Origin of the sequence: Pseudaquabacterium pictum (genome assembly GCF_005403045.1) — a bacterium.
Lineage (GTDB): Bacteria > Pseudomonadota > Gammaproteobacteria > Burkholderiales > Burkholderiaceae_C > Pseudaquabacterium > Pseudaquabacterium pictum.
Genome location: NZ_BJCL01000007.1, coordinates 55419 through 166032, shown reverse-complemented (window position 1 = coordinate 166032; position 110614 = coordinate 55419). Strand labels below are relative to the sequence as shown.

Genomic DNA, 110614 nt, shown 5'->3' with positions numbered 1-110614 from the left:
GGCCTCGACGCTCTTGTCCAGCGCCGACACCGCCTCGTCCAGGATCACCAGCCGCGGCTGCAGCGCCAGGGCCCGGGCGATGTTGATGCGCTGGCGCTGGCCGCCCGACAGCTCATGCGGGTAGCGCGCAGCGAAGCGTGCCGGCGCCAGGCCCACGCGGTTGAGCAAGTCGTGCGCGCGGGAGAGCGCCTCGCGCCGGGGCACGCCATGCACCATCGGCCCGAAGGCGATGGAATCCTCGATGGTCAGCCGCGGGTTCAGGCTGGCATAGCTGTCCTGGAAGACCATCTGCACCTGGCGGTGGAACTCCTTCAGGCTCAGGTCGCGCCCGCCGACGGTGCGGCCGTCGAACACCACCTCGCCGGCGGTGGGGGTGATCAGCTGCATCAGCAGCCGGGCGGTGGTGCTCTTGCCGCAGCCGGATTCACCGACCACGCCCAGCGTCTCGCCCTTGAGCACGCTGAAGTCGACACCGTCGACCGCGCGCACCACGCCGGCACCCTTGCCGAAGAAGCCGCCCTTCAGCGCGAAGTGCTTGGTCAGGCCGCGGATGGTGAGCAGCGGGGTCGTCATGACTTGTTGTCCATGGCGCTGCGCAGGCCGTCGGAGAGCAGGTTGAAGGCGATCGAGGTGATGAAGATCATCAGGCCCGGCAGGGCCGCCACCCAGGGTTGCACATAGATGGCGGTACGCAGGGTGTTGAGCATCAGGCCCCACTCGGGCTCGGGCGGCTTGACGCCCAGGCCCAGGAAGCTCAGGCCCGAGGCCAGGATCAGGCTCACCGCGATCAGGCTGGTGGCGTAGACGAAGATCGGCCCCAGCACATTGCCCAGCACATGCACCCGCACGATGGTGAAGGCATTGGCGCCGGAGGCGCGCGCGGCCTCGACGTAATCCCGACCCTTGGCCTGGGCGGTGACCGCCTCGGCCACCCGGGCGATCTGCGGCACGAAGACGATGGTCAGCGACAGCAGCGAATTGAAGATGCCCGCGCCCAGTGCACCGGAGAGCGCAATCGCCAGCAGCACCGACGGGAAGGCGTAGAACACGTCGATGGTGCGCATGATCGCGGTGTTGACCCAACCACCTGCGTAGCCGGCCAGGATGCCGATGGCCGAGCCGATGACGAAGGCGAACAGCACCGGCGTCAGGCCCATGAAGAGGCTGAGCCGCGCGCCGACGATCAGGCGGCTGAGCATGTCGCGGCCGAGCTCGTCGGTGCCCAGCGGGTAGCCGTCGGTGCCGATGGGCTTGAGCCGGCTGAGCATCGACGACTGGTACGGGTCGGCCGGCGCCAGCCAGGGGCCGAACACCGCCAAGCCCAGCAGCAGCAGCACGACGAAGCCGGCGCTCATGGCCACCTTGTCGGCCAGCAGGCGGGTGCCCACGCTCTGCCAGTAGCCGGGCGAGCGCTGGGCGGCAACCAGTTCGGCCGGCGCGGCGGGGGATGCAGTGAGGCTGGACATGGGGTTCAGGCCCGGGCGATGCGCGGGTCGAGCAGGGTCTGCAGCACGTCCACCAGCAGGTTCAGGACCACGAAGAACATGGCCAGCACGAGGATGGTGCCCTGCAGCAGCGGCAGGTCACGCTGGAAGATGGCGGAATTGAGCAGGAAGCCGGTGCCCGGCCAGGCGAACACCGTCTCGATCAGGATCGAGCCGCCGAGCAGGTAGCCCAGCTGCAGGCCCATCACCGCCAGCGCGGTGGGGGCGGCGTTCTTCACCACATGGGCGAAGATGCCCAGGTGGGTGAGGCCCTTGGCACGCAGGCCGACGATGAACTCCTGCGCCAGGATCTCGGCCACCAGCGCGCGCACCGTGCGGGCGATGATGCCCATCGGGATCACGCTCATCGTGATGGCCGGCAGCAGCATGTACTGCAGGTGGTTCCAGTCCCAGGCCCAGTCCTTGTCGCCGGGGCCGCCGCCAGTGGCCGGCAGCCAGCCCAGGATGGCCGAGAAGATGATGACCATCACCATGCCCAGCCAGTAGTGCGGCACGCTGACGCCCAGCACCGCCAGCGTGCTGGCCAGGCGGTCGGGCCAGGCGCGCTGGAAGTAGCCGCCGACGAAGCCGAACAGGCTGCCCAGGACGAAGCCGATGAAGGTGGCCAGCACCGCCAGGCGGAGGGTGTGCCCCACAGCGGTCAGCACCTCGGTGGTGACCGGCCGGCCGCTGGCGATGCTGGTGCCCAGGTCGCCCTGCAGCGCCCGCCACACCCACACCGCGAACTGCTCGGGGTAGCTGCGGTCGAAGCCGTAGAGCGTGCGCATCTGCGCGGCCAGATCGGCCGACGCATCGGGCGGCAGGATGGACACCAGCGGATCACCCGGCGCCAGGTGCACCAGGGCAAAGCACACCAGGGCCACGCCCGCCATGATGGGCAGGGCGTAGCCGATGCGGCGCAGCAGGTAGGCGAACATCGGCTCGGTCGTGCCTCGTCAGTCCACCGTCACGGGGGCCAGGTCGATGAACCAGCTGCGCGGCTGCACCACGCCCTTGACCTTGGCGGCGATGGCACGCGGGCCGACGTCATGGGCGATCCAGACGAACGGCGCCTCTTCCACGATGCGGGCATGCAGCTTGGACAGCGCCACGTCGCGCGCCTTGTCGTCGAAGCTGGTGCGCGCGTCGGCGATCAGCTTGTCGAACTCGGCGTTGCCGAAGTAGCCCCAGTTGTTGCTGACCGGCGGGAAGGTCTTGGTGCTGGTGAAGCGCACCATCGCGAAGAACGGGTCCATCGCCGCGTAGCTGACGTTGATGGCGTTGGCGCCGTTGGCCGACGGGTCCTTCGCGCCCTTGCGCCAGTTGGTGAACAGGGTGTTCCACTCGATCACGTCGAACTGCACATCGAAGCCGCATTGCTTCAGGCTCTGCTGCACAAATTCATTCATCGGCAGCGGCTGCATCTGGCCCGAGCCGCTGGCGCTGATCTGCACCTTCACCTTGAGCGGCTTGGCGGTGGTGTGGCCGGCTTCCTCCATCAGCTTCTTGCCGGCGGCCACGTCGTACTTGATGTCGAACTTCGGGTTGCCCCACCACGGGTGACCCGGGGGCACCGTGCCCTTGGGGATGCCCATCATGCCGCCCAGCAGCTTCAACAGGCCGGTGCGGTCCACGCACAGGTTGGCGGCCTGGCGGACCCGCTTGTCGAGCCAGGGCGAGCCTTCGGCGAACGACAGCTGCCACGGCCACACATGCGGCTGCTGGTTGAAGTAGATCTTGTGGCCGCGGCCCTGGATGGCAGCCATGGCGTCGGGCGACGGGGCCTCGATCCAGTCGACCTGGCCGCTCATGATGGCGGCGGTGCGGGCATTGGCCTCGGGCATGGGCAGCAGCACCACGCGGTCGACCTTGGGCGTGCGCTTCGGGTCCCAGTAGGTCTTGTTGGGCACCAGCTCCAGGCGCTCACGCGCCACGAAGCGGGCCATCTTGAACGGGCCCGAGCCGCTGGCATCGGCAGCGAAGGCCGTCCAGGCGGCCTTGGCCTTGTCGGCCGGCGTGGCGCCGGCGGCGGCGTCGAACTTCTTCTGCCAGTGGGCCGGGCTGGCCATGAACAGGTTGGTCAGGTTCAGCGGCAGGAAGGCGTCGGGTTCGCTGGTGGTCAGCTCGACCGTCAGGTCGTCGATCTTGCGGGCGCTGCGCAGCGTGGGCATGCGGCTGGCCGTGACGCCGACCTGGCTGGCATCGAAATGGGGCGCGTCCTTGTCGAGCACCTTGCGCACGTTCCAGACCACCGAGTCGGCGTTCAGGTCAGAGCCGTCATGGAACTTCACGCCCGGCCGGAGCTTGAAGACCCATTTCGTCTTGTCCTTGGCATCGACGGCCCAGCTGGTGGCCAGGCCGGGGATCAGCACGCTGGGGGCATCGGCCTTGCTCAGGTCCCAGTGCGTCAGCGCGTCGTACATCGGGATGCCGGTGAAGCGGTTGCCCTCGAAGCCCTGGTCGGGCTGGCCCAGGGTGCGCGGGATGTCGGCGGCCGTCATCGCGATGCGCAGCACCTTTTCTTGGGCCAGCGCGGCCGGGGCGGACAGGAGGGCCGCCAGGCCCAGGGCGGCGCAGGGCAACAGGCGGGGCAACATCGAAAGCGTCATGGTCAGGGTGTCTCCGTCGAAGGGTGTGGCGTGGGTTTGCAAGCGGCGTGCCACGCTGCCGTCCAGGCGGCCTGGAGGCCGGCGCGCACGTTGTCGATCAGCGGCACCGGCACGCGTGGTGCCAGCGGCGCGGCCAGGTCGGCCAGGGCGGCGCCGCCGATCACGATGGCGCGCACGCCGCCCAGGGCCAGCGCCTGCTGGCAGGCGCCCAGCAGCAGGGCCTCGGCGGCGGGCGGGTCGGCCAGCAGCTCGGCGCCGGTGCGCTCCACCGTCACCACGCCGGCCAGGCGGGCGGCCAGGCCCAGCTGGGTGGCCAAGTCTTCCAGCATCGGGCCCCAGGCCGCACCGCCGGTGACGATGGCATAACGCCCGGCGGGATCGGCCGCGGCCAGGGCATCGGCCTCGCGCATCGCCACCTCGGCCAGGCCCAGCACCGGCACGGTGGTGGTGGCACGCAGTGCGGCCACCCCGGGGTCGCCGAAGCAGGCCACCAGCACCGCATCGGGCGCGCCGTGGGCGGCCAGGTGGGCGGCCCAGGCGGCCGGCACGGCGCGGGTGGCGGTGTCGGCGGCTGCGGGCGTGGCGATGTAGGGTTCGCCGAACGGCGCGGTCAGCGCATGCAGGATGGCGCCGGCCGGCGCCATGGCTTGCGCATGCCGTGCCAGCAGGGCGGTGACATGGGCGCTGGTGTTGGGGTTGATCAGCAACAGGGTGGGCATGGCAGCAGGCCAGCAAGCGGTGTACCTGTCCGCGCTGGTGCACGTGCTGCTGGGTGCCGGCAGTCTGGCACCGCCCTGGTGCTGGTCAGGCCCGGGTCAACCCGGAATGCACGGGTTCACCCTGATCCTGTCTGGTGCATGGTGCGCACCATGCTGGTGGCCCGCCGAGGCTGGCGGGCCGCGGGGTCAGTCGCCCGGGATGCGCGGCGGGTTCAGCGTCACCTTGCGGGCATGGCGCTTGCGCATGTTGATGTTGATCATCTCCACGCCCAGCGAGAAGGCCATCGCGAAGTAGATGTAGCCCTTGGGCACGTGGTGGTCGAAGCCCTCGGCCACCAGCACCACGCCCACGACCACCAGGAAGGACAGCGCCAGCATCTTGACGGTGGGGTGGGCAGACACGAAGCGGCCGATCGGACTGGCGAACACCATCATCAGCGCCACCGAGCAGATCACCGCCGCGATCATGATGCGCACGTCGTCGACCATGCCGACAGCGGTGATGATCGAGTCGAGCGAGAACACCAGGTCGACCACCATGATCTGCAGGATGACCGAGGCGAAGGTGGCCTTGACCGCGCTGGCCCCGCCCTGGTCTTCTTCCCCTTCGAGCGACTGGTGGATCTCGCCGGTGCTCTTCCAGATCAGGAACAGGCCGCCGGCGATCAGGATCAGGTCACGCCCGGAGATCTCCTGCCCGAACACGGTGAACAGCGGCGCTACCAGGCCGACGATCCAGGCCAGCACCAGCAGCAGGCCGATGCGCATGAACATGGCCATGAACAGGCCGATCTTGCGGGCCAGCTCCTGCTTGGCCTTGGGCAGCTTGTCGACCAGGATCGAGATGAAGATGATGTTGTCGATGCCCAGCACCAGCTCCAGCAAGGTGAGCGTGGCGAAGGCGATCCAGGTCTGCGGGTTGCTCAGGAGTTCCAGCATGGCGTTGTTCTTTGTTCAGCCCAAAGCGCGATTGGAACCCAGGCCCGGGGTGCTGGCGCAGCGGCGAATGCGTACCAGGCTCAATAAGTGGCGCGGCCGCCGGACAGGTCGAACACCGAACCGGTGGCAAAGCTGCATTCGGGCGAGCTGAGCCAGGCCACCATCGCGGCGATCTCGTCGACGTCGACGAAGCGGCCCATCGGGATCTTGCCCAGCATGAACTGGATGTGCTGCGGCGCCATCTGGTCGAAGATGGCGGTGCGGGCCGCCGCCGGTGCCACCGCATTGACCAGCACGCCGGTGGTGGCCAGCTCCTTGCCCAGGCTCTTGGTCAGGCCGATCAGCCCGGCCTTGCTGGCGCTGTAGTGGCTGGCGTTGGGGTTGCCTTCCTTGCCGGCCACCGAGGCGATGTTGACGATGCGGCCCCAGCCGCTGGCGATCATGCCCGGCACCACCGCCCGGCAGGTGAGGAAGGGCGCAATCAGGTTCACTTCCACCACCTGGCGCCAGGCGGCTGGCGACAGTTCCCAGGTGGGCGCGTTGCCGCCGGTGATGCCGGCGTTGTTGACCAGGATGTCGATGCGGCCGTGGCGGGCGATGGTGGCGGCGGTGGCGGTGGCCACGGCGGCTTCGTCGGTGAGCTGCACCACCTCGGCCGAGACCGGTCCGCCGCCGGCCAGGGCCTGCACCGCGCCAGGCAGGCGTTCCGCATCCAGATCCCACAGCACCACGGTGGCGCCGCTGTGCTGCAGCCGCCGGGCGGTGGCCAGGCCAATGCCCTGCGCACCGCCGGTGACCACCGCCACGCGGCCGCGCAGGTCGTATTGCGCCGGCGTGGCGTTGCTCATGCCAGACCTTTCAGTGCATCGGGCGTGCCCGGGCCGGTGTGGGCGGCGCGGCAGTCGGCGATGTACTGGCGGACGATGTCGGCGAAGTTGTCCTCGGGCAGCAGGCCCAGCGCGGCGGCGCGGTCGGCGCGGGCGCCGGTGGGCCAGTTGGCCACGATGCCGGCGATGCGCTCGTCGCGCTGGAAGCGCACCCGGGCGCGCACGGCCGGGCCGGCCACGGCTTCCAGCGCGGCCAGCATCTCGGCCACGCTGATGTTCAGCGCCGGCAGGTTCAGCGCGGTGCGGCCGCCGTAGGCCTCACGGCTGGCCTCGTAGACGGCGATCAGGCCGTCGACCGTGCGCTGCGGGCTGCTGACCGGATGGCGCACGCCGGCATCCACCGGGCAGATGGCCTCCACGCCGGCCAGCGGCTCGCGGATGATGCCGCTGAAGAACGACGAGGCGGCACCGTTGGGCCGGCCAGGCCGCACGGTGACGGTCATCAGCCGGGCGCTGCGGCCGTCGATGTAGCCCTTGCGGGTGTAGTCGGCCACCAGGTGCTCGCAGATGTGCTTCTGGATGCCGTAGCTGGTCTGCGGCGTGGGCAGGGTGGTGTCGGTCACGATGGCCGGCATCGGCACCGCCGCATCGGGGCCGTAGACGGCCACCGAGCTGCTGAACACCAGCTTCGCTGGCGCCGCGCCACCGTTGACCCGATGGCGCAGCGCATCCAGCAGGGCGCGGGTGCTGTCGAGGTTGCTGCGCAGGCCGAGGTCGAAGTCGGCCTCGCATTCGCCCGACACGGCCGAGGCGAGGTGGAAGACGCCGTCCATGGCCTCGTCGCGCAGGCCTTCACAGTGCTGCAGCAGCGGGCCGACGCGGGCCTCGACGCGGCCATCGGCCAGCAGGTCGGCCGGTGGCGGTGCCATGTCGGCCAGCACGATGCGGGTGATGGCCTGGCCGCCGAGCTGGCCGCGCTGCAGCAGGGTGCGCGCGAGGCGGGCGCCGACGAAGCCGGCGCCGCCGGTGATGAGCAGTTGCATGGTGGTGTGGGGGTGGGAAGTGGACGGGAATCAGCGTGCGGGCGCGGCCGGCTTGGCCGCCACGGCTGCCGGCAGGCGTGCCTTCAGCCGCGGCGCCGGCAGGGCCAGCGAGGGCAGCTTGCGGCGCGAGTTCAGCACGGTCTCGATGTCTTCGCCGGCGCCGTCGATCAGCACCAGGATGGCCCGCTCGGCCTTGGCCGGCGCGCGGGCGATCACGGCATCCAGCACCGCGCGGTGCAGCGGCAGGGATTGCGCGGGCCCGTCGGGCCGCATCGTCGACAGCTCGAAGGCGGTGCGCAGCAGCGCGCCCAGTGCCTTGCTCATCTGGATGACCATGCGGTTGTGGCAGGCGCGCAGCAGGCCCTGGTGGAAGCGCAGGTCGTGGGTGACGTAGTCGCCACCCAACTCGATGGCCGCGCGCATGCCGGCGTAGGCTTCCTCGATGTTGGCGATGTCGTCGGCGGTGGCGCGTTCGGCGGCCAGGCGCACCGCGGCCGGCTCGACGACGCGGCGCAGCTCCTGCAGATCGCGCAGGAACTCGCGGGTGAAGCCGATCTTGCTCTGCCAGACCACCACGTCGGGGTCGAACCAGTTCCAGTGCTCTTCGGGCAGCACGCGGGTGCCCAGCTTGGGGCCGGTGATCAGCAGGCCCTTGGCCACCAGGCTCTTGACCGCTTCGCGGATCACGGTGCGGCTGACGCCCAGCGTCTCGCACAGCATCGGCTCGGGCGGCAGCGCCGCGCCCACGGCATAGCGGCCGCTGACGATGTCCTCGCCCAGCTGGTCGACGGTGTTGCCGTGCACGTTCTTGATCATGGTGGGCCCGGGGGTTGCAAGCGCTGTGCCGAAGGATCAGCCGCGGACGAAGGCGGTGACCAGCGGATCAGGGCCGACCTGCCGGCTCCAGTGGCCGTGCACCGCGGGGTCGAAGCTGGCGCCGGCCGGCAGGGTGTCGGCCGAGAAGAAATGCTGGCCCGGCCCGAAGATCCGGCTGCTGCCGTCCTGCAGGCCGATCTCCATCTGGCCGCCGAGGATGAAGACCCATTGCGGATCGCCGGTGCAGTGGAAGTCGCTGCGGAAGCCCACCGGGCTGTGGCGCAGTTGCATGCCGCCGCTGGGCATCAGCGGCGACAGCATGGCCTGCGGCTTGCCCTCGGTCAGGGCGATGGGTTGCTCGCGGAAGCGGGCGCGGCCGTCGGCATCGGTGAACAGGATGACCTGGGTGAAGTGGGCAGGCATGGCGGAGGCCGGTCAAGGGGTGGTGGAAACCTGCCACTGTGCCAGCGCCGCGGCCACCACCTGGGCGGTGGGCGGGCTGATGTCGAGCGTGATGGCGGCTTCATCCGCGGCAGGCGGCTCCAGCGTGGCCAGCTGGCTGTCGAGCAGGCTGGGCGGCATGTAGTGGCCGGTGCGGGCCTGCAGCCGGTGACGCAGCAGATCGGCACTGCCGTGCAGGTGCACGAACTGCAGGCCGGGGCAGGCGGCGCGCAGGCCATCGCGGTAGCTGCGCTTGAGGGCCGAGCATGACACCACCAGGCCCTGGCCGGCGGCCTGGGCCTGGCCCAGGCGGCGGCCGATCTCGGCCAGCCAGCCGGCGCGGTCGGCATCGGTCAGCGGCGTGCCGGCGGCCATCTTCGCCACGTTGGCGGGTGGGTGCAGCTCATCGCCCTCGATGAAGCCATGGCCCAGGGCCTGGGCCAGCAGCCGGCCCACCGACGACTTGCCGCAGCCACTGACGCCCATCACCACCAGTTGCCGGGGCGGCTGGTGTGCGGCGGCGGCGGCCCCCATGGTCACAGGCGCTGGCCGCCCTGTCCGTCGAAGACATGGGCCTTGGCGCCGTCGATGGCCAGGTGCACCGTGTCGCCCGGTTGCGCTGCCGTGCGGCCATGCAGCACCAGGGTGAGCTGCTGGGTGCCGATCTGCAGCAGCAGCTCGGTCTCGGCGCCGGTGGGTTCCACCACCACCACCTGGGCGGCGATGCCGGCAGCGGCCAGGGTCAGGTCGCCCGGGCGGATGCCGTAGTGCACCTTCTGGCCATGGTTGCCACCAGCCAGGCCGGCCACCGGCCACAGCGCGCCCAGGGCCGACACGGCGGTCTGGCCGCCTTCCTTATGCAGCACGCCATCGAACACGTTCATCGCCGGCGAGCCGATGAACTGCGCCACGAACAGGTTGCCCGGGTGGTCGTACAGCTCCAGCGGCGTGCCGATCTGCTCGATGATGCCGTCGTGCATCACCACGATGCGGTCGGCCATGGTCATGGCCTCGATCTGGTCATGCGTGACGTAGACGGTGGTGGTTTTCAGCCGCTGGTGCAGGGCCTTGATCTCGGCGCGCATGGCCACGCGCAGCTTGGCGTCCAGGTTGGACAGCGGCTCGTCGAACAGGAAGACCTTGGGATCGCGCACGATGGCGCGGCCCATGGCCACCCGCTGGCGCTGGCCGCCCGACAGCTCCTTGGGGAAGCGGTCGAGCAGCGTGCCCAGGTTGAGGATGCGGGCCGCGTTGTCCACCCGCTCGTTGATCAGCTTGGCGTCGGCCTTGCGCAGCTTCAGGCTGAAGGCCATGTTGTCGCGCACCGTCATGTGCGGGTAGAGCGCATAGCTCTGGAACACCATCGCGATGTCGCGGTCCTTGCTCTCCAGGTCGTTGATGACCTTGTCGTCGATCAGGATCTGGCCGGCGGTGATCTCCTCCAGCCCGGCCAGCATGCGCAGCAGCGTGCTCTTGCCGCAGCCGCTGGGGCCGACCAGCACGACGAACTCACCATCGGCGATGTCGAAGCCGATGCCGTGGATGACCTTGACCGGGCCGTAGGCCTTTTCGATCTTGCGGAAGGAGACGGTTGCCATGGATGGGTTCTCAGGATTTCACGGCACCGGCCGTGAGGCCGCCGACCATGTAGCGCTTGAAGGCGTAGTAGATGGCCGCGGGCGGCAGGGCATAGACGAGGCCGGTGGCCATCAACAGCTCCCACGGCGAATCGTCGGCCGACATGAAGCTGCCCAGCGCCACCGACAGGGTGACGTCGGTGTCCTTGCTCAGCAGCAGGAAGGCGTAGAGGTATTCGTTCCAGGCCAGCAGCAGGCTGTAGGTGCCCACGGCCACCAGGCTGGGCACCATCAGCGGCAGGTAGACCAGGCGGAACAGCTGCGGTGCGGTGGCGCCGTCCATGCGGGCCGCTTCATCAAGCTCCATCGGCAGCTTGTCCGAGGCCTGCTTGAGCACCCAGATGCAGTAGGGCGAGGCAATGGTGACCATCGCCAGGATCAGCGCCCACTGGTTGTTCAGCAGGCCGTAGTTGCCCATGGTCTTGTACATCGGCACGGCCAGGAAGGCTGCGGGGATGAAGTAGGTGAACAGCGCCAGGTTCATCACCGTGCGGCCGCCGCGCACCTTCAGCCGGCTGATGGCGAAGGCCGCGCAGGTGGCGATGAACAGCGTGATCACGCCCACCGCGGCGGCGATCAGCACCGAGTTGGCCATCTGCTGCCAGAAGTGGTTCAGGTAGAAATGCTTCTGCTGGAAGACGATCTCGAAGTTCTGCAGCGTGGGGTTCTTGGGCCACAGGCGGCCGGAGGTGGCGGTGTCCCGCTCGCTGATGGCGAACAGGAACATGTGGTAGATCGGCACCAGGGTCCACAGCAGCACCGGGATGCCCACCAGCAGCAGCTGGGCCTCGGTGCTGACCTTCTTCCAGCTCAGGCCCTTGCTCATTTCGACAGCCTCTTCATCAGGATGTAGACCAGCGGCAGCACCAGGGGCATGGCCACCACGATGGAGGCCATGGCCAGGTCGATCTGGTCCAGCCGCAGGTAGCGGATGCCCAGCGTGGCCAGCACGTGGGTCAGGTCGGCCGGACCGCCGCCGGTGAGCAGGTAGACGCTGTTGAAGTCGCCCAGCGTCCAGATCATCGACAGGATGGTCGAGGTGACGAACAGCGTGCGCATCGCCGGCCAGGTGATGAAGCGAAACTTCTGCCAGCGGCTGGCGCCATCGACACTGGCGGCCTCGTACTGCTCGGTGGGGATGGCCAGCCGGCCGGCCAGCAGGATCAAGGTCCAGAAGGGCAGGCTCTTCCAGATGTGCATCAGCATCGAGAAGGCCAGCGCCAAGGTCGGATCGTTCAGCCAGTTGGGGCCATCGAGCCCGGTGAGCTTGAAGATGGTGGTGTTGATCACGCCCCACTCGGGGTTGAGCATGAAGCGCACCGACAGGATCGTGGGGATCGACGGCACCGCCCACGGCAGGATGAACAGCACCGACAGGATCTTGATCCACCAGCGCGCCTGCACGAAGAAGCCCGACAGCCCCAACGCAATCACCATCTTCAGGTTGATGGCCACAACCAGGAACACCAGGGTGTTGATGGCGGTGCGCAGGAAGATCGGGTCGTCGAACAGCTTGCTGTAGCTCTCCGGGTGGCGCGCCAGCCACAGGCCGTAGCCCACCGGGTAGAGCACGAAGACCAGGAACACCACCACATAGGGCAGCACCAGGATGCGGCCCCAGAACTCCCAGGAGCTGAGTTGCTTGGGCGGCGGTGCCGTGTAGGCGGCCGGCATCGTGGTGGTGTTCATGCGGCCCTCGCCGATTCAGTGGGCGGCACGGTCGCCGCCAAGCGTTGCAGATCCAGCGCACCCCGCGGAACCGGCTCCGCCGGGCCGCTGGGGTGGCCCCCTTGAGGGGGAGCGCCGAAGGCGCTACGGGGGTGGGCTCAGGACCCCGCGACAGCCTTGATGCGGGCGATCATCTCGTCGACCGCCTTGTCCACCGGCACCTTCTCGTTGAGCACCCGGTTCATCGTCTTGGCCCAGACGTTCTCGTTGTTCAGGATGGTGAACTTGAAGTTCTTGGTGAACTCGAACGGCGTGGTGCCGGCCATGAACTGGTTGTAGACGGCCAGGCGGTGCGGGTCACCCTTCCAGAAGGCGCTCTGCTGCGCGGTCTTCTGCACCGGGAACCAGCGGCCCAGCGAGCCTTCCACATACGGCGTGAGGTTGGCTTCTTCCAGCAGGAAGGCGACGAACTTCTTGGCGGCCGGCTTGTTCTTGGCGTCCTTGAAGATCACGCCGGTCTTCACCGCGGCGCGGTAGGTCATCTTGCTGCCGTCGGGCTTGTTGGGGAAGCCGGCGGTGGCGATCAGCTCGGTGTAGTTCTTCTTGGCGGTGGCACGCTGGGCTTCGGTCAGCGTGGTGTTGTTCATGTCGTCCAGCCACTTCGCGGCGATGGAGATGGTGGCGTTGTGCGTCATCACCGTCGTCTTGTTGTGGAAGGCGACGTTGTTGTCCGGGTCCTTCCAGCTGGTGGACGACGGCGGCGTGCAGCCCTTGGCGTACACCGCGGTGTAGTCGGTCACCGCGTTGATCAGGGCGGTGCGCACTGCCGGGTCGTCGACCAGCAGCTTGCCGGCGTCGTTGACCAGCTGAACGTTGTACGCGTCCATGAAGGTCAGGAACGAGAAGAACGAGTCGGTGGAGTCCACGCCCATGGGCATGCCGATGCCGAAGCCGCGGTTGCCGGTCTTCTGGCGGTAGCCCACCTGCACCTTGGAGCACCAGAAGTCCCAGTAGCCCTTCCAGTCCTTGGGGATGTCGGTGTCCTTGAAGCCCGCGTCGGCCAGCATGTCCTTCCAGTACTGGATGTGCATGGTCTGCTGCTTGACCGGGTAGGCGTAGTACGCCCGCGTGCCGTTGGTGTTGTTCAGCAGGAAGGTGGTGGACAGCGCGCGCGGCTCGAACTTGGCACGCAGCGGGTCGATCACGCCGGTGATGTCCTCCAGCTTGCCGTCATAGGCCCACTTGGCGGTGACCTGGAAGTCGTAGGTGTCGGAGTAGGCGACGTCGGGCGGTGCGTTGGAATCCAGCGCGGCCACGGTCTTGGGGATCATGTCCTGGATCGGGTACTGCGACAGCTCGATCTTGATGTTCTTGTTCTTGGCCTCGAACTTCTTGATGGCCTCGAACAGCGCCTCGTCCTCGGCCTTGTAGAACCCCTTGACCCACCAGACGGTGAGCTTCTCCTGCGCCTGGGCAAAGGCGGGGCCGGCGGCCAGCAGGCCTGCGCCGACCAAGGCAGTGGTGATCCAGGAAGTCTTGCGGTGCATCGTCTCAGTCTCCAGTGGGGGTGGCCGTGCGCCCGCTCGACCGGCGGCGCTTCGTGGTCTTATCGTATGACGATTGACCAGCACCGGCGCCCGGGCTTTCCCGCATCCGTCCGGTGGTGCGCAGACGAAAAAAAGCCGCCCCGAGGGGCGGCTTGTGGTGCAGCGCAGGCTGCGCGGTCAGGCAGCGCGGCGCCGGGCCAGCCAGCTGACCACACCCAGGCCGGCGAACATCAGCGCCCAGGTGGTGGGCTCGGGCACTGGCGGCAGCGTGGCCGAGGGCTGGTAGGTGTAGTGCACGCTGGCGACACCGCCGGCGTAGGTGCTGAAGTCATAGGCCAGGTTGCCTGCGCCGCTGACCTGCGAGAGGCCCACTGCCACAAACGGCAGCTGAACCTTGCCCGGGCCGGAAAACAGTGCCAGCGTCGGAGCGTCGGTGAACGATGCGCTGCTGCTGCTGCTGGCCGTCAGGTTGGACAGCGTGGTGCCTGACGCGCCGGCGTAGTCGATGCCGCGGTCGTAGACGGCCGCCGAGAAGCTCTGGCTGGCCAGCGGCGTGGTGCTCACCAGCACGTCCAGCGAGTCGGGCCGTGCCAGCGACAGTTCAGCGCGCAGCGTCAGCGTCAGCAGGGTCGCCCGGTTGTTCAGGTTCTCGGCGGCTGCGATGCCGCTCAGGTTGCCGTGGAGCGTCAGCGTGACTTGCTGCAGCATGCCCATCGACGGGTCGAAGCGCTGCAGTTCGGCAAAGCTGTTCCAGTCGGTCTCCTCGGCCGCGAAGGCGTCGGCGCTGTAGCTGATGGTGCCGGCATGGGCCTGGCCGAGGGTGGCGGCGATCAGGGCGGCGGCAAGGGCGATCGTGTGGAAGCGCATGGAAGTTGTTCTGTTCGGTGTTGACCGGTCGTTCAGGCGCGGCGGCGGGCGAAGCCGGCGGCTGCGAGCGCGATGCCCACGAGGGCCAGGGACGCGGGCTCGGGGACCGGGCTGCTCTGCTGCGGCGCCGCGGTGTAGTCATAGGTGACGCTCGCCGACACCGTGGCGTACGAGAAGACGAAGCCGTTGATGCTTCCAGGCCCGCTGGTGGCCGATGTGGCGAGCGCAAACACACCGAGGTCGAACATGCCGGTGCCGATGAAGGCATCCAGGTCGCTGTCGAGCATCAGCGTGCCGGTCTCGGTGTCCTCGATGCTGTAGGTCGCCGTGGACTTGCCGGCCAGCGGCGTCGTCTGGCTGGCGGACAGCGTCAGCAGCGCGTCGTCGAGCGTCGGCAGCACGAATCGCACGCTGCCACGGAGGTTGCTCTGCGCCGTCGCGGCCCTGTTGGCCTTGTTGCTGGTGGTGAAGTCCGAACGGACCGTGCCGCTGAACTGGAAGGTCACCGCGTTCAGCGTTCCCATCAGGGGGTCGAACTGCTGCAGGGACAGGGTCTGTGCCGGGTCCCAGTCGGTGGGGGCCGGACCATGGCTGTTGCCGTGGCTGATGGTGGCAGCGTGGAGGGCGCTGCAGGCCAGCAGGGATGCGACCGAGATGCCGAGGAGTCTGTACACGAGGGGCCTTTGGAAATGTGCGGGTGCGCGGAGGGGGCCTCCGCGGCGTCTGCGCATTTGGTTAGCGATCTTCGTGCCAGCCTCGGCTAGCTCAAAAACTCCTTTTTAATCAATGACTTGCTGGATTGCTGCGGTGCGTCGTCTGCGCCTGTCAGGATGGCCGACGTGCGATCTTTCACGGGTTGGCCTGCAAGCGGAAATCCATCACGCTTGCGGCACCGTGTGGTGGTCCGGGCGTGTCAAGAAATCCGACAAGCCTGCTGGCAGCCCGCCGTCACCGGCATTCCGGCACCGGCGTGCGCGCCGGCTGGCCGGCCAGGCGCAGCTGCAGGTTGGCAAAGGCCAGGTCGGCCATGGCCTGGCGGGTACCCTGGGTGGCGCTGCCCACATGCGGTGTCAGCACCACCTGGGGCAGGGCGCGCAGGCGCTCGGGCACCCGCGGCTCGTCCTCGAACACGTCCAGCCCGGCGCCGGCGATCACGCCGCGCTCCAGCGCGTCGATCAGCGCGGCATCGTCCACCACCGAGCCACGGGCCACATTCACCAGGATGCCGCCGCCCGGGCTGCTGCGGCCCAGCGCGTCCAGTACCTCGGCGTTGATCAGGTGGCGGGTGCCGGCGCCGCCGGGGGTGATGACCACCAGGAAATCGCTCACTTCGGCCAGCGCTGCGGCGCTGGGCAGGTAGCGGTGCGGCAGCTCGGGCTTGGCACTGCGGGCGGTGTAGGCCACCGTCATGTTGAAGGCCAGCGCACGCTGGGCAATGGCCTGGCCGATGCGGCCCATGCCGACGATGCCCAGCCGCGCACCACTCATCTTGCGGGCGAGCGGCATGTTGCCCTGCAGCCATTGGCCGCCGCGCACGAAGCGGTCGGCCGCGGGCAGCTGGCGCGCGGTGCTGAGCATCAGGCCCAGGGCCAGGTCGGCCACGTCGTCGTTCAGCACATCGGGTGTGTGGGTCACCACCACGCCGCGGGCCTTGGCTGCGGCCACATCCACGCCGTCGTAGCCCACGCCCATCACCGAGATCACCTGCAGCGCCGGCAGCTGGTCGATCAGGCTGGCCGGCACCTTGCTGTCGCCGCTGGCGGCCACCGCGCGGATGCGCGGCGCCACCGCGGCCAGGGCGGCGGCGTCCAGGTCGGGCAGCACATGCAGCTCGCAGGCGGCCGCCAGCTGGGACATGTACAGCGGCGACAGCCGGGCCACGGCCAGCACGGGGATGGGGTTGGAATCAACGGACACGGGGCGCTCCTAGGGCTTTCACGGCTGCTGCAGCCAATCGTCATACCATAGTATCTGGGCAGGCCCGGAACCCCACCCCGGGAAAGCCAGCATGCGATGAGCGACCAACCCAAGAAGAAAGCCCCGCACGAACTGCGCAGCCAGCAGTGGTTCGGCCGCCAGGACCGCGATGGTTTTGCCTACCGCAGCTGGGTCAAGGGCAAGGGCATCCCGCATGACCAGTTCGACGGCCGGCCGGTCATCGGCATCTGCAACACCTTCAGCGAACTCACACCCTGCAACAGCCACTTCCGCACGCTGGCCGAGCAGGTGAAGATCGGCGTGTACGAGGCCGGCGGCTTCCCGTTGGAATTTCCGGTGATGAGCCTGGGCGAGACCCTGCTGCGGCCCACCGCCATGCTCTACCGCAACCTCGCCAGCATGGACGTGGAAGAGAGCATCCGCGGCAACCCAATCGACGGCGTGGTGCTGCTGATGGGCTGCGACAAGACCACGCCCAGCCTGCTGATGGGCGCCAGCAGCGCCAACCTGCCGACCATCGGCGTGTCGGGCGGGCCGATGCTCAACGGCAAGTGGCGCGGGCAGGAACTGGGCAGCGGCACCGGCGTGTGGCAGATGAGCGAGCAGGTGCGCGCCGGCACGCTGAAGCTGCAGGATTTCTTCGAGGCCGAGAGCTGCATGCACCGCAGCCACGGCCACTGCATGACCATGGGCACGGCCAGCACCATGGCCAGCATGGTCGAGGCGCTGGGCATCGGCCTGCCCGGCAATGCCGCCTGGCCGGCGGTGGATGGCCGCCGCAATGTGCTGGCCCGCAACGCCGGCCGCCGCATTGTCGAGATGGTGCATGCCGACCAGACCATCGGCCAGGTGCTCACCCGTGAAGCCTTCGAGAACGCCATCAAGACGCTGGCGGCCATCGGCGGCAGCACCAATGCGGTGATCCACCTGATCGCCATCGCTGGCCGGCTGGGCGTCCAGCTGTCGATCGATGACTTCGACCGCCTGGCCAGCACGCTGCCCTGCCTGGTCAACCTGCAGCCCAGCGGCCAGTACCTGATGGAAGACTTCTGCTACGCCGGCGGCCTGCCGGTGGTGATGAAGGAGATCGCCCAGCACCTGCACCTGGACATCGTCACCGCCAACGGCAAGACGGTGCGCGAGAACATCGCCGGCGCCGAGAACTTCAACCCGCAGGTCATCCAGCCGCTGGACCAGCCGTTCAAGGCCAACGCCGGCATCGCGGTGCTGCGCGGCAACCTGGCGCCGCGCGGCGCCGTCATCAAGCCCAGCGCGGCCACGCCGGCGCTGATGCAGCACACCGGCCGGGCGGTGGTGTTCGAGGATTCCGACGACTTCCATGCCCGCATCGACGACGACAGTCTCGATGTCGACGAGACCTGCATCCTGGTGCTGAAGAACTGCGGCCCCAAGGGCTACCCCGGCATGGCCGAGGTGGGCAACATGCCGCTGCCGCCCAAGGTGCTGAAGAAGGGCATCACCGACATGGTCCGCATCTCGGATGCCCGCATGAGCGGCACCGCCTACGGCACCGTGGTGCTGCACACCGCGCCCGAGGCGGCGGCCGGCGGCCCGCTGGCGGTGGTGCAAAACGGTGACCTGATCACGCTCGATGTCGCCGCCCGCCGCCTGCACCTGCATGTGGACGATGCCGAACTGCAAGCCCGCCTGGCCGCCTGGCAGGCGCCCGCGCCCGCCATGGCCAGCGGCTACTGGAAGCTCTACATCGACCATGTGCTGCAGGCCGACCAGGGCGCCGACCTCGATTTCCTGGTCGGCCAGCGTGGCGCCGCCGTGCCCAAGGACAACCACTGACCACGCCTGTTCTGCTGGCCGTCGACTGGGGCACCAGCGCGCTGCGCGGTGCCCTGCTGGCGGCCGATGGCACGGTGCTGGCGCAGCATGCCGCGCCGCGTGGCCTGCTCAGCGTGGCGCCCGGCGGCTGGCAGGCCGCGTTCGACGCCGAGTTCGGTGCCTGGCAGGCCGCGCACCCTGGCCTGCCGTGCCTGCTGGCCGGCATGGTGGGCAGCCGCCAGGGCTGGGCCGAGGCGCCGTATGCCGCCTGTCCGGCCGGCCTGGCCGACATCGCCCGGCAGCTGCGTTGGCTGCAGCCCGGCTGTCTGGCCATCGTGCCGGGCCTCAGCTGTGAGAACGACGGCGTGCCCGATGTGCTGCGGGGTGAGGAGACGCAGGTCTTCGGCGCACTGCAGGCGCTGCCCGATGCCGGTGGCGCCCACACCCTGGTGCTGCCCGGCACCCACAGCAAGTGGATGCAGGTGGACGGCGGCCGGGTGCGGGGCTTCCGCACCCACGTGACCGGCGAGACCTATGCGCTGCTGCGCCAGCAATCGATCCTGGCGCGCATGCTGCCGGCTGCCGATGGCGATCTCGACGCGGATGCCTTCGATGCCGGCGTCGCCCGCGCGCAGCAGCCCGGCGGCCTGCTGCACCACCTGTTCTCGGTGCGCACGTTGGCGTTGTTCGACCGTGCCACTGGCGCCGCGCTCGCCAGCCGCCTGTCGGGCCTGCTGATCGGCGAGGAGTTGCGGGCCCAGGCCCTGCCGCCCGGCCAGCCGGTCACCGTGCTGGGCAGCGCCGGGCTGGCGCTGCGCTACCAGCGGGCGCTGGCGGCGGGTGGCCACCCGGTGCGGCTGGCGCCCGACGATGCCACCTGGCAGGGGCTGCTGGCGGTGGCCCGCGCGGCCGCACTGGTCTCGGAAGGCACACTGTCGGCATGACCGCCGACGCCGACCCACCCACCGAAGCCCGTGATGCCCGCAGCCTGAAGGCCCTGGCCGACCGCCTGCTGCGCCAGGCCGCTGGCGCCCAGCCCGATGCCGCCGCCCGCCGCCTGGCCGATGCGCTGGCGCAGCTGCCGCTGGTGGCCATCCTGCGCGGCATCACGCCGGCCGAGGCGCTGCCAGTGGGCCAGGCCCTGGTGGACGCCGGTTGGTCGTTGATCGAGGTGCCGCTGAACAGCCCGCAGCCGCTGGACAGCATCGCCGCGCTGGCGCGGGCGTTTCCGCAGGCCCTGGTGGGCGCCGGCACGGTGCTGGATGCCGACCAGGTGCGTGCCGTTGCGGCGGCCGGTGGCCGGCTGGTCGTGGCGCCCAACACCGATGTGGAGGTGGTGTTCGAGGCCCAGCGCCTGGGCCTGGTCTGCCTGCCCGGCGTGGCCACGCCCACCGAGGCTTTTGCCGCGCTGTCGGCCGGTGCGCAGGGGCTCAAGCTGTTCCCGGCCGAGCAGTTCAGCCCGGCGGTGCTGAAGGCCTGGCGCGCGGTGCTGCCGGCCGGCACGCCGGTGCTGCCGGTCGGAGGCATCACGCCCGACAGCCTGGCCGGCTGGCGCGCTGCCGGTGCCGCCGGCGCCGGCATCGGCTCGGCGCTGTACAAGCCCGGCATGGCAGTGGCCGACGTGGCTGCGCAGGCGCGGCGCTTCGCCCTGGCCTGGCAGGCGGCCGCAGCGTGAGCGGCCCCAAGGGGGCTGACCGCGGACTGCAGGCGCTGCTGCTGGGCACCGCCGCGGTGTGGGGTGCCAACCTGTCGGTGGTGAAACTGCTGCTGGTGCAGATGGAGCCGCTGCTGGTGTCGGTGCTGCGCATGGCGGTGGCCGCGCTGGCGGTGGCGGTGGTGGTGGCCTGGCGCCGCATGCCCTGGCCGCCGCTGTTACGCCGGCAGTGGCTGGCGCTGGCCGGCTGCGCCTTCCTGATGGTCTACCTGAACCAGATCTTCTTCACCCAGGGAGTGGCCGGCACCAATGCCGCCAATGCGGCGCTGATCATCGCGCTGAACCCGCTGGTCTCGTCGCTGCTGGCGGTGGTGCTGCTGGGCGACCGGCTGAGCCCGCCGCGCATCCTGGGTGTGGCGCTGGGCTTCGGTGGCGTGGCCGCCGTGGTGCTGCACCGGCCCGGCATGGCACTGGGCGGTGCCGGGCTGGGCGACCTGCTGGTGCTGTGCTCGGTCACCACCTGGGTGCTGGGTGGCGTGATGGTGCAGCGCCTGGCGCGCGGCATCGACCCGCTGTTCATCAGCGCGGTGCTCAATGTCATCGGCACGGCGCTGCTGCTGCTGCATGTGGGGCTGCGGCCGTCACCGCTGGTGTACGACGCGAGCCGCATCAACGGGATGACAGTCGTGCTGATCGCGGTGTCGGGCCTGCTGGCCACCGCGCTGGGCGGCATCGTCTGGAACCGGGCGCTGATGGTGCTGGGCGTGGCCCGCACCGCGCTGTATTCCTACTGGGTGCCGATCTTCGGCGTGCTGTTCGCGGTGCTGCTGCTCGGCGAGCCGCTGACGGTGTGGCACGGCGTGGGCCTGGCGGCGGTGCTGGCCGGCACCTGGCTGGGCACGCGCAGTCACTGAGCAGGTGGGGCCGCCTGCCGGCCGGCGCGGCAGTGCCGGCACCGGTGTCGAACAGCCGCCCAGCAGGGCCGCCAGCACCAGCCACAGCGCGGCCAGCCGCCTCACCGCGGCCCCCCGGCTGGGGCGCCGGCGGTGGGCGGCGTTGCCTGCTCCGCTGCGCGTGTGCGGCCCTTCAGCCATTGGACCGGGCAGGCCGCCATGGCGTTGTGGGTGAACGGCGTGCGCTTGTGCACGCGGCCGCGACCGGCGATCAGCCCGGCGCGCATGCGCCAGGCCAGCGCCAGGCCCCAGCGCAGGCCCGCCAGCGGCAGCCAGGTGGCGGCCGACATGCGCGCCCGCCGCGGCGGGCGCGCAATCCCTGTTCCAGGGGGGGTGACACCGTCCGTGCTGTGCATACGCTCACGCTGTTGTCAACGCCCGGAGGTTGCCGCCATGCCTGCACCGTGCCTCGTCGTCCACCACGGCCACCCGGCCCGGTCCCGCGCCGTCTGCCGTCCCAGGCCGCACCGTGTCGCGCCCACCGCGATCGCGCTGGTCCTGGCGGCATTGGCGGCTGGCCATGCGCAGGCCCAGACCTGGAATGGCAATGGCGTCACCAACCTGTGGAGCGATCCACTCAACTGGAGCGTGTTTCGCCCGCCGATCGGTGGGTTCGGCACCACGCTCACCTTCACGGGCAACCGGCAGCTTGCCACGCAGCAGAACCTCGCTTCGGTGTTCGACCTGAACGCGATGACGTTTGCCAGTGGCGCCGGCGCGTTTTCCATCAGCGGCAACACGGTGCGCTTTCTCGGCTTCGCGTCCCTGGTGCAGAACTCGGTCAACGCGGTGGTGATTGCCAGCCAGGTGCAGGTGGCCGACCGGCTGGTGGTGAGCGGCGCGGGCGACATCAGCTTCAAGGGCGGGCTGGCTAATGGCGGCGCCACCACGCCGTTGCTGGCCCTGCAGGGCACCGGCCGGCTCACGCTGACCGAGCCCGGCAGCTTCAGCGGCCGGGTGGAGGTGGACAGCGGCGTGCTGCGGCTGGAGCATGCGCTGGCGCTGCAGTCGGCCCATGTGGCGCTGAACGCCGACAACGCGCTGCAGCTGGCCACCGGCCCTACCGCGCGGCTGCGCCTGCTCACCGGCAGCGGCGACCTGGCGCTGGGCGCCACCAGGCTCACGCTGGGCGGCACCAGCAACACGTCGCTGCGCTACGACGGCGGCCTCAGCGCCACCACCGGCGGGCTCACCATCTCCGGCGGCGGCACCGCCCAGTTCACCGGCCGCTCGAGCATCGATGCGGTGCAGGTGCTCGACGGCCGCCTGCTGCTCAGCGGCGGCAGCCTGCAGCTGAACAACCGCGACCAGGGCCTGCACGTGGGCAACGGCCTGACCCCCACCGCCGGCACGCCGACCCTGGACGTGACCGGCGGCGCCACGCTGTCGGCGCGGGGCCGGACGGTGCAGATCGACGGCGGCGTCGGCACCGAACTGCGGGTGCTGGAGACCGGCAGCACCCTCCACACCGGCTTCCAGACCCTGGTGGGCAACCACGCCAACGGCCGCCTGGTGGTGACCGGAGGCACGGTGGCGGCCGGCAGCTTCCTGGCCATGGGCTTCAACAACGCCAGCGTGGGCGCGCTGGACATCGGCCTGGGCGGCCTGGTCACCAACACCGTGGGCCTGCTGGGCACGCTGACCGGCGCCACCGGCTCGGCGCAGGTGTCGGGCGCGGGCGCCCGCTGGGAGAACGCCCAGCTCGGCCTGGGCGGGTTCAGCACGGCACAGAACGGCGGCACGGGCTCGCTGCTGGTCAGCAACGGCGGCCTGGTCACGGTGAGCGACGCGCTCACCTTCTGGACGGCGGCCAGCCGCATCACGCTCGACGGCGGCCACCTGCGGGTGGGCCGGCTGCTGGCCGAGCCCGGCCGGGGCGGCACCATCGATCTGCAGGGCGACGGCCCGCTGGGTGTAGCGATGACCATCCTCGGCACCGGGGATGCCAGCTTCAGCGGCATGCTCACCGGCAGCGGCACGCTCTACAAGACCGGCGCCGCGGCCCAGACCCTGGCCAGCGCCAACCCCTTCAGCGGCAATACCGCCATCGATGGCGGCCGCATCGTGCTGGGCCATGCCCAGGCCCTGCAGAACAGCACCGTGCAGCTGGCGGTGGACGGCGGGCTGGATCTCAACGGCCATGCCGATGTCACGCTGGGCGGCCTGTCCGGCAACGGCAGCCTGTCGCTGGGCAGCACGCTGCTGCGCATCGGCAACAACGGCCGCGCCACCACCTATGGCGGTGTGCTGGCCGGTGCCACCGGCACCCTGGTCAAGCTGGGGTCCGGCACCACCACGCTCACCGGCACCGGCAGCACGCTGAAGATGCTGGTGTCCGAGGCCGGCAGCCTGGTGCTGCAAGGCGGCAGCCTGACCCTGGGCGATCCGGGCGCCGGGTCGGCCGCCACGGCGCTGGCCGTCGTCGGTGGCGGCGCCCTGCACATCCTGGGCGGCGCGCAGGTGCGGGCCAACCAGCCCGGCGCCAGCTCGGTGTTCGTCGATGGTGTGGCCGGCACGCAGCTGCTGATCGACGGCGCCGGCAGCCGCCTGGACGCCGGCTTCCAGTTCATCGCCGGCAACAGCGGCCTGGGCACGGTCACGGTGCGCAACGGGGGCGCGCTGGCCAGCAGCTTCGCGCTGGCTGCGGGCTTCGCGGGTGGCAGCCGCGGCAATCTGACGGTCGAATCCGGCGGCACGGCCAGTGCGGCTGCGGTGGCACTGGGCACGCTGGCGGGCAGCGTGGGCGAGGCGCTGGTCACCGGGGCGGGATCGCAGCTGCTGGTGAGCAGCACGCTGGGCATCGGCGGCTTCAGTGGCGCCCAGACCGGCGGCACCGGCACCCTGACGCTGGCCGATGGCGGTAGCGCCCGGGCCGATGTCACCCATCTCTGGACGGCCGGCAGCAGCGTGCGCATCGATGGTGGCGTGCTGACCACGGCGGGCCTCAGCAGCCAGGGCGCCGTCGGCGAGGTGGCCTTGCTGGCCGATCCGCTGAGCGGCAGCGCGCTGGTGCTCGACGGCGCCAGCGGCGTGCACAGCTTCGCCGGCCGCATCACTGGCGATGGCAGCCTGCGCAAGACCGGCGCCGCCACCCAGCTGCTGACCGGTGTCAACAGCTTTGCCGGATCGGTGCAGGTGCTGGGCGGCACGCTGCAGATGGCCAGCGGCGCGGCCAGCGACTACACCGTGGCGTCCGGCGCGCTGCTGCAACTGGGCGCCCGCAACCTGGGGGGTGCGGTGGTGCAGGCCGATGCGGGCGGCCGGGTGCAGTACACCGGCACCACGCTCACCGGCGGCCTGCTGATGGGCAGCGGCGCGCATGACATCAGCGGCGTGCGCCGGCTGGTCGGTCTGCAGGTGGCCAACGGCGTGACCCTGCTGCCGCGCGACGGCGCCACCTTCGTCGGCCTCACCAACGCCGGCCTGGTGAACAACGGCCCCGGGCGCCTGCTCAACTGGCAAGGTGGCGGCATCACCACCGGTGCGCTGCAGGTGGCGGGCACCACGGCGGTCAGCGGCTTCAGCTCGACCGGGCGCATCGACGTGCTGGCCGGCGGCACGCTCGGCAACGAAGGCAGCGATCTGGTGCTGGGCGGTGGCAGCCGCACCCTGGTGGGCGCGGCCGATGCGCCGGGCGGCGAGATCCTGCTGGCGGCCGGCACCACGCTGCAGCTCAACGGTGGCCTGCTGGTCAACAACGGCCGCATCGCCGGCCCGCTGGTGGTGAACTTCGGTGGCGTGGCCAAGGGCGCGGGCCAGTTCGGCGCCGTCACCGTCACCGACGGCGGCAGCTTCTCGCCGGGCAACAGCCCCGGCACGGCCCGCACCGGCAGCGCCACCTGGGCGGCCGGTGGCAGCTACCTGGTGGAACTGGCTGCGGCCACCGGCACGGCCGGCACCGACTGGGACCTGTGGGCAATCGACGGGAGCCTGGACATCACCGCCGGCACCAGTGCGAACAGCCGCTTCACCATCAGCCTGGTCAGCCAGGACAGCGCCGGCGCGCTGTCCCCGCTGGCCGGTTTCGATCCGTTGCGCGGCCACCGCTGGCTGATCGCCGACACCACGCTGGGCATCACCGGCTTCGACACGGCGCGTTTCACGCTGGACAGCCGCGGCTTTGCCAACGCCACTGCGGGCGGCAGCTTCTCGCTGGCGGTGAGCGACGGGGACCTGTACCTGAACTTCGCGCCGGTGCCGGAACCCGGCACCTGGGCGCTGATGCTGGGCGGCCTGGCCGGCCTGGCCGGGCTGGCGCGGCGGCGGGTGGCCCTCACGCGCGCCGGCGCGTGATGAACGCCTGCATGTGCTGCTGCGGCTCGCCGGTGCTGAAGGCGCGGGCGAACTCGGCCACGCTGCGGTCGATGGCGTCGTCGAGCGGCAGGCGCTCCCAGTCGCGCAGCAGCCGCTTCTGCTGGCGCAGCACCTGCGGTCCCAGGCCGGCCAGCTGGCGGGCGGTGGCCTGCACCGCGGCATCCAGCGCCTCGGGTGCATGCACCTGGTGCAGCAGGTCGATGCGCAGGGCCTCGTCGGCGCCGATGGTCTCGCCAGTCAGCAGCAGCCAGGTGGCGGCCGACATGCCCACCCGCCGCGGCAGCATGGCGGCATGGATCACCGACGGGATGCCCACCTTCACCTCGGGCATGCCGTAGCTGGACTGGCGGCTGGCGATGCGCAGGTCGCAGGCCAGTGCGGCCTCCAGCCCGCCGCCCAGGCACCAGCCGGCCAGCCGGGCGACCACCGGCACCGGGAACAGCCGGATCGCCTCGCACAGGTCTTTCAGCCGGGTGATGAAGGCTGGTGCGGTGTCGGGCGTCAACACCGCCATCTCATGGATGTCGGCGCCGCCGATCCAGGCCTGGTCGTCGCGGCCGCGCAGCACCAGCACCCTCAGCCGCGGCTCGGCTGCCAGCTGCTGCAGCGCCGCGGTCAGTGCGGTGATCTCGGGCGTGCCGACGATGTTCAGCGCCTTGCGGCCGGGGATGGTCAGCGTGGCGATGCCGTGGTCGTCGAGGCTGGCGGTCGGCTGGTCGGTGGCCATCTCATTCCTTGTAGTAGACGATCTGGTGCGTGCTGCACAGCAGGTGGCCCTGGGCGTTCCACAGCAGGCCGGTCTGGTCGAAGAAGCCGTGGCGGAAGTTCAGCGCCCGCGCCTCGGCCAGCAGGTGGCCGTCGCCGCAGGCGGCCAGCTGCGCACTGTCGGCATGGAAGTACACCGTCATCGACACCGTGCCCACCGGCACCCGGGTGGCGCGGCGCAGCCACACCCGCGGGAAGAACACGTCGGCCATCGCGGTGAGCGAGGCGAAGTCCAGCGGCCGCGGTGGGTCGTCGCGCAGCCACCAGCGGGTGAGGCTGTCATCGGCCGTCTGGCCGTCCCACTGGCGCGGCAGGTCGCCCTGCAGCGACCGCACCTCGTACCGCGCGATCCAGGCCACCGGCGTGCCGCCGCGCTCGGACCGTGGCAGCCCGTCGGGCGCGGGCACGGTGGGCATGGTTGCGTCGCTGGCGCTCCAGGTGGGCCGGCGGGCGGCGGTCACCACGGTGGCGGTGGTGCTCACCTGCTCGGTGCCGTCGGCATCCGTCTGCACCAGCTCCACCCACCAGTGCTGGGTGCTGCGGTTGGTGCGCGCCGGCCGGGCACGGGCGGTGATCGGGCCTTCGCCCACCGGCCCGGCGAAATTGACGGTCAGCGAGATCGGCGCGCCCAGCAGCTGCGGGTGCTGCAGCACCGCGTTCAGTGCCATCGCGGCGGTGAGGCCGCCGAACGGGCCGATCATGTTCCAGTAGGCCGGGTGGCTGTGGCCGCTGAAGGCATCGGAGCCGGCTGGCGCCAGGGCGATGGCGGCGTCGAAAGGGTGGGGTGCAGACATGCGGCGCAGTGTGCCGGGCGGGCCGGCGGGCGGCTGTCCGGCAAGGGACGCGGCCGCGCTGGGTGCCGGTGTCAGTCCCAGGCCTGGCCCAGCTGCAGCAGCGGCGCTGCGCCGGTGGGCCGCGGCGGCAGCACGGCGGGCGCGGCATCGGGTGCGGCCGGGCCGTCGGTCACCCGGTCGAACCAGGCGGCCACCGCCGGCGGGATGAAGCGGCTCAAGCCGCCGTACAGGTGGCGGTCGCCCAGCCGGTGCTGCTGGGTGACATGGAAGCGCAGCGGCACCATCAGCGCCAGGTGGTGGCGGGCGCGGGTCATGGCCACGTAGAGCAGGCGGCGCTCCTCGGCCACCGCGGCGGCGCTGCCGGTGGCCATGTCGGCCGGCATGCAGCCGTCGATGACGTTGAGCACCGTCACCGCATCCCACTCCTGGCCCTTGGCGGCGTGGATGGTCGACAGGATCAGGTAGTCCTCGTCCTGGTGCGGCACGCCGGCTTCGTCGCTGGTGGCCTCGGGCGGGTCCAGCGTCAGCTCGGTCAGGAAACGTTCACGCGAGGGTTGCAGCGCGGCCAGGCGCTGCAGCTGGTCGAGATCGAGCTGGCGCAGCGCGGCGCTGTCGCCGTGCAGGCGTTCCAGGTGCGGGGTGTACCAGGCGCGCACCGCGTCCAGTTCGGCCGGCCAGGGGGAATCGGCCGCTTGCAGCTGCTGCACCAGCCTGGCCAGCGCCGGCCAGTCGGCCCGGGCCGCCGGCGGTGGCAGGAAGGCGGCCAGCGCCGCACGCGGATCGTCGGCCGCCGTCAGCGCATCGACCAGCCGGCGCGCGCCGCGTGGCCCCAGGCCCGGCACCAGCTGGGCGGCGCGCCAGGCCGCTAGCATGCAGCGCGGGTTCTGGCCCCAGCGCAGCAGGGACAGCAGGTCCTTGATGTGGGCCGCCTCCAGGAACTTCAGCCCGCCGTACTTGACGAACGGGATCTGCCGGCGCGCCAGCTCCAGCTCCAGCGCGGCGCTGTGGCTGCCGGTGCGGAACAGCACCGCCTGCTGCTTCAGCACCACGCCCTCCTCGCGCCGGGCCAGCACCGCATCGGCCACCCAGCGGGCCTGGGCCAGTTCGTCGGCCACCGTCACCAGCTGCGGGCGCGGGCCGGTGGTGCGGTGCGTCCACAGTGTCTTGGCATGGCGGTCGGCTGCCTGGGCGATCACCGCGTTGCTGGCGTCCAGGATGGGCTGGCTGCTGCGGTAGTTGCGCTCCAGCAGCACGGTGCGGGCCTGCGGGCCGAACTGCTGTGCAAAGCCCAGGATGTTGCCCACCTCGGCCGCGCGGAAGCGGTAGATGCTCTGGGCATCGTCGCCCACCACTGTCAGGCCGCGGCCGTCGGGCTTGAGCCGCTGCAGGATGGCGGCCTGCAGGCGGTTGGTGTCCTGGTACTCGTCGACCAGCACCGCGTCGAAGCGGGCGCCGATGTGGGCGGCCAGGCCGTCGTCGGCCAGCACCTGCAGCCAGGCCAGCAGCAGGTCGTCGTAGTCCAGCAGCTGCTGGGCGGCCTTGGCGGCGGCGAAGGCGCGGAACAGGACCTTCAGCTCGGCCTCCCAGGCGCTGCACCAGGCAAAGTGATCGGCCAGCACCTGGGCCAGCGGCTGCTGGCTGTTGAGGGTGCGGCTGCAGATCGCCAGGCAGGTGGCGGCCATCGGAAACCGGCTGTGCGCGGCCGCCAGCCCCAGCGCCTGGCGCTGCAGGGCCATCAGGTCCTGCGCGTCGCCGCGGTCGATGATGCTGAAGTGGTCCGGCAGGCCGATCTGAGTGGCGTACTCCCGCAGCAGGCGGGCGCCGATGGCATGGAAGGTGCCGGCCCAGGGCAGCACCGGCGGCGCCTGGGTGGCGCGCAGGCCCAGGGCCTGGTGCAGCCGGCGGCCGGCACGCTGGGCCATCGACTGCGCCGCCCGGCGTGAAAACGTCAGCAGCAGCAGCCGGTGGGGATCGACCCCCGCCAGCACCAGCGCGGCCACCCGCGCGGCCAGCGTGGCCGTCTTGCCGGTGCCGGCGCCGGCCAGCACCAGCAGCGGCGCATCGCCCTGCTGCACGGCGGCCAGCTGCTGCGGGTTCAGGTCGGCCAGCCAGGGCGGCGGCGGGCTGTCGGCGGGCGCCGCAGCGGTCGTGCAGGAGTCGGCCAGCGCGGCCATGTCAAGCCCAGGTTGGATGGCGGTGGGGGTGTTGCCGGGGCTGGCCCGGCGGGCCGAGAATACTGTATAAACGTTCAGGTCACGCGCCCCTTGCGGCGCATCAACCACCCTGTGGCGCCTGGCCCCACACTGGCGGGCCGGCCCGCCGGCCCGGCCCCGAAAGACACCCGATGCCCGACAACACCTCCACCCGCGCTCCCGCCCGCGCCCGCAGCGCGGCCACCCCGTCGGCCGCCCCCAGCCGCGCCAACCTGCCCCCCCAGGCCATCAGCGCCGAGGTGCTGGCCGAGAAGTACGCCAAGGGCCACGAGGCCACGCTGGACGATGTGCGCCAGCGCGTGGCCCGCGCCCTGGCCGAGGCCGAGGCGCCCGAGCAGCGCGCCGCCTGGGAGGCGAAGTTCCTCGACGCGCAGCGCCGCGGCTTCGTGCCGGCCGGGCGCATCAACTCGGCCGCCGGCACGCCGCTGGCGGCCACGCTGATCAACTGCTTCGTGCAGCCGGTGGGCGACTCGATCTCGCAGCCTGAAGAAGGCTTTGCCGGCATCTACACCGCGCTGACCGAAGCCGCCGAGACCATGCGCCGCGGCGGCGGCGTGGGCTACGACTTCTCCCGCATCCGGCCGCAGGGCGCCTGGGTGGCGCCCACGCAGAGCAGCGCCAGCGGCCCGGTCAGCTACATGCGGGTGTTCGACCGCAGCTGCGAGACGGTGGAATCCGCCGGCAGCCGCCGCGGCGCGCAGATGGCGGTGCTGCGCTGCGACCACCCCGATGTCGAGGCCTTCATCCGCGCCAAGGACTCGGGCGACTTGCGCAACTTCAACATCTCGGTGGGCATCACCGATCACTTCATGCAGGCCGTGGCCGCCGATGGCGACTTCGCCCTGGTGCACAAGGCCGAGCCCGGCCCCACGCTGAAGGCGGCGGGTGCCAAGCAACGCGCCGACGGCCTGTGGGTCTACCGCACGCTGCGCGCCCGCACGCTGTGGGACCAGATCATGCGCAGCACCTACGACCATGCCGAGCCGGGCGTGCTGTTCCTCGACCGCATCAACAACGACAACAACCTGGGGTATTGCGAGACGATCGCGGCGACCAACCCGTGCGCTGAGCAACCGCTTCCGCCCTACGGCTGCTGCTGCCTCGGCAGCGTCGACCTGACGCACTTCGTGCAGCGCCCCTTCGAGGCCGATGCCGATTTCGACGACGCCGGTTTCGCCCAGGTGTGCGCGGTGGCCACCCGCATGCTCGACAACGTGCTCGATGTGACGGTCTGGCCGCTGCCGCAGCAGCAGGCCGAGGCGCGCGCCAAGCGCCGCGTGGGGCTGGGCTTCACCGGCCTGGGCGATGCGCTGGTGATGCTGGGCCTGCGCTACGACACCGCGCCGGCCCGCGCCATGGCCGCCCGGATCTCGGCGGTGATGCGCGATGCCGCCTACGCCGCCAGTGCCGACCTGGCGGTCGAGCGAGGTGCCTTCCCGCTGTTCAATGCCGACCTGTACCTGTCGCGCGGGGCGTTCGCGTCGCGCCTGCCGCAGCCCTTGAAGGACAAGATCCGCACCCAGGGCCTGCGCAACAGCCACCTGCTGTCGATCGCGCCCACCGGCACCATCAGCCTGGCCTTTGCCGACAACGCCAGCAACGGCATCGAGCCGGCCTTCAGCTGGAGCTACACCCGCAAGAAGCGCGAGCCCGACAACAGCTTCAAGCACTACGCGGTCGAAGACCATGCCTGGCGCCTGTACCGCCACCTGAAGGGCGCCGATGCGCCGCTGACCGAGGCCTTCGTCACCGCGCTGGAGATGAGCGCCGAGGCCCATGCCGCGATGGTGGCGGCGGTGGCGCCCTACATCGACACCTCGATTTCGAAGACGGTCAATGTGCCCGCCGACTATCCGTACGAGGACTTCCAGGGCCTGTACCTGCAGGCCTGGCAGAGCGGCCTGAAGGGCCTGGCCACCTACCGGCCCAACAGCGTGCTGGGCTCGGTGTTGAGCGTGGATGCGCCACCAGTCGCACCGGCCGCGCCGCAGCCGGCAGCACCCCAGCCGATGGCCGCCGACGGCGCCAACCAGCGCCTGCGGCTCGACCGCCTGCCCGCGCCGGTGCTCGACAGCCTGCGCTGGCCCGGCCGGCCCGAGCTGCCCGGCGGCAACCCGGCCTGGAGCTACCTGATCCAGCATCCGCATGGCGACTTCTCGCTGTTCGTCGGCGAGCTGCCGGCCGAGGCCGGCCCGGGCCTGGGCCTGTTCGCGCAGAACCTGCCGTTCGAGGTGTGGGTCAACGGGGCAGAGCAGCCGCGCGGCATCGGCGCGCTGGCCAAGACCCTGTCGATGGACATGCGCGCGCACGATGCCGCCTGGCTGCGCCTGAAGCTCGACGCCCTGGCCACCGTGGCCGAGGAGCGGGCCTTCGAGATGCCCTTCCCGCCCAGTGGCGAGAAGCGGCTGTTTCCCGGCGTGGTGGCGGCCACCGCGGCGGTGATCCGCTGGCGCTGCGAGCAACTGGGTGCGCTGCAGGAGGGCGGCCCCACGCCGGTGGTCGATGCCATGTTCAGCAAGGACGAGCCGCGCACCGGCACCGCCGGCACGCTGGCCTGGGCGGTCGATGTCGACAACCATGCCACCGGCGAGAGCTTCACCGTCACGCTGAAGGAGGTGGCGCTGCCCGGGCCGGACGGCAGCACCATCAACCGGCCCTGTGCCATCGGCTTCTCGGGCAACTACCCGCGGGCGCTGGATGGCCTGGCCCGGCTGCTGAGCCTGGACATGCGGGTGATGGACCCGGCCTGGATTGGCATGAAGCTGCGCAAGTTGCTGAACGTGGGCGAGCCGCTGGGCCACTTCATGGCGCCGGTGCCCGGTGAGCGCCGCCAGCAGACCTGGCCCAGCACCGTGGCCTACATCGCCCGCCTGGTGATCCACCGCTACGCCATGCTGGGCGTGCTGGATGAACACGGCATGCCGGTGCAGGCCATGGGCATCCTGGCGGCGCCTGCGGCCAGGCCGACAGCGGCTGACGCGCCGGCGGGCAGCGCACTGCCAGCGCCGGTGAACCTGGCCACCATGGCCGGCAAGGCCTGCCCCGAGTGTGGCAACCACACCCTGATCCACAAGGACGGCTGCGAGTTCTGCACCGCCTGCGGCTACGTGGGCCAGTGCGGCTGACCCAGCAAGGGCTGACGCCGGCCTGACAACCAGGGACGCCCCGATCGGGTGTGTCATGGATGCGGCAGGTGCGGGCAGCGCTTGCCGCTATGCTCAACCCCTTTCGCGCCCGCCGTGGCCGGCCAGCACCGGCTGGTGGCCGGACTGCGCCCCCGACATGAGCAACCCCTACATCCTCGAGACCCGCGCGCTGACCAAGGAGTTCAAGGGCTTCGTGGCCGTCAGCAAGGTCGATCTGCAGGTGCGGCGCGGCAGCATCCATGCGCTGATCGGGCCCAACGGCGCCGGCAAGACCACCTGCTTCAACCTGCTGACCAAGTTCCTCACGCCCACCTCGGGCCAGATCCTGTTCGACGGGCAGGACATCACCAACGAGACCTCGGCCCACATCGCCCGGCGCGGCGTGATCCGCTCGTTCCAGATCTCGTCGGTGTTCCCCCACCTCACCGTGCTCGAGAACGTGCGCGTGGCACTGCAGCGCACGCTGAACAACAGCTTCCAGTTCTGGCGCAGCGAGAAGGTGCTCGATCAGCTGAACGGCCAGGCCATGGACCTGCTGCGCGAGGTGGACCTGGAGAAGTACGCCGCGCTGACCGCTGTCGAGCTGAGTTATGGCCGCAAGCGCGCGCTGGAGATCGCCACCACGCTGGCGATGAACCCCACGCTGATGCTGCTGGACGAGCCCACCCAGGGCATGGGCCTGGAAGACGTGGACCGCATCCGCCAGCTGATCAAGAAGGTGGCGGCCAACCGCACCGTGCTGATGGTGGAGCACAACATGAGCGTGGTCGCCAGCATCGCCGACACCATCACCGTGCTGCAGCGCGGCGCCACCCTGGCCGAGGGCAGCTACGAGCAGGTGTCGAAGAACCCGGCCGTCATCGAGGCCTACATGGGCAGTGCGAATGTCGAGTTGAAGGGAGCGCATTGATGGCCAAGCGCTTCCTCGAAGTCAAGGGCCTGCACGGCTGGTACGGCGAATCGCATGTGCTGCACGGCGTCGACTTCCATGTCGACGAGGGCGAGGTGGTCACGCTGCTGGGCCGCAACGGCGCCGGGCGCACCAGCACGCTGCGCGCCATCCTGGGCCTGATCGGCAGCCGCAAGGGTTCGGTGCAGGTGCTGGGCCAAGAGACCATCGGCATGGCCACCCACCGTATCGCGCGGCTGGGCATCGGCTACTGCCCGGAAGAGCGCGGCATCTTCTCCAGCCTGTCGGCCGAAGAGAACCTGATGCTGCCGCCGCAGCTGGGCGAAGGCGGCATGTCGATCGACCAGATCTACGCCATGTTCCCCAACCTGAAGGAGCGTGCCAGCAGCCAGGGCACGCGGCTGTCGGGCGGTGAGCAGCAGATGCTGGCGGTGGCCCGCATCCTGCGCACCGGCGCCCGCCTGCTGCTGCTCGACGAGATTTCCGAGGGCCTGGCCCCGGTGATCGTGCAGAAGCTGGCCGAGATGGTGCTGGCGCTGCGCCAGCAGGGCTACACCATCGTGATGGTGGAGCAGAACTTCCGCTTCGCCGCGCCGCTGGCCGACCGCTTCCTGGTGATGGAGCATGGCCAGGTGATCCAGCAGTTCACCCAGGCCGAGCTGCCGTCGCGCCTGGACAGCCTGCACGAGTACCTGGGCGTCTGACGCCCCGCAGCCCCCAGTTTTCCCATTCCATCCGTCCGGAGACACCCCCCATGCAACTCAAGTCGATTGCCGCCGCCTGCGCGCTGGCCACCACCGCGCTGTTCGGCACCGCCCAGGCCCAGATCTCGGGCGACGTGATCAAGGTCGGCATCATCACCGACATGTCGGGCCTGTACTCCGACATCGACGGCCAGGGCGGTGTGGAAGCCATGCGCATGGCGGTGGCCGAGCTGGGCGGCGCCATCAACGGCAAGAAGATCGAGATCCTCTACGCCGACCACCAGAACAAGGCCGACGTGGCTGCCGCCAAGGCGCGCGAGTGGTTCGACACCCAGGGCGTGGACATGCTGATCGGCGGCACCACCTCCAGCACCGGCCTGGCCATGTCGGCCATCGCCCGCGAGAAGAAGAAGGTGTTCCTGGCCGTCGGCCCGGCCACCTCGGCGCTGACCAACGAGCAGTGCAGCCCCTACACCGTGCACTGGGCCTACGACACCGTGGCCCTGGCCAAGGGCACGGGCGGCGCGGTCGTCAAGGGTGGCGGCAAGAGCTGGTACTTCCTGACGGCCGACTACGCCTTCGGCACCGCGCTGCAGAACGACACCACCGCGGTCATCAAGGCCAATGGCGGCACGGTGGTGGGCTCGGTGCGGCATCCGCTGTCGGCCAGCGATTTCTCCAGCTTCCTGCTGCAGGCGCAAGGCAGCAAGGCACAGATCCTGGGCCTGGCCAATGCCGGTGGCGACACCGTCAACGCCATCAAGGCCGCGAACGAGTTCGGCATCACCAAGACGATGAAGCTGGCCGGCCTGCTGATGTTCATCAACGACATCCATGCGCTGGGCCTGAAGACCACCCAGGGCATGTACCTGACCGACAGCTGGTACTGGAACCGCGACGCCGAGACCCGCGCCTGGAGCCGCAAGTTCTTCGAGAAGATGAAGCGCATGCCCAGCTCCATCCAGGCGGCCGACTACTCGGTGACGCTGAACTACCTGCTGGCCGTCAAGGCCACCGGCAGCGACGATGCAGACAAGGTGCTGGCCCACATGCGCAACACCAAGGTCAACGACGTCTTCGCCAAGGGCGGCTACATCCGGCCCGATGGCCGCATGGTGCACGACATGTACCTGATGCAGGTGAAGTCGCCCGACAAGAGCACCGAGCCCTGGGACTACTACAACGTCGCCCAGGTCATCAAGGGCGAGGACGCCTTCACCACCAAGGCCGAGAGCAAGTGCTCTCTGTGGAAGTGAAGCGATGAGCACGCGGCTGTCGTCAAGCGGACGCCGCGGATCCGGCTCTGCCGGGCCGCTGGCGGCGCCCCCCTGGGGGGGAGCGGCGAAGCCGCTTCGGGGGGGGGTCTAGTTCACCATGGAGATCTTCGGCATCCCCTTGCAGGCCTTTCTGGGCCAGCTGCTGCTGGGCCTGGTCAACGGCTCGTTCTACGCCATGCTCAGCCTGGGCCTGGCGGTGATCTTCGGCCTGCTGGGCATCGTCAACTTCGCCCATGGTGCGCTGTACATGATCGGCGCCTACGTGGCCTTCGGGCTGACCGAGAAGCTGGGCATCGGCTTCTGGGGCGCGCTGGTGATCGCGCCGATGGTGGTGGGCGCGCTGGGCGTGGTGATCGAGCGCACCCTGCTCAAGCAGCTCTACAACATCGACCCGATCTACGGCCTGTTGCTGACCTTCGGCCTGGCGCTGATCGCCGAGGGCATCTTCCGGGATCAGTTCGGCGTCTCGGGCCAGCAGTACCCGGTGCCCGACCTGCTGCAGGGCGCCACCAACCTGGGCTTCATGGTGCTGCCCAATTACCGGGGCTTCGTGATCTTCGCGTCGCTGGCGATCTGCATCGCCACCTGGTACCTGATCGAGCGCACCCGGCTGGGCAGCTACCTGCGCGCCGGCACCGAGAACCCCAAGCTGGTACAGGCCTTCGGCGTCAACGTGCCGCTGATGGTGATGCTGACCTACGGCGCCGGCGCCGGCCTGGCGGCGATCGCCGGCGTGCTGGCCGCGCCGGTGATCCAGCTCACGCCGCTGATGGGCAGCAACCTGATCATCATCGTCTTCGCGGTGGTGGTGATCGGCGGCATGGGCTCGATCATGGGCTCCATCCTCACCGGTCTGGTGCTGGGCCTGGTGGAGGGCCTGACCAAGGTGTTCTACCCCGAGGCCTCGAGCATCGTGGTCTTCGTGATCATGGCCATCGTGCTGGTGATCCGCCCCGCCGGCCTGTTCGGCAAGGAACGTTGAGATGAGCGCCCTCACTGACAAGCGCATGCAGACGCAGGCCCGCTGGGCCTGGGCCGCCGTGCTGGCCGTGCTGCTGGCGGCGCCGTTCATCGGGCTGTACCCGGTGTTCATGATGAAGGCGCTGTGCTTCGCCATCTTCGCGGTGGCCTTCAACCTGCTGCTGGGCTTCACCGGTCTGCTGTCCTTCGGCCATGCGGCCTACCTGGGCGCGGCCGCCTACTTCACCGGCTGGCTGGTCAAGGAGGCCGGCTTCTCGCCGGAGCTGGGCGTGCTGGTGGGCACGCTGGGCGCCGGCCTGATCGGCCTGGTGGTGGGGCTGATCGCCATCCGCCGCCAGGGCATCTACTTCGCGATGATCACGCTGGCGATGGCCCAGATGGTGTATTTCGTCTGGCTGCAGGCGCCGTTCACCGGCGGCGAGGACGGCCTGCAGGGCGTGGCCCGCGGCACGCTGTTCGGCGTGCTGCCGCTGGCCAGCGACACCACCATGTACTACGTGGTTCTGGCGATCTTCGTGGCGGTGTTCCTGGCTGTGATCCGCATCGTGCATTCGCCCTACGGCCAGGTGCTCAAGGCCATCCGCGAGAACGAGCCGCGCGCCATCTCGCTGGGCTACGACGTCGACAAGTACAAGTTGCTGGCCTTCGTGCTGTCGACCACCATCGCCGGCCTGGCGGGATCGCTCAAGACCCTGGTGCTGGGCTTTGCGACGCTGTCGGATGCGCACTGGTCGCTGTCGGGCGAGGTGGTGCTGATGACCCTGCTGGGTGGCATGGGCACCTTCGCCGGCCCGGTGATCGGCGCTTTCACCATCATCGGCCTGCAGAACTACCTGGCCGACCGGGTGGGCTCGTGGGTGACCGTGATCATCGGCGCGATCTTCGTGCTGTGCGTGCTCGGCTTCCGCCGCGGTTTCGTGGGCGAGCTGCTGGCCTGGCAGAAGCGGCGGCAACGCAGCGATTGAGTCTGATGTCGGGCCATCCAACGGTCCGAAGCTTGCTAGTCTCGGTGCAGCCCGGCCGCCAGGCCGCGGCATCGTGCTGCAAGGAGCGTCTCCATGGCCAAGATCCCGCCCGGCGTGGGCCCGCAGTTCCCGCAGGTGGTGGTGCTGTTCGGCGCCACCGGCGATCTGGCGAAGCGCAAGCTGCTGCCGGGCCTGTACCACCTGGCCACGGCGGGCTTCATCCCGCAGTGCCGGGTGATCGGCGTCTCGCTCGACGACATCGACCTGCCGGCCTTCCGGCAGATCGCCCGTGGCGCGCTCGACCAGTTCTTCGCCCGACAGGTGACCGACGCCGACTGGGACGCGTTTGCCCAGACGCTGGACTACGTGCCGCTGGCCGCCGGCGCACCGGCGCTGGGGGCGGCGGTGGCCGCCGCCGAGGCCAGCCTGGGCACCGAGTGCCGCCGCCTGCACTACCTGAGCGTGCCGCCCAGCGCGGCGCTGCCGGCGGTGCGCTTGCTGGGCGAGGCCGGGCTGGTGGAACGCGCCCGCATCGTGATGGAGAAGCCCTTCGGGACGGATCTCGCCAGCGCGGTGCACCTGAACCGGCAGCTGCACACCGTGTTCAGCGAGGAGCAGATCTTCCGCATCGACCACTTCCTGGGCAAGGAGCCGGCGCAGAACATCCTGGCCTTCCGCTTCGCCAACGGCCTGTTCGAGCCGATCTGGAACCGCAACTTCATCGACCATGTGCAGATCGATGTGCCGGAAACGCTGGGTCTGGGCCAGCGAAGCGCCTTCTACGAGCAGACCGGCGCCTACCGCGACATGGTGGTGACCCACCTGTTCCAGATCCTGGCCTTCATGGCGATGGAGCCGCCCACCGCGCTGGAGCCGCAGCCCATCAGCGAGGAGAAGAACAAGGTCTTCCGCAGCATGCTGCCGATCCAGCCGGCCGACGTGGTGCGTGGCCAGTACAACGGCTACCGGCAGGAGCCGGGTGTGGACGCCGAGAGCGAGACCGAGACCTTCATCGCGCTGAAGTGCTTCATCGACAACTGGCGCTGGGCGGGGGTGCCGTTCTTCCTGCGCACCGGCAAGAAGATGGCCGAGGGCCAGCGCATCATCTCCATCGCCTTCCGCGAGCCGCCCAAGAGCATGTTTCCGCCCGGCTCAGGCGTGGGCGCGCAGGGCCCCGACCACCTCACCTTCGACCTGGCCGATGCCAGCAAGATGAGCCTCAGCTTCTACGGCAAGCGCCCCGGCCCCGGCATGCGGCTGGACAAGCTGAGCCTGCAGTTCGCCATGCACGACACCGGCCTGATCGGCGATGTGCTGGAGGCCTATGAGCGGCTGATCCTGGACGCGATGCGCGGCGACCACACGCTGTTCAACACCGCCGAGGGCATCGAGCGGCTGTGGCAGGTCAGCACCCAGTTGCTGGAGAACCCGCCGCCGGTGCGGCTGTACCCGGCCGACAGCTGGGGGCCCAAAAGCATCCACCAGCTGATCGCACCGCATGCCTGGCGGCTGCCGTTCGAGCGGGCCTGGCGCGATCCGAACGCGACGGGTGGGTGACGCGGGGTCGGATGCTGCAGACCGGCGTCGCGCCCCCAACACGTGGGTTCAGCGCGTGTGCCGGGCCAGGAACGCTTCCACGCGGCGCCAGAAGTCGATCCGGTTCTTCTCGAGCATGAAGCCATGGCCTTCCCGCGGGTACAGGACCCATTCGACCTCCACCTTGCCGGCCGCCTTCAGGGCGTCGCGCATCTTCGTGCCGTGCGGCAGGGGCACCCGGTAGTCTTCCGCGCCGTAGGCCATCAGCACCGGCCGCACGATCTCGGCAGCCCGCTTCAGCGGCGATGTCGCGTCAAGCTGGTCCTTGTCCTTCACGGGATCGCCCACCAGCCGCGGCATGCCGTAGCGCTGCCAGATGGAGCCGGCATAGTCGCTCCAGCCCACGGTGTACATCAGCCCGATGTCGGTGACACCGACCCAGTTGATGCCGGCGCGGTAGAACTCGGGATCCTTGACCAGGCCCATCATGGCCGCATAGCCGCCATAGCTCGCGCCGGCAATCACCAGACGTTTCGGATCGGCCAGGCCCTGCGCCACGGCCCAGCGGGCCGCGTCGGTCACGTCGTCCTGCATCGCCAGGCCCCATTGCTTCCAACCCGCACGGAACAACCTGTCCCCGTAGCCGGTGCTGCCGCGGAACTCCGGCTCGATGACCAGATAGCCGCGCGAGGCGAGAAACTGCGCATCGGCCTCCCATTCCCATCGGGTGCCGCGCACATTGGGGCCGCCATGCACCAGCAGCACGGCAGGCCAGGGCCCCTGGCCCTGGGGTCGCGTGATGGAGACCGGCATCTCCAGCCCGTCCCGCGCGCGGATGCGCACCAGCTCCTGCACCGCCATCAGGCTGGCATCGATCCAGGGCCGCGAGGCACCGATCAGCGTCAGCGCGTCCCGGCCTTCCTTGCGCTTGTCGAACAGGAAATGCGCGACCGGTTGCCGGTCGGAGAACGCCGTCACGATGTAGCGCTGCTGCTGCTTGCAGGCCGTGTCGCACATCAGCACGTTGTTCGTGCCCGGCAGCAACTGGTCGATGCGGTCCTGCAGGCCGCGCATCTCGTCGTCCAGCCACGCCACGCCCGCGGCGTCGGTCACCACGCGTACGCCGATCAATCGGCGTGAGGGACGGTCAAACAGGAGCCCGCCCTCGACGTCGTAGCCCTTCAGCGCCAGAAACGGCTCGGCAGCCAGGGATTTCCGCTGGGCGTCCCAGTGGTAGAGCGCCGCCGTGCGCGCCTCGTCGCCGCGCTGGGCGGAGACGATCATCCGGCCATCGAAGTCGAAATCCACCGGCTGGAAGGCCGTGCGCGGTGGATCGATGCCATCGAACTCGAGCACCTGCGTCCAGGCGTCACCGTCGGCCTCCCGCACATGGACCCGGACACCCCCCTTCGCGTCGAAACTCGTCACTGCGCGCGGAACGCCCGCGCGGTCGAGCACCCAATCGCGGCCCAGTGGTGCTGGACCCCGGACCAGTTCGCGGGTTGCCTTCGTCGCCGTGTTCAGGCGCAACAGGGTGGTCGGGAGCGGGTTGCCGTCGAATCGCCAGATCTCGAAGCGCCGCACGATCACGTCGTCCGAGCCATCCTGCACGGTGCGCACGAATTCATGGTTCCAGCGCAGCGGACGGATCGCCAGATGGCCTTCGCTCTCGAAGCCGCGGCCGCGGCCGACCAGGAACACGAAGTCGCTCCCGTCCGCATTGACGGCATACAGACCCTCGAAGAGCTGCTCGCCGGTTGGCGCCTGGAAATCGATCAGCGACATGATCAGCCGACGGTCGTTGACCCAGTGGACCGTCAGGATGTCGGCATCGCTGAACTTGGCGATGCCGACCCGCTTGCCAGGCGTCGCGACATCGGCCACGGCCAGCGCGTTGCGTCCGTCCGGGCCGGGCACCAGCATCGCGATGCGGCTGCCGTCGGGTGACAGCTTGACCTGGTCCAGCGCGGGACGCTTGAAGAAATCCGCCACCGGCACATCCGCAGGGCGCCGCTGGGCCGCTGCAGTGGCACAGACCAGCCCCGCGATGCCAAACGCGAGCAACAGGCGGCCGATCAAGCTGCGCATCCGTGTTCCTTTCCCCTTGGACACTGGTTGTCGCAACCAGTGTATCGGCGCCGCCGTGCAGCGCAGGGGATCTCGGACCTGGCGGAGGGTCTAGCGCCCGGTGAACGCAGCCGGCCGCTTCTCCACGAAGTGGGCCACGCCTTCCTTGAAGTCTTCACTGCCGAAGCTGGCCAGCATCTCCTGGTTGCCGACCTCGATGGCCTGGCGCATGCTCAGTTGATCCACCGCCCAGAGCTGGCGCTTGATCACCGCCATCGAGCGTGGCGACACGTTGTCGGCCAGGTCGAGCGCGTAGGCGCGGGTGGCCGCCATCAGCTGGTCGGGCGGCAGCACCCGGTCGACCACGCCCAGGCGCAGCGCCTCGTCGGCGTCGAACTTGCGGGCCGAGACCAGCAGGTCCAGCGCCTTGCTCAGCCCCACCAGGCGCGGCAGCGTGTGGCTGATGCCGTGCTCGGCGATCAGCCCGCGGCGGGCGAAGGCGGTGGTGAACTTGGCGCCGGCTGCGGCAAAGCGCTGGTCGCAGTACAGCGCGTACACCAGGCCCAGGCCGGCGCAGGCGCCGTTGATGGCCGCGATGATCGGCTTGGGCACGGCCGGGAAGTAGCTGTGCACCGTCTGGTAGTCGGGGCTGCTGGCGGGGTCGAACGGCTGCGGCAGAGCCTTCGGGTTCTCGGCCGCCAACGTGGCGCCGCCGCTGGCGGTGCCGGCGGCCAGGTTGTCCATGTCGGCGCCGGCGCAGAAGCCGCGGCCCGCGCCGGTGAGGATGATCACCCGCACGCCGGGGTCGTCGGTGGCGCGGCGCATCGCGGCGCGCAGCTGCTCGCCCAGGCTGGCGGTGTAGGCGTTCAGCCGGTCGGGCCGGTTCAGCGTGACGGTGGCGATGCGCTGCGAAACGTCGTACAGGATGTCGGTGTCGGCCATGGTGCGGGCTCCTTCAGGGGCGCATTGCAAAGCTGGTCTTGCCCGGCGTGCGCAGCGGCTCGGCCAGGTGCATGAAGTCGACCAGCTGCTTGCGCGTCTGGCGCGGATCGATGATCTCCTCGACCCAGAACTTCTCGGCACTGCGGAACGGCGAGCGCAGCGCGTTCAGCCGGGCCTCGATCTTCAGCAGCTCGGCCTTGGGGTCGTCGGCGGCCTCGATGTCGGCGCGGTAGGCGGCCTCGATGCCGCCTTCCAGCGGCAGGCTGCCCCAGTAGGCCGACAGCCAGGCATAGCGCAGGCTCAGCCGGTTGAACGGCTTGTGCGCGGCACCGGCCACGCCGAAGGCATTGCGGATGATCACCGTGCACCACGGCACCGTGGTCTGGCTCTGGGCCGCCATGGCGCGCACGCCCATGCGGATGGTGGCTGTGCGTTCGGCCTCCTGCCCGATCATGAAGCCGGGGCAGTCCATCAGGTAGACGATGGGCAGGTGGAAGGTCTCGGCCAGGTCGATGTAGCGGATCACCTTCTGGCAGGTGTCGGCGCTCCAGGCGCCGCCGTAGTGGTATGGGTCGCTGGCCAGCAGCAGCAGCGGATGGCCGTCGATGCGGGCCAGGCCGGCGATGATGCTGCGGCCGAAGTTGGCGCCCATCTCGAAGAAGCTGCCCTGGTCGACCACGCTCTGGATGATCGGCCGCATCTTGTAGACGCTGCGGCGGTTGCGCGGCACGGCCTTCATCAGGCTCTCGTCGGCGCGCGCGGGGTCGTCGGTGGGGGCCAGCACCGGCGGCAAGCCGTGCACCGACGACGGCAGGTAGGACAGGAAGCGCCGTGCCTGGGCGAAGGCGTCTTCCTCGGTCTCGGCCATGTTGTCGATGGCGCCGGCCTTGGTCTGGATGTCGGCGCCGCCCAGTTCCTGCTTGGTCAGTGTCTGGCCCAGGCGGGCCACCAGCGGCGGGCCGGCGACGAACATCGCCGAATCGCGTGTCATCACCGAGAAGTGACTGGACGCCAGCCGCGCCGCGCCCAGCCCGGCCACCGAGCCCAGGCCCAGGCCCACCACCGGCACCTGGGCCAGGTTGGCGGTCATCATGTAGAAGCCGCGTGAGCTTTCGCCGATGCCGCCGGGCAGGTTGCTGGCGCCCTTGGTCTCGATGGTCTTGACCGAGCCGCCGCCGCCCGAGCCTTCGATGATGCGGATGATGGGCAGGCGGAAGTCGGCGGCCATGTCCTCGGCCATCAGCGGCTTGGCAGCGATGGACGCATCGGCCGAACCGCCGCGCACGGTGAAGTCGTCGCCCACCACCACCACCGGCTTGCCGTCGATGCGGCCGCGGCCGAACACGCAGTTGGCCGGTGTCACGTCCTGGACCGACCCGTCGGGGTTGTACGTGCCGATGCCGGAGAGCGCGCCCACTTCGTGGAAGCTGTCCTTGTCCAGCAGGCCGGTGATGCGCTCGCGCACCGTGAGGCGGCCGGCGTCGTGCTGGCGCTTGACCTTGTCGGCTCCGCCCATCTGGTGGGCCATGGCGGTGCGCCTGGCCAGTTCGTCGAGTTCGGGGGTCCAGGTCATGCGGTGGCCTCTGCGGTGGAGTCCCCTGCAGCGTGCGCCTGTTGGTGGCGGCCGGCTGTCGCCCACTTTGCAGTGCTTTCCCGGGGCGGGCCGCCGGGCCGGCTGGCGTACCGTGGCGCCCTGTCTGACCCCTTCCTGCAGGACACCCGCGCATGGCCATCCACCGCATCGAATCCCAAGTGACCGGTACCGTCTGGAAGGTCGAGCGCCAGGCAGGCGCCAGCCTCGCCGAAGGCGACACCATCCTGATCATCGAGTCGATGAAGATGGAGATCCCGCTGGATGCGCCCGCCGGCGGCACGCTGCGCGAGCTGCTGGTCGGCGAGGGCGATCCGGTCAGCGAAGGCCAGGTGCTGGCGGTCGTCGCCAGCTGACCGCTTCAGGGGGCTTCGACGGCGAAGCGCAGGCCGGCATGCGCCTGCAGCCGGTCGATCAGCCGCTGGCCCATGGCAGCCGCCGGGGTCCAGATGCCACCCGGCGTGCTGGTGGCGTCCTGCAGCAGGCACATCGCCGACTCGGCGATCATCTTCGAGGTGCTGCCGTAGCCCGGGTCGCGGTCGCCCTGCACACCCACCCGCAGGGTCTCGCCGTTGCGGCCGGTGCCGAGGAACAGCACATCGTAGAAGCCGGCCTCGCGCTCGGCGCGCGACGGGCCTTCGCCCGGCTTGGGGCCGTCGTCGCTGGCCAGGCTCTTGTCGGCGGCCACCGCCTCGGCGATGGCCTGGCCTTTCTCGCCCGGGCCGGTGACCAGCATCTCGTCGTAGACGAAGTCGGCTCCCCAGGCCTGCTGGAGCAGGAAGTTGCTGCGGTGCACATTGCGGGTGTTGATCGCCGCCATCACGAACGGCGCCACCCAGGTGTCGGTGCCAGTTCCATCGCTGAGGGCCTCATCGACCATCGGCTTGTTCCCCGACGGCTGCTTCGGTCCCTCGAAGCCCGGCGTCAGCGCAAACGGGTTGCGCAGCAGGTCCAGCACGCCCGGCTGGGTGGCGGCCGCGGCCATCGTGGCCTTCAGGCTGGCGGCGGTGCCGCCGGAGAAGGTGCCCTTCATCTTGCGCACCCGGCCGCGCACCCGCGGTGCCGGCGCGCCGAAGCGCTGCACCATCTGGTCCTGCAGCATCAGCACGCCCAGGTCGAACGGGATGGAATCGAAACCGCAGCTGAAGACGATGCGCGCGCCGCTGGCCTGGGCCGCGGCATGGTGGGCGTCGATCATCTGGCGCATCCAGGCCGGCTCGCCGCACAGGTCGACATAGTCGACGCCGTGTACTGCGCAGGCCTGCACCAGGGCGCTGCCGTACAGCTGGTACGGGCCCACGGTGGTCAGCACCAGGCGGGTGCGGGCCATCAGCGCGGCCAGGCTGGCAGGGTCGGCGCTGTCGGTCACCACCAGCGGCGTGCTGGCGGGCGCGCCCACTTCATCGCGCACGGCGGCCAGCTTCTCGATGCTGCGCCCGCCCATGGCCCAGCGCAGGCCGGTGTCGCCGCGGGTCAGCAGGTACTCGATGACCAGCCGGCCGGTGAAGCCGGTGGCGCCGTGCACGACGATGTCGAATTCCTTGGGCATGGGCGCACCTGTTCCGTGTGGGTGTGGAGGAGCGCGGATTCTCGCCGCGCCGCGCTGCAGCGGTGCAACCGGGGCCTGGGCGTTTCCGTCAATGGCGTTGCAGCGGCCTGGCGCTGAAGATCACCCGCTTGCCAGGAGACACCATGTCCGATCGCTTGGGTGCCGCGCTGCTGCAGGCCTGCCGCCAGTTCAGCGGTGCCGTGGCGCTGCAGGCGCCGGCGGCGCAGGTCAGCTACCGCGCCCTGGCCGACCAGGCCAGCGCCGCGGCAGCGCAACTGCGCGCCGCCGGCCTGCAAGCCGACGAGCCGGTGCTGGTGATGGTGTCCAACCAGCCGGGCGACGTCGCAGCGCTGCTGGCGGTGTGGCTGGCCGGTGGCGTGGTGGTGGCGGTGCACCGCAGCACGCCCCAAGCGCTGCTGACCGCGCTGCAGCAGCGCACCGGCGCGCGCCTGGGGCTCGACTGGCCCGATGCCAGCGCCGCCCCTGCGCTGCAACGCTGGGCCGCCACCCCGCCGCGGCCGCGCCCGCTGCTGGACAGCGCCGCCTTCATCATCTTCACCTCGGGCTCCACCGGCCAGCCCAAGGGCGTGGTCCTCACCCATGCGGCCTTCGGCGGCAAGCTGCAGCAGATCGACGGCCTGCTGCAGTTCCAGCCCACCGACCGCACGCTGCTGGTGCTGAACCTGAGCTTCGGCTTCGGCCTGTGGGTGGCCCTGCTGACGCTGCTGCGCGGCGGCACGCTGGTGATGGCGGCCAGCTTCGATGCCGCCGGCTTCCTGGCCACCTTGGCCCGCGAGCGCATCACCCAGGTGGGCCTGGTGCCCACGATGATGCGCATGGTGCTGACCGATCCGTCGCTGGCGCCGGCCATCGCTCGGGTGGTGCAGCAGGGCAGCCTGCGGCAGATGCTGATCGGCGGCGAGCTGCTGGGCCTGTCGCTGGCCGCCACGCTGCGCCAGCAGTTCAGCGGCACCCAGCTGATCGACATCTACGGCCTGACCGAGACGTCCACCTGCGATTTCTTCGCCTTCCCGGCCGATGCAGCCCAACGCCCCGGCTGCATCGGCCGGCCGTCACCGCAGGTGCAGCACCGCATCGCCGATGCCGCCGGCGCACCGGTGGCACCGGGCGCCGTGGGCGAGCTGCAGCTGCGCAGCCCGTTCCTGCTGGCCGGCTACCTGGATGCACCGGATCTCACCGCCGCCGCCTTCCAGGACGGCTGGTTCCGCACCGGAGACCTGGCGCGCCAGCATGCCGATGGCCTGGTCGAGCTGATGGGTCGCCAGAAGGAGCTGATCAGCCGCGGCGGCCACAAGCTGACGCCGGTGGAAGTGGAGCAGGCGCTCAGCGCCCACCCCGACGTTGCCGCCGCCATGGTGACCGGCGTGGCCGACGCGGTCCTGGGCGAGCGCATCCATGTGCTGGTGGTGCCGCGCAGCGGCACGGCGCTGACCGTGGCCGCACTGCGCCAGCACCTGGCCGGCCGGCTGGAGAAGTTCAAGCACCCCGATGCCTGGCATGTGGCCGACGCGCTGCCGCTGGGCCGCACCGGCAAGGCCGACCGTGGCGCGCTGGGCGCGCTGATCGCCGCCGGCCAGACCCGGCCGCTGGACCCCTGACATCCCCCACCCAGGACATGCGATGAGCTTCCAATCCATCACCTACAGCGTGGCCGACCATGTCGCCCAGCTCACCCTGAACCGGCCCGAGCGGCTGAACGCGCTGCATGCCGGCGCGCTGCACGAGATCAACGCCGCGATGGACCAGGCCGAGGCCGATGCCGACGTGCGGGTGATCGTGGTCAGCGGTGCCGGCCGGGCGTTTTCATCCGGCTTCGACCTGAAGGCCCAGATGGCGCAGAAGCCCGAGGGCGATGCGGTGTGGCGCGCCATCCTCGACCTGGACTTCGACACCACGATGCGGTTCTGGAACAGCCCCAAGCCCACCATCGCCGCGGTGCATGGCGCCTGCCTGGCGGGCGCGTTCGAGCTGGCCATGGCCTGCGACATCACCATCGCCGACGAGGACGCCACCTTCGGCGAGCCCGAGCTGAAGTTCGGCGCCGGCATCGTGACGCTGCTGCTGCCCTGGATGACCAGCCCCAAGCAGGCCAAGCGCATCATCCTGTCGGCCGACGACCGCATCCCCGCGCGCGAGGCGCTGGCCATGGGCCTGGTGAGCCGGGTGGTGGCGCCCGGCACCCACCTGACCGAGGCGCTGCGCACCGCGCGTGGCATGGCGCTGATGGACCCGAACCTGGTGGCGCAGACCAAGAAGGCGCTGAACCGCACCTACGACATCCAGGGCATGCCCACCGCGCTGCGCATGGCGCTGGACATCGACCACACCATCGAGAGCCATGGCTCACCCGACAAGCGCGCCTTCATGGACATCGCGCGGGAACGCGGCATGCGCGAGGCCATCGCCTGGCGCGATGCGCGCTTCGCCAAGGCGCAAGGCGGCGGCTGAGCGGCCGCCCCTGCCAGCGGCCCGGCTAGTGCATGCGGGGCAGGCCGTTCCAGCGCGGCTGGCGCTGGGCGCCGCGGCGGCGGCGCAGATGGGCCAGGGCCAGCAGGCCGGCCAGCCACAGCGCCACGGCGGGCGGCTCCGGCACGGCCGTCACGCTGCCCAGCGGCAGGCTGGCATAGCGGATGGTGCCGCCGGCCACCAGGTACTCGCCCACGCCGTCGCCGTACAGCGTGATCTGCTGGAACTGGCCGCTGGTGTCGATCGCACCGATGAAATTGGTGGCCTGGCCGTAACGCGCCATGCCCGGGTTGTCGCTGGCGCTGCGCGCGGTGGCCACCTGCCGGACGGCGCCGCCGTCGAAGGCGATGAAGAGGCTGGACGCGAAGCAGCAGGTGCCCCAGTCGCCCACCTCGATGCCGAAGGCGTTGACCGGCTGCTTGAACTGGAAAGACAGCCCCGCACCGACCGCCGGTGTGGACGGCACGATGGCCACCGCCTCGCCCGACAGCGCGCCCGCATGGCCGGAGGCGCGCAGCTGGTTGTAGTCGTCGTCGACCAGGCGCGGACGGCCATCACCGGCGCGGATGGTGAAGTCGGGCAGCATGAACTGGCGGGCGCCGTCCTCCAGCAGCCGCAGCGGCTGCAGCTGCAGCACCGCGCCCGCATCGGCCACCACCGCGTCAAAGCGCGCCGTGCCGTGGGGAATGTCGTCGTTGTAGACCGTCGGGTCAGCGGCCAGGCTGCCGGTGGCGGCCAGCCAGGCCAGGGCGGCCAGGGCCAGTCTCTGGGCGGGGTGCATCGGGGGTCTCCGGCGGTGTCGTGCGCGGCGCGCAAACCCGCCGGCGATGCCCGCCAGCTTAGGAGCGGGGCCCGCCTGGCAAGCCCCGGATCAGATGCCCTCCGGCCGCGCAAATGTGCGGCCGGCGCGCTCAGCCGAAGAGGGCCCGGTGCTGCTCCCGCAGCAGGTTCTTCTGCACCTTGCCCATGGCATTGCGCGGCAGGTCGGCCACCACGAACAGGTGCTTGGGCACCTTGAAGTTGGCGATGCTGGCCTTGAGCTGGCCGATCATCGCCGCCGGGTCCAGCGTGGCGCCCGGGTGGGCCACCACCACGGCCACCACGCCTTCGCCGAAGTCGGGGTGCGGCACGCCGATCACCGCCGACTCGGCCACGCCGGGCATGTCGTTGAGGAAGCCCTCGATCTCGGCGGGGTAGATGTTGTAGCCGCCGCTGATGATCAGGTCCTTGCTGCGGCCGACGATGGTGACGTAGCGGTCTGCCTCCACCTTGCCGACATCGCCGGTCTTGAACCACTTCTGGCCCTGTTCATCGACGGTGAACTCCTCGGCCGTCTTCTCCGGCATGCGCCAGTAGCCGGCGAACACGTTGGGGCCCTGCACCTGGATGTGGCCGATGGTGCCGGTGGGGCAGGGCGTGCCGGCATCGTCGATCACCCGCAGCTGCACGCCGGGCAGGGCCGGGCCCACGGTGCCGCGGCGGCGCGGGCCGTCGGCCGCACGGCAGGGGTTGCTGGTCAGCATCACCGTCTCGCTCATGCCGTAGCGTTCCAGCAGCACATGGCCGGTGCGCTCGGTCCAGCTGTCGAAGGTTTCCACCAGCAGCGGCGCCGAGCCGCTGATGAACAGCCGCATCGTCTGCACCGCCTCGCGCGTCAGCGTGGGCTCGGCCAGCATGCGCACATACAGCGTGGGCACGCCCATCATCACCGTGGCGCCGGCCATGCGGGCGATGGTGGCCTTGGGGTCGAACTTGCCGAACCACACCATCTTGCTGCCGTTGAGCAGCGCGCCATGGCTGGCGACGAACAGGCCGTGCACATGGAAGATCGGCAGCGCGTGGATCAGCACGTCGCCAGGCTGCCAGTCCCAGTAGGCCTTCAGCGTCAGCGCGTTTTCAGCCAAGTTGCCATGGCTGAGCATCGCACCCTTGCTGCGCCCGGTGGTGCCGCTGGTGTAGAGGATGGCGGCCAGGTCGTCGGCGGTGCGCACCGCCGGCGTGTGCTGGTCGGGCTGGGCCGCGGCGCGTTCCAGCAGCGTGCCATCCCGTGCCTCGCCCAGGGTGAACACATGGCCGGTGCCGGCGGAAAACGCGATGCGGCTGACCCAGGCGAAGTTCTTCGGCGAGCACACCACCACCGCCGGCTCGGCATTGCCGATGAAGTAGCCGATCTCGGCGGCCTGGTAGGCGGTGTTCAGTGGCAGGAACACGTGGCCCGCCCGCAGCACCGCCAGGTAGAGCATCAGCGCCTCGACGCTCTTCTCGGTCTGCACCGCCACCCGGCTGCCGGCGGGCAGGCCCAGGCTCTGCAGCAGGTTGGCCAGCATGGCCGTGCCGCGGTCCAGGTCGGCCCAGCTGTAGTGGGCGCCGGCGTGGGGGCCGTCGGCCACCTCGACGGCGGTGGCCGTCAGATCGGCCGGGAAGGCCGCGCGCAGCGCGACGAAGAGGTTGGCGTTCGCGGTCATCGCTCAGTCCAGCTTGGCTCCAGAGCCCTTGACGACATCGGCCCAGCGCTTGATCTCGCTGCCGACGAAGCGGCCGAAGTCCGGCCCCCACAGGTTGGGCGGGTTGGCGCCCAGGCCGGCCCAGGCGGTCTTCAGCTCGTCGCTGCCCAGCGCCTTCTTCAGCTCGGCGGTCATCGCGTCGACAGCGGCTTGCGGCGTGCCCTTGGGCGCCCACAGGCCGTACCAGGTGGCCACCTGGTACGTCGGCACGCCGCCCTCGGTGCTGGTGGGCACGTCGGGGAAGCCGGGCGCGCGGGTGGGCGAAGCCACCGCCAGCGCCTTGATGCGGCCGTTCTTGATGTGCGCGGCCGACGAGCCCAGGCCGTCGAACATCAGGTCCACCTGGCCGGCGATCAGGTCCTGCAGGGCCGGGCCGGCGCCGCGGTAGGGGATGTGGGTGATGAAGGTCTTGGTCTGCAGCTTGAACAGCTCGCCGGCCAGGTGGTGGCTGGTGCCGTTGCCGGCCGAGCCGTAGTTGAGCTTGGCGGGGTTCTTGCGCAGGAATTCCAGCAAGCCCTTCAGGTCGGTGGTCGGCACGCGCTGCGGGTTCACCACGATGACCTGCGGCACGCTGCTGACCAGGCCCACCGGGATGAAGTCGTTCTCGATGTTGTAGTCGAGCTTGGGGTACATCGACGGCGCGATGGCATGGTGCACCGCGCCCATGAAGAAGGTGTAGCCGTCGGGTGCCGCGCGGGCGGCCAGGCCGGCGCCCAGCGTGCCGCCGGCACCGCCCTTGTTGTCGATGATGAACTGCTTGCCGCTGGCCTTGGCCATGGCGGCGAACAGCGGCCGGGCAAAGGCATCGGTGCCGCCACCGGCGGGGAAGGGCACGATGATGTTGACCGGCTTGGTGGGCCAGGCCTGGGCGGTGGCGGCCTGCCAGGGGGCAGCCAGGGCCAGGGCAGCGGCGGCCAGGCAGGCGCGGCGTGCGGTGCGTGCGTTCTTCATGGTGTCTCCTGTCATGGTGCGGGCTCTGGCGCCCGCTGTTCTTCGCGTGATGCGGTCTCTCGCAACGTCTCAGAGCAGGGTCGACAGGGCGCGGGAATGTACCACCCGGCCCTGCACGAATTTGTCGTGGCAATGTTCGATGCGCGCCAGGTCGTAGAGGTAGTTCACCATCAGCCCGGCCGACTGCTTCAGGCCCTTGGGCGCCAGGTTGGCCTGGGCGTTCAGCCGCTCCAGCCGGGCGCCGTTGTCGAGGTGGAAGCGGGCCACCGGGTCACCGCCCGGCTGCGGGCTGCGGTGCACCAGGTACAGCGCGGCCAGGCGCCACAGCGCATGGTGGGCGTCCGACGGCAGCGCCGCCAGGCTGGCCTGCTGCGCCAGGCCCTGCAGCTCATGGCCGGCGGCCTCGCGCAGCACGGCCAGCGCATGCACCGCACGCTCGGTGGCCGCCGCCGGCAGGCCGGCCAGCGCGCCGCCCACCTGGGCCGCGTCCTGGCCCGGGCTGCACAGCTTCTGCAGCCAGCCCATCAGTCCGGGGATGGGCGACAGGGTGCAGAAGGTGCGCAGCTGCGGCAGCTCGCGCTTCAGTTGCTCGGCCACCCGCTTGATCAGGAAGTTGCCCATCGACACGCCGCGCAGCCCGGGCTGGCAGTTGCTGATGGAATAGAACACCGCCACCTTGAACTGCTCGGGTGGCAGCGGCGTGCTCTTCTTGTCGATCAGCGGCGCGATGGCGCCGGCCATCTCGGGCAGCAGCGCCACCTCCACGAAGATCAGCGGCTCATCCGGCAGCTGCGGATGGAAGAAGGCGAAGCAGCGGCGGTCGGGCTGCAGGCGGCGGCGCAGGTCGTCCCAGCCGTCGATCTCATGCACCGCCTCGTGGCGGATGATCTGCTCCAGCAGCTGCGCGGGCGAGTTCCAGTCGACCTTGCGCATCTGCAGGAAGCCGGGGTTGAACCAGCTGCCCAGCAGGTGCAGCATGTCGTGCTCCACGCCGGCCAGCGCCGGGTGGCGCGGCAGCCGCTCCAGCAGCGCCCGGCGCAGCCGCACGATGGCGGCGGTGCCGCCGGGGGCGCGGTTGAGGCGGCGGAACAGCTCCTGCCGCGGCGGCTCGGCCGCCTGGGTCAGCGCCACCAGGTGGGCGCTGTGGGCCGGTGCCTTGGCATAGGCCAGCGCAGCGGCCAGCACCTGCTGCGGATCGGGCGAGAAGTCGCGCGCCAGCGCGTCGAAGAAACGGGTGCGCGGCTCGTCGGCCAGCGCATCGATCTGCTGCACGATGCCGGCGGCGATGCCCGGGCCGTTGGCCTCGCCGCGCTCGGACAGCAGGCGGCGGCAATCCAGCAGCAGCGGGCGCAGCAGGCGGTCGGACGGGCTGCGGGGGAGGGTGGCGGTTCTAGGCATGTTGGCGCGCCTGTTCCAGGGCCTGCAGCGCCTTCAGGGCGACGAGCTGGGCCATCAGGTGGTCGTGCATCGCGCGGCTGGCGCGGTCGGCGTCGCGCTGCTGCATCGCGTCCATCAGCACCCGGTGCTCGTTCAGCGAGGCGGCGATGCGCCCGGGCAGCTGCAGCTGGCGGCCCCGCCACAGCCGCATGAAGCGGCGCAGGTCGCCGGTGGCGCGGTCGAGCCAGCGGTTGGCGGCGATCGCCTGCACCAGTGAATGGAAGTCGTGGTTGACGCGGTAGTAGCCGTCGGCATCGGCCGCGGCGGCGGCGCGTTCCAGCTTGTCGTGCAGGGACTGCAGCTGGGCCAGGTCGTCGATGCTGGCACGGCGGGTGGCCTCCAGCGCGCAGCGGCCTTCCAGCATCGCCATCACCGGGAACAGCTGCTCGGCGTCGGCGTCGGTCAGCGCCACCACCCGGGCACCGCGGCGCGGCACCAGCTCCACCAGGCCCTCGGCGGCCAGCACCTTCAGCGCTTCGCGCAGGGGTGTGCGGCTGATCTGCCAGCGTGCGGCCAGCGCCAGTTCGTCGATGAACAGGCCGGGGGGCAGTTCATGCTGGAACACCAGCTCACGCAGCCGGGCGGCCACGCCGTCGTGCAGGCTGGTGCCGTGCAGGGGGATGGGATCAGACATGCCGTCACGATAATCCTGTAATTACAAAATGACAAGAGGTGGCAAACCCGCGTGTGGCTGCTGTCTTGCCGGGCGCCGTGGCGCCGTATCCTGGTGTCCGCGCCATGGCGCCGCAGGCCGCGTCCCTGCATGATTGGACCCACCACCGAGAAGGACCGTGCACCGATGACGACCCTGCCCGACACCCACCTCGGCCCCTTGCGCCGCATCCTCGCATCACCGCCGGCGCGCATCCTGCTGCTGGGCTTCCTGCTGCTGCTGCTGATGGGCCTGAACGGCGACGTGATGACCAGCTACGCCGCCGAGCCGGTCAAGGCGGTGCAGCACACCATCGCACTGGCCATCGCCGGCTTCGCGGTCTATGTCGGCCATGCGCACTTCATCCAGCGCCGGTCGGCCGCTGAGCTGTCCACCCAGGGCATGGCGCGCGAGTTCGGCATCGGCCTGCTGGTCGGCGCGGGCCTGTACACCGCCTGCGAGCTGATCCTGATGGCCCTGGGCATCTTCCGCATCACCGGGCTGAATCCATGGAGCTACCTGGTCCCGGCGGTGGCGATGGCGATCAGCTCCAGCGTCTTCGAGGAACTGCTGTTCCGCGGCGTGCTGTTCGGCGCGGTGGAGACCTGGTTCGGCAGCTGGGCGGCACTGGTCGTGTCGTCGCTGGTGTTCGGGCTGTCGCACCTGATGAACCCGCAGGGCACGCTCGAAGGTGCGATGTTCATCGCCGTCGAGGCCGGCATCCTGCTGGCCGGCGCCTACATGCTGACGCGCCGGCTGTGGCTGAGCATCGGCTTCCACATGGCGTGGAACTACACCCAGTCGGCGATCTTCTCGGGCATCGTCTCCGGCAACGACGCCGCACCCGGCCTGGTCCGGTCCACCGTCCAGGGCCCCGACCTGCTGACCGGCGGCCAGTTCGGGGTCGAGTCGTCGGTGCTGGCGCTGGTGCTGTGCACCACCACCGGCATCGCGCTGGTGGTCATGGCGGCGCGCCGCGGCAGGATCGTGCCGCCGGTCTGGAAGCGCCCGCGCTGAGGTTCAACCGGCCGGGCCGGCGGCCTCCTGCCGGCGCCGGTAGATGGTGTTGCGGCTGATGCCCAGGGCCTTGGCCGTGGCCGAGACATTGCCGCCCATGGCCGCCAGCGTGCGCTCGATGGCCTGGCATTCCAGCGTGCGCAGGCTGGCCGGGGCTTCCGCCGCTGTGGTGGCGGCCGGCATGGCGCTGCCGCTGTCGGCCTGCAGCAGCTGGCGCAGGCCCTCACGGGCATCCTCGCCTTCGAAGCGGGCCATCACCTGCAGGCCCACATGCGTCTGCATTTCCACCAGGTCGGCGCGCTGGCGGCTGGGCTGGGCGAAGAGGCCGTGCAGCCGGCGGTCGAACAGCGCGCAGAAGGCCTGGCCCAGCAGCGCGCTGCGGGGTGTGCACAGCAGCCGTGCGGCCATGCGGTTGGCGCCGGTCACGGTGCCTGCGGCATCCACCTGCAGCAGGCCTTCCATCGGCGTGCCCAGCAGTTCGGCGCGCGGATGGAAGTGCACCAGCAGCCGGTCGGGACCGGGCTGGAACAGGCTGTTCTCGATGGCCGCCGCCGCGTCCATGACCAGCGAGAACACATCGAAGCCGGGCACCTGGTCGTAGCTGGTGATGTCCAGCGCGCCCAGGCGGCGACCATCGGGCCCGTCGATCGGCGCGGCCACGCAGAAGAACGGCCGCACGTTGTCGAAGAAGTGCGCATCGCGGCCCACCAGGTAGGGCACGCCCTCGGCCAGGCTGATCGCCGGGGCACTGGTGCCCACGCAGCGCTCGGCCAGGTTGACACCCTTGCGGGTGGCCTGCAGCAGCGGTGCCGGCGCGGCAGCCTCATGGCACAGGCGGTCGATCACCACGCCGCGGGCGTTGAACATCAGCACCGCGCTGCCGGTGCCGCGCAGCGCCTGGGCCAGGCGCTCGGTCTCGGGCCGGGCTGACCGCACCAGCGCGCCATGCTCGTCGTCCAGCGTGGCCAGCAGCGTGCGCGACACCAGCTCGAAGCTGATGCGCTCATGCTCGCGCATGCCGGCGTCGCGGCAGCGCTGCCAGGAGCGCAGCAGCGGCGCCTCGTCGTCGCGCGGCTGGATCCAGGGGCTGATGCGGTAGTGGCCGCGCACGGTCTGCAGCCGGGCTTGCAATTCGGAGGTGCTGGTCATCGGCGGTCCTGTGGCGTCGGCAGACGGCGGCCTGCGGTGTTGCACCGTGCAACACCACCACGCCAGCCGGGCCTGCAATGCACGCCGCCTGCACTGTAGGCAGGCACTGTGGGCCCCACGCACTAGGGAAAGCCCGGGACGCATGGACATCAGCGCTGCAAACACCCACCATGCGATGCCGGGAAAGATTCCCGACGGCCGTGGCAGTTGCACGGACCATCCACCTCGAGGAGACAGTGCCCATGAACATCACCCGATGGCTGGCCGCCGGTGCGGCCCTGGCATCCCTGACCGCACCCCCGGTGCTGGCGCAATCCGCTGCCGCGCTGAAGGCCGACGCCAGCACGCCCGGCGATGTGCTGACCTACGGCATGGGCTACAACAACCAGCGCTACAGCCCGCTCAAGCAGATCAACGCCGGCAACGCCGCCAAGCTGCAGCCCGCCTGGAGCTACAGCCTGAACAATCCGCAGGGCCAGGAAAGCCAGCCCATCATCCATGAGGGGGTGATGTACGTCACCACCTTCAACAGCACCGTGGCGCTCGACCCGCTCACCGGCAAGCAGCTGTGGAAGCAGGAGATCGAGCTGCCGCAGGACGTGTTCAAGTACGCCTGCTGCGGCATCCTGAACCGCGGCGCGGCCATCTACGACGGCAAGCTGTTCCGCGTGACGCTGGATGCCCACGTCATGGCGATGGACCCCAAGACCGGCAAGACGCTGTGGAAGATGAAGGCCGCCAACTACCAGGACGGCCATGCGATGACCAGTGCGCCGCTGATCGCCAACGGCGTGGTGATCACCGGCATCGCCGGCGGCGAGTACGGCACCCGCGGCTTCATCGACGGCTGGGATCCGGCCACCGGCAAGCACCTGTGGAAGTTCTACACCACGGCCGCCCCGGGCGAGAAGGGTGGCGACACCTGGCCCGGCGACACCCACAGCAAGGGCGGCGCGCCCACCTGGCTGACCGGTGCCTACGACCCCGACCTCGATCTGGTGTACTGGGGCACCGGCAATGCCGGTCCCTGGAACCCCACGGTGCGCATGGGCGACAACCTGTACGTGTGCTCGGTGGTGGCCATCCGGCCGAAGACCGGCGAGTTGGTCTGGCACTACCAGTTCAGCCCGAACGACCCGTACGACTACGACGCCACCGAGGTGGGCATGCTGGTCGACATCAAGATCGACGGCAAGCCGCGCAAGGTGCTGGCGCAGGCCAACCGCAACGGCTTCTTCTACGTGCTCGACCGCGCCAACGGCAAGCTGCTGGCCGCCAACCCCTACGTGAAGGTGAACTGGGCCGACAAGATCGACATGGCCACCGGCCGGCCGGTGGAGAGCCAGGTCACCAAGAACATCCGTGCTGGTGGCGACGAGATGGTCTGGCCGTCGGTGCTGGGCGGCAAGAACTGGACGCCGATGTCCTGGAACCCGGCCACCGGCCTGGCCTATGCCAACACGCTGAACATCGCCTGGCCGTACCAGCTGGCCAAGCCCGAGTACAAGCGCGGCGAGTGGTACCTGGGCATCAACTTCCGCGGCGTGATGATGCCCAAGGACCAGCCCCACGGCTACCTGAGCGCCATCGACCCGATGACCGGCAAGAGCAAGTGGCAGATGGCCTGGCCCGGCCAGCCGAGCATGGCCGGCACCTTGTCCACCGCGGGCAACCTGGTGTTCACCGGCGCGGCCACCGGCGAGTTCATGGCCGTCGACGCCACCAGCGGCAAGAAGCTCTATGAGTTCAATGTCGGCACCGGCATCATCGGCCTGCCGGTGACCTGGGAGCACAAGGGCAAGCAGTACGTCACCATCACCGCCGGTGCCGGCGGCGTGTGGGCCCTGCTGGGTGACGAGCGCATGGCCGCCACGCCTGCGGGTGGCTCGGTCTGGACCTTCGCCTTGAAATGATCCCCCCCCGAAGCGCCTGCGGCGCTCCCCCCCAGGGGGGCGCCGCCAGCGGCCCGGCAAAGCCGGTTCCGCGACGGCCGCTTGGTTCGGCCGTTGTCCTGCTGGCGATCTTGCCGCTGTCCACCCTGGCGCAAGCCACGGGTGGGCGGTTCGAGGCCGCGCAGATCGAGGCCGGGCGGGAGCAGTTCCACCGCACCTGTTCGCAGTGCCACGGCCGCAACATGGTCAATGCCGGCACCACGGTGTATGACCTGCGCAAGTTCCCGACCGACCAGGCGGAGCGCTTCCATCAAAGCGTGGTCCAGGGCAAGGGCAACATGCCCTCGTTCAAGGATGCGCTGACGCCGGAGCAACTGGCCGTGCTGTGGGCCTACGTGGGTAGCCGCGGTGGCAAGGAGAACTAGCCGCGCGCTGGCCTGGGTCGCAGCCCTGGCCGGTGGCGCCGCGCTGGCCCAGCCCGCGCCGCTGGCGGTGTGCGTGGCCGCCGACAACCCGCCGCTGTCGCACCTGGTGGCCGGCCAGCCGCGCGGGCTGGACGTGCGCATCGCCCAGGCCGCGGCCGATGCCCTGGGCCGCCCGCTGAAGCTGGTGCCCTTCGAGACGTCCTACGAGAAGGAGAGCACGCTCACCCACGAGGTGGCGGCGCTGCTCGCGGCGGGCGTCTGCGACGCGGTCAGCGGCTTCCCGCTGGTGACCGGCGAGTTCGGCCCGCCCACCCGCCCCAGCGCGCGCACGCCCGACTACCCTGGCGCCAAGCGCCGGCGTGACCGGCCCTACATCCCCCTGCAGGCCATGGCGCCCAGCCGTGGCTACATCGGCACCGCGCTGGGCGTGGTGCTGCCGGCCGGCGCACCGCCGCTGGCCAGCCTGAACGATCTGGGCAGCCGCAAGATCGGCGTGGTGGCCGGCACGCTGGGTGGCGCGGTGGCGATGGGCTGGAAGTTCGGCACGCTGCGCAGCCGCGTGGTGACGCTGAACCAGCGCGAGAACCCGCTGGACGAGCTGGCCGCGCCGCCCGCCGGCACGGCGCCGCGCTTCGACGCGGTGATGGCGCCGCTGGCGCTGTTCGACGGCTGGCGGGTGCAGCATCCCGGTGTCCGGCTCGAGGCCGCCGTCTGGCGACGTCCGCTGGGCATGAACCTGGGCTTCGTCACGCTGGCCTCCGACGCCACCGTGCGCCCGGCGCTGGACGCGGTGATCAGCCGCGCCCGCGACGACGGCACGCTGGCCCGCTGGGCCGCCGAGGAAGGCGTGACCTGGACGCCGCCCGAGTTGCCCGACGTCGGCCGCGGCCCCAGCCTGCTGCAGCTGATGAACGACTGAGCGCTGGCTGGTTGACCGGTCAGCCGCCGGTGGCCGCGCCGTGGAAGGCGGCACGGGCGCCATCCTGCAGGCGCTGCAGCGTGCACTGGCTGCCATGCGCCGCCAAGGGCTGCGGCAGCACGGCATAGCCGGTCGGGATCTCGCCCATCCACAGCGTGGCCACGTCGGTGCAGTCACGCACCGGCTGGCACTTGCCGTCCACGGCCTGCTGGCTGGTCACCAGGCAGCCGGCCTGGTTCAACGCCATGGCCGAGCTGGCGGCCGCAGCCAGGGTGGCCAGCGTGGTGTCGGCCGCGCGCGACTGCAGGTCGGCCAGGGCGGGCAGGGCTGCCGCCGAGGCGGTGCCGACCAGGCTGATGACGGCCAGCTGTTCGATCAGGGTGAAGCCGCGGGGCAGGGGGCGCATGGGCAGGCTCGGTCGGGCGGACATCTACCGAGTCTGGCGTGTGTCGCCGGCGCTGCCCATCCCTGGGCTGGGCGGTGTCAGTCGACCGCGATCTTCAGGAACAGGTCGCGGTCGGGCGAGAAGTTGGCATGCAGCGGCAGCAGCGCGCCGCCCAGGGCACGGGCATCGGAGCCGATGGTGCCGGGCAGCAGCGCCGGGCGGGTCACGCCCTCCCAGCTGTAGCCGTCCAGCGCCTGCTGCAGCGTGGCCACCAGGGCGGCCTGCAGCGGCCGGCTGAACGAGCCGTCGACGATCACGCTCTCCAGGTCGAGCAGGCAGGCGGCGCTGTTGACGGCCAGCGCCACCGCAGCGGCGGCCTCGGCCAGCCAGGCCTGGGTGTGCGGCAGCCAGCCGGACTGCAGGGCCCGGTCGTCGGCCACCGCGGCGGCATCCAGCCCATGGGCGCGATAGCGGGCCTCCAGGTTGGCCAGCGAGGCCACGCTCAGCAGCTGGGCTGGCGCGGCGCCTGCGCTGCCCGCCAGGCCCATCGGCAGCGAGCCGATGGCGCCGGCATTGCCATGCAGGCCGGCGCGCAGGTGGCTGTCGAGCACCAGGCCGCCGCCGATGAAGGTGTCGACGAAGACATACAGGAAGCTCTGCACGCTGCGGCCGCGGCCGGCCACCAGCTCGGCCACGCAGGCGGCGGCGGTGTCCTTGATCAGCGACACCGGCAGCTCGGTGCGGGCAGCCACCTCGGCGCGCAGGTTCACCTGCGGCCAGCGGGCGGCCACGGCGGGCGGCATGTCCAGCAGCGTCTGCCAGCCGCCCAGGCTGAACGGCGCGGCGATGCCCACACCCTGCACCCGGGCGAGGGCATCGGCGCTGAGCTGCGTGGTGATCCCGGCCAGGCGGGCGGTGATCTCGGCCAGCAGCTGGTCAGGGTCGGGGTAGCGGTAGTCCAGCGTCCAGCGCTGGCGCACCGCGCCGGTGAAGTCGACCAGCAGCACGTCCATGCTGCGGCGGCCCACCTTGATGCCGATGGCCAGCGCGCCGTCGGGGTTCAGCCGCAGCGGCACCGAGGGCTGGCCCACCTTGCCGCGCTGCGGTGCGCCGCGCAGCAGCAGGCCGTCGGCCTCCAGCCGCTTGGTGATCAGGCTGACGGTCTGCGCGGTGAGCTGGGTGACGCGGGCGATCTCGGCGCCGGGCAGCGCGCCATGCAGGCGGATGGCCTGCAGCACCACCCGCTCGTTGTACTGGCGCAGCCCGCCCTGGCTGGAGCCGCGGGGCTTCAGGCGCAGTGCGTCGGCGGCGGCCAGCAGGTCAGGGTTGGAGCGGTTCACCCAGCACGCCCTTCTTCAGGATCACATTGGCCCAGGGCTGCAGCTCGCCGGTGTGCACGATGGCGAAGGCGGCTTTCACGCGGTCGTAGAAGGCGAAGCGCTCCATCGCCAGCCATTGTGCGGGCGTGGCATGGCCGGCCGCTTCCAGCGCGGCCATCAGCGTGCGCTGCTGCGCACTGCGGTAGCCGGCCGGCGTGCCGCCCACCTGCATGCAGGCCACGGGCTGGTCGACCATGGCGTCCAGCGGCAGCAGGCTCAGCACCGCCTCGCAGGCGCGCTGCACGCCCACGCCGGCCAGCGGGACGACCGGCTTGCCACGGCCCAGGCTGGCGGCGGTGAAGTTGGCGTCGGCAATCACCAGTTCGTCGCCGTGGCCCATCTCGGCCAGCACCTTCAGCAGATCCGGCGTGAGCAGCGGGTCGATGCCCTTCAGCATGCCGGCCTCATGCCAGACAGTCCGCGGGGATCTGCTCGGGCGGCATCGCCCCGGTCATCACCGCCACGGTGTCGCTCATGCTGATCTTCTTCGGGTTCAGCACCGCGGCGCGCTTGCCGAGCCGGGCCACGTGGATGCGGTCGGCGATCTCGAAGACATGCGGCATGTTGTGGCTGATCAGGATCACCGGCAGGCCCTTGTCGCGCACCCGGCGGATCAGCTCCAGCACCATGTTGCCCTCCTTCACGCCCAGCGCGGCGGTGGGCTCGTCGAGGATCACCACATGCTCGGCAAAGGCGGCGGCGCGGGCCACGGCCACGCACTGGCGCTGGCCGCCCGACAGCGTCTCTACCGCCTGGGTCATCGAGCGGATGCCCACCTTCAGATCGGCCATGCGGGCCATCGCCGTCTCCAGCATGGCCTTCTTGTCCATCATCCGCAGCACGCTGCCCAGGATGCCCGGGCGGCGCAGCTCGCGGCCCATGAACAGGTTCTCGGTGATCGTCATCGCCGGGGCCACCGCCAGATCCTGGTAGCAGCATTCGATGCCGGCGCGGCGGGCGTCCATCGGGCTGGCGAAGCGGATCGGCCGGCCGTCCAGCAGGATCTCGCCGGCATCGGGGATGGTGGCGCCCGACAGTGCCTTGATCAGGCTGCTCTTGCCGGCGCCGTTGTCGCCGATCACCGCCAGGATCTCGCCGGCGCGCAGCTCGAAGTCGGCACCGTCCAGCGCGGTGACCTGGCCGTAGCGCTTGACCAGGCCGGTGGCCTGCAGCACGAGTTTGGGTTGGCTCATGGTGTGTGCTCCTGCCGGGTTCAGCGGGCGCCCTTGCGGGACAGTTGATCGACGGCCACCGCCGCGATCACGAGGATGCCGGTGATCAGCACCTGGTAGACCGAGGCCACGCCCATCAGCGTGAGGCCATTGCGCAGCACGCCGACGACGATGGCGCCGATCAGCGTGCCCAGGATCACGCCGCGGCCACCGAACAGGCTGGTGCCGCCCAGCACCACGGCGGTGATGGCGTCCAGGTTCTCGGTCTGGCCGGCGTTGGGGTCACCCACGCCGGTGCGGGCCACGCTGAGCAGGCTGGCCAGGCCGTAGAACACGCCGGCCAGCACGTAGACGCCCAGCAGCACCCGGTCGGTGGGGATGCCGACGAGGCGTGTCGCCTCGGGGTTGTTGCCCACCATGTAGACATGGCGGCCGGCGGCCGTCTCGCGCAGCCAGAACCAGGTGCCCAGGTACAGCAGCACCATCAGCACCGCGCCGAAGCCGACCTCGGTGCCGCCGATCGAGAAGGTGTTGCCCAGCCAGGTCATCAGCGGCGGCACGTCGGTCACCGTCTGCGCGTTGGAGTACAGCTGGGTGATCGCGAAGGCGATGTTCAGCGTGCCCAGGGTGACGATGAACGGCGGCAGCTTCACCCGTGTGACCAGCAGCCCGTTGACCAGACCGAACAGCGCGGTGACACCCACGCCGCACAGGATGGCCAGCGGCGCCGGCAGGCCCATCTCCACCGCGAGCTTGGTCATCACGATGCTGCCGAGTGCCATCACCATGCCGCAGGACAGGTCGATGCCTGCGGTCAGCACGATCAGCGTCTGGCCGATCGCGATCACGCCCACCACCATCACCTGCTGCAGGATCAGGCTCAGGTTGGCGCCGGTCAGGAAGCGGTCGCTCTGCGTGGCGAAGAAGGCGCAGGCGATGACCAGCGCGATGAACGGCCCGAGCTGGCCGATCGGTGGGAGTTTCATGGGGCGTCCTGGCTGGAGTGAGTGAACCGCGGCGGTGCGCAGCACCCCGCTGGCGCGCACCGCGCGCCTGTCAAGCGGACCCCGTGGAACCGGCTACGCCGGGCCACTGGGGTCGCCCCCTTGAGGGGGAGCGGCGTCAGCCGCTACGGGGTGGGCTTACTTCTTTCCCCAGCACAGGTCCGTGCCGGTCTTGACGTCCTTGCTGTCGACGCCCGGCAGCGCCTTGGCGGCGATCAGCGTGACCCCGGTGTCGGTGTAGCCGCTGACCTTCTTGCCGGTCTTGGCATAGGCCACGCCGGCTTCGACGCCCATCGCGGCCATCTTCAGCGGGTACTGCTGGCTGGTGGCGGCGATGATGCCGGCGCCCACGTCGGCGATGCCGGCGCAGCCGCCGTCCACCGAGACGATGACCACGCCCTTCTCCTTGCCGGCCTTCTTCAATGCGTTGTAGGCACCGGCGGCGGCGGGCTCGTTGATGGTGTAGACCACGTTCACGTCACCGGCCTTCTGCAGGCAGTTCTCCATCGCGGTCTGGCCCTTGGCGCGGTCGCCGAAGCTGTCGGCCATGCACACCACCTCGGCGGCCTTGCCCAACTCGTTGCTCTTGGCATCGGGCGCGGCCAGGCCGAAGCCCTTCAAGAAGCCGTTGTGCCGCTGTGCGCCCACCGGGTGGCCGGGGAACAGGTCCAGCGTGACGATCTTCGCCGGCTTGCCGCCCAGCGCCGCCTTGGCGTACTGGCCGATCAGCACGCCGGCCTGGTAGTTGTCGGTGGCGAACAGCGCGTCGGTGCCGTCCACCGGGTCGGTGGGGCTGTCCAGCGCGATCACCATCACGCCCTTGTCGCGGGCCTTCTTGATCGCCGGCAGGATGGCCTTGCTGTCGCTGGGCGTGATCAGGATGGTCTTGGCGCCGGCGGCGATCATGTTCTCCATCGCCGTCACCTGGCCGGCGTTGTCGCCGTCGGTCTTGCCCGCACCGCTGAGCAGCTTGGCGCCCTGCGCCTTGGCCGCCTCGGCCGCGCCTTCCTTCATCTTCACGAAGAACGGGTTGGTTTCGGTCTTGGTGATCAGGCCGATCACCGGCTGGGCCTGTGCAACGGCAGCGCCGGCGGCCAGGGCCAGGACGGAAGCAAGAAGGGGTGCGCGCATGGTCAGTCTCCTGGGGGTGGGGTGGGGCCACTCGTGAACATCGTTGTTGGCCGCTGCCGTTGGGGATTCAACGGATGGCGCCATTCTGCGCAGCGTGTTTAAATAAATCAAGTTGATTGATTAATGGATAACCCGGAGAGCCCCACCATGTTCATCGTCTGCGGAGAAGCGCTGTTCGACGTGTTCGCCACCGGCAGCACGCCCACCGGCCTGGGCTTCGACGGCCGCATCGGCGGCAGCCCGTTCAACGTGGCCCTGGGCCTGGCGCGGCTGGGCCAGCCGGTGGGCTTCTGCGGCGGCGTGGGCACCGGCTTTGCCGGCGAGCGGCTGATGCAGGCGCTGGACGACGAGGGCATCGACGCCCGTGCCACCGCCCGCATCGATGCACCCACCACCTTGAGCCTGATCGGCCTGGACGCACGCGGTGTGCCCAGCTATGCCTTCTACGGCCAGGGCTGTGCCGACCGGCTGCTGCGTGCCGAGCACCTGGAGGCCATCCCGGCCGAGGCCAACTGCTTTCACCTCGGCAGCTATGCGATGGTGGTGCAGCCGGTGGGCGCCACCCAGCGGACGCTGGTCGAACGGGAACACCGCCGCAGCGTGATCAGCTACGACCCCAACATCCGAGCCAATGTCGAGCCCGACCTGGATGTGTGGCGGGCCACGCTGCAGTGGATGCTGCCGCGCACCCACCTGCTGAAGGTCAGTGACGAGGACCTGGGCCTGCTGTACCCGGGCCGCAGCATCACCCAGTTCGCCGCCGATGCGCTGGCCGCCGGCACGCCGCTGGTGGTGGTGACGCGCGGCGCCGACGGCGCGGTCGGCTTCACCGCCCGCGGCAGCGTCCACACGCCACCGGTGAAGGTGGCCGTGGCCGACACCGTGGGCGCCGGCGACACCTTCCAGGCCGCCCTGCTGACCTGGGCGGCCGAGACCGGCCGGCTCACGCCCGCGGCACTGGCCGCCATCGACAACACGGCGCTGGCCGAGGCGCTGGGCTTTGCCGCCCGCGCCGCCGCCATCACCTGCAGCCGGCGCGGCGCCGACCTGCCGCGCCGCGCCGAGCTGGCCTGATCAGGCCGCGGCCAGGCGGCCGGGGCGCAGCAGCTGCCGCCAGGCCGATGGCCTGGCCGGCGCGGCGGCGGGCTGGCCGACGTCGCTCAGGCCCACGGTGGCGCTGCCGCCCAGCGGCGTGACCAGCACCGGCGCGTCGCTGTCGATGACCAGCGATTCACCGCGCTCCAGCACCTGGTCGCGCAGATCACCGTCGGTGGTGACCCACAGTGTGCCGGCCAGGCTGCGCACGCGGGTGCCGCGGGCGCCGGCCAGGCGCAGCGGCATGGGGCTGGTGAGCGGCACCAGGGCTTGGTGGATGTCGAGATGCATGGCAGACTCCTTGAATGCGCCGGATGCATGTGATGGCATGCGATCTCCGGGGCTGTGCATGCATTCTTCAGCTGCGCTGACAGCCTGACAAACGCTCAATTTGCATCCAACGCATTCTCCCGGCGCATGTCAAACCCTGCCCAGCGGCTGCCGCCACTCGATCTGCTGGTGTCCTTCGAAGCGGTGGCCCGCCGCGGCAGCATCACCGCCGCGGCGGCGGAACGCTTCATCACCCAGTCGGCGCTGAGCCGCCAGGTGCAGGCGCTGGAGGCGGCGCTGGGCGTGCCGGTGTTCGAGCGCCGCCACCGCGCGCTGGCGTTGACGCCCGCTGGCGAGCGCCTGCTGGCCGCCACCCGCGCTGCGATGGCCCAGCTCACCGAGGCGGTGAACGCCATCCGCGCCCCGGTCGCGCCGGCGCCGCTGGCGTTGACCACCACGCCCAGCTTCGCCGCGCTGTGGCTGATCCCGCGGCTGGCCGGGTTCACCCGCGACCATCCGGGCGTGGACGTGCGGCTCGATGCCAGTTTCGAGAGGCGTGACCTGCAGCGCGACGGCTTCGACCTGGCCGTGCGCTACCAGCCGATGGACGGTGCGGCGGGTGAACGCCTGTTTGGCGAGGCGCTGGTGCCGGTGTGCAGCCCGGCGCTGCTGCGGCGCAAGCCGCATCCGTTGGCCCAGCCGGCCGATCTGGTCCACCACACGCTGCTGCAGGTGGCCGATCCGGGCGGCACCAGCATGCCGCTGGAATGGGAGCCCTGGCTGCGCCAGCTTGGCCAGCCGCACCTGCAGCCGGTGGCGCGGCTGACCTTCAACAGCTACAACGAAGCCATTGCCGCCGCGGTGGCCGGCCACGGCATCACGCTGGGCCGCCGTCCGCTGATTGACGGGTTGCTGAAGAAGCGGCAACTGGTCGTGCCCTTCGGTGAGGCCACGGCCACGGCGCGCGCCTACTTCCTGATCCTGGCCCCGGGCGCCGCCCAGCGCCCGGATGCCCAGGCGCTGGCAGCCTGGTTGCGGGCGCAGGCCGCGGTGGTGTGAGGGCTGCTCTGGGCTCGAAGCGGAACTTGCCGGTTCGCCATCTTCAGCGCGATCGCTCGAATCAACGCAGGCAAGGCCCGCAACGAGCCCCAAACTGAAGCTCAGCGCTTCAACCGGCTGCAGATTTCCAGCGTCAGCGCGCTCTGGTTCAGCGCGTAGAAGTGGATGGCCGGTGCGCCGCCGTCGATCAGGCGCTGGCACAGCTGGGCCACCACGTCGATGCCGAAGGCGCGGATCGACGCGGTGTCGTCCAGGTAGCCCTCCATCTTCAGCATCACCCAGCGCGGGATCTCGATGCCGTCGCGCTGGGCGAACTGCACGATGCGGGCGAAGTTGTGGATCGGCATGATGCCCGGCACGATCGGCACGTTCACGCCCAGTTTGCCCACCGCGTCCACGAAGTGGAAGTAGGCATCGGGGTTGAAGAAGAACTGGGTGATGGCTGAATCGGCACCCGCCTTCACCTTGTCTGCGAAGTGCTGCAGGTCCTTGGCGGCATAGCGCTGCTCGGGGTGGTACTCGGGGTAGGCCGCCACCTCGATGTGCCAGTCAGGGCCCTGGGTCTCGCGGATGAAGCGCACCAGTTCGCTGGCATAGCGGAACTCGCCGGCCACCGCGGTGCCGCTGGGCAGGTCGCCACGCAGCGCCACGATGCGTCGGATGCCCTGGGCCCGGTAGGTGGCCAGGATCTCCGCGATGCCCTCGCGCGTGCTGCCCACGCAGCTCAGGTGCGGCGCGGCCTCGTGGCCCAGGGCGGCGATGGCCTGCACCGTGGCCAGCGTCTTGTCGCGGGTGGCACCGCCTGCGCCGTAGGTCACGCTGAAGAACTCGGGCTGCAGGATGCTCAGGTCCTGCACCACGGTCTTGAGCTTCTCGCTGCCCACCGGCGTGTTCGGCGGGAAGAACTCGATGCTGATCGGAAACTGGGCCATGGGGCTCTCCAGTTGGGCGCGTGTGTCGCGCGCAGAAATGAAAGCAGCGCCACCAGGGCGCTGCAGATCAAACGGACGCCGCGGAACCGGCTTCGCCGGGCCGCTGGCGTCGCCCCCCTGGGGGGGAGCGCCGCAGGCGCTTCGGGGGGGTCAGTACCTGTAGGTGTCGGGCTTGAACGGGCCTTGCTTGGGCACGCCGATGTAGGCGGCCTGCTCTTCCGTCAGCTCGCTGAGCTGGGCGTTCAGCGTCACCAGCTGCAGGCGGGCCACCTTCTCGTCCAGGTGCTTGGGCAGCACATAGACCTTGCCGATGTCGTACGCGTCTTTGTGGGCGAACAGCTCGATCTGGGCGATCGTCTGGTTGGCGAACGAGCTGCTCATCACGTAGCTGGGGTGGCCGGTGCCGCAGCCCAGGTTCACCAGCCGGCCCTTGGCCAGCATGATGATGCGCTTGCCGTCCGGGAAGATCACATGGTCGACCTGCGGCTTGATCTCTTCCCACTCCAGGTTCTCGATCGACGCGATGTCGATCTCGTTGTCGAAGTGGCCGATGTTGCAGACGATGGCGTTGTTCTTCATCGCGTCCATGTGGGCGCGGTTGATGACGGCCTTGTTGCCGGTGGCGGTCACGAAGATGTCGGCCTTGTCGGCGGCGTACTCCATGGTCACCACGCGGTAGCCTTCCATGGCGGCCTGCAGGGCGTTGATCGGGTCGATCTCGGTCACCCACACCTGGGCGCTCAGCGCGCGCAGGGCCTGGGCGCTGCCCTTGCCCACGTCACCGTAGCCGGCGACGACGGCGATCTTGCCGGCGATCATCACGTCGGTGGCGCGCTTGACCGCGTCGACCAGCGACTCGCGGCAGCCGTACAGGTTGTCGAACTTGCTCTTGGTGACCGAGTCGTTGACGTTGATGGCCCGGAACATCAGCGTGCCCTTGGCCGACATCTCGTTCAGGCGGTGCACGCCGGTGGTGGTTTCCTCGGTCACGCCGATGATCTCGGCCGACTTGCGGCTGTACCAGGTGCTGTCCTGGGCCAGCTTGGCCTTGATCGCGGCGAACAGCTCGCGCTCTTCCTCGCTGCCCGGGTTGGCGATGACCGAGGCGTCCTTCTCGGCACGCTTGCCCAGGTGCATCAGCAGCGTGGCATCGCCGCCGTCGTCCAGGATCATGTTCGGGCCTTCGCCGGCCGCGCCCTTGGCGCCGAACTCGAAGATGCGGTGGGTGTAGTCCCAGTAGTCCTTCAGCGTCTCGCCCTTGTAGGCGAACACCGGCGTGCCGCGCTCGACCAGCGCCGCGGCGGCGTGGTCCTGCGTGCTGAAGATGTTGCAGCTGGCCCAGCGCACTTCGGCGCCCAGGGCCTGCAGCGTCTCCACCAGCACGGCGGTCTGGATGGTCATGTGCAGGCTGCCGGTGATGCGGGCGCCCTTGAGCGGCTGGCTCACCGCGTATTCGCGGCGGATCGCCATCAGCGCGGGCATTTCATGCTCGGCGATGTTCAGTTCCTTGCGGCCCCAGGCGGCGAGGGACAGGTCGGCGATGGCGTACTGGTCGTTGTGGATCGGCTTCAAGACGGCGTTCATGGATGTGGCTCCGGAAATGGCCCGAACAGCTTGCTGCAAGCGGTGACAGAGGGGGGGAAAGACACGCACCCGCGGCAAGAACTGGGGGTGAGCGACGTTGCACTGGGAAGTGGTTTCGAGCCTGGGGCCGGGGGGTGGCCTTGCAACGCTCCTCGAAACAGGCCCGCATTCTAAGCACGTGCCGCCGACCGCGTGCAGCGCCGGGATGTGACAGATCCCACGAATGGCAGCCCCCCCTGTTCGCGGGGGGGGCGGCTGCGCCATCAGCCGGCGTTGCCGGCGAGCTGGTCGTCGCCGATGCTGGGCACCAGGCTGGGCCGGCCGACGATCAGCGGATCGACCGCGCCGACGGCGGCCAGGTCCTTGCGGGCATAGGGCAGGCGGTGCAGCAGGTAGCGCATGGCATTCAGGCGTGCGCGCTTCTTGCAGTCGCTCTTGATCACCGTCCAGGGTGCGTCGCTGGTGTCGCAGTGCAGGAACATCGCCTCCTTGGCGCGGGTGTAGTCGTCCCACTTGTCCAGGCTGGCCAGGTCGATGGGGCTCAACTTCCACTGCTTGAGCGGATGCAGCTTGCGTTCCTTGAAGCGGCGGCGCTGCTCGGCGCGGCTGACCGAGAACCAGAACTTGAACAGGTGCACGCCGCTGCGCACCAGCTGGCGTTCAAATTCCGGCGTCTGGCGCAGGAACTCGTCGTACTCGGCATCGGAGCAGAAGCCCATCACCCGCTCGACACCGGCGCGGTTGTACCAGCTGCGGTCGAACAGCACGATCTCGCCACGGGTCGGCAGGTGCTGGATGTAGCGCTGGAAGTACCACTGGCCGCGCTCCACCTCGCTGGGCTTCTCCAGCGCCACCACGCGGGCGCCGCGCGGGTTCAGATGCTCCATCAGCCGCTTGATGGTGCCGCCCTTGCCGGCGGCATCGCGTCCCTCGAACAGGATGACCACCCGCGCGCCGGTGTCCTTCACCCAGGCCTGCAGCTTCAGCAGCTCCACCTGCAGGCGGTATTTCTGCTGCTCGTAGCGGCGGCGCAACAGCAGGTTCTTGTAGGGGTACTGGCCTTCGCGCCAGCCCGGCGACAGGGCGGTGTCGGCATCGGCCTCGGCCGGCGTGGCCGCGGGCTGGAACAGCAGCTTGCGCAGCGCCTTGCGGTCGTCGGGCGAGGCACCGTCCATCAGCGCCTGCAGTTCGGCCAGCACCGTGCCGGCGCTCTGGCCCTGGGCATGGCGGGCCAGCACATCGGCCAGGGCCATGGCCTGCTCGGTGCGGGCGCCGGTGGTGGCGCGGTCGGCCATGTGGGCAGCGATGGCCGCCGGCTGCAGCAGCGGCGCAGTGTCGCCGGCGGCCACCCTGCGGCGCGGGCTGCGGGGCTTGCGCGGCGCGGCGTTGGCAGCGGTGCTGGTGGGGGCGGGGGTGTCCTTGGCCATGCCGTGCTCCGGTGACAGCGCGATGAATCGGTGGTGACAGCGCCATGTTCCCGCGCCTCGGGTCCAGCATGTCTTGATCGGCATCAACCCCCGGCGGCCTGCACCCACCCCTGTGGGAGACTGCCGCGATGACGCGGCCTGCTTCTCCGCACCTGACGGCCTTGCCCGAAGCCGCCGCCGGCCGCCTGCGCCCGTTGGCCACGCTGCCGGCCACCCAACTGGCCCGGCTGCACGGTGTGCTCACCGACATCGACGACACCCTCACCCAGGACGGCGCCATCGCGCCCGCCGCGCTGGCGGCACTGCAGCAGCTGGCCGCGGCCGGCGTGCCGGTGGTGGCCATCACCGGCCGGCCGGCCGGCTGGAGCGAGCCGTTTGCGCTGGCCTGGCCGGTGGCCGCCATCGTGGCCGAGAACGGCGCCGTGATGCTGCGCCGCCAGGGCGGGCGGCTGCAGATCGACTTCGTCGCTGATGCCGCCACCCGCGCCGCCCACCAGCGCCGGCTGCAGGCCTGCGCCCAGGCGGTGCTGGCCCAGGTGCCCGGCGCCACGCTGGCGCAGGACAGCGCCGGCCGCCTGACCGACATCGCCATCGACCACAGCGAGTTCGCGCACCTCGATGCCGTGCAGATCGCCCAGGTGGTGGCGGTGATGCAGGCCCATGGCCTGACGGCCACCGTCAGCTCCATCCACGTCAACGGCTGGATCGGCGACCACGACAAGCCCAGCGGCGCGCGCTGGGCGGTGCAGCAGGCGCTGGGCCGGGCCTGGAACCCGGCCGAGTGGGTCTACGTGGGCGACAGCACCAACGACCAGGCGATGTTCCAGGCCCTGCCGCTGACGGTGGGCGTGGCCAACATTGCCCGCTTCGTGCCGCAGTTGCAGGCGTTTCCGGGCTATGTCACCCAGGCTGAGCGCGGTGACGGCTTCGCCGAGCTGGCCGCCGCGCTGCTGTCGGCCCGCACGGCGGCATGACCGCGGCCGCGGTGCTGCGCCAGGCCCTGGCGCTGGTCCTGCTTCACCGCTGGCGCGAGGAACACCGGCAACGCTGCCGTCTACCTGCTGGGCGCGTTGCTGATGCCGCGGGCGCTGGGCGCTGGCCGGCTACTGCTGCTTCGGCCTGGGCGACATCGGCCACATGACCTTCATCATCACCCTGCTGCGCGGGCAGCGGCTGGGCGAGGGTGCGATCACCGGCTTCTACATGCTGCCGGTGCTGAGCCCGCAGGCGCTGGCGGTCTTCGGTTCCGGCGCACTGTTCGGCGCGGTGTTCCTGTCGGTGGTGGCCAGCACCACCGCGCTGGTGCGCCACAACCTGCCGGCCGCGGCCTGGCCGCGCGACATCACCGGCTTCACCACCGTGTCTGCCCTGGGGCAGCTCATCGGTCCCAGGGTGGTGGGCCGCCAGGGCCAGCGCTGAGGCTCAGGCGAGGCCGAGGAATCCGCTGAGGCGCTGCAGTTCGTCGTCCAGCGCGGCGGCGAAGCCGGCGTCATCGGGCGGCCGGCCGCCGACGAAGCCGATGTCGGCCACCAGCGCGCCGTCCTGCACTGCCAGGTTGCCCCAGCCGATCACCCGGTCGCGCCACAGCAGCGGCAGCGCGTAGTAGCCGCGGATGCGCTTGGGCGCCGGCGTGTAGGCCTCGAAGCGGTAGTCCCAGCCCCACAGCAGGGCAAAACGCCGGCGGTCCCAGACGATGGGGTCGAACGGCGCCAGCAGCCGCACCACATCGGCCTGCGCCCGGCTGGCATGGCGGCGTGAGGCCGGGGCTTCGCCATCGGGCCACAGCCAGCGCACGCCGTCGATCTCCACCTGCGGATGCCGCTGGCGCGCGCGCAGCACCGTGGCCTTGCACAGGTGCTGCCACTGCGGCGCGCCATGGCCCACCCGGTGCACCAGCATGCTGAAGCTGGGCTGCGGCAGCGGCGCGTACTTGGCCAGCACCACATCGGCCAGCGCGTCCATCGCGGCCTGCGGGTCGGGCGGTGGGCCGCTGTCGATGCGCGGGGCGTACAGCCGCACGCCACCCTCGCGCCGGGCGATGCGCAGCAGGCCGCGGAAGTGCATCGCATCGAGCAGCTGGGTGCTGGCATTGCTGCTGCCGCCGAACCAGTTCCTGGCCTTGCCGTGCTGGAACTGCGCGTCCACCTCGCGCGGGTGCACCACGCCGCGTTCGCGCACGAAATCCAGCACCGCCGCCGCCTGGCGCTGGCGGGCCGCCGGCCAGGTGCTGGCCGCCGTGCGCGGGTGCATCAGGGCCTGGATGGCGCGCGGCAGGAAGCCGTAGTTGACGAAGAAGTCTTCCTCGATGGCCAGCCGTGGGTAGCGGGCCTCCAGATCGCCGGCGCGGTAGCCGCTGACGCGGTGGCGCAGCGTCAGGTCCTGCGCGCGGGCCGGGGCGCGGATCGGGTCGGCCTGCACGAAGCCCAGGCGGGCGATGGCCTGCGGCAGCGTGGTGGGCGCAAACAGCGTGCGCGCCACGGCATGGTGGCGCAGGTGGTCGAGGGTGATGGCCGGCATGCCGCCAGCCTAGCAGTGGCGGCGAGAATGTCCGCTTGTCGCAACCCCTGCATCCGCCGCCCATGACCACCCTCGGAACCCCGCTGTCCCCGTCTGCCACCCGTGTGCTGCTGCTGGGCAGCGGTGAGCTGGGCAAGGAGGTGCTGATCGCCCTGCAGCGCCTGGGCGTGGAGACCATCGCGGTCGACCGCTACGACAACGCCCCTGGCCAGCAGGTGGCCCACCATGCCCGCACCATCACGATGAGCGATCCGGCGCAGCTGCGCGCGCTGCTGGAGGCCGAGAAGCCCGACCTGGTGGTGCCCGAGATCGAGGCCATTGCCACGCCGGTGCTGGAGGCTATGGAAGCTGCCGGCCAGATCCGTTGCATCCCCACCGCCCGCGCCGCCCGGCTGACCATGGACCGCGAGGGCATCCGCCGCCTGGCTGCCGAGACCCTGGGCCTGCCGACCAGCCCGTACAAGTTCTGCGATTCGCTGGCCGAGCTGCAGGCGGCGATTGACGGGGGGATCGGCTACCCCTGCATCGTCAAGCCGGTGATGAGTTCCAGCGGCAAGGGCCAGAGCAAGATCGACGGCCCGGCCGACGTGCAGACCGCCTGGGACCACGCCATGGCCGGCGGCCGCGTCGGCCCCGGCCGGGTGATCGTCGAGGGCTTCATCGCCTTCGACTACGAGATCACCCAGCTGACGGTGCGCGCCCTGGGCGCCAGTGGCCAGATCGAGACCCACTTCTGCGACCCGATCGGCCATGTGCAAGTCAGCGGCGACTACGTCGAGAGCTGGCAGCCGCACCCGATGAGCGCGGTGGCGCTGGAGCGTTCGCGCCAGATCGCCAAGGCGGTGACCGACAACCTCGGCGGCCAGGGCCTGTTCGGCGTCGAACTCTTCGTCCAGGGTGACATGGTGTGGTTCAGCGAGGTCAGCCCCCGCCCGCACGACACCGGCATGGTGACGATGATCACCCAGTGGCAGAACGAGTTCGAGCTGCATGCCCGCGCCATCCTGGGCCTGCCGGTGGACACCACGCTGAAGAGCCCCGGCGCCAGCGCCGTGGTCTATGGCGGCGTCGATGCCACCGGCATCGCCTTCGACGGCGTCGCCGACGCGCTGCGGGTGCCGAACAGCGAGATCCGCCTGTTCGGCAAGCCCGAGAGCTTTGTCAAGCGCCGCATGGGCGTGGCGTTGGTGCACGACGCCGACGTGGAGGTGGCGCGCACCCAGGCCAAGCTGGCGGCGTCCAGGGTGAAGCCGCGGCGGGCCTGACGGCCCTCAATTGCCGGCGTGCGCGGCCGATAACCCGGGTTCGAGGTGCCGGCACCGGCCTGCACCGTCCGATCCACCGACCACGCGCGCCACCACCATGTCCGAGGACTCCACGCTCGCAGCCAAGGTGCTGCTGCTCGAGCACGACCCCCGCCACTACCAGGTGCTGTGGGACTTTGCGCAGTCGCTGGGCCTGGTGGCGCTGCCCCGCAGTGCCGGCGATGCGCTGGCCACGCTGGGCCAGCACAAGGACCTGGGGGGCGTGCTGCTCGCCGAAGACCTGCCCTGCGAGAGCGGCGACGCGCTGGCCCTGGTGCGCGCCATCCACCGCCAGCGGCCCGAGCTGCCGATCTTCCTGCGCCGCAGCACCCATGCCGCACTGCCCGAGGACCTGGTCCGCGCCGTCGCCCATGCCTGGACCGACCTGGCCACGTTGCGCGAGGCGGTCGACAAGAGCCTGTTCAGCCTGCGCTACCCCACCGAGCTGGTCAACGGCATCGTCGCGTTGACCACCGGCGCGATGCGCTCGATGTTTCCGCACGCCAGCGTCGACAACGAGACGCCGTATGTGGTGCACGACCGCATCATCTTCGGCCAGGTGTCCACGCTGATCCCGCTGGAGAGCACCTGGTGCCGCGGCTACATGATGCTGCAGACCGAGGAGAGTGCGCTGCGCCAGGGCATGTTGCAGGGCTTCGGCTACGAGGGCGTGGGCGGCGATCTGAACTTCCGCGAGCTCAACCACCTGCTGGGCGAGACCACCAACCTGATCTGGGGCGCGTTCAAGAACCGCTACATCCCGCCCGAGGCCTTCGCCAACCAGCAGACCCAGGTGCCCATCGTCATCAACCACGAGCAGAAGTACATCTCCTTCGGCTCGCAGGATCCGCAGCTGTGCATCCGCTACCAGCTGTCCGACCCGCGCCGCCCGGGCCTGCCGCCACTGATCATCGTGCAGCGGCTGATCTTCAACCTGCTGTGGTCGCCCGAGAAGTTCAGCGAATTCGCGCAGCCCGCCGAGGCCCCGGCGGCCACCGGCGAGCTGGAACTGTTCTGAGCAGGCCTCGCGGCCTGCGCCATCCCATTCCCCATCCAGAGGTTCCCCACCATGGCCCAGGTCCTGGTCGTTGACGACTCCAGCACGATGCGCGAGATCGTCTCCACCTTCTTGAGCAACAACGGCTTTGCGGTGGCCGTGGCCAGCGATGGCCGCGACGGCCTGGCGCAGCTGCGCCTGGATCCGGACATCCGCCTGATCGTCAGCGACATCAACATGCCCAACATGGATGGGCTGACGATGGCGCAGAAGATCCGCACCGAGATGGGCGAGCGCGATGTGCGCATAGTCATGCTCACCACCGAGGACAACAGCGCCATCCGCGCCCGCGGCCGCGAGGTGGGTGTCACCGGCTGGATCGTCAAGCCCTTCCGCGGCGAGGCGGTGCTGGGGCCGTTCCGCCGGTTCTGCGGCATGGCCTGAAGCCTGCACCCAAACAAAAAAAGGGCGGCCCGCGGGCCGCCCTTTGCGCTGTGGAAGCGCGGGTGCGGTCTCAGCCCTTCAGGCCAGCCGCCTGGCGCAGTGCATCCACGCGGTCGCGCTGCTCCCAGGTGAACTCGGGCTCTTCGCGGCCGAAGTGGCCGTAGGCGGCGGTCTTCTGGTAGATCGGGCGCAGCAGGTTCAGCATCTGGATGATGCCCTTCGGGCGCAGGTCGAACACCTCGGCCACGATGGCCGACAGCTTGTCGTCCGGCAGCACGCCGGTGCCTTCGGTGTAGACGGTGATGTTCATCGGCCGGGCCACGCCGATGGCGTAGGCCACCTGCACCTGGCACTGGCGCGCCAGGCCGGCGGCGACCACGTTCTTGGCCACGTAGCGCGCGGCATAGGCGGCGCTGCGGTCGACCTTGGACGGGTCCTTGCCCGAGAACGCGCCACCGCCGTGCGGGCAGGCGCCGCCGTAGGTGTCGACGATGATCTTGCGGCCGGTCAGGCCGCAGTCGCCCTGCGGGCCGCCGACGACGAAGCGGCCGGTCGGGTTGATCAGGTACTTGGTGTCGTTGTTCAGCCAGGCCGCCGGCAGCACCGGCTTGATGATCTCCTCGCGCACCGCCTCGTAGAAGGCCTCGGTCATCTTGTTGCCCAGGCTGTACTCGGGCGCATGCTGGCTGCTCAGCACCACGGTGTCCACGCTCACCGGCTTGCCGTCCACATAGCGCAGCGTGACCTGGCTCTTGGCATCGGGGCGCAGGAAGGGCAGCTTGCCGCTCTTGCGCAGCTCGGCCTGGCGCTCCACCAGGCGGTGGGCGTAGTGGATGGCCGCGGGCATCAGCTCGGGCGTCTCGTCGCAGGCGTAGCCGAACATCAGGCCCTGGTCGCCGGCGCCGGTGTTCAGGTGGTCGTCGCTGGCATGGTCCACGCCCTGGGCGATGTCGTTGCTCTGCTTGTCGTAGCAGACCATCACCGCGCAGCCCTTGTAGTCGATGCCGTACTCGGTGTTGTCGTAGCCGATGCGCTTGATGGTGTCGCGCGCGACCTGGATGTAGTCGACGTGCGCGTTGGTGGTGATCTCGCCGGCCAGCACCACGAGGCCGGTGTTGGTCAGCGTCTCGGCGGCCACGCGGCTGCGCGGGTCCTGCGCGAAGATCGCGTCGAGGATGGCATCGGAGATCTGGTCGGCCACCTTGTCCGGATGGCCCTCGGACACCGATTCAGAGGTGAAGAGATAGTCGTTCGCCACTTGCATACACTCCAGGTTGGTTGAAAAGCCGCGTCGCCGTTTCAACCGCAACTTCAACATCTGGAATGGCGGCGAACGCTTTAGCGGTATTTGGTGTGTGCAGTGCCTCGGCACCATCCACACGGCGAGATCTCTCCCGCATCGCCCCGCAAGTTGTCCTTTAACTCGGCGATGCTGCCAGTATACGAAACATGCTTTCGCTGATCCGCTGGCTGTCGCGGCGCGGTTTGCCCACTTTGCACGCGCTGGGCACCTGTCTGGGGTGGCTGGCGTGGTTGACATCGCCCACCTACCGCCACCATGTGCGCGCCCATCTGGCCCAGGCCGGTCACGGCCCGCAGGTGCGCCGCCAGGCCGTGGCCGAGGCCGGCCGCATGGTGGCCGAGCTGCCCTGGTTGTGGCTGCGCCCGGTCGGCCGGCCGCTGGGCACGGCGGTGCAGTGGCAGGGCGACGCGCTGATCGCCCAGGCGCTGGACGATGGCCGCGGCCTGGTGCTGCTGACGCCGCATCTCGGCTGCTTCGAGGTCTGCGCGCAGGCGATCGCCGAGCGCTTCGGCCACCGCGCCAAGCTGACGGCGATGTACCGTCCGGCGCGCCAGCCCTGGCTGCGCAGCCTGGAGGAGACCGCCCGCGCCCGCCCTGGCCTGGCCACGGTGCCGGCGGCGCTGGCCGGTGTGCGGCAGATGATCCGCGCGCTGCGCCGCGGCGAGGCGGTGGGCCTGCTGCCCGACCAGGTGCCGCCCGATGGCATGGGTGTGTGGGCGCCGTTCTTCGGCCGCCCGGCCTACACCATGACGTTGGCCGCCCGCCTGGTGCAGCAGACCGGTGCCGCCCTGCTGCTGATCTGGGCCGAGCGCCTGCCGGCCGGCCGCGGCTGGGTGCTGCGCGTCAGCCCCGGCCCGGCCCTGCCCACCACCGCCGCCGATGACGAGGCGCTGCAGATCGCCTGCGCTACCACCGTCAACCAGGCGATGGAACAGTTGATCGGCGCCTGCCCGGGCCAGTACCTGTGGGGCTACAACCGCTACAAGCAGCCGCGCCGTGCCCACCACGCCACCGGCGAGGAGGCTGCGCCATGATCGGCACGCTGGCCGCGCGGGCCGTGCTGGGCGCGTTGTGGCTGTTTCAGCAGCTGCCACTGGTGGTGCAGGCGGCGCTGGGCCGCGGCCTGGGCGCGGTGCTGTACAGGCTGGCCGGCTCGCGTCGGCGCATCGCGCTGCGCAATGTGGAGCTGTGCCTGCCCGAGCTGGATGCCGACGCCCGCCAGGGCCTGGTGCGCGACCATTTCGGCTGGCTGGCCCGCAGCCTGCTGGAGCGTGGCCTGCTCTGGTACGCCAGCGCCGAGCGGCTGAAGTCGATGATCCATGTGGAAGGCGATGTCGGCCTGGCCGAGCGCAGCGACAAGCCGGTGATGTGGCTGGTGCCGCACTTCCTGGCGCTGGACGCGGCCGGCATCGCCTGCCTGCTGTTCCAGCAGCGGCATGCGGTGTCGATGTACCAGGCGCAGAGCAACCCGGTGTTCGACGCCGCGATGCGCGCCGGCCGGCTGCGCTTCGGCAATGCCGAAATCTTTGCCCGCAGCGAGCGGGCGTTGCCGCTGGTGCGCGCCATCCGCCGCGGCAGCGCCTTCTTCAACCTGCCCGACATGGATTTCGGCATGAAGGACGGCGCCTTCGTGCCGTTCTTCGGTGTGCCGGCGGCCACGCTGCTGGCGCCGGCGCGCATGGCCCGCAGCCTGGGCATGCTGGTGCAGCCGGTGGTGGCCGAGATGCTGCCCGGCGGCGGCGGCTACCGCGTGCGCTACCTGCCGCCCATCGACGGCTTCCCCGGCGAGGACGACGAAGCCGCCGCGCTGGCGATGAACCGCTGGATCGAGGCGGAGATCCGCCGCAACCCGGCGCAGTACCTGTGGGTCCACAAGCGCTTCAAGACCCGGCCTGAGGGCGAGGCATCGCTGTATGGCCCCCGGGCCGGATAATCCCGGCATGCAAGTGAAGTTCACCAAGATGCAGGGCGCGGGCAACGACTTCGTCGTGCTCGACGCCACGCGCACCCCGCTGCAACTCACGAGGGAGCAGCTGCGCCACCTGGGCGACCGCCGCTTCGGCGTGGGCGCCGACCAGATCCTGGTCGTCGAGCCGGCGCGCAGCGCCGATGCCGACTTCGGCTACCGCATCTTCAACAACACCGGCGACGAGGTCGAGCACTGCGGCAACGGCGCCCGCTGCTTCGTGCGCTTCGTGCACGACCAGGGGCTGACGACCAAGCCCACCGTCACGGTGGACACCGTCAACAACCGCCTGCAGCTGCACCTGCAGCCCGATGGCCGGGTGACGGTGGACATGAACAAGCCGGTGTTCGACCTGGCCCGTGTGCCCTTCGATGCCACCGGATTGCAGCCGCGTCCCCAGGGCGGCTTCGAGCTGTGGCCGCTGGAGCTGGCCGAAGGCCGCCAGGTGCAGGTGGCGGTGCTGTCGATGGGCAACCCGCATGCGGTGCAGCGGGTGGCCGATGTGGGCGAGACGCCGGTGGCCGAACTCGGCCCGCTGGTGGAACAGCATGCGCGCTTCCCGCGCAAGGTGAATGCCGGCTTCCTGCAGGTGCTGGACCGCGGCCAGGTGGCGCTGCGGGTCTACGAGCGTGATGCCGGCGAGACCCTGGCCTGCGGCACCGGCGCCTGCGCGGCGGTGGTGGCCGGCATCCGCCTGGGCTGGCTGGACCGCAAGGTGGACGTGCAGGCCCGCGGCGGGCTGCTGACGATCGAATGGGCCGGCGACGACGCCCATGTGCTGATGACAGGCCCGGCCGAGACGGTCTACCAGGGAGAGATTGAACTGTGACGATTCAAGGTGCCATCACCGAGGGCGACATCGCCAACTACCTGGCCAACACGCCGGGCTTCTTCGAGCGCCAGGCCGAGCTGCTGGCCAGCATCCAGCTGACCAGCCCGCATGGCCAGCGCGCCGTGTCGCTGCAGGAACGGCAGATGCAGATGCTGCGCGACAAGATCAAGGTCCTGGAGCGCGAGCGCATGGCCATGATCCGCCACAGCCGCGAGAACGAGGCCATCGCCGACCGGCTGCACCGCTTCATCCGCGCCATCCTGCTGGCCCGCGCACCCGAGGCGCTGCCCACCACGCTGGTGCAGTCGCTGCAGCATGAGTTCCTGATCCCGCAGGCGGCCATCCGGCTGTGGGGCGTGGATGCGGCCCTGGCCGGCCAGCCTTGGGCGGCCGAGGTGGGCGACGAGGTGCAACAGCTGGCCAGCGGCCTGGCGCTGCCCTACTGCGGCCTGAACACCGGCTTTGCACCGGCCGCCTGGCTGGAGGATGCCGACACCGTGATGTCGGTGGCCCTGGTGCCGCTGCGCTCGGCCGAGGACGGCCCGGCCTTCGGCCTGCTGGTGCTGGGCTCGCCCGACCCCACCCGCTACAGCGCCGACATGGGCACCGAGTTCCTGATGCGCATCGGCGAGGTGGCCAGCGCTGCGCTGAGCCGTTTGCTGCCGGCGGCCTGAGCACCATGCCGGCGCCGCTGGCACCGGCGCTGCAGGCCTTTCTGCAGCACCTGCGGGTGGAGCGCCGCCTGGCGCCGCGCACGCTGGCGATGTACGGCGACGCGCTGGGCTGGCTGCAGCAGCTGGCCGATGACGAGGCGGTGGCGCTGGGCCAGGCCCAGGCCCACCACATCCGCGGCTGGGCGGCGCGGCTGCGTGAACGGGGCCTCGGCCCGCGCAGCATCGCGATCGCGCTGGCCGCCTGGCGCGGGCTGTACAAGCACTGGGGCCGCGAGCGCCTGGTGACGCACAACCCGGTGGACGGCATCCGCCCTCCCAAGGCGCCCAAGCCGCTGCCCAAGGCCCTGGGCGTGGACGATGCGGTGGCTCTGGCCCAGCAGATGCCGCGCACCGAACACCCGGCGCTGGCCGCCCGCGACCATGCCATCGTCGAGCTGCTCTACAGCAGCGGCCTGCGGGTGGGTGAGCTGACCGGGCTGGACGTGGCCGCCAGCACCACCGCCGCCGGCTGGGTGGACGCGGCCGATGCCACCGCCCATGTGCTGGGCAAGGGCCGCAAGCGCCGCAGCGTGCCGGTGGGCGGCCCGGCGCTGCAGGCCCTGGCCGCCTGGCTGGCGCTGCGTGGCACGCTGGCCCGGCCTGATGAGCCGGCACTGTTCGTCAGCAACCGCGGCACCCGCCTGTCCGACAGCCAGGTGCGCACCCGGCTGCAGAGCCTGGCGCGGGATGCGGGTCTGGCCACCGGCGTGCACCCGCACATGCTGCGGCACAGCTTCGCCTCGCACCTGCTGCAGAGCAGCGGGGATCTGCGCGCGGTGCAGGAGCTGCTGGGCCACGCCAGCATCACCACCACCCAGGTCTACACCAAGCTCGACTTCCAGCACCTGGCCAAGGCCTACGACGCCGCCCATCCACGCGCCCGGCGCAAGTGACAATCCGGCCCCCCGCGCCGACGTCCACCATGCACATCGCCATCCTCACCTTCCAGGGCTTCAACGAGCTGGATTCCTTCGTCGCCCTGGGCATCCTGAACCGCATCCAGCGCCCCGGCTGGCGGGTGACGCTGTGCTGCCCCGAGGCCAGCGTCACCTCGATGAACGGCGTGACGGTGCAGGCCCAGTCGCGGCTGGATGCCGTGGCCACGGCCGATGTGGTGCTGGTGGGCAGCGGCATGCAGACCCGCGAGGTGGTGGCCGATGCCGCGCTGATGGCGCAGCTGCAGCTGGACCCGCGCCGCCAGCTGATCGCTGCGCAGTGCTCGGGCACCCTGATCCTGGCCAAGCTGGGCGTGCTGGGCGCCGTGCCGGCCTGCACAGACCTCACCACCAAGCCCTGGGTGCAGGAGGCCGGCATCGCTGTGCTGGACCAGCCCTTCTTCGCCGAAGGCAATGTGGCCACCGCCGGTGGCTGCCTGGCTGCGCCCTACCTGGCGGCCTGGCTGATCGCCCGCAGCGAAGGCGAGGCGGCGGCCCGCGCCGCGCTGCACTACGTGGCACCGGTGGGCGAGAAGCAGGCCTTCGTCGACCGCGCGATGCAGCACATCGGGCCCAGTTTGGCGGCGGCCGCATGAAGGCCATCCGCCTGCGTGCGGGCAAGGAACGCTCGCTGCTGCGCCGCCACCCCTGGGTGTTCGAGGGCAGCATCGCCCGCGGCAGCGCCGATGCCGGCGAGCTGGTGCGGGTGGAGGCGGCCGACGGCAGCTTCCTGGCCTGGGGCGCCTACAGCCCCAGCTCGGCCATCCGCGTGCGGGCCTGGAGCTTTGACGAGGCCCAGCGCATCGACGCCGGCTTCTTCACCCGGCGGCTGCAGCAGGCCATCGCGCTGCGTGCCCGCCTGGGCATCGCCAGCGACGGCCAGCGCCTGGTGCACGGCGAGGCCGACGGCCTGCCCGGCCTGATCGTCGACCGCTATGGCGACGTGCTGAGCGTGCAGTTCGGCTCGGCCGGCATCGAGCGCTGGCGCGACGTGATCGCCGATGCGCTGCTGGCCATCACCGGCCTGACCCGCCTGTACGAGCGCAGCGATGCCAGCGTGCGCGCGCTGGAAGGCCTGCCCGAGCGCACCGGCTGGCTGCGCGGCAGCGGCGCCACCGCGCTGGCCATCACCGAGCATGGCTGGCAGCTGGGCCTGGACGTGGCCCTGGGCCACAAGACCGGCTACTACCTGGACCAGCGGGAGAACCGCCACCGCTTTGCCCAGCTGGTGCGCCAGCTGGGCTGCCGCACGGTGCTGAACTGCTACAGCTACACCGGCGGCTTCAGCGTGGCGGCGCTGGCTGGCGGCGCGCAGCAGGTCACCACGGTGGATTCATCGGCCCCGGCGCTGGACCAGGCGCGCGACAACCTGCGCCGCAACGGCTTCGACGACACCGCGCATGCCTTCGTGGATGCCGACGTCAATGCCTACCTGCGCCAATGCCTGGCCGAAGGCCGCAGCTTCGATGCCATCGTGCTCGACCCGCCGAAGTTCGCGCCCACGGCGGCCCATGCCGAGCGCGCCGCCCGCGCCTACAAGGACATCAACCGCCTGGGGCTGAAGCTGCTGGCGCCGGGCGGCCTGCTGCTGACCTTCAGCTGCTCGGGCGGCATCTCCGCCGACCTGTTCCACAAGATCGTGGCTGGTGCCGGCATCGACGCCGGGGTCAACGCCGCCATCCTGCAGCGGCTGGAGGGTGCGCCCGACCACCCGACGACGCTGGAATTTCCCGAGGGCGAGTACCTGAAGGGCCTGGCGCTGCTCAGGCTGTAGTGCCCAGTTGCACCGCCGGCGCGAACTTGGCCCGGTGGGTGGCGAAGAAGGCCTTGACGTTGCGCACATTGGCATCTTGGGTGAACAGGCGCTGCACCAGCGCGTGGTAGGCCGCCATGTCGGGCAGCCACAGCACCAGCACCAGATCGGGCCCGGGCGAGACGCGGTAGCACTGCTGCACCGGGCTCTCAGCCACTGCGCGGGCCTCGAAGGCGGCCACATGCTCGGCGCCCTGGCGGTCGAGCGTGATCTCGGCGATCACGCTCAAGCCGCCCACCTTGCCCGGGGCCACGATGGCCACCTGCCGCTCGATGATGCCGGCCTCCACCAGCCGCCGCACCCGGCGCAGTGCGGTGGCCGGCGAGACATGCGCCGCCTCGGCCAACGCCTGGTTGGAACGTGATGCATCGTCCTGCAGCAGGGCCAGCAGGCGCAGATCGACGGCATCGAGCAGATTGGTTTCGATGGAATCAGCCATGAGAACCTGATTGTGGCAATAAAATTGCACGACTCAACAGATTCGACGAAACATTGCATGAGGCGGTGCATTTCGCACGCTTCTTTCTTTGGCTGTTGACTACGATGCGCCCCTGTCTGAACTTCAGGAACCAACACCATGTGTGGCATCGTCGGCGCCGTCAGCACCCGCAACATCGTCCCCGTCCTCGTCGAGGGCCTGAAGCGGCTGGAATACCGCGGCTATGACAGCTGCGGCGTGGCGGTGCACCAGGGCGGCGAACTGCGCCGCACCCGCAGCACCAGCCGGGTGGCCGAGCTGGACACCCAGATTGCGCAGGACGGCGTGCAAGGCGGCACCGGCATCGCCCACACCCGCTGGGCCACCCATGGCGCGCCGGCCGTGCACAACGCCCACCCGCATTTTTCAGGCAAGCGCATCGGCCTGGTTCACAACGGCATCATCGAAAACCATGACGAACTGCGCGCCGAGCTGCAGAACAAGGGCTACGTCTTCGAAAGCCAGACCGACACCGAGGTGATCGCCCACCTGGTGCACCAGCTGTACGACGGTGACTTGTTCGACGCGGTGCAGCGCGCCACCACCCGGCTGAAGGGCGCCTATGCCATCGCCGTGTTCTGCCGCGACGAGCCGCACCGCGTGGTGGGCGCGCGCGAAGGCAGCCCGCTGGTGCTGGGCGTGGGGCAGGGCGAGACCTTCCTGGCCAGCGACGCCATGGCCCTGGCCGGCGTGACCGACCAGATCGTCTACCTGGAAGAGGGCGACGTCGTCGACCTGCAGCTGGGCAAGCACTGGATCACCGCGCGCCAGGCCGACGGCAGCTTCGAGCGGGTGCAGCGCGAGGTCCGCACCGTGCACGCCCACACCGGCGCAGCCGAGCTGGGGCCCTACCAGCACTACATGCAGAAGGAGATCTTCGAGCAGCCGCGGGCGATCGCCGACACGCTGGAATCGGTGGCCGGCATCATGCCCGAGCTGTTCGGCGACGGCGCCCACCAGGTGTTCAAGGACATCGACCGCGTGCTCATCCTGGCCTGCGGCACCAGCTACTACAGCGGCAGCACCGCCAAGTACTGGCTGGAGAGCATCGCCGGCATCCCCTGCAGCGTGGAGATCGCCAGCGAATACCGCTACCGCGACAGCGTGCCCGACCCGCGCACCCTGGTCGTCACCATCAGCCAGAGCGGCGAGACCGCCGACACCATCGCTGCGCTGAAGCATGCACGCGGCCTGGGCATGGCCCACACCCTGACCATCTGTAACGTGGCCACCAGCGCGATGGTGCGCGAGTGCAAGCTGAACTTCCTGACGCATGCGGGTGTGGAGATCGGCGTGGCCAGCACCAAGGCCTTCACCACCCAGCTGGTGGCGCTGTTCCTGCTGACGCTGACGCTGGCGCAGAGCCGCGGCAAGCTGACCGATGCGCAGGAGGCCGCCCACATCAAGGCCCTGAGGCACCTGCCGGCGGCGGTGCAGGCGGTGCTGGCGCTGGAGCCGCAGGTCATCGCCTGGGCGGGCGAGTTTGCGCGCAAGGAGAACGCGCTGTTCCTGGGCCGCGGCATGCACTACCCGATTGCGCTGGAGGGAGCGCTGAAGCTCAAGGAGATCAGCTACATCCATGCCGAGGCCTACCCGGCCGGTGAACTGAAGCACGGCCCGCTGGCCCTGGTGACCAGCGCGATGCCGGTGGTGACCATCGCCCCGAACGACGCCCTGCTGGAGAAGCTGAAGAGCAACCTGCAGGAAGTGCGCGCCCGCGGCGGCGAGCTGTATGTGTTTGCCGACAGCGACACGGAGATCAAGAGCGAACCCGGCGTGCAGGTGATCCGCATGCCCGAGCACTACGGGGCGCTGTCACCCATCCTGCATGTGGTGCCGCTGCAACTGCTGGCTTACCACACGGCCTGCGCGCGGGGGACGGATGTGGACAAGCCACGGAACCTGGCAAAGAGTGTGACGGTGGAGTGAGGGCGGACGCGTCGCTGCCTGGGGCGTTCTGATGGTTTGTAAACCTGCGTCGATCTTCTTTACATTGCCGACACGTCAGTCCCGCAGCGCTCCCGAAGACATCGGGGATTCTCGGAGATTCTTCTGCAAAATCAATGAGTTAAGAAGTTAGGGGGTCTGACTGGCACAGGATATGCGGATTGGCTTCCCAAGCGGCCTGCGGTCTCGATGGATGTATCCATCGGTCACCTTTGGCTTTTCTTGTGTCAATCCTGTGGAGGCGTTCGTATGTACAAGCGAATCAGTTCGGTCCCGAAGTTGGGCCGTTTCATCACCGCCGCCGCGATGGCGCTGGCGTCGACGACGGTGTTTGCAGACACCATCTCGCCGACCAGCTTCAGCGCATCGCTCGGTGTCGGTGAGAGCGTCACGATCCGCAAGACCGTGGTGGTCGAGGCTGCAGGCCCCTCCGCCGCAACCATCGACGCCCACTTCCTGATCGACACCTCGGGGTCGATGGGCAGCGTGATCAACAATGCCAAGACGGCTGCTGGCGATATCCTGAACGCGCTGTCCGCCTTCGGCGACCTGGCGTCAAGCGTCGGCGTCTATTCCGAGCGCGCGCTGGCGGGCGATGCGGTCCGGTCGGGCCTGACCACCACCAGTGCCACGACGATCTCCGCGATCAACGCGGTCACCCTGGGTGACCCCGACTTTGGTGGCGACTACCCCGAGTCGGGCGACACCGCCGTCGACCTCGCGACCAACAACCTCGCCTGGCGCGCGGGCTCGAACCGGTTCATGTTCGTCCTGTCCGATGCGTCGATGAAGGGGACCGACGAAGCGACCGTGATTGCCAGCCTGGCCGCCAAGGACGTGACCGTGATCGGCCTGCAGTTCGGTGGCAACTGCTTCTCCGGCGAGCCGGGCGAGTGCAGCCTGACCCAGAGCATCGCGGCGCTGGGCGGTACCACGTTCGCCGGCGGCACGTCGCCCGCGTCGCTCGTCAGCGCCATCACGGCAGGCATCACCTCCGGCTTTGCCAACTACGGCAAGGTGACGGTCGATGACCTGGGTGGCGGCCTGCCCGAGATCGATGTTTCGACCGTCTGCGTGTCGGCCGACATTGGCGCCTGCGTCGGCGCGGATGCGATCGGCAAGTACGACCGCAGCATCGACCGGACCTTCGAGTACGACGTGACCTTCACCCGCTTGGCCGCGGGCGACAAGGCGTTCACCACGTTCGCGCTGGTCGACGGCGGCATCGTCGCGCGTGAGAGCGACAGGTTCACGACCGGCAAGGTTCCGGAGCCTGGCTCGCTGGCCATGGTTGGTCTGGCCTTGGCCGGTCTGGCGGCGGCCCGTCGGCGTCGCGCCTGACCTGGCGCTGTTGAGGAAGCGGGCGGCAGGTCAACCTGCAGCCCGGCTGGCCTCCAAGCAGAACCGGCACCCTCGGGTGCCGGTTTTTTTTGTGCCTGGCGTTTGGTACGCTATTTTGATCCCAGTGCCTGGAGGCGCGTCCGCGTGTCCTGGGCGTGCCGGAAGTTCGGCGCGACCTGCAGCGCCTGCTTGAAGGCAGCGATGGCCGCTGGCTTCCGACCCAGTTCCGATTGCACGATGCCCAGGTGGTAGTGAAAGTTCGGATCCTTGGGCTCCAGCTTGACCGCTTCCTCGATCGAGCGGGCCGCGGCCGGCAGGTCGCCCCGAGCCCGCTGGACCCAGCCCAGGGTGTCGCGCACCTTGGCGGACCACGGTGCCAGCTCCTTGGCCTTCTGGGCCCAGACCAGGCCCTGATCCAGGTTGGTCTTGCGGTTGGCGGACATGAAGGCCAGGTTGTTGTACGCGATGAACGAACCGGGATCGCGCTTCACCACCTCGACATAGGCGGCTTCCGCCTCCTGCCACCGGCTGGCACCTTCGTTGGCCACGCCGATCCGCAGCAGCACGGGTGCCGGATCCTTGACCTTGCCGATCGCCGAGCGGAAGACTGCAATGGCCTTGTCGATCTCATTGCGCGCCAGGTACAGGTCGCCCTGGTCCAGGTAGGCCTGCAGATAGTCCGGCGCCACCGCGATCGCGCGCTGGTGGTGCTTGACGGCTTCGTCGAATTTTCCCTGCCTGGCCCACAGCCGCGCCAGTGCATGCAGCGGCTGCGGATTGGTCGGCGCGGCCTTGGCAGCACCTTCCAGCACGGCTTGCGCCTCGGCGTTCTTGCCGAGCCCGGCCAGTGCGCGCGCGAGCCCGATCTGCGCCTGGACATTGCCTTTCTCGACCTCGATGGCCCGCCGGAACACGCCTTCGGCCTTGGCGACCGTGGCGGACCGGGCCAGGTACAGCTCGCCGAGCATGGCGAGCGCCTGCGCCGACTGCGGCGCGACCTCGACCGCCTGCGTCAAGGACTTTTCCGCCTCGGCGATCCGGCCTTTCGCGGCCAGCCACTTGCCCATGTTCAGCAACAGCAGCAGGTCACGCGGAGCAGCTTGCAGCCCCTTGCGCAGCCACGCCTCGGCCTGGGCGTCGTCGCCCTTGCGGCTGGCCGCTTCGGCCAGGCCCAGATAGCCGGCGGATGCCGTGGGATCGAGCGCCACCGCGGCCTTGAACGCCGTCTCGGCGGCAGCGAGATTGCCTTGCTCCAGCGCTGCCAGACCTTCGTCGATGCGCGGCTTTGACACGCTCGGCTGACTGGGTTGGCCCGTCGGCACTTCCTGCAGGATCATGGGTGCCGCGGAGGCCAGCGATATCTGCAGTGCGGCGGCGATCGCTGACGCCGTCATGATCTTTCGGTGGATGGTCATCTCCCTGCTCGCTTGGGTACTGCGCGGATCGGTGGGCCGTGACGGCGCGATGGCGGCTGTTGGGGCTCGGTGCGCCGCCGCGTGGACCGCAACCGAGTATAGGCAGGATGGTGTCCATGCACGTTGGGGACGCGGGCCTGCTGCGCACAGGACCGGCGCGGCGCCAGCACCGTGGCCGCCCTGTCAGGCGGGCGCACCCATCCTGGCCACCAGGTCGGCCCGTTCAGCCCGCCGCGACAACACCAGCGCCCCCAGGCTGCAGCCCACGAAGCCCAGCGCCACCGCCGGCAGCGACCACGGCCCCAGGTCCAGCCAGGCCTGGCTGCCGGCCGCCGCGCCGAGTGACATGCCCACATACAGCGCCGAGGCATTGATCGCCAGCAGCAGGTTGCGCAAGTCTGGCGCCAGGCCGATCAGCCGCTTCTGCTGCGGCGCGTAGAAGCCCATGCCGGCCAGCGACCAGGCTGCGTAGGCGGCGATGCCCAGCCAGGGCAAGCCGGGCAGCAGCAGCAGCGCGCCGCTGGCGCAGCCCATGCCCAGCACCGACCATTGCAGGCTGCGCGCCGCACCCAGGCGGTCGCCCAGGCGGCCGGCCAGCAGGTTGCCGGCCACGCCGCTCAGCCCGCCCACCAGCAGCGCCAGGGACAGCTGCGCCGGCGGCAGGCCATAGCGCTGCTGCAGATAGGGCGCCACCAGCGCAAACAGCGCAAATTGCGCCGACATGTGGCACACCGACATCGCCACCGCCCAGGCCGCCGCCCGCTGGCGGAACACCTGACCGAAGCTGGCCAGCGTGGTGCCCGGCGCGGCGCGCCGGTCGGTCACCAGCACCGCCACCAGCAGCGTCACCACCACGGCCAGCACCGCCAGCGCATTGAACATCGTGCGCCAGCCCCACAACGCGCCCAGCCAGGCGGTCAGCGGCAGGCCCAGCACGCTGGCCAGCGTCATGCCGCCGAAGACCACCGCCAGGGCCTGGCCCTGGCGCTCCGGCGGCACCATGCCGGCGCCCAGGCCCGAGGCCACGGGCCCCACTGCTGCCGCGCCCAGCGCCAGCAGCACCCGCGCCGCCACCACACCGCCATAGCTGGGTGCCAGCGCGCTCAGCACGCAGCCGGCGGCCATGGTGGCCAGGCCGCCCAGCAGCAGGGTGCGCCGCGGCAGCCTGCCGGCGGCCACCTGCAGCAGCGGTGCGGCCAGCGCGAAGGTGATGGCGAAGACGGTGATCAGCACCGCCACGTCGGGCTGGGACACGCCCAGGTCGGTGGCCATCGGCAGCACCAGGCCCACCACCGCGATCGACGATGTGCCCATGGTGAAGTACGCCAGCGACAGCGACCACAGGCCAAGGCTGTGGTGTCCGGGGGGTGTCGCCGCGCTCGCCATGCTGCGGGCCATCGTAGTCGACGCCTGCGTGCCGGCTGTCACCTGGGCGCGGGCCGACGCCGACAGCGGCCGCCAGAATCAACCGCACCCCCACCAACGGAGCGCGTCCATGCACGACATCCTCATCCAGGGCGGCACCGTCGTCGACGGCACCGGCGCGCCAGCCCGCCAGGCCGATGTGGCGGTGCAGGGCGGGCGCATCGTGGCGGTGGGCAGCGGCCTGGGCGCGGCGCGGCGGGTGATCGACGCCAGCGGCCTGCTGGTGACGCCCGGCTTCGTCGACATCCACACCCACTACGACGGCCAGGCCACCTGGGACAGCGCGCTCACGCCCAGCTGTTGGCATGGCGTGACCACGGCGGTGTTCGGCAACTGCGGCGTCGGCTTCGCGCCGGTGAAGCCCGGCGCTCGTGATTACCTGATCAACCTGATGGAGGGCGTGGAAGACATCCCCGGCACGGTGCTGGCCGAAGGCATCAGCTGGAACTGGGAGTCCTTCCCCGAGTACCTGGACGCGCTGGAGGCCCGCCAGTACACGATGGACATCGGCGCCCAGCTGCCGCATGCCGCGCTGCGCTTCTACGCCATGGGCGAGCGCGGCGCCGAGCACCTGGCCCGGCCCGCCGAGGCCGAGCTGGCGCAGATGGGCGCGCTGGCCGAAGAGGCGCTGCGCGCCGGCGCGCTGGGCATCACCACCTCACGCACCACCAAGCACCGGGCGCGTGATGGCCGCTACACCCCCAGCCTGACGGCGGCCGAGCCCGAGCTGTTCGCCATCGCCGGTGCGCTGCGGCGCGCGGGCAAGGGCGTGCTGGAGGTCAACTCCGATTTCGGCGACGGCGATTTCGAGATCCTGCGCATGGCCGCCGAGGCCGCCGGCCGGCCGATGTCGCTGCTGCTGCTGCAGGTGGACAACGCGCCCGACCTGTGGCGCCGCACGCTGGACCAGATCCATGCCGCCCGCCGCGCCGGGCTGGACGTGACCGGCCAGGTCGGCGCCAAGAGCATCGGCGTGCTGTTCGGCCTGGAGACCAGCCGCAACCCGTTCGACAACCACCCGGCCTGGGAACCGCTGCGCCCGCTGACACCACGTCAGCGTGTCGAGCGCCTGCAGGCCGATGGCGCGCTGCGCCAGCGCCTCGTCGACGAGCGCCCCACCGACGCGCTGACCCGCTGGTTCGACACCGCCTTCCACCGCACCTTCGCCATGGCGCCGGTGCTGGACTACGAGCCCGCGCCGGAGCAGAGCCTGGCCGCCCGCGCCGCCAGCGCCGGCACCAGCGCCTGGGCGCTGGCACTCGATGCGCTGCTGGCCGACGACGGCAAGGGCCTGCTGCTGCACCCGTTCGAGAACTACACCGGTGGTGACTTCGGCGTGGTGCAGCAGATGCTGGCCGACCCGGCCACGGTGATGGGCCTGGGCGATGCGGGCGCCCATGTGGGCCTGATCTGCGATGGCGCCGGGCCCACCTTCCTGCTCAAGCACTGGGCGCGCGACCGCCGCCGCGGTCCGCAGCTGCCGTTGGAGGCGCTGGTGAAGAAGCAGACGCAGGACACCGCTGCGGTCTACGGCCTGACGGACCGCGGCAGGCTGGCGCCGGGCCAGCGTGCCGACATCAACATCATCGATTTCGCCGCGCTGGACCTGCTGCCGCCGGAGGTGGTCTATGACCTGCCCACCGGCGGCCGCCGCCTGCTGCAGCGCGCCCGCGGGTACCGGCACACCTTCGTGGCCGGCACCGAGGTGCTGCGCGACGACGAACTGACCGGCCAGACGCCGGGGCGTCTGGTTCGCGGCTAGACAACCGTCACTGCTTGGGCCCTTCGCCCAGGCGGCGGCCCAGGCCCACCGCATAAGGCGCAGCGCGTGCGGCCAGCATCGGGTCGGCCGACGGCTCCACGCCCTTGGGCAGGATCATCGGGTTGTAGGTGATGGCCACGCAGGGGCCGCTGGCGTCGGCCGAGACCGACTGGATCGTCAGCCGGCCCAGCGTCACCTTCTTGCGGTCGTCGGGCAGCGGCGTCACCGCGCTGTCGAGCTTGTCGCCCGGCTGGGCCAGCTGCAGGTTGAAGTCGAAGGCCACGCCGCCGGCGGCCACGCGCTGGCGCAGGTCGTCGATCAGGAAATCGGTGCCCTTGGCCTTGGCCTCGTCGTCGGTCAGCGTCTGCGTGCCGCCCACCGGTTCGAAGATCCACTTGCCGAACTGCTTCTTGCCGGCAGCGTCGACGAAGCCGAAGGCATGCACGCCCCAGTAGTTCACCTTGCCGAAGCTGGCCGGCACCGGCTGGCTGGCGAAGTACTTGCCCTGCAGCAGCACCTCGGGGTTGGCATCGGCGAAGGCCTTCACCTTGTCGGGGTTGGGACGCTTGGTTTCCGCATCGGGCATCAGCGATTCCAGCCGGCCGATGAACTGCTCGGGCGTGGCCGCGCCGAACACCGGCGCCGAGATGTTGCCCATCTGCCAGGTCTCGCCGCCGGGCAGGTTGAACTGCAGCGCCAGGTTGCGCTGGCTGCGGGCGTTGTCGGGCGCCTTGGGGTTGGCGCCGCCCACCGAGAAGCGCACCACCACCGGCACCGGCTGGCCGCTGAAGGCCGACGACACCGACAGGGCGCGGCCTTCGGCGCTGCCGACGAAGCTGCCCACGGCGCACACGCCCTTGGCGCCGGAACGGCGGAAGCCCTCGAACTTGCCGAAGGTGCGCTCGAAGGTGTCGACGAAGCGGGTGGGGTCGACCTGGGCGGCAGCGGGGGCGGCCGCCAGCAGGGCGGCGGTGGCGGCGGCAGCGGCGGTCAGCAGGCGGGGCAGGGCGGCGCGGTGGGGCATGGTGGTCATCCGTGGCGGAGGGGAGTGAAGAAGGCAGCCGGAGCCGCCGGTGGGTGTTACGCAACGGTGGTCGGATTGGATGCGCGGTCCTTACAACGGACAGCGGATCGCCCGTGTGCGGGCCGCGCCGGCGGATGCAAGATGGCGCCGTGCCGCTGTGTTCTTCGCCGGTTTGCCGCGGCAGCCGCGGCGAAGAATGCAGCCGATGTGCAGCCTGCCGGGCCGAGGAGCGCCGATGGAATCGACCGACACCCCTGATCTGCCAGCGGCTGGTGACGCGGCCAGCCATGCGGCCGGCCCGGGCTTCGGCCGGCTGCTGCAGCGCTACTTGCTGCCGGTGGGCCTGTGTGACACGCCCAGTGGCGACCTCTTCGCCGAGCGCGCGGCGCTGGAGCACAACAAGCAGATCCTGCGGCGCTGGATGCCGCACTACGCGAAGGTGCACACCGTGCTGGCCGGCAGCCTGCTGACAGTCTGCACCGGCGCCCATGCCAGCGAGGTGCCGGGCTGGGTGGTGGCCGCCGCGGCCATCACCACCGTGGGAGAGCTGGCCCTGGCCATCACCTTCGGCTGCATCGCCCTGGTGCTGCGCCTGGGCCGCGACTGACAGCCCGCCCGCTGGCCGGCGGGGCGGGAATCAGGGCCGGGCGAGTGCGCGGGCCAGGGCCGGGCGGCCGTGGCAGGCATCGGCCCAACGCTGCACATGGGCGTGCTCGCTGTAGCCGAAGCCGATGTTCTTCATCAGGTGCATCACGGCGGCCACATTGAGATCGGCCACGCTGAACTGGTCGCCCAGCAGGTAGGGCCGCTGCGCCAGCGCGGCATCCAGCACCCGCAGCGGCCGCTGCAGGCCCTTGGTGGCGCCTTCGACCACCTTGGGGTTGCGCTTCTCCTCCGGCGTGAACAGCTTCTGCACCACGATCTGCATCTGCAGCGGCTCGATCTCGCTGATGCCCCACACGCTCCACTGCCAGGCGCGGGCCTCGTCGGCCGGGTTGGCCGGGTACAGCGCGCCGCCGTAGCGCTTGGCCAGGTACAGGTTGATCGCCATCGACTCGCACAGCGTCAGGTCGCCATCCACCAGCGCCGGGATGCGGCCGTTGGGGTTGACGGCCAGGTACTCGGGCGCCTTGGAGTCGGGCCCGTAGGTGGTGGGCACGTGGGTGAAGGCGATGCCGGTTTCCTCGATGCCCCACAGCGCGCGCAGGGCGCGCGAGGCCGAGGTGCCGTACAGGGTGGGTTGGGTCATGGTGTCTCCGTCGTGGTCTGGAATCAGGCGGTCACGGCCACGCTGCCGCGCACCAGGCGGCCAGGCAGGGCGCCGGTGGCTTCACCGTGGCGGTAGGTGACCGTGCCGGCCACGATGGTGGCCACATAGCCGCTGGCGCGCTGGTGCATGCGGCGCCCGCCCGCTGGCAGGTCATGCACGACGGTGGGCACATGCACCTGCAGCCGGGCCAGGTTGATGACGTTGATGTCGGCCTTGGCGCCGGGCACCAGGCGGCCACGGTCGGCCAAGCCGGCCAGGTTGGCCGGCACGCTGGTGAGCGCGGCCACCGCCTGCGGCAGCGGGATGCGGTCGGCCTCGGCCGCATCGCGGGCCCAGCGGGCCAGGTAGCTGGTGGGGAAGCTGGCGTCGCAGATCATCCCGTAATGGGCACCGCCGTCGGCCAGGCCCACCACCGCCTGCGGGTGGCCCAGCATGGTGCGCACCGCATCCAGGTTGCCGTCGCGGTAGTTGGCGCCGGGCTGGTAGAACAGGGCGTGGCCATCGTCGGCCAGCAGCAGGTCGTAGGTGAATGCCTCGATCGACTGGCCCGCGGCCTCGGCCAGGCGGTCCAGCCGCTGCGAGAGGTCGGGCTCGTAGTCGGCGTCGGAGCCCCAGGCGTAGCTGTACTGGAAGCTCTTCACCGTCTTCAGGTTCACCGGGTTGGTGTCCTGAGGCTGCTCAGACAGCAGGCGGGCGCGCATGGCCGGGTCGCGCAGGCGCGCCACCCGCTCGGCCAGCGGCAGGTGGGCGATGGCCTTGTAGCTGGGGTGGTAGGCAAAGGCGTGGAAGCTCAGGTCCAGGCCGTAGAACATGCCCACAGGGCGCGGCGCCACTTGGGCACGCATCGGCAGGCCGTCGGCGGCTGCCTGGCTCAGCGCCGCCAGGCTCTTGCGCCAGGCCTCGCGGTCGCCGGTGGGCATCTGGATCAGGGTGTACGACAGCGGCCGGCCGCTGCGCTCGGCCAGGCGGCGCATCAGCGCAAATTCATCGTCGGCATCGCCCATCGGCGCCGGGATCAGCTGGAACACGCCGCGGCCGGCGTCCTTCAGGCCGTCGGCCAGCGCGCCCAGTTCGTCTTCCTCCGAATGCAGGCTGGGCGCCAGTGCGCCGGCCTTGGTGCGGTGCATCAGGTTGCGCGAGGTGGTGACGCCCAGCGCGCCGGCGGCCATCGCCTGGGCGGTGAGGCGGCGCATCGCGGCCAGGTCATCGGCCGTGGGCGCACCGCCGGCGGCGCGCTCGCCCATCACATAGACCCGCAGCGCCGAATGCGGCAGCTGCGCCGCCACATCCACATCGAACTGGCGCGCGGCCAGCGCGTCCAGGTACTCGGGGAAGGTCTCCCAGTTCCAGGGCAGGCCGGCGGTCATCACCACCTCGGGCACGTCTTCCACGCCTTCCATCACCTGCACCAGCAGGTTGCGCTCGGCCGGACGGCAGGGCGCAAAGCCCACGCCGCAGTTGCCCATGACCACCGAGGTGACGCCATGGCCCGACGACGGCTGCAGCCGCTGCGACCAGGTGGCCTGGCCGTCGTAGTGGGTGTGCACGTCGACGAAGCCGGGCGTGACCAGCAGGCCGCGGGCGTCGATCTCCTCGGTCGCCGTGCCGGCCACCGTGCCAACCGGAGCGATCGCGGCGATGCGGCCGCCTTTCACCGCCACATCGGCCACGCGGGCGGGGGAGCCCAGGCCGTCGTGCACCGTGCCGCCGCGCAGGATCAGGTCGTAGTCAGCCATGGGTGTCTCCTTGGGGTGGATGGGTTCAATCGGAAACGAAGTTCTTCCAGGTGCTGGCCACGTAGCCGATGAAGGCGGGGCCGAGGCCCTCCTTCTCCAGCCAGGCGCGCGTCACCGGACGCTCCACGCACTGGAAGGCCGGATCGGCCAGTGCGCGGGCAGCGAAGTCATGGTGCAGCATGGCGCCGCGGCCGATCAGCACGAAGTCGGCGCCGTGCTCCAGGCAGCGCTGGGCGGTGGCGGCATCCATGATCTTGCCGGCCACGCCCAGGCGGGTGGTGCCGCGCGGCAGGGCCGCAAAGTGGTCGATCAGCGGCCGGTCGGCAAAAGCCGCATCGATCGGCGGCTTGAAGCAGTCCCACAGCGACATGTCGAGGTAGTCCAGCTTGCCGTCGGCCAGCACCTGGGTGGCCAGCGCCAGCGATTCCGGCATGGTGATGCCGAAGCGCTCGGGCGACAGCCGCAGCCCCAGCTGGAAGGCCGGCCCGGTGCGGGCGCGCACGCCGTCGATGATGCTGTGCAGCACCCGGCAGCGGTTGACGAAGCTGCCGCCGAAGCGGTCGCTGCGCTGGTTGTTCTCGCCATCGAGGAACTGCGCCAGCAGGTAGCCGTGGGCGCCGTGCAGCTCCACGCCGTGGAAGCCGGCGCGCTCGGCGCGCACCGCGGCGGTGATGAAGTCCTCGATCAGTTGCTCCACCTCGGCGGTGGTCAGCGCCCGGGCGCCGGTCTCGGCATCGTCCCAGGGGCAGACCGGCTGCTCGCCGGTGAGTGCGCGGTCGGACCGGCGACCCGAATGCTGGATCTGCAGCGACGAGCCGCCACCGCCGGCATGGATGCCGGCGGCCAGGCGCGTCAGTCCGGGCAGGTGGTCATCGGACCACACGCCCAGCTGGCCGGGGAAGCCCTGGCCGCCGCGCTGCACATGGGCGGCGCAGGTCATGGTGAGGGCGAAGCCGCCGCGGGCGCGCATCGTCAGCCAGTGGTACTCGGCATCGGCCAGCGTGCCGTCGGCGTTGCTCTGCCAGTTGGTCAACGGCGCCAGCATGAAGCGGTTGGCCATGGCCGGGCCGCGTGCAAAGGGCAGCGGGTCGCTGAGGCGGGGGATGGTGTCGGGCATGGTGTGGGAGACGGAGGTGTCAGGTGGTGGTGCCGAAGGTGGACGGCTGCACGCCCGGCGCGCTGGCGCGGCGCTTGTCCAGCCACCAGCCGGCGGCGGGCGGCACCAGGGCGAACTGCGGATCGGCGCCCAGCTTCTGCGCCGCGTCCAGCGGCCAGTTGGGGTTGTAGAGCAGCTCGCGGGCCAGCGCCACCAGGTCGGCCTGGCCCTGCTGCAGGATGGCCTCGGCCTGCCGGGCATGCACGATCAGGCCCACGGCCATGGTGGCGATGCCGGCCTCCTGCCGCAGCTGGGCGGCATAGGGCACCTGGTAGCCGTAGGCCGGCGGCGCATTCGGCACCGGGCCGGGCAGCATACCGCCGCCGGAGCAATCGACCACATCGATGCCGCGGGCCTTCAGTTCACGCGCCAGCCCCACGCTGGCCGCCGGATCCCAGCCGGTGCCGTCGTCGACCGACAGCCGCATGAACAGCGGCTTGTGCGCCGGCCAGGCGGCGCGGGCGGCCTCGGCCACCTCCAGCGCAAAGCGCATGCGGTTGGCAGCGCTGCCGCCGTAGTCGTCGGTGCGCTGGTTGGACTGCGGGTTGAGGAACTGGTGGATCAGGAAGCCGTGGGCGCCGTGCAGTTCCACCACGTCGAAACCGGCCTGTTCGGCACGGGCGGTGGCGCGGGCGAAGGCTTGCACCACGGCGGCGATCTCGCTGCGGCTGAGCGCACGCGGCACGGGTGTGCGGGCGTCAGGGGCGATGGCGCTGGGCGCGACCAGTTCCCAGCGGTCCCAGTCGGGCACGTTGGCGGTCTCGGGCGTCAACGGGCGGCCGCCTTCCCAGGGCCGGCCGGTGCGGCTCTTGCGGCCCGAGTGGCCGAGCTGGATGCCGACCTTGGCGCCGCAGGCGCGGGTGAAGTCGGCGATGCGTTTCAGGCCGGGGATGAAGGCGTCGTCCCACAGGCCCAGGTCGCCCACCGTGCCGCAGCCGCGGCGTTCGACCTTGGTCGATTCGACGATGAACAGCCCCGCGCCGCCGGCGGCATAGCGGCCGGCGTTCATCAGATGCCAGTCGGTGGCGAAGCCACGCTCGCCGGCGTACTGGTGCATCGGCGCCACCACCACCCGGTTCTTCAGCACCAGGTCGCGCAGGGTCAGCGGGGTGAACAGCAGGGGGGTGGTCATGTCGGCGGACTCTAGCCCCGGGGCCGGGGCCGTGGGTGTCGCCTGGTGGTCAGTCGGGAGCGGTGGTGGTCCGCGGGACAGGGGTCATGTCACCGATCCGCCAGCACACACAAACCAAGCGCCAACAGCACCGTCACCAACCCCGCCGGCCCCAGCGCGCCGTACCCCAACGTCGCCAGCAAGGCGCCGCCGGCAGTCGCTCCCAGCGCCTGGCCAGCGTACAGGCTCGATGAATTCAGCGCGATCGAGGCCGACGCGAGCGCTGGCGCCGCCGCCGCCAGCCGCGCCTGCTGCGCCGAGACGAAGGCGAACGAGCCGCCGCCCCACACCAGCACCACCAGCGCCATGCCGGCCAGGCTGGGCGTGACCAGGCTGAACAGGCACCACAGCGCCAGACCGGCGGCCACCAGTCCCAGTGCCAGACGGGATCCGCGGTCGGGCCCGATGCGGCCCACCCAGCGTGTCAGCAGCACATTGCCGGCCAGGCCGCTGAGGCCCATCACCCCCAGCAGCGCCGCCTGCACGCCCGGCGGCGCCGCCAGGAAGTGCCGGAACAGCGGCGTGACGTAGCCCAGCACCATGAAGTGGCCGGCACACCACAGCAGCGTGGTGCCCAGGATGCGCCGCAGCCGCGGGCTGCCGGCCACGTCCAGCCAGGATTGCAGCGACAGCGGCGCCACCCGCAACCCGCCCGGCACCGACCGCCACACGATGGCCGCCGACACGAACGCCAGCACCGCGATCAGGCCGAAGCCGGCGCGCCAGCTCAGCCAGTTGGCCACCAGGTTGCCCAGCGGCATGCCCACCACCGACGCCACCGACCAGCCGAGGAACACCGTGGTCACCGCCGCCGGCCGTTGCGCTGCCGGCACCAGCAGGCCGATGGTGGCAGCGGCCTGCGGCGTCAGCACCGCCGCGCCCAGCACCGACAGCGGCCGCAGCACCGCCAGCACGGTGTAGCTGGGCGCCAGCGCACACGCCACATGGCCGATGCCCAGCACCAGCAGCGACGCGGTCAGCAGCAGCCGCCGGTCGACCCGCGAGGTGACCGCCGCGAACAGCGGCGCGCCCAGGCACATCGCCAGCGCGGCCAGGCTCAGCAGCTGGCCGGCGGTGGGCACGCTGACCTGCAGGTCCTGCGCCAGCTTGTCCAGCATGCCCGGCACCACCAGCACGCCGCAGGCGACGACGAAGTTGCCGAACATCAGCGCGCCCAGCGGACCACGCAACGGAAGGGAGGGGTTGTCGGACATCGGTGGACCGATGGTCGCAGGCCTGGCGCCGCCAGGCTTCTAGACTGGTGACATGGACAACCCTGATGCGCTGCTGGCCGCCGCCACCCGCCACACCACGCCTTGCGGTGACGGCGATCTGGTCTGGCACCGCTGGGGCCCGGCCGGTGGCGCCCCGGTGGTGCTGCTGCACGGCGGCTCGGGCAGCTGGACGCATTGGCTGCGCAACATCGCCCCGCTGGCCGCTGCCGGCCATGCGGTGTGGGTGGCCGACATGCCGGGCTTCGGCGATTCGGCCGCACCGCCCGATGGCGGCGATGCCGATGTGCTGCCCGGCTGGCTGGAGACCGGCCTGCAGCAGTTGCTGGGCGCCACGCCGGTGGCGGTGGTGGGCTTCTCGTTCGGCGCGCTGGTGGCCGGGCTGTGGGCCCAGGCCCGGCCGGCGCGGGTGGCCCGCCTGGTGCTGGTGGGCAGCCCCGGCCTCAGCGCCGAGCGCTTGCCGCCGCTGGACCTGCGCCGCTGGGACAGCCTGCCGCCCGGCCCCGCGCGCCTGGCGGTGCACCGCCACAACCTGCTGCAGTTGATGCTGGCGCATGCCGCATCGGCCACACCGCTGGCCGTGACGCTGCATGCAGCCAATGTCGAACGCGACCGCCTGCGCCAGCGCCGCATGATGCTGACCGATGCGGTCGCGCGGCTGCTGCCGCAGCTGGCCTGCCCGGTGCACGGCATCTGGGGCGCGCTGGATGTGCTGTACGCGCAGCGCCTGCCGCTGATCGGCCAGGTGCTGGCCACCGCGCCGGGGCACCGCAGCCTGGTGCTGGTGCCCGAGGCCGGGCACTGGGTGGCCTGGGAGGCGGCCGAGGCCTTCAACGCCGCGCTGGCGGCGGCGCTGGCGGATGGCCTGACCAGGGGCTGATCAGGCTGCGCGGCGGCGGCGCGCCATCGCGCCGACCAGCGCCAGGCCAGCCAGGGCCAGGCTGATGCTGCCGGGCTCGGGCACCGCGCTCACCGGCACCAGGTTCAGCGGCACGGTGTTGCTGATCACCATCGACTGCACGGTGAAGCGGTCGTTGCCCGACAGGTTGGCCGTGCGGAAGCCGTAGCCGCTGATGCTGCTCAGTCCCGAGTTCAGCGTGCTGCGGGCTTCCGGGGTCGTGGCCAGCACGTCGGTCCAGCTGCCGGTGGGGTTCACCCACAGGTCGTAGCGGTTGTAGTTGGCGTTGCCGGCCTTGTACAGGTGGGCCCACAGGGTGGCGGTGCTGCCGATGGTGGCCTGGTCCGGTGCGAAGCTGCCGGTGACACCGCTGCCGCGCACCATCCAGTCGAGGCCACCGGGCGAGCCCTCGTTCGACTTCAGGCCCACGTTGGGGCGGTTCGTGTGGGCGCCGGTGGTGACGTTGTCGAGCCACAGGGCCAGGAAGTTGTTGGCACCCAGGTCGCCGGCTTCCAGACGCACGGTCATGGCGATGTAGAGGTCGCCGGTCTGTGCCGCGCTGAACAGGCCGGTGGCCTGGTTGTCACCGTTGCCGGTGAAGCTGATCGGGGCGGCGGTCTGGGCCACCACGGCGGCGTGCGCGGCGGGGGCGGCGAGGGCGGCCAGCACCAGGGCGGCAGCGGCGGTGATGCGGTGCGGGAAGGGGGCGGTGGTCATGTCGGTTCAGTCCGGTCAGAAGGTTGCAGCCGGCGTCGGCTGCGGATGGACTGAACTCTAGGAGGCGGGCCGCCGTGGCTGTCCCCCGCAGCGGCGGGGGGTGGCCGTGAACACTTCACGCGGGCCGGCGCTGCAGCGCCGTGTCGGCGGTCAGCCGGCGTCTGGCGCCCGGTAGAACACCTCCACCGTGCCCTTGAGCTTGATCAGCAGCGGCTGGCCGCGGCGGTCCACCGCCTTGCCGGCGGGGATCCTGATCCAGCCTTCGCTGACGCAGTATTCCTGCACGTCGAAGCGCTCCTTGCCGTTGATGCGCACACCCACCTCGCGCTCGAAGACGGCGGCGTTGTGGTGCGGGCTGCGCGGGTCGGCGCTCAGGCGGTCGGGCAGGGCGGGGGTGTCGGTCATGGCCGGAAGAATCTGCTGGAACGGGTGCGCAGTATCGGTGCGGCCAGCGCCGATCGGCGCCACCCCCCAGAATCGGTCGATGAAGAGACCCCGACGCCCGGCCTGGGCGCGCAGCCTGAACCGCAGTTTCGCCACCCTGGGCCGCCAGGCCCTGAAGGCCGGCCAGGCCGCGCTGCTGCAGGCCATGGCCACGCCCGCCAAGCCCGCGCGCCGTCCGGCCGCCAAGCGCGGGGTGGCCAAGCGCGCCGCGGCCAAGCGTGTGCCCACCCGGCCGCGGGCCGCCACGGCTGTCGGCAGCTGGCGCCCCGGCCTGGCCCTGGGGCCGGGCGGTGCGCGGCGCTGGCGGCTCTACAGCCCGCCCGGCCTGCGCACCGGCGAGCGGCTGCCGCTGCTGGTGCTGCTGCACGGCTGCACCCAGGATGCCGATTCCTTTGCCGCCAGCACCCGCATGAACCGCCTGGCCGCGCAGCAGCGCTTCCTGGTGCTCTACCCCGAGCAGGACCGGCTGGCCAATGCCCAGGGCTGCTGGAACTGGTTCGACACCGACCGCGGCCGCGCCCAGGCCGAGGCCGATCTGGTGCTGCAGGCCATCGACCAGGTCTGCGGCCTGCTGGGCGGCGACCGCCAGCGGGTGGTGCTGGCCGGGCTGTCGGCCGGCGCCAGCCTGGCGGCGCTGCTGGCGGTGCGCCACCCGGATCGGTTCAGCGGCGTGGTGATGCACTCGGGCATCCCGCCTGGCACGGCCCACTCCACCCTCACCGCGCTGCGTGCGATGCAGGGCCGCCGCAGCCCCGCGGCGATGGCCGCGATGCCGGCCACCGGCTGGCCGGCGCTGCTGGTGCTGCACGGCAGCGCCGACGGTGTGGTGGCACCGGCCAACGGCGCCGCTGCGGCCCAGGCCTGGGCCACCGCCGCTGGCGCGCTGCCGGGCGCCACCCGCCGGGTGCAGCGCGGCCAGCGCCACGCCATGCTGGTCACCGACTACAAGCGCCGTGGCCGCACGGTGGCCACGCTGGCCCTGGTGCAGGGCCTGGCCCATGCCTGGAGCGGCGGCGCCGCCAGCCAGCCGTTCAGCGACCCGGCCGGGCCCGATGCGTCACGCCTGGTCTGGGCCTTCGCGCAGAAGCAGTTCGCGTTGAATCCGAGCGTACTTCGGGCCGCCTGAGCTACTTCAGGCTGTTCGACAGGAAGGCGCGCAGCCGCTCGCTGCGCGGCTGGGTCAGCACCTGCGCCGGCGGGCCTTCTTCTTCCAGCCGGCCCTGGTGCAGGAAGACCACGTGGTTGCTCACCTCGCGCGCAAAGCCCATCTCGTGGGTGACGACGATCATCGTGCGGCCCTCTTCGGCCACGCTGCGCATCACCCGCAGCACCTCGCCCACCAGCTCGGGGTCGAGCGCCGAGGTGGGCTCGTCGAACAGCATCACCTTGGGCTCCATCGCCAGCGCGCGGGCGATGGCCACGCGCTGCTGCTCGCCGCCCGACAGGTGGGCCGGGTAGGCGTCCTTGCGGTGGGCCACGCCCACGCGCTGCAGGTAGTGCTCGGCGCGGTCGCGGGCCTCGGCCTTGGCCAGGCCCAGCACCTGCACCGGCGCCTCCATCACGTTCTGCAGCGCCGTCATGTGGGCCCACAGGTTGAAGTGCTGGAACACCATGGACACCTGCGTGCGCAGCCGCTGCAGTTGGGCCGCATCGCGCGCCTTCAGCGCGCCATCGCGGCCAGGCACCAGGTCCAGGGCCTCGCCGTCGACGGTGATGCTGCCGGCGTTGGGCGCCTCCAGCAGGTTCAGGCAGCGCAGGAAGGTGCTCTTGCCCGAGCCGCTGCTGCCGATCATCGAGATCACGTCGCCCTGGCGGGCGCAGACGCTGACGCCCTTGAGCACCTCGTTGGCGCCAAAGCGCTTGGTCAGGCCCTCGGCCAGCAGCAGCGGGGGGGTCTTGGTGGGATCCATCAGGGGCTCAGCAGGGTTCCGGTGCGTTGCAGCGTGGTGCCGGCGATCTTCGCCAGCCGCTTGCCGGGCCAGGCCCAGCGTGTGCCGCAGCGAGCATAGAGCACGCCGGCCGACCGGGCCCGCACCGGCGTGTGGGCGCCGCTGTCCACGTCGACGATGTCGGCCACCAGTTCACCGGCGGCCACCTCCTGGCCGGGCTCGACATGGAACACCAGCACGCCGGCACAGGGCGCGGTGACCGGCTCCGAGCTTGCCAGCGGCGTGGGCGCGCAACGCGGCGCCGGCAACGGCGCCGGCGTGCCGGCCACCAGGCCGCGGCGGCGCAGGAATTCGATGATCGCCCAGGCATCACGCTGGGCCAGGCCGTGGCCGGTGTCGCGCTCGCCACGCAGTTCCACCGTGGCGCTGAAGCAGGCCAGCGGGATGGGCCGGTCGGCAAAGCGATCGGCCAGCACCAGCCAGGGGCGGCTGCAGGCCTCGTCGAACGGGCCGTCGCCCGACTCGGTGGCCAGCAGAACCGCCCGCGCGCCCAGCAGCGCGCCCAGCTCGCTGCCCGGCGCGGCATGCGGCGTCAGCGTGTACAGGTGCATGGCGGCCTCGCTGTCGCAGTGCAGGTCCAGCACCACCTCGCTGCCGATGGCCAGCTGCAGCAGCCGGTGCTTCAGGTCCTGCACCGCGTTGTGGGTGTGCAGCGCGTCGGCCGCCTGCTGCAGGGCCTGGCGCACCAGGCGCTGGTTGGTGGCGGCATCGGTGCCCAGCGCCGGGCCCACCTGCCGGGCCACCGCCTCGGCCAGGTCGACATGGTGGCGGTTGAAGTTGCCGCCGTCGCGCAGGTCGAAGCGGCCCTGGTGCTGGCCCAGCAGCAGCTGGCCCAGGCCCAGCGGGTTGGCGTAGGGCACGAGCTGGATCTGGCCGAGCAGCTGGCCGGCGTCTTCCAGCACCGCAAGCTGATGGCGCAGCTGCTGGGCCACCAGCATGGCCGGCACCTCGTCGGCATGCAGCGCAGCCTGGATGGTGGCGCTGCGCGCGGCGCCGGCCGGGCCGAAGCGCAGCACCTGCAGCCGGTGCTGCACGCCGGGCGCGGCGGGGATCAGGTGGATGGTGTCAATGTGCATGGGCAGGGGTGGGGCGCTGCGGCCGCAGGTGGCGCAGGAAGCGCCACTCCAGCAGCTTGAAGCCACCCACCAGGGTGAAGGTCAGCGTGAAGTACAGGACGGCAGCGGTGCCGAAGGCCTCCGACGCCAGCAGGCTGTTGGCATAGACATCCCGCGCCACGCGGGTGATGTCGACCAGCGTGACGGTGCTGGCGATGGCGGTGGCATGCATCAGGCCCACCACCTCGTTGCCGTACTGCGGCAGCGCGCGGCGCCAGGCGCTGGGCAGCAGGATGCGGATGTACAGCCGCCAGCCCTGCAGGCCGTAGGCGCGCGCGGCCTCCACCTCGCCATGCGGCGTGGCGCGCAGCGCGCCGGCAAAGATCTCGGTGGTGTAGGCGGTGGTGTTCAGCGCAAAGGCCAGCCAGGCGCAGAACCAGGCCTCGCGCAGCAGCGGCCACAGGATGGACTCGCGCAGCGCCGGAAACTGCGCCAGGCCGTGGTAGACCACGAACAGCTGCACCAGCAGTGGCGTGCCGCGGAACACATAGGTGTAGGCCCACACCGCGCTGGCCAGCACCCGGTGGCGCGACACCCGCGCCACCGCCAGCGGCGCCGACAGCAGCAGCCCGGTGGCCAGGCTGATGGCCAGCAGCCCCAGGCACACCTGCAGGCCGCCGGCAAAGGCGGGCAGGCTGTCGGCGATGACGGTCCAGTCGATCATCGCGGTCCCGTCAGAACGTCACCGCCCGCACGCCCAGGCTGAAGCGCTTCTCCAGCCGCGACAGCGCCAGGATCGACACCGTGGTGATGACCAGGTACAGGCCGGCGATCAGCATGTAGAAGGTGAAGGGCTCACGGGTGGCGGCGGCAGCCAGGTTGGCGCGGTGCACCATGTCGTCCAGCCCGATGATCGACACCAGCGCGGTGGCCTTGACCATCACCAGCCAGTTGTTGGCGAAGCCCGGGATGGCGTGCCGCACCATCTGCGGCAGCACGATGCGCCGCAGCACCTGGCCGCGCCGCATGCCGCAAGCCAGCGCCGCCTCGGCCTGCCCGCGCGGGATGGCCAGGATGGCGCCACGGAAGGTCTCGGTCAGGTAGGCGCCGAAGATGAAGCCGATGGTGCCCACGCCCGCGGCCAGCGGCGGGATCTCGATCAGCGCCCAGTCGTGGCGCTCGGCCAGGCTGTTGAGCAGGGTCTGCCCGCCGTAGAAGATGGCCAGCATCAGCACCAGCTCGGGCAGGCCGCGGATCAGCGTGGTGTAGACCTCGGCCGCCCAGCGCAGCGCGCGCACGCCCGACAGCTTGGCCACCGCGCCCAGCAGGCCGAAGACGCAGGCCAGCGCCAGCGAGGCCGCGGCCACGCCCAGCGTGGCCCCCAGTCCGCCGAGGATGGCGGGTCCGTATCCGTGCAGCATGGTCAGTGCGAAGACTCTGGCGTCACTGCCCGCCAGACACGTCGAAGTCGAAGTACTGGTCGGCCAGCTTCTTGTAGGTGCCGTCGGCCTTGATCGCCTTCAGCGCCACGTTGACCTTGTCGCGCAGCGCGGTGTCGGTCTTGCGGAAGGCGATGCCCACGCCGCCGCCGTCCAGCCGCACCGTGGTGCCCACCTGCGCAAAGCCCTTGCCTTCGGGCCGCTTCAGGAAGGCCTCGTTCGACACCACGCTGGAGCCGAAGCCGATGTCGCCGCGGCCGGCGGCCAGTTCCAGGTAGACATCGGTCTCCTTGTTGACCAGCAGCACCTCGCTGTCCTTGTACTGCTCGGCCACATGCTTGGCGCGCGGGCTGTTGCGCAGCACGATGATCTTCTTGCCCTTGAACGACGCCGGGCTGTGGTCCTTGAAGGCACCGGCGCGGGCCACCCAGCGCGAGGGCACGTCGTAGTACGGGTCGCTGAACTCGGCGGCCTTGCGGCGCTCGTCGGTGATGGTCATCGACGCGACGATCATGTCGAACTTCTTCGCGCCCAGCGCCGGCATCATGCCGTCCCACTCCTGTTGCACCAGGGTGCACTCGGCGCGGATGCGGGCACACACCGCCAGCGCGATGTCGATGTCGAAGCCCGACAACTTGCCGTCGGTGCCCAGCTTGGAGAACGGCGGGTAGTTGCCCTCGACGCCCACGCGCACCTTGGCCCAGTCAGGTGCCTGGGCCAAGGCGGCGTTGGGCAGCAGGGTGGCGGCAGCGGTGGCGAGCAGGGCGCTCAGCAGCGCAGTGAAGCGGCGGCGGGTGGGGTGCATCGTGGTCTCCGGCAGGCCGCTGGGGTGCGGCGAGCCGGGGTTGTAGCAGTGCCCCTGCGCCGGCGGCGCGCCCGGCGCGCCGCATGTCCGGGATCGGCAAGCCGATGTCGCTTGGCCGATGCTGGCGCGGCTGTCGACCCCTCAGCTGGCTTCCAGCACCGGGCCGCCGTCGTCGATGCGGATCTGGTGCTGCCAGCGCAGGCCGCAGGCCTGCAGCACATCGTGCACCGCCTGTGCCGACGGGTGCACCGCGCCGATGGCGGCCTGGGCCGCATCGGGCAGGAAGGCGGCGTAGAGCAGCTGGCGCGGCAGCAGCGCGGCCACGTCGGTCAGCCAGCCGGGGCCGTGGCGGGCCAGCGCCTCGGCCGGGTCCAGCGCGCAGAACGGCCGGCCCAGGCCGTCCCAGAACGGCGAGCGGCCTTGCGCATCCCGCAGGCCGGGCAGTTCGGCGATGAGGCGGTGGCCGTTGCCCGTGGCCGGGTTGCTGGCCAGTGCATGCCGCGCGGCCCACACCAGGGCCTGCAGCGCGTCGTCGGCGCCCGGTGCCATCGCCAGGTCAGTCAGCTCATGGGCGCCGGTGAGGTCATTGCCCAGCAGCAGCGTGGCCTGGCGCAGGAACAGCCGCAGCTCGGCCGAGGCATGCACCGTGCAGCCCACCCGGTACCAGTGGCGCGGCGTCTGCAGGCCCAGCGGCGGGTCCAGCCGCAGCGTGGCCAGCAGGCGGCCATCGGGCGCTGCAGCCACCAGGCGGCGGGCGCCGTCGGCCAGTGCCAGATCGGTGGTCGTGGCCAGCAGGGCGGCCAGCGCAGGGGTGTCGGCCGCGCTGGCGTCGCGCACGGTGAAGTGGTCGTCCAGGCTCATGCGTCGCTCCGGGGGGCCAGGGTCAGCGGGGCGGCACGCAGCGCCTGGCCGGGGCTGGCCTGCAGCCAATGCTGCTGGTCGGCCGTCAGCGCCAGCTGCTGGCGCACCGGCGCAGTGGGCGCCAGCACGGCGCGGAAGTCGGCGCGCCGGCCATTGGCCACCAGGCCCCAGGGGCTGGCGCCGGCGGCGGGCGGTGGCGCGGCCTGCGCCGCCAGCGTGGCGCGGCGCGCCGCGGCCACGGTGCGCAGCATGGCCACCCGCGCCTCCACCGTCGGCCCGCCGTCGAAGATGTCGACATAGGTGTCGGCATCGAAACCCTCGTCCTGCAGGATGGAGAACGGCAGCTCGGCCACCGGGTGCAGCTGGCCGATGGCCCACTGCGCGGCCTCGGGCAGCAGCGGCACGTAGATCGGGCTCTGCGGCAGCAGCTCGGCGATGAAGGCCTTGCTGCGGCCGCCGGCCAGCTGCTCGGCCGCCGGGTAGTCCATGCCGAAGAAGCGGCGGCCCACCGCATCCCAGAACGGGCAGCGGCCATGCTCGTCGGCCAGGCCCGGGCTCTCGGCGGCGATGCGGTCGGAGAAGCGGTCGGCGAACTCGGCGATGAACAGCAGCCGCGCCCGCGACAGCAGCTGCGGCGCCAGCGTCTGCTCGTAGGCGGGGTCGATGTAGAACGAGGTGAGCAGGGTGCAGCCGGTCAGGTCGTGGCACAGGTGCAGGGTGTGGATGCGGTTGCTGATGCCCAGCGCCGCGCTGGCATGCACCACCACCTCGTTGCGGTAGGTGTAGAAGCGGTCGGCAAAGCCCGCCCGCGCGGCGATGCCGCTGGTGCCCACCACCGCGCCGCTGGCCATGTCTTGCAGCACGAAAAGGTAGATCTCCTCGCCGCTGCTGTCGTCCTGCGACGCAAAGGCCTGGGCCGAGCGGGCCAGCCGGTCGGCCAGCCGGGCGCGGTCGGCCGGCAGGGTGGTGATGCCGATGGCGCTGGCGGCGGCAAAGCGCTCCAGCGCGTCCAGGTCGTCGGGCCGGGCGCTGCGCAGCAGCAGGTGGTGCGGGTCGGTCATGGCGGGCTCTCGGTCCGGCCGCTGTCGGCCGATGGGGGCTGGTCGGGTTCGTCGCGCCAGGCCAGGGCGCGCTGGCTGCGGGCCTCGCGCGGGGTGTGGCCGAAGCGGCTGCGGTAGGCGCTGCTGAAGTGCGAGCCCGAGGCAAAGCCGCAGGCCAGGCCGATCTGCAGGATGGACTGGCCGGTCTGCTGCAGCAGGCGCCTGGCGCGCATCAGCCGCAGCTCGGCGTAGTAGCGCGAGGGCAGGGCATCGAGGTGCTGCTTGAACAGCCGCTCCAGCTGCCGGCGCGACACGCCGGCCAGGCGGGCGATCTCCTCGGTGGGCAGCGGCTCGCCGAGGTTGGCCTCCATCAGCGCCACGGCTTCGGCCAGCTTGGCGCCGCCGGTGCCGATGCGCGCCTGCACCGGCGAGGGCTGGCGCTCGTCGGCGCCGCGCAGCCGGTCCAGGCCGAAGTGGCCCACCAGGGCCTGGGCCAGGCGCTCGCCGTGCAGGCGGCCCAGCCAGGCGATCAGCAGATCGAGGCTGGCGGTGCCGGCGCCGCAGCTCAGGCGCTGGCGGTCGATCTCGTAGACGCGGGACGACCACAGCACCGCCGGGTGGCTGTCGCCCAGCTGCGGTACCTGGGCCCAGGCCAGGGTGGCGCGGTGGCCGTCCAGCAGGCCGGCCTGGGCCAGCACCGCGGCGCCGCTGCCGATGCCGCCCAGCAGCATGCCGTAGCGGGCGCGCTCCTGCAGCCAGGGGTGCAGCTGGCGGGCATGGCCATCGCGCGCGGCATCGGGCAGCGGCAGGTCGGCCAGGATGAACAGGCTCTGCAGCTCGGGCGCATCGGCCAGGCCATGGTCCACCTGCACCTTGGTGCCGGTGCTGCAGCGCACCGGCCGGCCGTCCAGGCTGAGGCACAGGCTGCTGTGCTGGGCATGGCCCAGCGTGGCATTGGCGGCATCCAGTGCGTCCAGCGCGCCGCCCAGCGCCAGCAGCGAGCAGCGCGGCAGCAGCAGGAAGCCATGGACGAAGCGTTGCATGCGGGCAGGTGGGGTGGGCGCGGCGGCTGCAGGCATGTTGCCAGCGTGTTGCCGCTGGATGTCTGGCGCGATGTCGGTTTTGCGACGGCCACTTTCGGCCAGGCGACTGCCGGCCGCGCCACCCGAGACGGCTGCCGGAGCCCTGCCTAGAGTGCGCCGCCAAGCCCGGCCAGCCGGCCATGGGCGCCCTGACTCCCGCCCACCCACCGATCCCGAGGACCTGCAGCGATGACCCCACGCACCCATTCCGTGCCCCGGATGCACCGGCGCCTGTTCCGCCCCACCGCCATCGCCAGCCTGGCCGCGCTGCTGGCCGGCACGGCCCTGGCGCAGGACAGCAACCAGCGGGTGGAGATCACCGGGTCCAGCATCAAGCGCATCCAGGGCGAGACGGCGCTGCCGGTGCAGACCATCACCCGCGGCGACATCGACAAGTCGGGCGTGACCACCGCCGCCGAGCTGCTGCGCAACATCAGCGCCGGCACCGCGCCGCTGAGTGACGGCGCCAGCATCAGCGACAACACCGGCGGCCAGCGCGGCTTCAACGGTGCCAACCTGCGCGGCCTGGGCGTCAGCAGCACCCTGGTGCTACTGAATGGCCGGCGGCTGGCCAACTTTGCCTCGCCCGGCGATGCGGCGGGCGTGGACCTGAACAGCATCCCGGCCGGCGCCATCCAGCGGGTGGAGGTGCTGAAGGACGGCGCCTCGGCCATCTACGGCACCGACGCCATCGGCGGCGTCATCAACTTCATCACCCGCCAGGACTACCAGGGCGTGGACGTGGGCGCCCATGTGATGCGCACCCAGGACGGCGGCGCCGGCAAGACCACCGGCACCATCAGCGCCGGTTTCGGCAACCTGGCCAAGGACGGTTTCAACATCTTCGGCACGCTGGACGTGCAGAAGCTGGATGCGCTGCGGTCGTCCGAGCGCGACTTCATCCAGGAGCGCCCGCTGGCCGACACCGTGCCGTTCTACCTGTCCAGCCGGCCCTACCCGGGCAACATCCGGCTGCAGAGCAATGCCGGCCGGCGCAATGCCCAGCTGGCGGCCATCAACGCGGCCGGCTACAGCTTCAACGGCGCGCCATTCAACCAGCGCACCATCAACTTCTCGGCCCCCGGCTGCGCGCCGCCGGCCTCGGTCTACACCACCATCGTCGGCACCCAGGCCTGCGGCTACGACTACATGGCCGACACCGAGATCTACCCGCAATCGGACAAGGTCTCGTTCCTGGGCCGCGGCGTGCTGCAGCTCAACGCCGACACCCAGGCCTTTGCCGAGGTGCTGAAGGCCAGGGCCAAGACCACCTACGTGCTGTCACCCAACCCGACCACGCTGACTGGCGTGAAGTGGAGCCAGATCAACAGCCTGCTGCCGCGGCCGGTGAACGAGCCCAACGACCACAGCTTCGACATCCGCTTCCGCGCCACCGAGGCCGGCAACCGCAGCAACGAGGTGACCAGCGATGCGATGCGGGTGGTGCTGGGCATCAACGGCACCGTGGCCAAGGACTGGGACTATGCGGTGGCCGTCAACGTGGCCGAGAACAGCACCAAGGACCGCTACGTCAACGGCTACTTCCAGTTCAAGGAGTTCGACGCTGGCGTGCGCAGCGGCCTGATCAACCCGTTCGGGCCCTCGTCGGCCGCGGGCAAGGCGCTGATCGATTCGCTGCGCATCGACGATGTGGCGCGCCAGTCCACCGGCCGCACCACGGCGCTGGACGGCAAGATCACCGGCACGCTGACCGAGCTGCCCGGCGGCCCGCTCGGCGTGGCCGTGGGCGCCGAACTGCGCCGCGAGACGCAAAGCTACACGCCGTCGGCCCTGCTGGCCAGCAACAACATCGCCGGCGACCGCCGCGCGTCGCTGGGCAACAACCCCGATCCGACGGTGGTGGCCACCAGCCATTCACGCAACATCACGTCGGTCTATGGCGAGCTGAACGCGCCGCTGAGCCAGCAGCTGGAGCTGCAGGCCGCGCTGCGCTACGACCGCTACGACCAGATCGGCAGCAC

103 protein-coding genes and 1 riboswitch (2 of these 104 only partly in view) are annotated in these 110614 nt (G+C 70.7%); of the genes, 40 read left to right on the top strand and 63 right to left on the bottom strand.

Annotated features, from left to right (window positions below; all coding sequences use genetic code 11):
- From FFT10_RS14915 to FFT10_RS14830, 18 genes are all read right to left on the bottom strand, one after another.
- Window positions 1-573, bottom strand: the 5' portion of a protein-coding gene (locus FFT10_RS14915) for an ABC transporter ATP-binding protein (RefSeq protein WP_137733642.1). 438 nt of this gene lie to the left of the window's left edge; the window shows 573 of its 1011 coding nt (coding positions 1-573); it begins with the start codon at window positions 571-573; the stop codon falls past the left edge of the window.
- On the bottom strand, window positions 570-1466 hold the full coding sequence (locus tag FFT10_RS14910; RefSeq protein WP_137733641.1) for an ABC transporter permease: 897 nt from the start codon (window positions 1464-1466) through the stop codon (window positions 570-572). Before FFT10_RS14910 ends, FFT10_RS14915 begins: the two co-directional genes overlap by 4 nt.
- 5 nt (window positions 1467-1471) lie before the next feature.
- The gene (locus FFT10_RS14905; RefSeq protein ID WP_137733640.1) at window positions 1472-2422 is read right to left on the bottom strand and encodes an ABC transporter permease; all 951 of its coding nucleotides are present in this window, start codon (window positions 2420-2422) and stop codon (window positions 1472-1474) included.
- An 18-nt stretch (window positions 2423-2440) separates the two neighbouring features.
- Complete coding sequence (locus FFT10_RS14900) at window positions 2441-4081, bottom strand: ABC transporter substrate-binding protein (RefSeq protein ID WP_373282533.1); 1641 nt, start codon at window positions 4079-4081, stop codon at window positions 2441-2443.
- A 14-nt stretch (window positions 4082-4095) separates the two neighbouring features.
- A complete protein-coding gene (locus FFT10_RS14895) occupies window positions 4096-4812 on the bottom strand; it encodes an aspartate/glutamate racemase family protein (RefSeq protein ID WP_194150901.1) in 717 nt (238 codons plus the stop codon).
- Window positions 4813-4998: 186 nt separating this feature from the next.
- Entirely contained in the window at window positions 4999-5751 is a 753-nt protein-coding gene (locus tag FFT10_RS14890; RefSeq protein ID WP_137733638.1) for a TerC family protein, read from the bottom strand.
- 80 nt (window positions 5752-5831) lie between these two features.
- Complete coding sequence (locus FFT10_RS14885) at window positions 5832-6599, bottom strand: SDR family NAD(P)-dependent oxidoreductase (protein WP_137733637.1); 768 nt, start codon at window positions 6597-6599, stop codon at window positions 5832-5834.
- Window positions 6596-7621, bottom strand: coding sequence for a D-erythronate dehydrogenase (gene denD, locus FFT10_RS14880; protein WP_137733636.1), 1026 nt, complete (start codon window positions 7619-7621; stop codon window positions 6596-6598). The genes FFT10_RS14885 and denD overlap by 4 nt, the downstream gene beginning before the upstream one ends.
- A gap of 30 nt (window positions 7622-7651) precedes the next feature.
- Window positions 7652-8437, bottom strand: coding sequence for a FadR/GntR family transcriptional regulator (locus tag FFT10_RS14875; RefSeq protein ID WP_137733635.1), 786 nt, complete (start codon window positions 8435-8437; stop codon window positions 7652-7654).
- 36 nt (window positions 8438-8473) lie between these two features.
- Window positions 8474-8860 (bottom strand): cupin domain-containing protein, encoded by a 387-nt coding sequence (locus tag FFT10_RS14870; protein WP_137733634.1) that lies wholly within the window; start codon window positions 8858-8860, stop codon window positions 8474-8476.
- Window positions 8861-8872: 12 nt separating this feature from the next.
- Window positions 8873-9412, bottom strand: coding sequence for a gluconokinase (locus FFT10_RS14865; protein WP_137733633.1), 540 nt, complete (start codon window positions 9410-9412; stop codon window positions 8873-8875).
- Window positions 9413-9414: 2 nt separating this feature from the next.
- Complete coding sequence (locus FFT10_RS14860) at window positions 9415-10476, bottom strand: ABC transporter ATP-binding protein (protein WP_137733632.1); 1062 nt, start codon at window positions 10474-10476, stop codon at window positions 9415-9417.
- Between the two features lie 10 nt (window positions 10477-10486).
- Window positions 10487-11341: a carbohydrate ABC transporter permease gene (locus tag FFT10_RS14855; protein ID WP_137733631.1), complete on the bottom strand. Its 855-nt coding sequence runs from the start codon at window positions 11339-11341 to the stop codon at window positions 10487-10489.
- Window positions 11338-12204: a carbohydrate ABC transporter permease gene (locus tag FFT10_RS14850; protein WP_137733630.1), complete on the bottom strand. Its 867-nt coding sequence runs from the start codon at window positions 12202-12204 to the stop codon at window positions 11338-11340. Before FFT10_RS14850 ends, FFT10_RS14855 begins: the two co-directional genes overlap by 4 nt.
- Before the next feature lie 137 nt (window positions 12205-12341).
- Window positions 12342-13730: an ABC transporter substrate-binding protein gene (locus FFT10_RS14845; RefSeq protein ID WP_137733629.1), complete on the bottom strand. Its 1389-nt coding sequence runs from the start codon at window positions 13728-13730 to the stop codon at window positions 12342-12344.
- Between the two features lie 177 nt (window positions 13731-13907).
- Window positions 13908-14597, bottom strand: coding sequence for a choice-of-anchor E domain-containing protein (locus tag FFT10_RS14840; RefSeq protein ID WP_137733628.1), 690 nt, complete (start codon window positions 14595-14597; stop codon window positions 13908-13910).
- Between the two features lie 32 nt (window positions 14598-14629).
- Entirely contained in the window at window positions 14630-15271 is a 642-nt protein-coding gene (locus FFT10_RS14835) for a choice-of-anchor E domain-containing protein (RefSeq protein WP_162520808.1), read from the bottom strand.
- A 274-nt stretch (window positions 15272-15545) separates the two neighbouring features.
- Window positions 15546-16514 (bottom strand): 2-hydroxyacid dehydrogenase, encoded by a 969-nt coding sequence (locus FFT10_RS14830; RefSeq protein WP_137733626.1) that lies wholly within the window; start codon window positions 16512-16514, stop codon window positions 15546-15548.
- A 96-nt stretch (window positions 16515-16610) separates the two neighbouring features.
- Between FFT10_RS14830 and FFT10_RS14825 the strand changes: the two genes are divergently transcribed.
- The 4 genes from FFT10_RS14825 to FFT10_RS14810 all read left to right on the top strand — a co-directional run bounded on the left by FFT10_RS14825 (window position 16611) and on the right by FFT10_RS14810 (window position 20897).
- The gene (locus FFT10_RS14825) at window positions 16611-18350 is read left to right on the top strand and encodes an IlvD/Edd family dehydratase (protein ID WP_137733625.1); all 1740 of its coding nucleotides are present in this window, start codon (window positions 16611-16613) and stop codon (window positions 18348-18350) included.
- 74 nt (window positions 18351-18424) lie between these two features.
- Window positions 18425-19273 carry a 2-dehydro-3-deoxygalactonokinase gene (locus FFT10_RS14820; RefSeq protein WP_373282530.1) on the top strand — a complete coding sequence of 283 codons (849 nt, stop codon included), beginning with the start codon at window positions 18425-18427 and terminating at the stop codon, window positions 19271-19273.
- The gene (locus FFT10_RS14815; protein ID WP_137733623.1) at window positions 19270-20004 is read left to right on the top strand and encodes a 2-dehydro-3-deoxy-6-phosphogalactonate aldolase; all 735 of its coding nucleotides are present in this window, start codon (window positions 19270-19272) and stop codon (window positions 20002-20004) included. Before FFT10_RS14820 ends, FFT10_RS14815 begins: the two co-directional genes overlap by 4 nt.
- A complete protein-coding gene (locus FFT10_RS14810) occupies window positions 20001-20897 on the top strand; it encodes a DMT family transporter (RefSeq protein WP_228027122.1) in 897 nt (298 codons plus the stop codon). The genes FFT10_RS14815 and FFT10_RS14810 overlap by 4 nt, the downstream gene beginning before the upstream one ends.
- 101 nt (window positions 20898-20998) lie before the next feature.
- On the opposite strand, the gene FFT10_RS27795 is transcribed toward FFT10_RS14810, so the two are convergent.
- A complete protein-coding gene (locus tag FFT10_RS27795) occupies window positions 20999-21226 on the bottom strand; it encodes a hypothetical protein (protein WP_162520807.1) in 228 nt (75 codons plus the stop codon).
- A 103-nt stretch (window positions 21227-21329) separates the two neighbouring features.
- Here FFT10_RS27795 and FFT10_RS14805 point away from each other — a divergent pair, with 103 nt between their 5' ends.
- Complete coding sequence (locus FFT10_RS14805) at window positions 21330-25229, top strand: beta strand repeat-containing protein (RefSeq protein ID WP_162520806.1); 3900 nt, start codon at window positions 21330-21332, stop codon at window positions 25227-25229.
- On the opposite strand, the gene FFT10_RS14800 is transcribed toward FFT10_RS14805, so the two are convergent.
- From FFT10_RS14800 to FFT10_RS14790, 3 genes are all read right to left on the bottom strand, one after another.
- Complete coding sequence (locus FFT10_RS14800) at window positions 25210-25977, bottom strand: enoyl-CoA hydratase (protein ID WP_137733621.1); 768 nt, start codon at window positions 25975-25977, stop codon at window positions 25210-25212. The genes FFT10_RS14805 and FFT10_RS14800 overlap by 20 nt on opposite strands.
- 1 nt (window position 25978) lies before the next feature.
- The gene (locus tag FFT10_RS14795; RefSeq protein WP_137733620.1) at window positions 25979-26809 is read right to left on the bottom strand and encodes an acyl-CoA thioesterase; all 831 of its coding nucleotides are present in this window, start codon (window positions 26807-26809) and stop codon (window positions 25979-25981) included.
- Between the two features lie 71 nt (window positions 26810-26880).
- The gene (locus FFT10_RS14790; protein ID WP_162520815.1) at window positions 26881-28974 is read right to left on the bottom strand and encodes an ATP-dependent helicase; all 2094 of its coding nucleotides are present in this window, start codon (window positions 28972-28974) and stop codon (window positions 26881-26883) included.
- Between the two features lie 179 nt (window positions 28975-29153).
- On the opposite strand from FFT10_RS14790, the gene FFT10_RS14785 reads away from it, so the two are divergent.
- The 7 genes from FFT10_RS14785 (at window position 29154) to zwf (ending at window position 38562) form a co-directional block, all read left to right on the top strand.
- A complete protein-coding gene (locus FFT10_RS14785; RefSeq protein WP_137733618.1) occupies window positions 29154-32147 on the top strand; it encodes an adenosylcobalamin-dependent ribonucleoside-diphosphate reductase in 2994 nt (997 codons plus the stop codon).
- Window positions 32148-32304: 157 nt separating this feature from the next.
- Complete coding sequence (locus FFT10_RS14780; protein WP_137733617.1) at window positions 32305-33078, top strand: ABC transporter ATP-binding protein; 774 nt, start codon at window positions 32305-32307, stop codon at window positions 33076-33078.
- Window positions 33078-33782 (top strand): ABC transporter ATP-binding protein, encoded by a 705-nt coding sequence (locus FFT10_RS14775; protein WP_137733616.1) that lies wholly within the window; start codon window positions 33078-33080, stop codon window positions 33780-33782. The genes FFT10_RS14780 and FFT10_RS14775 overlap by 1 nt, the downstream gene beginning before the upstream one ends.
- Before the next feature lie 50 nt (window positions 33783-33832).
- Complete coding sequence (locus FFT10_RS14770) at window positions 33833-35038, top strand: ABC transporter substrate-binding protein (protein ID WP_137733615.1); 1206 nt, start codon at window positions 33833-33835, stop codon at window positions 35036-35038.
- A gap of 118 nt (window positions 35039-35156) precedes the next feature.
- On the top strand, window positions 35157-36041 hold the full coding sequence (locus FFT10_RS14765) for a branched-chain amino acid ABC transporter permease (protein ID WP_137733614.1): 885 nt from the start codon (window positions 35157-35159) through the stop codon (window positions 36039-36041).
- A 1-nt stretch (window position 36042) separates the two neighbouring features.
- Window positions 36043-37005, top strand: a complete 963-nt coding sequence (locus FFT10_RS14760; RefSeq protein ID WP_137733613.1) for a branched-chain amino acid ABC transporter permease — start codon at window positions 36043-36045, stop codon at window positions 37003-37005.
- A 93-nt stretch (window positions 37006-37098) separates the two neighbouring features.
- On the top strand, window positions 37099-38562 hold the full coding sequence (gene zwf / locus FFT10_RS14755; RefSeq protein ID WP_137733612.1) for a glucose-6-phosphate dehydrogenase: 1464 nt from the start codon (window positions 37099-37101) through the stop codon (window positions 38560-38562).
- Between the two features lie 48 nt (window positions 38563-38610).
- On the opposite strand, the gene FFT10_RS14750 is transcribed toward zwf, so the two are convergent.
- From FFT10_RS14750 to FFT10_RS14740, 3 genes are all read right to left on the bottom strand, one after another.
- Entirely contained in the window at window positions 38611-40629 is a 2019-nt protein-coding gene (locus FFT10_RS14750) for a S9 family peptidase (protein ID WP_137733611.1), read from the bottom strand.
- 90 nt (window positions 40630-40719) lie between these two features.
- Window positions 40720-41550: an enoyl-CoA hydratase gene (locus FFT10_RS14745; protein WP_137733610.1), complete on the bottom strand. Its 831-nt coding sequence runs from the start codon at window positions 41548-41550 to the stop codon at window positions 40720-40722.
- Between the two features lie 13 nt (window positions 41551-41563).
- Window positions 41564-43123, bottom strand: coding sequence for an acyl-CoA carboxylase subunit beta (locus FFT10_RS14740; RefSeq protein ID WP_137733609.1), 1560 nt, complete (start codon window positions 43121-43123; stop codon window positions 41564-41566).
- Window positions 43124-43275: 152 nt separating this feature from the next.
- Between FFT10_RS14740 and FFT10_RS14735 the strand changes: the two genes are divergently transcribed.
- Window positions 43276-43497 carry an acyl-CoA carboxylase biotin carboxyl carrier protein subunit gene (locus tag FFT10_RS14735; protein ID WP_137733608.1) on the top strand — a complete coding sequence of 74 codons (222 nt, stop codon included), beginning with the start codon at window positions 43276-43278 and terminating at the stop codon, window positions 43495-43497.
- Window positions 43498-43502: 5 nt separating this feature from the next.
- Here FFT10_RS14735 and FFT10_RS14730 read toward each other — a convergent pair whose 3' ends face one another.
- Window positions 43503-44690 (bottom strand): saccharopine dehydrogenase family protein, encoded by a 1188-nt coding sequence (locus FFT10_RS14730; protein ID WP_137733607.1) that lies wholly within the window; start codon window positions 44688-44690, stop codon window positions 43503-43505.
- A 143-nt stretch (window positions 44691-44833) separates the two neighbouring features.
- Here FFT10_RS14730 and FFT10_RS14725 point away from each other — a divergent pair, with 143 nt between their 5' ends.
- Entirely contained in the window at window positions 44834-46309 is a 1476-nt protein-coding gene (locus tag FFT10_RS14725) for a class I adenylate-forming enzyme family protein (protein WP_137733606.1), read from the top strand.
- A gap of 22 nt (window positions 46310-46331) precedes the next feature.
- On the top strand, window positions 46332-47159 hold the full coding sequence (locus tag FFT10_RS14720) for an enoyl-CoA hydratase/isomerase family protein (RefSeq protein ID WP_137733605.1): 828 nt from the start codon (window positions 46332-46334) through the stop codon (window positions 47157-47159).
- Between the two features lie 25 nt (window positions 47160-47184).
- On the opposite strand, the gene FFT10_RS14715 is transcribed toward FFT10_RS14720, so the two are convergent.
- The 5 genes from FFT10_RS14715 to FFT10_RS14695 form a co-directional block, all read right to left on the bottom strand.
- Entirely contained in the window at window positions 47185-47958 is a 774-nt protein-coding gene (locus FFT10_RS14715) for a hypothetical protein (protein ID WP_137733604.1), read from the bottom strand.
- A 130-nt stretch (window positions 47959-48088) separates the two neighbouring features.
- A complete protein-coding gene (locus FFT10_RS14710) occupies window positions 48089-49642 on the bottom strand; it encodes a malonate--CoA ligase (RefSeq protein ID WP_137733603.1) in 1554 nt (517 codons plus the stop codon).
- 3 nt (window positions 49643-49645) lie between these two features.
- On the bottom strand, window positions 49646-50632 hold the full coding sequence (locus FFT10_RS14705; protein ID WP_137733602.1) for a Bug family tripartite tricarboxylate transporter substrate binding protein: 987 nt from the start codon (window positions 50630-50632) through the stop codon (window positions 49646-49648).
- Between the two features lie 69 nt (window positions 50633-50701).
- Window positions 50702-52030 carry a malonyl-CoA decarboxylase domain-containing protein gene (locus tag FFT10_RS14700; protein WP_137733601.1) on the bottom strand — a complete coding sequence of 443 codons (1329 nt, stop codon included), beginning with the start codon at window positions 52028-52030 and terminating at the stop codon, window positions 50702-50704.
- Window positions 52023-52703: a GntR family transcriptional regulator gene (locus FFT10_RS14695; RefSeq protein ID WP_137733600.1), complete on the bottom strand. Its 681-nt coding sequence runs from the start codon at window positions 52701-52703 to the stop codon at window positions 52023-52025. Before FFT10_RS14695 ends, FFT10_RS14700 begins: the two co-directional genes overlap by 8 nt.
- A gap of 165 nt (window positions 52704-52868) precedes the next feature.
- On the opposite strand from FFT10_RS14695, the gene FFT10_RS14690 reads away from it, so the two are divergent.
- The gene (locus FFT10_RS14690) at window positions 52869-53738 is read left to right on the top strand and encodes a CPBP family intramembrane glutamic endopeptidase (protein WP_137733599.1); all 870 of its coding nucleotides are present in this window, start codon (window positions 52869-52871) and stop codon (window positions 53736-53738) included.
- Between the two features lie 3 nt (window positions 53739-53741).
- Here FFT10_RS14690 and FFT10_RS14685 read toward each other — a convergent pair whose 3' ends face one another.
- The gene (locus FFT10_RS14685; RefSeq protein ID WP_162520805.1) at window positions 53742-54887 is read right to left on the bottom strand and encodes a helix-turn-helix domain-containing protein; all 1146 of its coding nucleotides are present in this window, start codon (window positions 54885-54887) and stop codon (window positions 53742-53744) included.
- 242 nt (window positions 54888-55129) lie between these two features.
- Here FFT10_RS14685 and FFT10_RS14680 point away from each other — a divergent pair, with 242 nt between their 5' ends.
- The 3 genes from FFT10_RS14680 to FFT10_RS14670 all read left to right on the top strand — a co-directional run bounded on the left by FFT10_RS14680 (window position 55130) and on the right by FFT10_RS14670 (window position 58123).
- Window positions 55130-56800, top strand: a complete 1671-nt coding sequence (locus FFT10_RS14680) for a PQQ-dependent dehydrogenase, methanol/ethanol family (protein ID WP_137733597.1) — start codon at window positions 55130-55132, stop codon at window positions 56798-56800.
- Window positions 56801-56910: 110 nt separating this feature from the next.
- Window positions 56911-57204, top strand: a complete 294-nt coding sequence (locus FFT10_RS14675; RefSeq protein WP_162520804.1) for a c-type cytochrome — start codon at window positions 56911-56913, stop codon at window positions 57202-57204.
- Entirely contained in the window at window positions 57188-58123 is a 936-nt protein-coding gene (locus tag FFT10_RS14670; protein WP_137733595.1) for a substrate-binding periplasmic protein, read from the top strand. Before FFT10_RS14675 ends, FFT10_RS14670 begins: the two co-directional genes overlap by 17 nt.
- 19 nt (window positions 58124-58142) lie before the next feature.
- Here the strand turns inward: FFT10_RS14670 and FFT10_RS14665 are convergent, their stop codons facing one another.
- From FFT10_RS14665 to FFT10_RS14640, 6 genes are all read right to left on the bottom strand, one after another.
- Window positions 58143-58529: a prepilin-type N-terminal cleavage/methylation domain-containing protein gene (locus tag FFT10_RS14665; RefSeq protein ID WP_162520803.1), complete on the bottom strand. Its 387-nt coding sequence runs from the start codon at window positions 58527-58529 to the stop codon at window positions 58143-58145.
- A gap of 77 nt (window positions 58530-58606) precedes the next feature.
- Window positions 58607-59848 carry an ROK family transcriptional regulator gene (locus FFT10_RS14660; protein WP_228027121.1) on the bottom strand — a complete coding sequence of 414 codons (1242 nt, stop codon included), beginning with the start codon at window positions 59846-59848 and terminating at the stop codon, window positions 58607-58609.
- Window positions 59829-60284 (bottom strand): RbsD/FucU family protein, encoded by a 456-nt coding sequence (locus tag FFT10_RS14655; protein WP_137733593.1) that lies wholly within the window; start codon window positions 60282-60284, stop codon window positions 59829-59831. The genes FFT10_RS14660 and FFT10_RS14655 overlap by 20 nt, the downstream gene beginning before the upstream one ends.
- 7 nt (window positions 60285-60291) lie before the next feature.
- Window positions 60292-61080 (bottom strand): ATP-binding cassette domain-containing protein, encoded by a 789-nt coding sequence (locus tag FFT10_RS14650; RefSeq protein ID WP_137733592.1) that lies wholly within the window; start codon window positions 61078-61080, stop codon window positions 60292-60294.
- Between the two features lie 20 nt (window positions 61081-61100).
- Window positions 61101-62045: an ABC transporter permease gene (locus tag FFT10_RS14645; RefSeq protein WP_137733591.1), complete on the bottom strand. Its 945-nt coding sequence runs from the start codon at window positions 62043-62045 to the stop codon at window positions 61101-61103.
- 156 nt (window positions 62046-62201) lie between these two features.
- Entirely contained in the window at window positions 62202-63194 is a 993-nt protein-coding gene (locus FFT10_RS14640; protein WP_137733590.1) for a sugar ABC transporter substrate-binding protein, read from the bottom strand.
- A 147-nt stretch (window positions 63195-63341) separates the two neighbouring features.
- On the opposite strand from FFT10_RS14640, the gene FFT10_RS14635 reads away from it, so the two are divergent.
- Window positions 63342-64268 carry a carbohydrate kinase family protein gene (locus FFT10_RS14635; protein ID WP_137733589.1) on the top strand — a complete coding sequence of 309 codons (927 nt, stop codon included), beginning with the start codon at window positions 63342-63344 and terminating at the stop codon, window positions 64266-64268.
- Here the strand turns inward: FFT10_RS14635 and FFT10_RS14630 are convergent, their stop codons facing one another.
- Entirely contained in the window at window positions 64269-64580 is a 312-nt protein-coding gene (locus FFT10_RS14630) for a DUF2917 domain-containing protein (protein WP_162520802.1), read from the bottom strand.
- Window positions 64581-64706: 126 nt separating this feature from the next.
- On the opposite strand from FFT10_RS14630, the gene FFT10_RS14625 reads away from it, so the two are divergent.
- On the top strand, window positions 64707-65618 hold the full coding sequence (locus tag FFT10_RS14625; RefSeq protein ID WP_137733587.1) for a LysR substrate-binding domain-containing protein: 912 nt from the start codon (window positions 64707-64709) through the stop codon (window positions 65616-65618).
- 101 nt (window positions 65619-65719) lie between these two features.
- On the opposite strand, the gene metF is transcribed toward FFT10_RS14625, so the two are convergent.
- The 3 genes from metF to ppk2 form a co-directional block, all read right to left on the bottom strand.
- Window positions 65720-66550 (bottom strand): methylenetetrahydrofolate reductase [NAD(P)H], encoded by an 831-nt coding sequence (gene metF / locus FFT10_RS14620; protein WP_137733586.1) that lies wholly within the window; start codon window positions 66548-66550, stop codon window positions 65720-65722.
- Between the two features lie 150 nt (window positions 66551-66700).
- Complete coding sequence (gene ahcY, locus FFT10_RS14615) at window positions 66701-68134, bottom strand: adenosylhomocysteinase (protein ID WP_137733585.1); 1434 nt, start codon at window positions 68132-68134, stop codon at window positions 66701-66703.
- A gap of 82 nt (window positions 68135-68216) precedes the next feature.
- Window positions 68217-68294, bottom strand: a riboswitch (S-adenosyl-L-homocysteine riboswitch).
- A 103-nt stretch (window positions 68295-68397) separates the two neighbouring features.
- Entirely contained in the window at window positions 68398-69561 is a 1164-nt protein-coding gene (gene ppk2, locus FFT10_RS14610; RefSeq protein WP_137733584.1) for a polyphosphate kinase 2, read from the bottom strand.
- A 128-nt stretch (window positions 69562-69689) separates the two neighbouring features.
- On the opposite strand from ppk2, the gene FFT10_RS14605 reads away from it, so the two are divergent.
- On the top strand, window positions 69690-70535 hold the full coding sequence (locus FFT10_RS14605) for an HAD-IIB family hydrolase (protein ID WP_137733583.1): 846 nt from the start codon (window positions 69690-69692) through the stop codon (window positions 70533-70535).
- A gap of 163 nt (window positions 70536-70698) precedes the next feature.
- A complete protein-coding gene (locus FFT10_RS14600) occupies window positions 70699-70980 on the top strand; it encodes a YbfB/YjiJ family MFS transporter (protein ID WP_137733582.1) in 282 nt (93 codons plus the stop codon).
- Between the two features lie 3 nt (window positions 70981-70983).
- Here FFT10_RS14600 and FFT10_RS14595 read toward each other — a convergent pair whose 3' ends face one another.
- On the bottom strand, window positions 70984-72078 hold the full coding sequence (locus tag FFT10_RS14595) for a DNA glycosylase AlkZ-like family protein (RefSeq protein WP_137733581.1): 1095 nt from the start codon (window positions 72076-72078) through the stop codon (window positions 70984-70986).
- A 62-nt stretch (window positions 72079-72140) separates the two neighbouring features.
- On the opposite strand from FFT10_RS14595, the gene purT reads away from it, so the two are divergent.
- The 3 genes from purT to FFT10_RS14580 all read left to right on the top strand — a co-directional run bounded on the left by purT (window position 72141) and on the right by FFT10_RS14580 (window position 74823).
- A complete protein-coding gene (gene purT, locus FFT10_RS14590) occupies window positions 72141-73343 on the top strand; it encodes a formate-dependent phosphoribosylglycinamide formyltransferase (protein ID WP_137733580.1) in 1203 nt (400 codons plus the stop codon).
- 97 nt (window positions 73344-73440) lie between these two features.
- Entirely contained in the window at window positions 73441-74400 is a 960-nt protein-coding gene (locus tag FFT10_RS14585; protein WP_137733579.1) for a chemotaxis protein CheX, read from the top strand.
- A 51-nt stretch (window positions 74401-74451) separates the two neighbouring features.
- Complete coding sequence (locus tag FFT10_RS14580) at window positions 74452-74823, top strand: response regulator (protein WP_137733578.1); 372 nt, start codon at window positions 74452-74454, stop codon at window positions 74821-74823.
- A gap of 70 nt (window positions 74824-74893) precedes the next feature.
- Here FFT10_RS14580 and metK read toward each other — a convergent pair whose 3' ends face one another.
- Window positions 74894-76081 carry a methionine adenosyltransferase gene (gene metK, locus FFT10_RS14575; RefSeq protein WP_137733762.1) on the bottom strand — a complete coding sequence of 396 codons (1188 nt, stop codon included), beginning with the start codon at window positions 76079-76081 and terminating at the stop codon, window positions 74894-74896.
- Window positions 76082-76272: 191 nt separating this feature from the next.
- Here metK and FFT10_RS14570 point away from each other — a divergent pair, with 191 nt between their 5' ends.
- The 7 genes from FFT10_RS14570 to FFT10_RS14540 are packed head-to-tail and all read left to right on the top strand — an operon-like array spanning window position 76273 to window position 82346.
- Window positions 76273-77160: a lysophospholipid acyltransferase family protein gene (locus tag FFT10_RS14570; protein ID WP_137733577.1), complete on the top strand. Its 888-nt coding sequence runs from the start codon at window positions 76273-76275 to the stop codon at window positions 77158-77160.
- Window positions 77157-78059 (top strand): LpxL/LpxP family acyltransferase, encoded by a 903-nt coding sequence (locus tag FFT10_RS14565; protein ID WP_137733576.1) that lies wholly within the window; start codon window positions 77157-77159, stop codon window positions 78057-78059. The genes FFT10_RS14570 and FFT10_RS14565 overlap by 4 nt, the downstream gene beginning before the upstream one ends.
- 7 nt (window positions 78060-78066) lie before the next feature.
- Window positions 78067-78921: a diaminopimelate epimerase gene (gene dapF / locus FFT10_RS14560; protein WP_137733575.1), complete on the top strand. Its 855-nt coding sequence runs from the start codon at window positions 78067-78069 to the stop codon at window positions 78919-78921.
- Window positions 78918-79598, top strand: coding sequence for a DUF484 family protein (locus tag FFT10_RS14555; RefSeq protein WP_137733574.1), 681 nt, complete (start codon window positions 78918-78920; stop codon window positions 79596-79598). The genes dapF and FFT10_RS14555 overlap by 4 nt, the downstream gene beginning before the upstream one ends.
- A 5-nt stretch (window positions 79599-79603) precedes the next feature.
- Window positions 79604-80530, top strand: a complete 927-nt coding sequence (locus tag FFT10_RS14550) for a tyrosine recombinase XerC (RefSeq protein WP_137733573.1) — start codon at window positions 79604-79606, stop codon at window positions 80528-80530.
- 29 nt (window positions 80531-80559) lie between these two features.
- Entirely contained in the window at window positions 80560-81168 is a 609-nt protein-coding gene (locus tag FFT10_RS14545) for a DJ-1/PfpI family protein (RefSeq protein ID WP_137733572.1), read from the top strand.
- Window positions 81165-82346, top strand: coding sequence for a class I SAM-dependent rRNA methyltransferase (locus tag FFT10_RS14540; protein WP_137733571.1), 1182 nt, complete (start codon window positions 81165-81167; stop codon window positions 82344-82346). Before FFT10_RS14545 ends, FFT10_RS14540 begins: the two co-directional genes overlap by 4 nt.
- Here FFT10_RS14540 and FFT10_RS14535 read toward each other — a convergent pair.
- Window positions 82336-82824, bottom strand: coding sequence for an Lrp/AsnC family transcriptional regulator (locus tag FFT10_RS14535; RefSeq protein ID WP_174246108.1), 489 nt, complete (start codon window positions 82822-82824; stop codon window positions 82336-82338). The two genes, FFT10_RS14540 and FFT10_RS14535, sit on opposite strands and share 11 nt — an antisense overlap.
- Before the next feature lie 138 nt (window positions 82825-82962).
- On the opposite strand from FFT10_RS14535, the gene glmS reads away from it, so the two are divergent.
- Window positions 82963-84792, top strand: a complete 1830-nt coding sequence (gene glmS, locus FFT10_RS14530; protein WP_137733570.1) for a glutamine--fructose-6-phosphate transaminase (isomerizing) — start codon at window positions 82963-82965, stop codon at window positions 84790-84792.
- 267 nt (window positions 84793-85059) lie between these two features.
- Window positions 85060-86151, top strand: coding sequence for a PEP-CTERM sorting domain-containing protein (locus FFT10_RS14525; protein ID WP_137733569.1), 1092 nt, complete (start codon window positions 85060-85062; stop codon window positions 86149-86151).
- A 110-nt stretch (window positions 86152-86261) separates the two neighbouring features.
- On the opposite strand, the gene FFT10_RS14520 is transcribed toward FFT10_RS14525, so the two are convergent.
- Together FFT10_RS14520 and FFT10_RS14515 are read right to left on the bottom strand one after the other, a co-directional pair.
- The gene (locus tag FFT10_RS14520) at window positions 86262-87566 is read right to left on the bottom strand and encodes a tetratricopeptide repeat protein (protein ID WP_137733568.1); all 1305 of its coding nucleotides are present in this window, start codon (window positions 87564-87566) and stop codon (window positions 86262-86264) included.
- A gap of 183 nt (window positions 87567-87749) precedes the next feature.
- Entirely contained in the window at window positions 87750-88952 is a 1203-nt protein-coding gene (locus FFT10_RS14515) for an MFS transporter (protein WP_228027129.1), read from the bottom strand.
- Between the two features lie 109 nt (window positions 88953-89061).
- Here FFT10_RS14515 and FFT10_RS14510 point away from each other — a divergent pair, with 109 nt between their 5' ends.
- On the top strand, window positions 89062-90753 hold the full coding sequence (locus tag FFT10_RS14510; RefSeq protein WP_137733566.1) for an N-acyl-D-amino-acid deacylase family protein: 1692 nt from the start codon (window positions 89062-89064) through the stop codon (window positions 90751-90753).
- Window positions 90754-90760: 7 nt separating this feature from the next.
- Here FFT10_RS14510 and FFT10_RS14505 read toward each other — a convergent pair whose 3' ends face one another.
- Window positions 90761-91777 carry a catalase family peroxidase gene (locus tag FFT10_RS14505; protein ID WP_137733565.1) on the bottom strand — a complete coding sequence of 339 codons (1017 nt, stop codon included), beginning with the start codon at window positions 91775-91777 and terminating at the stop codon, window positions 90761-90763.
- Window positions 91778-92012: 235 nt separating this feature from the next.
- On the opposite strand from FFT10_RS14505, the gene FFT10_RS14500 reads away from it, so the two are divergent.
- Window positions 92013-92384, top strand: a complete 372-nt coding sequence (locus tag FFT10_RS14500) for a hypothetical protein (RefSeq protein WP_137733564.1) — start codon at window positions 92013-92015, stop codon at window positions 92382-92384.
- A 30-nt stretch (window positions 92385-92414) separates the two neighbouring features.
- Here FFT10_RS14500 and FFT10_RS14495 read toward each other — a convergent pair whose 3' ends face one another.
- The 5 genes from FFT10_RS14495 to FFT10_RS14475 all read right to left on the bottom strand — a co-directional run bounded on the left by FFT10_RS14495 (window position 92415) and on the right by FFT10_RS14475 (window position 98324).
- On the bottom strand, window positions 92415-93026 hold the full coding sequence (locus tag FFT10_RS14495) for a glutathione S-transferase family protein (RefSeq protein WP_137733563.1): 612 nt from the start codon (window positions 93024-93026) through the stop codon (window positions 92415-92417).
- Window positions 93027-93049: 23 nt separating this feature from the next.
- Window positions 93050-94783 (bottom strand): N-acyl-D-amino-acid deacylase family protein, encoded by a 1734-nt coding sequence (locus FFT10_RS14490; protein WP_137733562.1) that lies wholly within the window; start codon window positions 94781-94783, stop codon window positions 93050-93052.
- Window positions 94784-94808: 25 nt separating this feature from the next.
- On the bottom strand, window positions 94809-95900 hold the full coding sequence (locus FFT10_RS14485) for an NADH:flavin oxidoreductase (protein WP_137733561.1): 1092 nt from the start codon (window positions 95898-95900) through the stop codon (window positions 94809-94811).
- A 19-nt stretch (window positions 95901-95919) separates the two neighbouring features.
- Window positions 95920-97071: an NADH:flavin oxidoreductase/NADH oxidase gene (locus tag FFT10_RS14480; protein WP_137733560.1), complete on the bottom strand. Its 1152-nt coding sequence runs from the start codon at window positions 97069-97071 to the stop codon at window positions 95920-95922.
- A gap of 89 nt (window positions 97072-97160) precedes the next feature.
- Window positions 97161-98324, bottom strand: a complete 1164-nt coding sequence (locus tag FFT10_RS14475) for an MFS transporter (RefSeq protein ID WP_137733559.1) — start codon at window positions 98322-98324, stop codon at window positions 97161-97163.
- A gap of 52 nt (window positions 98325-98376) precedes the next feature.
- Between FFT10_RS14475 and FFT10_RS14470 the strand changes: the two genes are divergently transcribed.
- The gene (locus tag FFT10_RS14470) at window positions 98377-99222 is read left to right on the top strand and encodes an alpha/beta fold hydrolase (RefSeq protein WP_137733558.1); all 846 of its coding nucleotides are present in this window, start codon (window positions 98377-98379) and stop codon (window positions 99220-99222) included.
- On the opposite strand, the gene FFT10_RS14465 is transcribed toward FFT10_RS14470, so the two are convergent.
- Window positions 99223-99957 (bottom strand): PEP-CTERM sorting domain-containing protein, encoded by a 735-nt coding sequence (locus FFT10_RS14465; protein ID WP_137733557.1) that lies wholly within the window; start codon window positions 99955-99957, stop codon window positions 99223-99225.
- Window positions 99958-100107: 150 nt separating this feature from the next.
- Window positions 100108-100362, bottom strand: a complete 255-nt coding sequence (locus FFT10_RS14460) for a DUF3297 family protein (protein ID WP_137733556.1) — start codon at window positions 100360-100362, stop codon at window positions 100108-100110.
- A 79-nt stretch (window positions 100363-100441) separates the two neighbouring features.
- Between FFT10_RS14460 and FFT10_RS14455 the strand changes: the two genes are divergently transcribed.
- Window positions 100442-101527, top strand: coding sequence for an extracellular catalytic domain type 1 short-chain-length polyhydroxyalkanoate depolymerase (locus FFT10_RS14455; RefSeq protein ID WP_137733555.1), 1086 nt, complete (start codon window positions 100442-100444; stop codon window positions 101525-101527).
- Window position 101528: 1 nt separating this feature from the next.
- On the opposite strand, the gene FFT10_RS14450 is transcribed toward FFT10_RS14455, so the two are convergent.
- From FFT10_RS14450 to FFT10_RS14415, 8 genes are all read right to left on the bottom strand, one after another.
- Entirely contained in the window at window positions 101529-102311 is a 783-nt protein-coding gene (locus tag FFT10_RS14450; RefSeq protein WP_137733554.1) for an ABC transporter ATP-binding protein, read from the bottom strand.
- Window positions 102311-103426 carry a succinylglutamate desuccinylase/aspartoacylase family protein gene (locus FFT10_RS14445; RefSeq protein ID WP_137733553.1) on the bottom strand — a complete coding sequence of 372 codons (1116 nt, stop codon included), beginning with the start codon at window positions 103424-103426 and terminating at the stop codon, window positions 102311-102313. The genes FFT10_RS14450 and FFT10_RS14445 overlap by 1 nt, the downstream gene beginning before the upstream one ends.
- Window positions 103416-104129 (bottom strand): ABC transporter permease, encoded by a 714-nt coding sequence (locus tag FFT10_RS14440; protein WP_137733552.1) that lies wholly within the window; start codon window positions 104127-104129, stop codon window positions 103416-103418. Before FFT10_RS14440 ends, FFT10_RS14445 begins: the two co-directional genes overlap by 11 nt.
- 10 nt (window positions 104130-104139) lie before the next feature.
- On the bottom strand, window positions 104140-104826 hold the full coding sequence (locus FFT10_RS14435) for an ABC transporter permease (RefSeq protein ID WP_137733551.1): 687 nt from the start codon (window positions 104824-104826) through the stop codon (window positions 104140-104142).
- A gap of 22 nt (window positions 104827-104848) precedes the next feature.
- A complete protein-coding gene (locus FFT10_RS14430) occupies window positions 104849-105649 on the bottom strand; it encodes a transporter substrate-binding domain-containing protein (RefSeq protein ID WP_137733550.1) in 801 nt (266 codons plus the stop codon).
- Between the two features lie 141 nt (window positions 105650-105790).
- Window positions 105791-106510: an arginine N-succinyltransferase gene (locus FFT10_RS14425; protein WP_137733549.1), complete on the bottom strand. Its 720-nt coding sequence runs from the start codon at window positions 106508-106510 to the stop codon at window positions 105791-105793.
- Window positions 106507-107571, bottom strand: coding sequence for an arginine N-succinyltransferase (gene astA / locus FFT10_RS14420; protein WP_137733548.1), 1065 nt, complete (start codon window positions 107569-107571; stop codon window positions 106507-106509). The genes FFT10_RS14425 and astA overlap by 4 nt, the downstream gene beginning before the upstream one ends.
- Window positions 107568-108593, bottom strand: a complete 1026-nt coding sequence (locus tag FFT10_RS14415; RefSeq protein WP_228027120.1) for a GlxA family transcriptional regulator — start codon at window positions 108591-108593, stop codon at window positions 107568-107570. The genes astA and FFT10_RS14415 overlap by 4 nt, the downstream gene beginning before the upstream one ends.
- 228 nt (window positions 108594-108821) lie before the next feature.
- Here FFT10_RS14415 and FFT10_RS14410 point away from each other — a divergent pair, with 228 nt between their 5' ends.
- Window positions 108822-110614, top strand: partial view of a TonB-dependent receptor gene (locus FFT10_RS14410; protein ID WP_228027119.1) — the 5' portion only. The gene runs 919 nt beyond the window's last position; the window shows 1793 of its 2712 coding nt (coding positions 1-1793); the start codon lies at window positions 108822-108824; its stop codon lies off the right edge, out of view.

Bases quoted from the DNA above. Each gene is read 5' to 3' on its own strand.
- FFT10_RS14895 (WP_194150901.1), bottom strand. From the start codon at position 4,812: ATGCCCACCCTGTTGCTGATCAACCCCAACACCAGCGCCCATGTCACC.
- denD (WP_137733636.1), bottom strand. From the start codon at position 7,621: ATGCAACTGCTCATCACCGGCGGCGCCGGCTTCGTCGGCGCCCGCCTC.
- FFT10_RS14715 (WP_137733604.1), bottom strand. From the start codon at position 47,958: ATGCACCCCGCCCAGAGACTGGCCCTGGCCGCCCTGGCCTGGCTGGCC.
- FFT10_RS14650 (WP_137733592.1), bottom strand. From the start codon at position 61,080: ATGAGCCAACCCAAACTCGTGCTGCAGGCCACCGGCCTGGTCAAGCGC.
- FFT10_RS14740 (WP_137733609.1), bottom strand. From the start codon at position 43,123: ATGACCTGGACCCCCGAACTCGACGAACTGGCCAGGCGCACCGCCATG.
- FFT10_RS14505 (WP_137733565.1), bottom strand. From the start codon at position 91,777: ATGCCCCACCGCGCCGCCCTGCCCCGCCTGCTGACCGCCGCTGCCGCC.
- FFT10_RS14460 (WP_137733556.1), bottom strand. From the start codon at position 100,362: ATGACCGACACCCCCGCCCTGCCCGACCGCCTGAGCGCCGACCCGCGC.
- FFT10_RS14910 (WP_137733641.1), bottom strand. From the start codon at position 1,466: ATGTCCAGCCTCACTGCATCCCCCGCCGCGCCGGCCGAACTGGTTGCC.
- FFT10_RS14805 (WP_162520806.1), top strand. From the start codon at position 21,330: ATGCCTGCACCGTGCCTCGTCGTCCACCACGGCCACCCGGCCCGGTCC.
- FFT10_RS14735 (WP_137733608.1), top strand. From the start codon at position 43,276: ATGGCCATCCACCGCATCGAATCCCAAGTGACCGGTACCGTCTGGAAG.
- FFT10_RS14480 (WP_137733560.1), bottom strand. From the start codon at position 97,071: ATGACCACCCCCCTGCTGTTCACCCCGCTGACCCTGCGCGACCTGGTG.
- FFT10_RS14765 (WP_137733614.1), top strand. From the start codon at position 35,157: ATGGAGATCTTCGGCATCCCCTTGCAGGCCTTTCTGGGCCAGCTGCTG.
- FFT10_RS14750 (WP_137733611.1), bottom strand. From the start codon at position 40,629: ATGCGCAGCTTGATCGGCCGCCTGTTGCTCGCGTTTGGCATCGCGGGG.
- FFT10_RS14865 (WP_137733633.1), bottom strand. From the start codon at position 9,412: ATGGGGGCCGCCGCCGCCGCACACCAGCCGCCCCGGCAACTGGTGGTG.
- FFT10_RS14415 (WP_228027120.1), bottom strand. From the start codon at position 108,593: ATGCAACGCTTCGTCCATGGCTTCCTGCTGCTGCCGCGCTGCTCGCTG.
- astA (WP_137733548.1), bottom strand. From the start codon at position 107,571: ATGACCGACCCGCACCACCTGCTGCTGCGCAGCGCCCGGCCCGACGAC.
- FFT10_RS14720 (WP_137733605.1), top strand. From the start codon at position 46,332: ATGAGCTTCCAATCCATCACCTACAGCGTGGCCGACCATGTCGCCCAG.
- FFT10_RS14700 (WP_137733601.1), bottom strand. From the start codon at position 52,030: ATGCCTAGAACCGCCACCCTCCCCCGCAGCCCGTCCGACCGCCTGCTG.
- FFT10_RS14690 (WP_137733599.1), top strand. From the start codon at position 52,869: ATGACGACCCTGCCCGACACCCACCTCGGCCCCTTGCGCCGCATCCTC.
- FFT10_RS14595 (WP_137733581.1), bottom strand. From the start codon at position 72,078: ATGCCGGCCATCACCCTCGACCACCTGCGCCACCATGCCGTGGCGCGC.
- FFT10_RS14840 (WP_137733628.1), bottom strand. From the start codon at position 14,597: ATGCGCTTCCACACGATCGCCCTTGCCGCCGCCCTGATCGCCGCCACC.
- FFT10_RS14495 (WP_137733563.1), bottom strand. From the start codon at position 93,026: ATGACCCAACCCACCCTGTACGGCACCTCGGCCTCGCGCGCCCTGCGC.
- FFT10_RS14725 (WP_137733606.1), top strand. From the start codon at position 44,834: ATGTCCGATCGCTTGGGTGCCGCGCTGCTGCAGGCCTGCCGCCAGTTC.
- FFT10_RS14855 (WP_137733631.1), bottom strand. From the start codon at position 11,341: ATGAGCAAGGGCCTGAGCTGGAAGAAGGTCAGCACCGAGGCCCAGCTG.
- FFT10_RS14800 (WP_137733621.1), bottom strand. From the start codon at position 25,977: ATGGCCACCGACCAGCCGACCGCCAGCCTCGACGACCACGGCATCGCC.
- FFT10_RS14425 (WP_137733549.1), bottom strand. From the start codon at position 106,510: ATGAGCCTGGACGACCACTTCACCGTGCGCGACGCCAGCGCGGCCGAC.
- FFT10_RS14450 (WP_137733554.1), bottom strand. From the start codon at position 102,311: ATGGATCCCACCAAGACCCCCCCGCTGCTGCTGGCCGAGGGCCTGACC.
- FFT10_RS14900 (WP_373282533.1), bottom strand. From the start codon at position 4,081: ATGTTGCCCCGCCTGTTGCCCTGCGCCGCCCTGGGCCTGGCGGCCCTC.
- FFT10_RS14435 (WP_137733551.1), bottom strand. From the start codon at position 104,826: ATGCTGCACGGATACGGACCCGCCATCCTCGGCGGACTGGGGGCCACG.
- FFT10_RS14870 (WP_137733634.1), bottom strand. From the start codon at position 8,860: ATGCCTGCCCACTTCACCCAGGTCATCCTGTTCACCGATGCCGACGGC.
- FFT10_RS14665 (WP_162520803.1), bottom strand. From the start codon at position 58,529: ATGCGCCCCCTGCCCCGCGGCTTCACCCTGATCGAACAGCTGGCCGTC.
- FFT10_RS14440 (WP_137733552.1), bottom strand. From the start codon at position 104,129: ATGATCGACTGGACCGTCATCGCCGACAGCCTGCCCGCCTTTGCCGGC.
- FFT10_RS14475 (WP_137733559.1), bottom strand. From the start codon at position 98,324: ATGTCCGACAACCCCTCCCTTCCGTTGCGTGGTCCGCTGGGCGCGCTG.
- zwf (WP_137733612.1), top strand. From the start codon at position 37,099: ATGGCCAAGATCCCGCCCGGCGTGGGCCCGCAGTTCCCGCAGGTGGTG.
- FFT10_RS14730 (WP_137733607.1), bottom strand. From the start codon at position 44,690: ATGCCCAAGGAATTCGACATCGTCGTGCACGGCGCCACCGGCTTCACC.
- glmS (WP_137733570.1), top strand. From the start codon at position 82,963: ATGTGTGGCATCGTCGGCGCCGTCAGCACCCGCAACATCGTCCCCGTC.
- FFT10_RS14785 (WP_137733618.1), top strand. From the start codon at position 29,154: ATGCCCGACAACACCTCCACCCGCGCTCCCGCCCGCGCCCGCAGCGCG.
- FFT10_RS27795 (WP_162520807.1), bottom strand. From the start codon at position 21,226: ATGTCGGCCGCCACCTGGCTGCCGCTGGCGGGCCTGCGCTGGGGCCTG.
- FFT10_RS14515 (WP_228027129.1), bottom strand. From the start codon at position 88,952: ATGGCGAGCGCGGCGACACCCCCCGGACACCACAGCCTTGGCCTGTGG.
- FFT10_RS14565 (WP_137733576.1), top strand. From the start codon at position 77,157: ATGATCGGCACGCTGGCCGCGCGGGCCGTGCTGGGCGCGTTGTGGCTG.
- FFT10_RS14850 (WP_137733630.1), bottom strand. From the start codon at position 12,204: ATGAACACCACCACGATGCCGGCCGCCTACACGGCACCGCCGCCCAAG.
- FFT10_RS14445 (WP_137733553.1), bottom strand. From the start codon at position 103,426: ATGCACATTGACACCATCCACCTGATCCCCGCCGCGCCCGGCGTGCAG.
- FFT10_RS14905 (WP_137733640.1), bottom strand. From the start codon at position 2,422: ATGTTCGCCTACCTGCTGCGCCGCATCGGCTACGCCCTGCCCATCATG.
- FFT10_RS14655 (WP_137733593.1), bottom strand. From the start codon at position 60,284: ATGCTGAAGGGCATCGACCCGCTGCTCACGCCGGATCTGCTGAAGGTG.
- FFT10_RS14550 (WP_137733573.1), top strand. From the start codon at position 79,604: ATGCCGGCGCCGCTGGCACCGGCGCTGCAGGCCTTTCTGCAGCACCTG.
- FFT10_RS14630 (WP_162520802.1), bottom strand. From the start codon at position 64,580: ATGCATCTCGACATCCACCAAGCCCTGGTGCCGCTCACCAGCCCCATG.
- FFT10_RS14455 (WP_137733555.1), top strand. From the start codon at position 100,442: ATGAAGAGACCCCGACGCCCGGCCTGGGCGCGCAGCCTGAACCGCAGT.
- FFT10_RS14760 (WP_137733613.1), top strand. From the start codon at position 36,043: ATGAGCGCCCTCACTGACAAGCGCATGCAGACGCAGGCCCGCTGGGCC.
- purT (WP_137733580.1), top strand. From the start codon at position 72,141: ATGACCACCCTCGGAACCCCGCTGTCCCCGTCTGCCACCCGTGTGCTG.
- FFT10_RS14640 (WP_137733590.1), bottom strand. From the start codon at position 63,194: ATGCGCGCACCCCTTCTTGCTTCCGTCCTGGCCCTGGCCGCCGGCGCT.
- FFT10_RS14645 (WP_137733591.1), bottom strand. From the start codon at position 62,045: ATGAAACTCCCACCGATCGGCCAGCTCGGGCCGTTCATCGCGCTGGTC.
- FFT10_RS14485 (WP_137733561.1), bottom strand. From the start codon at position 95,900: ATGCCCGACACCATCCCCCGCCTCAGCGACCCGCTGCCCTTTGCACGC.
- FFT10_RS14815 (WP_137733623.1), top strand. From the start codon at position 19,270: ATGACCGCCGACGCCGACCCACCCACCGAAGCCCGTGATGCCCGCAGC.
- FFT10_RS14510 (WP_137733566.1), top strand. From the start codon at position 89,062: ATGCACGACATCCTCATCCAGGGCGGCACCGTCGTCGACGGCACCGGC.
- FFT10_RS14860 (WP_137733632.1), bottom strand. From the start codon at position 10,476: ATGGCAACCGTCTCCTTCCGCAAGATCGAAAAGGCCTACGGCCCGGTC.
- FFT10_RS14585 (WP_137733579.1), top strand. From the start codon at position 73,441: ATGTCCGAGGACTCCACGCTCGCAGCCAAGGTGCTGCTGCTCGAGCAC.
- metF (WP_137733586.1), bottom strand. From the start codon at position 66,550: ATGGCCCAGTTTCCGATCAGCATCGAGTTCTTCCCGCCGAACACGCCG.
- FFT10_RS14680 (WP_137733597.1), top strand. From the start codon at position 55,130: ATGAACATCACCCGATGGCTGGCCGCCGGTGCGGCCCTGGCATCCCTG.
- FFT10_RS14580 (WP_137733578.1), top strand. From the start codon at position 74,452: ATGGCCCAGGTCCTGGTCGTTGACGACTCCAGCACGATGCGCGAGATC.
- FFT10_RS14775 (WP_137733616.1), top strand. From the start codon at position 33,078: ATGGCCAAGCGCTTCCTCGAAGTCAAGGGCCTGCACGGCTGGTACGGC.
- FFT10_RS14825 (WP_137733625.1), top strand. From the start codon at position 16,611: ATGAGCGACCAACCCAAGAAGAAAGCCCCGCACGAACTGCGCAGCCAG.
- FFT10_RS14635 (WP_137733589.1), top strand. From the start codon at position 63,342: ATGTTCATCGTCTGCGGAGAAGCGCTGTTCGACGTGTTCGCCACCGGC.
- FFT10_RS14525 (WP_137733569.1), top strand. From the start codon at position 85,060: ATGTACAAGCGAATCAGTTCGGTCCCGAAGTTGGGCCGTTTCATCACC.
- ahcY (WP_137733585.1), bottom strand. From the start codon at position 68,134: ATGAACGCCGTCTTGAAGCCGATCCACAACGACCAGTACGCCATCGCC.
- FFT10_RS14780 (WP_137733617.1), top strand. From the start codon at position 32,305: ATGAGCAACCCCTACATCCTCGAGACCCGCGCGCTGACCAAGGAGTTC.
- FFT10_RS14885 (WP_137733637.1), bottom strand. From the start codon at position 6,599: ATGAGCAACGCCACGCCGGCGCAATACGACCTGCGCGGCCGCGTGGCG.
- FFT10_RS14845 (WP_137733629.1), bottom strand. From the start codon at position 13,730: ATGCACCGCAAGACTTCCTGGATCACCACTGCCTTGGTCGGCGCAGGC.
- FFT10_RS14710 (WP_137733603.1), bottom strand. From the start codon at position 49,642: ATGACCGCGAACGCCAACCTCTTCGTCGCGCTGCGCGCGGCCTTCCCG.
- FFT10_RS14500 (WP_137733564.1), top strand. From the start codon at position 92,013: ATGGAATCGACCGACACCCCTGATCTGCCAGCGGCTGGTGACGCGGCC.
- FFT10_RS14490 (WP_137733562.1), bottom strand. From the start codon at position 94,783: ATGGCTGACTACGACCTGATCCTGCGCGGCGGCACGGTGCACGACGGC.
- FFT10_RS14535 (WP_174246108.1), bottom strand. From the start codon at position 82,824: ATGGCTGATTCCATCGAAACCAATCTGCTCGATGCCGTCGATCTGCGC.
- FFT10_RS14685 (WP_162520805.1), bottom strand. From the start codon at position 54,887: ATGACCAGCACCTCCGAATTGCAAGCCCGGCTGCAGACCGTGCGCGGC.
- FFT10_RS14770 (WP_137733615.1), top strand. From the start codon at position 33,833: ATGCAACTCAAGTCGATTGCCGCCGCCTGCGCGCTGGCCACCACCGCG.
- FFT10_RS14470 (WP_137733558.1), top strand. From the start codon at position 98,377: ATGGACAACCCTGATGCGCTGCTGGCCGCCGCCACCCGCCACACCACG.
- FFT10_RS14705 (WP_137733602.1), bottom strand. From the start codon at position 50,632: ATGAAGAACGCACGCACCGCACGCCGCGCCTGCCTGGCCGCCGCTGCC.
- ppk2 (WP_137733584.1), bottom strand. From the start codon at position 69,561: ATGGCCAAGGACACCCCCGCCCCCACCAGCACCGCTGCCAACGCCGCG.
- FFT10_RS14465 (WP_137733557.1), bottom strand. From the start codon at position 99,957: ATGACCACCGCCCCCTTCCCGCACCGCATCACCGCCGCTGCCGCCCTG.
- FFT10_RS14545 (WP_137733572.1), top strand. From the start codon at position 80,560: ATGCACATCGCCATCCTCACCTTCCAGGGCTTCAACGAGCTGGATTCC.
- FFT10_RS14890 (WP_137733638.1), bottom strand. From the start codon at position 5,751: ATGCTGGAACTCCTGAGCAACCCGCAGACCTGGATCGCCTTCGCCACG.
- FFT10_RS14795 (WP_137733620.1), bottom strand. From the start codon at position 26,809: ATGTCTGCACCCCACCCTTTCGACGCCGCCATCGCCCTGGCGCCAGCC.
- FFT10_RS14625 (WP_137733587.1), top strand. From the start codon at position 64,707: ATGTCAAACCCTGCCCAGCGGCTGCCGCCACTCGATCTGCTGGTGTCC.
- FFT10_RS14520 (WP_137733568.1), bottom strand. From the start codon at position 87,566: ATGACCATCCACCGAAAGATCATGACGGCGTCAGCGATCGCCGCCGCA.
- FFT10_RS14430 (WP_137733550.1), bottom strand. From the start codon at position 105,649: ATGCACCCCACCCGCCGCCGCTTCACTGCGCTGCTGAGCGCCCTGCTC.
- FFT10_RS14540 (WP_137733571.1), top strand. From the start codon at position 81,165: ATGAAGGCCATCCGCCTGCGTGCGGGCAAGGAACGCTCGCTGCTGCGC.
- FFT10_RS14875 (WP_137733635.1), bottom strand. From the start codon at position 8,437: ATGATCAAGAACGTGCACGGCAACACCGTCGACCAGCTGGGCGAGGAC.
- FFT10_RS14570 (WP_137733577.1), top strand. From the start codon at position 76,273: ATGCTTTCGCTGATCCGCTGGCTGTCGCGGCGCGGTTTGCCCACTTTG.
- FFT10_RS14745 (WP_137733610.1), bottom strand. From the start codon at position 41,550: ATGGCCGACACCGACATCCTGTACGACGTTTCGCAGCGCATCGCCACC.
- dapF (WP_137733575.1), top strand. From the start codon at position 78,067: ATGCAAGTGAAGTTCACCAAGATGCAGGGCGCGGGCAACGACTTCGTC.
- FFT10_RS14600 (WP_137733582.1), top strand. From the start codon at position 70,699: ATGACCTTCATCATCACCCTGCTGCGCGGGCAGCGGCTGGGCGAGGGT.
- FFT10_RS14695 (WP_137733600.1), bottom strand. From the start codon at position 52,703: ATGTCTGATCCCATCCCCCTGCACGGCACCAGCCTGCACGACGGCGTG.
- FFT10_RS14605 (WP_137733583.1), top strand. From the start codon at position 69,690: ATGACGCGGCCTGCTTCTCCGCACCTGACGGCCTTGCCCGAAGCCGCC.